The organism is Staphylococcus arlettae (assembly GCF_025560845.1).
Taxonomy (GTDB): Bacteria; Bacillota; Bacilli; order Staphylococcales; family Staphylococcaceae; genus Staphylococcus; species Staphylococcus arlettae.
This window is the reverse complement of record NZ_CP094803.1, coordinates 519,042-634,384: the sequence shown is the minus strand read 5'-3', so window position 1 is coordinate 634,384 and position 115,343 is coordinate 519,042. Positions and strand designations below refer to the sequence as shown.

The 115,343-nt window shown below is 33.5% G+C and carries 108 protein-coding genes and 2 pseudogenes (2 of these 110 cut by a window edge); 40 read left to right on the top strand and 70 right to left on the bottom strand.

Annotated features, from left to right (window positions below; translation table 11 throughout):
- On the bottom strand, positions 1–516 hold the start of the coding sequence (mqo, locus tag MUA37_RS02860; protein WP_204171512.1) for a malate dehydrogenase (quinone). The gene continues 963 nt to the left of window position 1, outside the view; 516 of the gene's 1,479 nt are visible here — the first part of the coding sequence; it begins with the start codon at positions 514–516; its stop codon lies off the left edge, out of view.
- Between the two features lie 388 nt (positions 517–904).
- Between mqo and MUA37_RS02855 the strand changes: the two genes are divergently transcribed.
- Entirely contained in the window at positions 905–2,053 is a 1,149-nt protein-coding gene (locus MUA37_RS02855) for a glycosyltransferase family 4 protein (RefSeq protein ID WP_262624821.1), read from the top strand.
- 299 nt (positions 2,054–2,352) lie between these two features.
- Positions 2,353–4,038, top strand: coding sequence for a CDP-glycerol glycerophosphotransferase family protein (locus MUA37_RS02850; protein ID WP_262624820.1), 1,686 nt, complete (start codon positions 2,353–2,355; stop codon positions 4,036–4,038).
- A 96-nt stretch (positions 4,039–4,134) separates the two neighbouring features.
- Here MUA37_RS02850 and MUA37_RS02845 read toward each other — a convergent pair whose 3' ends face one another.
- Both MUA37_RS02845 and MUA37_RS02840 read right to left on the bottom strand, forming a co-directional pair.
- Positions 4,135–4,989, bottom strand: a complete 855-nt coding sequence (locus MUA37_RS02845) for a hypothetical protein (RefSeq protein WP_262624819.1) — start codon at positions 4,987–4,989, stop codon at positions 4,135–4,137.
- 489 nt (positions 4,990–5,478) lie between these two features.
- Positions 5,479–6,003: a GNAT family N-acetyltransferase gene (locus tag MUA37_RS02840; RefSeq protein WP_021459721.1), complete on the bottom strand. Its 525-nt coding sequence runs from the start codon at positions 6,001–6,003 to the stop codon at positions 5,479–5,481.
- A 320-nt stretch (positions 6,004–6,323) separates the two neighbouring features.
- Here MUA37_RS02840 and MUA37_RS02835 point away from each other — a divergent pair, with 320 nt between their 5' ends.
- Complete coding sequence (locus tag MUA37_RS02835; protein ID WP_142019430.1) at positions 6,324–7,313, top strand: acrylyl-CoA reductase family protein; 990 nt, start codon at positions 6,324–6,326, stop codon at positions 7,311–7,313.
- Positions 7,314–7,562: 249 nt separating this feature from the next.
- Positions 7,563–8,921, top strand: coding sequence for a glucose transporter GlcP (glcP, locus tag MUA37_RS02830; protein ID WP_002509077.1), 1,359 nt, complete (start codon positions 7,563–7,565; stop codon positions 8,919–8,921).
- 242 nt (positions 8,922–9,163) lie between these two features.
- Here the strand turns inward: glcP and MUA37_RS02825 are convergent, their stop codons facing one another.
- The 9 genes from MUA37_RS02825 to MUA37_RS02785 form a co-directional block, all read right to left on the bottom strand.
- Entirely contained in the window at positions 9,164–9,565 is a 402-nt protein-coding gene (locus MUA37_RS02825) for a GNAT family N-acetyltransferase (protein WP_135024444.1), read from the bottom strand.
- Positions 9,566–9,640: 75 nt separating this feature from the next.
- Positions 9,641–10,672, bottom strand: coding sequence for an NAD(P)/FAD-dependent oxidoreductase (locus MUA37_RS02820; protein WP_002509075.1), 1,032 nt, complete (start codon positions 10,670–10,672; stop codon positions 9,641–9,643).
- A gap of 179 nt (positions 10,673–10,851) precedes the next feature.
- The gene (locus tag MUA37_RS02815; protein WP_002509074.1) at positions 10,852–11,268 is read right to left on the bottom strand and encodes a DUF2871 domain-containing protein; all 417 of its coding nucleotides are present in this window, start codon (positions 11,266–11,268) and stop codon (positions 10,852–10,854) included.
- Between the two features lie 45 nt (positions 11,269–11,313).
- Entirely contained in the window at positions 11,314–11,898 is a 585-nt protein-coding gene (locus tag MUA37_RS02810; RefSeq protein WP_142019429.1) for a YcnI family copper-binding membrane protein, read from the bottom strand.
- A 12-nt stretch (positions 11,899–11,910) separates the two neighbouring features.
- A complete protein-coding gene (locus MUA37_RS02805) occupies positions 11,911–13,161 on the bottom strand; it encodes a copper resistance CopC/CopD family protein (protein ID WP_262624818.1) in 1,251 nt (416 codons plus the stop codon).
- A 196-nt stretch (positions 13,162–13,357) separates the two neighbouring features.
- Positions 13,358–13,798, bottom strand: a complete 441-nt coding sequence (gene rpiB, locus MUA37_RS02800) for a ribose 5-phosphate isomerase B (RefSeq protein ID WP_002509071.1) — start codon at positions 13,796–13,798, stop codon at positions 13,358–13,360.
- A 24-nt stretch (positions 13,799–13,822) separates the two neighbouring features.
- On the bottom strand, positions 13,823–14,461 hold the full coding sequence (dhaL, locus tag MUA37_RS02795; RefSeq protein ID WP_262624817.1) for a dihydroxyacetone kinase subunit DhaL: 639 nt from the start codon (positions 14,459–14,461) through the stop codon (positions 13,823–13,825).
- Between the two features lie 8 nt (positions 14,462–14,469).
- Positions 14,470–15,468, bottom strand: a complete 999-nt coding sequence (locus MUA37_RS02790; protein ID WP_262624815.1) for a dihydroxyacetone kinase subunit DhaK — start codon at positions 15,466–15,468, stop codon at positions 14,470–14,472.
- Positions 15,469–15,500: 32 nt separating this feature from the next.
- Entirely contained in the window at positions 15,501–16,583 is a 1,083-nt protein-coding gene (locus MUA37_RS02785) for an MDR/zinc-dependent alcohol dehydrogenase-like family protein (RefSeq protein WP_262624814.1), read from the bottom strand.
- 173 nt (positions 16,584–16,756) lie between these two features.
- On the opposite strand from MUA37_RS02785, the gene MUA37_RS02780 reads away from it, so the two are divergent.
- Positions 16,757–17,524 carry a DeoR/GlpR family DNA-binding transcription regulator gene (locus MUA37_RS02780; RefSeq protein WP_002509067.1) on the top strand — a complete coding sequence of 256 codons (768 nt, stop codon included), beginning with the start codon at positions 16,757–16,759 and terminating at the stop codon, positions 17,522–17,524.
- 113 nt (positions 17,525–17,637) lie between these two features.
- Here the strand turns inward: MUA37_RS02780 and MUA37_RS02775 are convergent, their stop codons facing one another.
- From MUA37_RS02775 to MUA37_RS02760, 4 genes are all read right to left on the bottom strand, one after another.
- Positions 17,638–19,122 carry a Na+/H+ antiporter NhaC family protein gene (locus MUA37_RS02775; RefSeq protein ID WP_394371089.1) on the bottom strand — a complete coding sequence of 495 codons (1,485 nt, stop codon included), beginning with the start codon at positions 19,120–19,122 and terminating at the stop codon, positions 17,638–17,640.
- A gap of 51 nt (positions 19,123–19,173) precedes the next feature.
- On the bottom strand, positions 19,174–20,508 hold the full coding sequence (locus MUA37_RS02770; RefSeq protein WP_262624812.1) for an LLM class flavin-dependent oxidoreductase: 1,335 nt from the start codon (positions 20,506–20,508) through the stop codon (positions 19,174–19,176).
- Positions 20,505–21,524, bottom strand: a complete 1,020-nt coding sequence (locus MUA37_RS02765; protein ID WP_135024438.1) for an MsnO8 family LLM class oxidoreductase — start codon at positions 21,522–21,524, stop codon at positions 20,505–20,507. The genes MUA37_RS02770 and MUA37_RS02765 overlap by 4 nt, the downstream gene beginning before the upstream one ends.
- A 281-nt stretch (positions 21,525–21,805) precedes the next feature.
- On the bottom strand, positions 21,806–23,473 hold the full coding sequence (locus MUA37_RS02760; protein WP_262624811.1) for a Na/Pi cotransporter family protein: 1,668 nt from the start codon (positions 23,471–23,473) through the stop codon (positions 21,806–21,808).
- Positions 23,474–23,783: 310 nt separating this feature from the next.
- On the opposite strand from MUA37_RS02760, the gene MUA37_RS02755 reads away from it, so the two are divergent.
- Positions 23,784–24,722 carry a magnesium transporter CorA family protein gene (locus MUA37_RS02755; protein WP_262624810.1) on the top strand — a complete coding sequence of 313 codons (939 nt, stop codon included), beginning with the start codon at positions 23,784–23,786 and terminating at the stop codon, positions 24,720–24,722.
- Between the two features lie 286 nt (positions 24,723–25,008).
- Here the strand turns inward: MUA37_RS02755 and MUA37_RS02750 are convergent, their stop codons facing one another.
- Positions 25,009–26,448, bottom strand: coding sequence for a sucrose-specific PTS transporter subunit IIBC (locus MUA37_RS02750; RefSeq protein WP_002510075.1), 1,440 nt, complete (start codon positions 26,446–26,448; stop codon positions 25,009–25,011).
- 249 nt (positions 26,449–26,697) lie between these two features.
- Here MUA37_RS02750 and MUA37_RS02745 point away from each other — a divergent pair, with 249 nt between their 5' ends.
- Positions 26,698–27,039 carry a DUF4889 domain-containing protein gene (locus tag MUA37_RS02745; protein ID WP_002510074.1) on the top strand — a complete coding sequence of 114 codons (342 nt, stop codon included), beginning with the start codon at positions 26,698–26,700 and terminating at the stop codon, positions 27,037–27,039.
- Positions 27,040–27,128: 89 nt separating this feature from the next.
- Here MUA37_RS02745 and MUA37_RS02740 read toward each other — a convergent pair whose 3' ends face one another.
- Positions 27,129–27,482, bottom strand: a complete 354-nt coding sequence (locus MUA37_RS02740; RefSeq protein WP_002510073.1) for a DUF3139 domain-containing protein — start codon at positions 27,480–27,482, stop codon at positions 27,129–27,131.
- A gap of 236 nt (positions 27,483–27,718) precedes the next feature.
- On the opposite strand from MUA37_RS02740, the gene MUA37_RS02735 reads away from it, so the two are divergent.
- Entirely contained in the window at positions 27,719–28,159 is a 441-nt protein-coding gene (locus tag MUA37_RS02735) for a MarR family winged helix-turn-helix transcriptional regulator (protein ID WP_002510072.1), read from the top strand.
- Positions 28,160–28,365: 206 nt separating this feature from the next.
- Positions 28,366–28,794: an Hsp20 family protein gene (locus MUA37_RS02730; RefSeq protein ID WP_002510071.1), complete on the top strand. Its 429-nt coding sequence runs from the start codon at positions 28,366–28,368 to the stop codon at positions 28,792–28,794.
- Between the two features lie 74 nt (positions 28,795–28,868).
- Here MUA37_RS02730 and MUA37_RS02725 read toward each other — a convergent pair whose 3' ends face one another.
- Positions 28,869–29,405, bottom strand: a complete 537-nt coding sequence (locus MUA37_RS02725) for a GNAT family N-acetyltransferase (RefSeq protein WP_002510070.1) — start codon at positions 29,403–29,405, stop codon at positions 28,869–28,871.
- 132 nt (positions 29,406–29,537) lie between these two features.
- The gene (locus MUA37_RS02720) at positions 29,538–30,365 is read right to left on the bottom strand and encodes a formate/nitrite transporter family protein (protein ID WP_262624809.1); all 828 of its coding nucleotides are present in this window, start codon (positions 30,363–30,365) and stop codon (positions 29,538–29,540) included.
- Between the two features lie 185 nt (positions 30,366–30,550).
- On the opposite strand from MUA37_RS02720, the gene MUA37_RS02715 reads away from it, so the two are divergent.
- Positions 30,551–30,958, top strand: coding sequence for an Rrf2 family transcriptional regulator (locus MUA37_RS02715; RefSeq protein WP_002510068.1), 408 nt, complete (start codon positions 30,551–30,553; stop codon positions 30,956–30,958).
- 263 nt (positions 30,959–31,221) lie between these two features.
- Here MUA37_RS02715 and MUA37_RS02710 read toward each other — a convergent pair whose 3' ends face one another.
- Positions 31,222–31,923, bottom strand: a complete 702-nt coding sequence (locus MUA37_RS02710; RefSeq protein WP_002510067.1) for a GntR family transcriptional regulator — start codon at positions 31,921–31,923, stop codon at positions 31,222–31,224.
- Between the two features lie 159 nt (positions 31,924–32,082).
- Between MUA37_RS02710 and MUA37_RS02705 the strand changes: the two genes are divergently transcribed.
- Positions 32,083–33,984 (top strand): beta-glucoside-specific PTS transporter subunit IIABC, encoded by a 1,902-nt coding sequence (locus MUA37_RS02705; protein ID WP_021459730.1) that lies wholly within the window; start codon positions 32,083–32,085, stop codon positions 33,982–33,984.
- A 19-nt stretch (positions 33,985–34,003) separates the two neighbouring features.
- Positions 34,004–35,443, top strand: a complete 1,440-nt coding sequence (locus MUA37_RS02700) for a 6-phospho-beta-glucosidase (RefSeq protein WP_145232764.1) — start codon at positions 34,004–34,006, stop codon at positions 35,441–35,443.
- A 356-nt stretch (positions 35,444–35,799) separates the two neighbouring features.
- Here MUA37_RS02700 and MUA37_RS02695 read toward each other — a convergent pair whose 3' ends face one another.
- The 9 genes and pseudogenes from MUA37_RS02695 to MUA37_RS02655 all read right to left on the bottom strand — a co-directional run bounded on the left by MUA37_RS02695 (position 35,800) and on the right by MUA37_RS02655 (position 43,308).
- The gene (locus MUA37_RS02695) at positions 35,800–36,273 is read right to left on the bottom strand and encodes an SRPBCC domain-containing protein (RefSeq protein ID WP_002510065.1); all 474 of its coding nucleotides are present in this window, start codon (positions 36,271–36,273) and stop codon (positions 35,800–35,802) included.
- On the bottom strand, positions 36,274–36,873 hold the full coding sequence (locus MUA37_RS02690; RefSeq protein WP_107377774.1) for a helix-hairpin-helix domain-containing protein: 600 nt from the start codon (positions 36,871–36,873) through the stop codon (positions 36,274–36,276).
- A gap of 138 nt (positions 36,874–37,011) precedes the next feature.
- Positions 37,012–37,527, bottom strand: a complete 516-nt coding sequence (locus MUA37_RS02685; protein ID WP_002510063.1) for a YceI family protein — start codon at positions 37,525–37,527, stop codon at positions 37,012–37,014.
- Between the two features lie 509 nt (positions 37,528–38,036).
- Positions 38,037–38,999 (bottom strand): annotated as a pseudogene (locus MUA37_RS02680) (metal ABC transporter solute-binding protein, Zn/Mn family); the annotation flags it as partial.
- Between the two features lie 182 nt (positions 39,000–39,181).
- Positions 39,182–39,799: a DsbA family protein gene (locus MUA37_RS02675; RefSeq protein WP_002510060.1), complete on the bottom strand. Its 618-nt coding sequence runs from the start codon at positions 39,797–39,799 to the stop codon at positions 39,182–39,184.
- A gap of 27 nt (positions 39,800–39,826) precedes the next feature.
- Positions 39,827–40,195: a DUF4467 domain-containing protein gene (locus MUA37_RS02670; RefSeq protein WP_262624808.1), complete on the bottom strand. Its 369-nt coding sequence runs from the start codon at positions 40,193–40,195 to the stop codon at positions 39,827–39,829.
- A 91-nt stretch (positions 40,196–40,286) separates the two neighbouring features.
- A complete protein-coding gene (locus tag MUA37_RS02665) occupies positions 40,287–40,634 on the bottom strand; it encodes an ASCH domain-containing protein (RefSeq protein WP_002510058.1) in 348 nt (115 codons plus the stop codon).
- A 220-nt stretch (positions 40,635–40,854) separates the two neighbouring features.
- Complete coding sequence (locus MUA37_RS02660) at positions 40,855–42,285, bottom strand: MDR family MFS transporter (RefSeq protein ID WP_262624807.1); 1,431 nt, start codon at positions 42,283–42,285, stop codon at positions 40,855–40,857.
- A 336-nt stretch (positions 42,286–42,621) separates the two neighbouring features.
- Positions 42,622–43,308, bottom strand: coding sequence for a 2,3-diphosphoglycerate-dependent phosphoglycerate mutase (locus MUA37_RS02655; protein WP_238126113.1), 687 nt, complete (start codon positions 43,306–43,308; stop codon positions 42,622–42,624).
- Between the two features lie 321 nt (positions 43,309–43,629).
- On the opposite strand from MUA37_RS02655, the gene MUA37_RS02650 reads away from it, so the two are divergent.
- On the top strand, positions 43,630–43,995 hold the full coding sequence (locus MUA37_RS02650; protein ID WP_002510055.1) for an aggregation-promoting factor C-terminal-like domain-containing protein: 366 nt from the start codon (positions 43,630–43,632) through the stop codon (positions 43,993–43,995).
- A 132-nt stretch (positions 43,996–44,127) separates the two neighbouring features.
- Here the strand turns inward: MUA37_RS02650 and MUA37_RS02645 are convergent, their stop codons facing one another.
- Together MUA37_RS02645 and MUA37_RS02640 are read right to left on the bottom strand one after the other, a co-directional pair.
- Entirely contained in the window at positions 44,128–44,997 is an 870-nt protein-coding gene (locus MUA37_RS02645; protein ID WP_002510054.1) for a cation diffusion facilitator family transporter, read from the bottom strand.
- A gap of 219 nt (positions 44,998–45,216) precedes the next feature.
- Positions 45,217–45,600 (bottom strand): GtrA family protein, encoded by a 384-nt coding sequence (locus MUA37_RS02640; RefSeq protein ID WP_002510053.1) that lies wholly within the window; start codon positions 45,598–45,600, stop codon positions 45,217–45,219.
- 211 nt (positions 45,601–45,811) lie between these two features.
- Between MUA37_RS02640 and MUA37_RS02635 the strand changes: the two genes are divergently transcribed.
- Positions 45,812–46,963 (top strand): glycerate kinase, encoded by a 1,152-nt coding sequence (locus MUA37_RS02635; protein ID WP_262624806.1) that lies wholly within the window; start codon positions 45,812–45,814, stop codon positions 46,961–46,963.
- A 70-nt stretch (positions 46,964–47,033) separates the two neighbouring features.
- On the top strand, positions 47,034–48,236 hold the full coding sequence (locus MUA37_RS02630) for a putative multidrug effflux MFS transporter TcaB (RefSeq protein ID WP_002510051.1): 1,203 nt from the start codon (positions 47,034–47,036) through the stop codon (positions 48,234–48,236).
- 73 nt (positions 48,237–48,309) lie between these two features.
- On the opposite strand, the gene MUA37_RS02625 is transcribed toward MUA37_RS02630, so the two are convergent.
- Positions 48,310–48,774: a GyrI-like domain-containing protein gene (locus tag MUA37_RS02625; RefSeq protein WP_193325455.1), complete on the bottom strand. Its 465-nt coding sequence runs from the start codon at positions 48,772–48,774 to the stop codon at positions 48,310–48,312.
- Positions 48,775–48,941: 167 nt separating this feature from the next.
- On the opposite strand from MUA37_RS02625, the gene MUA37_RS02620 reads away from it, so the two are divergent.
- Entirely contained in the window at positions 48,942–49,568 is a 627-nt protein-coding gene (locus tag MUA37_RS02620) for a C39 family peptidase (RefSeq protein WP_193325456.1), read from the top strand.
- An 8-nt stretch (positions 49,569–49,576) separates the two neighbouring features.
- Here MUA37_RS02620 and MUA37_RS02615 read toward each other — a convergent pair whose 3' ends face one another.
- Positions 49,577–50,386 carry a metallophosphoesterase gene (locus tag MUA37_RS02615; protein WP_262624805.1) on the bottom strand — a complete coding sequence of 270 codons (810 nt, stop codon included), beginning with the start codon at positions 50,384–50,386 and terminating at the stop codon, positions 49,577–49,579.
- Positions 50,387–50,607: 221 nt separating this feature from the next.
- Between MUA37_RS02615 and MUA37_RS02610 the strand changes: the two genes are divergently transcribed.
- Complete coding sequence (locus tag MUA37_RS02610) at positions 50,608–51,108, top strand: GNAT family N-acetyltransferase (RefSeq protein WP_002510047.1); 501 nt, start codon at positions 50,608–50,610, stop codon at positions 51,106–51,108.
- A 90-nt stretch (positions 51,109–51,198) separates the two neighbouring features.
- On the opposite strand, the gene MUA37_RS02605 is transcribed toward MUA37_RS02610, so the two are convergent.
- The 3 genes from MUA37_RS02605 to MUA37_RS02595 form a co-directional block, all read right to left on the bottom strand.
- A complete protein-coding gene (locus MUA37_RS02605) occupies positions 51,199–51,639 on the bottom strand; it encodes a DUF805 domain-containing protein (RefSeq protein WP_193325457.1) in 441 nt (146 codons plus the stop codon).
- A 67-nt stretch (positions 51,640–51,706) separates the two neighbouring features.
- Positions 51,707–53,305, bottom strand: coding sequence for a M20/M25/M40 family metallo-hydrolase (locus MUA37_RS02600; protein WP_193325458.1), 1,599 nt, complete (start codon positions 53,303–53,305; stop codon positions 51,707–51,709).
- A gap of 273 nt (positions 53,306–53,578) precedes the next feature.
- Positions 53,579–54,970, bottom strand: a complete 1,392-nt coding sequence (locus MUA37_RS02595; protein WP_262624804.1) for an MFS transporter — start codon at positions 54,968–54,970, stop codon at positions 53,579–53,581.
- Positions 54,971–55,398: 428 nt separating this feature from the next.
- Here MUA37_RS02595 and MUA37_RS02590 point away from each other — a divergent pair, with 428 nt between their 5' ends.
- The 5 genes from MUA37_RS02590 to MUA37_RS02570 all read left to right on the top strand — a co-directional run bounded on the left by MUA37_RS02590 (position 55,399) and on the right by MUA37_RS02570 (position 59,588).
- A complete protein-coding gene (locus MUA37_RS02590) occupies positions 55,399–55,911 on the top strand; it encodes a DUF4242 domain-containing protein (RefSeq protein ID WP_002510043.1) in 513 nt (170 codons plus the stop codon).
- A gap of 136 nt (positions 55,912–56,047) precedes the next feature.
- Entirely contained in the window at positions 56,048–56,788 is a 741-nt protein-coding gene (locus MUA37_RS02585) for an ABC transporter ATP-binding protein (protein ID WP_002510042.1), read from the top strand.
- Between the two features lie 12 nt (positions 56,789–56,800).
- Positions 56,801–57,763 carry an ABC transporter substrate-binding protein gene (locus MUA37_RS02580; RefSeq protein ID WP_262624803.1) on the top strand — a complete coding sequence of 321 codons (963 nt, stop codon included), beginning with the start codon at positions 56,801–56,803 and terminating at the stop codon, positions 57,761–57,763.
- Between the two features lie 3 nt (positions 57,764–57,766).
- Positions 57,767–58,531 (top strand): ABC transporter permease, encoded by a 765-nt coding sequence (locus MUA37_RS02575; RefSeq protein WP_107373569.1) that lies wholly within the window; start codon positions 57,767–57,769, stop codon positions 58,529–58,531.
- Between the two features lie 13 nt (positions 58,532–58,544).
- Positions 58,545–59,588 (top strand): acyl-CoA dehydrogenase family protein, encoded by a 1,044-nt coding sequence (locus tag MUA37_RS02570; RefSeq protein WP_135024416.1) that lies wholly within the window; start codon positions 58,545–58,547, stop codon positions 59,586–59,588.
- Between the two features lie 164 nt (positions 59,589–59,752).
- On the opposite strand, the gene MUA37_RS02565 is transcribed toward MUA37_RS02570, so the two are convergent.
- The 10 genes from MUA37_RS02565 to MUA37_RS02520 form a co-directional block, all read right to left on the bottom strand.
- Positions 59,753–60,514, bottom strand: coding sequence for an alpha/beta hydrolase (locus MUA37_RS02565; RefSeq protein ID WP_142019408.1), 762 nt, complete (start codon positions 60,512–60,514; stop codon positions 59,753–59,755).
- 12 nt (positions 60,515–60,526) lie between these two features.
- The gene (locus MUA37_RS02560) at positions 60,527–61,222 is read right to left on the bottom strand and encodes an ABC transporter permease (protein WP_262624802.1); all 696 of its coding nucleotides are present in this window, start codon (positions 61,220–61,222) and stop codon (positions 60,527–60,529) included.
- A 2-nt stretch (positions 61,223–61,224) separates the two neighbouring features.
- On the bottom strand, positions 61,225–62,166 hold the full coding sequence (locus MUA37_RS02555) for an osmoprotectant ABC transporter substrate-binding protein (protein ID WP_002510036.1): 942 nt from the start codon (positions 62,164–62,166) through the stop codon (positions 61,225–61,227).
- Positions 62,167–62,182: 16 nt separating this feature from the next.
- Positions 62,183–62,818, bottom strand: coding sequence for an ABC transporter permease (locus tag MUA37_RS02550; RefSeq protein ID WP_002510035.1), 636 nt, complete (start codon positions 62,816–62,818; stop codon positions 62,183–62,185).
- Positions 62,815–63,996, bottom strand: coding sequence for a betaine/proline/choline family ABC transporter ATP-binding protein (locus tag MUA37_RS02545; RefSeq protein ID WP_262624801.1), 1,182 nt, complete (start codon positions 63,994–63,996; stop codon positions 62,815–62,817). The genes MUA37_RS02550 and MUA37_RS02545 overlap by 4 nt, the downstream gene beginning before the upstream one ends.
- Positions 63,997–64,289: 293 nt before the next feature.
- Positions 64,290–64,763, bottom strand: coding sequence for a thioesterase family protein (locus MUA37_RS02540; RefSeq protein WP_002510033.1), 474 nt, complete (start codon positions 64,761–64,763; stop codon positions 64,290–64,292).
- A complete protein-coding gene (locus MUA37_RS02535; RefSeq protein ID WP_002510032.1) occupies positions 64,753–65,727 on the bottom strand; it encodes a 3-hydroxyacyl-CoA dehydrogenase NAD-binding domain-containing protein in 975 nt (324 codons plus the stop codon). Before MUA37_RS02535 ends, MUA37_RS02540 begins: the two co-directional genes overlap by 11 nt.
- Positions 65,724–66,614: a beta-keto acid cleavage family enzyme gene (locus tag MUA37_RS02530; RefSeq protein ID WP_002510031.1), complete on the bottom strand. Its 891-nt coding sequence runs from the start codon at positions 66,612–66,614 to the stop codon at positions 65,724–65,726. Before MUA37_RS02530 ends, MUA37_RS02535 begins: the two co-directional genes overlap by 4 nt.
- 131 nt (positions 66,615–66,745) lie before the next feature.
- Positions 66,746–67,300 (bottom strand): TetR/AcrR family transcriptional regulator, encoded by a 555-nt coding sequence (locus MUA37_RS02525; RefSeq protein ID WP_002510030.1) that lies wholly within the window; start codon positions 67,298–67,300, stop codon positions 66,746–66,748.
- A gap of 26 nt (positions 67,301–67,326) precedes the next feature.
- Entirely contained in the window at positions 67,327–67,923 is a 597-nt protein-coding gene (locus MUA37_RS02520; protein WP_021459747.1) for a YdeI/OmpD-associated family protein, read from the bottom strand.
- A 177-nt stretch (positions 67,924–68,100) separates the two neighbouring features.
- Here MUA37_RS02520 and MUA37_RS02515 point away from each other — a divergent pair, with 177 nt between their 5' ends.
- Positions 68,101–69,453 carry an APC family permease gene (locus MUA37_RS02515; RefSeq protein WP_262624800.1) on the top strand — a complete coding sequence of 451 codons (1,353 nt, stop codon included), beginning with the start codon at positions 68,101–68,103 and terminating at the stop codon, positions 69,451–69,453.
- A 142-nt stretch (positions 69,454–69,595) separates the two neighbouring features.
- On the opposite strand, the gene MUA37_RS02510 is transcribed toward MUA37_RS02515, so the two are convergent.
- From MUA37_RS02510 to MUA37_RS02490, 5 genes are all read right to left on the bottom strand, one after another.
- Positions 69,596–70,948, bottom strand: coding sequence for an IS1182 family transposase (locus MUA37_RS02510; RefSeq protein ID WP_021459431.1), 1,353 nt, complete (start codon positions 70,946–70,948; stop codon positions 69,596–69,598).
- Between the two features lie 278 nt (positions 70,949–71,226).
- Complete coding sequence (locus tag MUA37_RS02505; RefSeq protein WP_103388740.1) at positions 71,227–72,393, bottom strand: MFS transporter; 1,167 nt, start codon at positions 72,391–72,393, stop codon at positions 71,227–71,229.
- Positions 72,394–72,604: 211 nt separating this feature from the next.
- Positions 72,605–73,378, bottom strand: a complete 774-nt coding sequence (locus MUA37_RS02500; protein WP_119542174.1) for an ABC transporter permease — start codon at positions 73,376–73,378, stop codon at positions 72,605–72,607.
- Positions 73,375–74,025, bottom strand: a complete 651-nt coding sequence (locus tag MUA37_RS02495; protein WP_142019405.1) for an ABC transporter ATP-binding protein — start codon at positions 74,023–74,025, stop codon at positions 73,375–73,377. The genes MUA37_RS02500 and MUA37_RS02495 overlap by 4 nt, the downstream gene beginning before the upstream one ends.
- Positions 74,026–74,192: 167 nt before the next feature.
- Positions 74,193–74,954, bottom strand: coding sequence for a CPBP family intramembrane glutamic endopeptidase (locus MUA37_RS02490; protein ID WP_107376857.1), 762 nt, complete (start codon positions 74,952–74,954; stop codon positions 74,193–74,195).
- Positions 74,955–75,151: 197 nt separating this feature from the next.
- Here MUA37_RS02490 and MUA37_RS02485 point away from each other — a divergent pair, with 197 nt between their 5' ends.
- Positions 75,152–76,735, top strand: coding sequence for an FMN-binding glutamate synthase family protein (locus MUA37_RS02485; protein WP_142019404.1), 1,584 nt, complete (start codon positions 75,152–75,154; stop codon positions 76,733–76,735).
- Positions 76,736–76,805: 70 nt separating this feature from the next.
- Here the strand turns inward: MUA37_RS02485 and MUA37_RS02480 are convergent, their stop codons facing one another.
- Positions 76,806–77,321, bottom strand: a complete 516-nt coding sequence (locus tag MUA37_RS02480) for a thioredoxin domain-containing protein (RefSeq protein WP_002510021.1) — start codon at positions 77,319–77,321, stop codon at positions 76,806–76,808.
- Positions 77,322–77,480: 159 nt separating this feature from the next.
- Here MUA37_RS02480 and MUA37_RS02475 point away from each other — a divergent pair, with 159 nt between their 5' ends.
- A complete protein-coding gene (locus tag MUA37_RS02475; protein WP_262624799.1) occupies positions 77,481–78,554 on the top strand; it encodes a M42 family metallopeptidase in 1,074 nt (357 codons plus the stop codon).
- A 137-nt stretch (positions 78,555–78,691) separates the two neighbouring features.
- On the opposite strand, the gene MUA37_RS02470 is transcribed toward MUA37_RS02475, so the two are convergent.
- Positions 78,692–80,134, bottom strand: coding sequence for a M20 family metallopeptidase (locus MUA37_RS02470; protein WP_204171428.1), 1,443 nt, complete (start codon positions 80,132–80,134; stop codon positions 78,692–78,694).
- A 137-nt stretch (positions 80,135–80,271) separates the two neighbouring features.
- On the opposite strand from MUA37_RS02470, the gene MUA37_RS02465 reads away from it, so the two are divergent.
- The 13 genes from MUA37_RS02465 to hisIE all read left to right on the top strand — a co-directional run bounded on the left by MUA37_RS02465 (position 80,272) and on the right by hisIE (position 94,259).
- Complete coding sequence (locus tag MUA37_RS02465; RefSeq protein ID WP_021459754.1) at positions 80,272–81,810, top strand: AbgT family transporter; 1,539 nt, start codon at positions 80,272–80,274, stop codon at positions 81,808–81,810.
- A gap of 119 nt (positions 81,811–81,929) precedes the next feature.
- Positions 81,930–83,456: an exopolyphosphatase gene (gene ppx / locus MUA37_RS02460; protein ID WP_142019401.1), complete on the top strand. Its 1,527-nt coding sequence runs from the start codon at positions 81,930–81,932 to the stop codon at positions 83,454–83,456.
- A 67-nt stretch (positions 83,457–83,523) separates the two neighbouring features.
- Positions 83,524–85,683 carry an RNA degradosome polyphosphate kinase gene (locus tag MUA37_RS02455; protein ID WP_142019400.1) on the top strand — a complete coding sequence of 720 codons (2,160 nt, stop codon included), beginning with the start codon at positions 83,524–83,526 and terminating at the stop codon, positions 85,681–85,683.
- 140 nt (positions 85,684–85,823) lie between these two features.
- Positions 85,824–87,125, top strand: a complete 1,302-nt coding sequence (locus tag MUA37_RS02450; protein ID WP_142019399.1) for a D-serine ammonia-lyase — start codon at positions 85,824–85,826, stop codon at positions 87,123–87,125.
- A 221-nt stretch (positions 87,126–87,346) separates the two neighbouring features.
- Entirely contained in the window at positions 87,347–88,165 is an 819-nt protein-coding gene (locus tag MUA37_RS02445; protein ID WP_002510013.1) for an ATP phosphoribosyltransferase regulatory subunit, read from the top strand.
- Positions 88,166–88,183: 18 nt separating this feature from the next.
- Positions 88,184–88,801 carry an ATP phosphoribosyltransferase gene (gene hisG / locus MUA37_RS02440; protein ID WP_002510012.1) on the top strand — a complete coding sequence of 206 codons (618 nt, stop codon included), beginning with the start codon at positions 88,184–88,186 and terminating at the stop codon, positions 88,799–88,801.
- Entirely contained in the window at positions 88,791–90,053 is a 1,263-nt protein-coding gene (hisD, locus tag MUA37_RS02435; RefSeq protein WP_031266806.1) for a histidinol dehydrogenase, read from the top strand. Before hisG ends, hisD begins: the two co-directional genes overlap by 11 nt.
- Positions 90,046–91,050: a pyridoxal phosphate-dependent aminotransferase gene (locus MUA37_RS02430; RefSeq protein ID WP_002510010.1), complete on the top strand. Its 1,005-nt coding sequence runs from the start codon at positions 90,046–90,048 to the stop codon at positions 91,048–91,050. Before hisD ends, MUA37_RS02430 begins: the two co-directional genes overlap by 8 nt.
- Positions 91,028–91,606, top strand: coding sequence for an imidazoleglycerol-phosphate dehydratase HisB (hisB, locus tag MUA37_RS02425; RefSeq protein ID WP_002510009.1), 579 nt, complete (start codon positions 91,028–91,030; stop codon positions 91,604–91,606). Before MUA37_RS02430 ends, hisB begins: the two co-directional genes overlap by 23 nt.
- A complete protein-coding gene (gene hisH / locus MUA37_RS02420; protein ID WP_002510008.1) occupies positions 91,603–92,199 on the top strand; it encodes an imidazole glycerol phosphate synthase subunit HisH in 597 nt (198 codons plus the stop codon). Before hisB ends, hisH begins: the two co-directional genes overlap by 4 nt.
- Positions 92,174–92,878, top strand: coding sequence for a 1-(5-phosphoribosyl)-5-((5-phosphoribosylamino)methylideneamino)imidazole-4-carboxamide isomerase (hisA, locus tag MUA37_RS02415; protein ID WP_142019398.1), 705 nt, complete (start codon positions 92,174–92,176; stop codon positions 92,876–92,878). Before hisH ends, hisA begins: the two co-directional genes overlap by 26 nt.
- On the top strand, positions 92,875–93,633 hold the full coding sequence (hisF, locus tag MUA37_RS02410; RefSeq protein WP_002510006.1) for an imidazole glycerol phosphate synthase subunit HisF: 759 nt from the start codon (positions 92,875–92,877) through the stop codon (positions 93,631–93,633). Before hisA ends, hisF begins: the two co-directional genes overlap by 4 nt.
- On the top strand, positions 93,630–94,259 hold the full coding sequence (gene hisIE, locus MUA37_RS02405) for a bifunctional phosphoribosyl-AMP cyclohydrolase/phosphoribosyl-ATP diphosphatase HisIE (protein ID WP_103388736.1): 630 nt from the start codon (positions 93,630–93,632) through the stop codon (positions 94,257–94,259). The genes hisF and hisIE overlap by 4 nt, the downstream gene beginning before the upstream one ends.
- 528 nt (positions 94,260–94,787) lie before the next feature.
- Here the strand turns inward: hisIE and MUA37_RS02400 are convergent.
- Positions 94,788–96,354 (bottom strand): annotated as a pseudogene (locus MUA37_RS02400) (IS3 family transposase).
- 73 nt (positions 96,355–96,427) lie between these two features.
- Positions 96,428–97,132 carry an SDR family oxidoreductase gene (locus MUA37_RS02395; protein WP_262624798.1) on the bottom strand — a complete coding sequence of 235 codons (705 nt, stop codon included), beginning with the start codon at positions 97,130–97,132 and terminating at the stop codon, positions 96,428–96,430.
- Between the two features lie 171 nt (positions 97,133–97,303).
- Between MUA37_RS02395 and MUA37_RS02390 the strand changes: the two genes are divergently transcribed.
- Positions 97,304–97,573, top strand: a complete 270-nt coding sequence (locus MUA37_RS02390) for a DUF1413 domain-containing protein (protein WP_002510003.1) — start codon at positions 97,304–97,306, stop codon at positions 97,571–97,573.
- Positions 97,574–97,631: 58 nt separating this feature from the next.
- Here MUA37_RS02390 and MUA37_RS02385 read toward each other — a convergent pair whose 3' ends face one another.
- The 14 genes from MUA37_RS02385 to MUA37_RS02320 form a co-directional block, all read right to left on the bottom strand.
- Complete coding sequence (locus MUA37_RS02385) at positions 97,632–97,817, bottom strand: hypothetical protein (protein WP_002510002.1); 186 nt, start codon at positions 97,815–97,817, stop codon at positions 97,632–97,634.
- A 255-nt stretch (positions 97,818–98,072) separates the two neighbouring features.
- Entirely contained in the window at positions 98,073–99,863 is a 1,791-nt protein-coding gene (gene uidA / locus MUA37_RS02380) for a beta-glucuronidase (protein ID WP_142019396.1), read from the bottom strand.
- Between the two features lie 23 nt (positions 99,864–99,886).
- Complete coding sequence (locus MUA37_RS02375) at positions 99,887–101,290, bottom strand: MFS transporter (RefSeq protein ID WP_103388734.1); 1,404 nt, start codon at positions 101,288–101,290, stop codon at positions 99,887–99,889.
- Positions 101,291–101,725: 435 nt separating this feature from the next.
- Positions 101,726–102,925, bottom strand: a complete 1,200-nt coding sequence (locus tag MUA37_RS02370; RefSeq protein ID WP_262624797.1) for an AraC family transcriptional regulator — start codon at positions 102,923–102,925, stop codon at positions 101,726–101,728.
- Between the two features lie 518 nt (positions 102,926–103,443).
- On the bottom strand, positions 103,444–104,517 hold the full coding sequence (locus MUA37_RS02365; protein ID WP_232191053.1) for a YkvI family membrane protein: 1,074 nt from the start codon (positions 104,515–104,517) through the stop codon (positions 103,444–103,446).
- Positions 104,518–104,803: 286 nt separating this feature from the next.
- The gene (locus tag MUA37_RS02360) at positions 104,804–106,162 is read right to left on the bottom strand and encodes a gluconate:H+ symporter (RefSeq protein WP_222985238.1); all 1,359 of its coding nucleotides are present in this window, start codon (positions 106,160–106,162) and stop codon (positions 104,804–104,806) included.
- A 138-nt stretch (positions 106,163–106,300) separates the two neighbouring features.
- Positions 106,301–107,848: a gluconokinase gene (gene gntK / locus MUA37_RS02355; protein ID WP_142019391.1), complete on the bottom strand. Its 1,548-nt coding sequence runs from the start codon at positions 107,846–107,848 to the stop codon at positions 106,301–106,303.
- A gap of 33 nt (positions 107,849–107,881) precedes the next feature.
- Positions 107,882–108,562 carry a GntR family transcriptional regulator gene (locus MUA37_RS02350; RefSeq protein WP_002509995.1) on the bottom strand — a complete coding sequence of 227 codons (681 nt, stop codon included), beginning with the start codon at positions 108,560–108,562 and terminating at the stop codon, positions 107,882–107,884.
- 238 nt (positions 108,563–108,800) lie between these two features.
- Positions 108,801–109,499: a GTP pyrophosphokinase gene (locus MUA37_RS02345; RefSeq protein WP_002510559.1), complete on the bottom strand. Its 699-nt coding sequence runs from the start codon at positions 109,497–109,499 to the stop codon at positions 108,801–108,803.
- 196 nt (positions 109,500–109,695) lie between these two features.
- Positions 109,696–110,112, bottom strand: coding sequence for a DUF2188 domain-containing protein (locus MUA37_RS02340; protein ID WP_002510558.1), 417 nt, complete (start codon positions 110,110–110,112; stop codon positions 109,696–109,698).
- A gap of 124 nt (positions 110,113–110,236) precedes the next feature.
- Positions 110,237–112,156 carry an FUSC family protein gene (locus MUA37_RS02335; protein ID WP_107377079.1) on the bottom strand — a complete coding sequence of 640 codons (1,920 nt, stop codon included), beginning with the start codon at positions 112,154–112,156 and terminating at the stop codon, positions 110,237–110,239.
- Between the two features lie 289 nt (positions 112,157–112,445).
- Positions 112,446–113,144 carry an acetolactate decarboxylase gene (gene budA, locus MUA37_RS02330; protein ID WP_002510556.1) on the bottom strand — a complete coding sequence of 233 codons (699 nt, stop codon included), beginning with the start codon at positions 113,142–113,144 and terminating at the stop codon, positions 112,446–112,448.
- 290 nt (positions 113,145–113,434) lie between these two features.
- Positions 113,435–113,722 carry a putative quinol monooxygenase gene (locus tag MUA37_RS02325; protein WP_002510555.1) on the bottom strand — a complete coding sequence of 96 codons (288 nt, stop codon included), beginning with the start codon at positions 113,720–113,722 and terminating at the stop codon, positions 113,435–113,437.
- Between the two features lie 78 nt (positions 113,723–113,800).
- Positions 113,801–115,060, bottom strand: a complete 1,260-nt coding sequence (locus tag MUA37_RS02320) for a pyruvate MFS transporter (protein ID WP_142019389.1) — start codon at positions 115,058–115,060, stop codon at positions 113,801–113,803.
- A 269-nt stretch (positions 115,061–115,329) separates the two neighbouring features.
- On the opposite strand from MUA37_RS02320, the gene MUA37_RS02315 reads away from it, so the two are divergent.
- On the top strand, positions 115,330–115,343 hold the start of the coding sequence (locus MUA37_RS02315) for an undecaprenyl phosphate transporter UptA (protein WP_204171435.1). It continues 607 nt past the right edge of the window; only the first 14 of its 621 coding nucleotides appear in the window; its start codon is at positions 115,330–115,332; its stop codon lies off the right edge, out of view.

Here is a 115,343-nt window from a genome sequence, read left to right as displayed (position 1 = left end):
AGCCATTGGAATGTTAGACGTACGGCCTTCCATCATTAATGGCGCCCATTCAGCGATTTTGTCTTTATCATCTGTAATTTCCATATTACTAAATAGGATATTTTTATTAAGTCTATCTACACGTTTTTTTAAAAACTCTACATTTTTAACGCCTTGTACAAAACTCATATGCGGCACAGGTTTAATAAACCCTTCAGGTGAACCTAACTGACCATCTTTTACTAAAAAACTCCAAAATTGTTTAGAAATTTGGAATTGCTCATTTATTTTAATAGCTTTTGTAATATCTATAGAGCCATCTTTATTTTCTTTGGTATAGTTTAATTCACATAATGCTGAATGCCCTGTTCCTGCATTATTCCAAGCATTAGAGCTTTCTTGAGCTGGTGTTGATAACCTTTCAAACATTTTAAAACTTTTATCAGGTGACAATGATTTTAATATTGTACCTAATGTTGCACTCATGATTCCGCCACCAATTAAGATGACATCTGTTTTGCTATGTTGTGTACTCATAACAAATACAGTCCCCCTTTAAATATGTTTATAGAAAGTTATCCTTATCTATCGACTGTATCACGAATATGTAATATGGTTTACACGATAAAACGCTTTCTATAACGTATGAATTAACTTACTTTTCATCATTGTATTCTGAAACTCTAGTTAATACTTACAATAATGAAGATTAAACCAACTCCCTTAATTATATACATAATTAACTGATGAAAAAAGCCCAAAAGCACAATCTATTTGAAAATAAAAATTTTTCTGTCATTATTTGTATATAAATTTTCTGCTAAAATGCGTGGTCCCGCACATCGATTACATTGCAACCACTTACAACTTTACATATAATTAAAGTTAACTATTTATCATTTATATAATATTTGGAGGTTTCCAAGTGCAATCAATCACATTTTTCATGCATAATATTTTTGCTATGGGTGGTACAGTAAAGTCAATTTCAGAATTGGCGAATGTACTAGCTAACAAAGGCCATCCCGTCACTATTATTTCTGTCTTCAAATCAAAGGAGATGCCATACTTTGAATTACACCCAGATATCAAAATTCAAACATTGATTGACTATACACACATTCGTTCCAACTTGAAAAGCGCCATTTTTAATAGAGTACGTAAATATACAAAATTTTTAAAACCTAAAGTATTATCCAGACATGAACCTGGCCTAAACCAATTTTCAAGTTATATCGAACGTAAAATGATTCACGCTATCAAAACGGTCGATTGTGATGTTTTAATTGGTACGCGTGCAAGCTTTAATATATTAATTGCTCAACATGGCCCTTACGATGTAACAAAAGTTGGCATGGAACATATGAACTTTGATGCGCATCCTACAGCGTATCAACAAGAAATCATTGAAGCTTACCGATCGCTAGATAAAATTACCACATTGACATCTGTCGACCAACAACGTTATCAAAATGTCGTCCAAACTCCTGTGTTTGTTGTACCTAATGTTCTAAATGAACAAAGGCTAGATTTACCTAAAGACAAAATTATTTTAGCTGCTGGCCGTTTAGAATACGAAAAAGGGTTCGACCTATTAATCAACAGTATTCAAATTATTCAAGATGTCATACGCCAATTTAACTATCGTGTACACATTTATGGTAGCGGACAACAAAGGAAACAACTTAAACAACTTATTTCACAGCATCAACTGGATGATATTGTATCGATATTTGATACTACACAATCCTTATCAACCAAATTGGCCGAAAGTGAACTAACCATTATACCTTCACGCAATGAAGGCTTCGGGATGGTAATCCTTGAGGCAATGAACCAAAGCAGTATTGTTATAAGTTTTGGTGGCAATGCAGGACCTGATTCAATTATAAAGAATAACATTAATGGTTATTTAGTTGAACATGGAGATATTAAAGCATTAGCCTTTAAAATTCAACGTCTGTTAAATCAAGAATTTAAATATAATACGATTATCAAACATGGCTATGAGACCGTTGAGCAATATTCACCTGATGCTATTTACACACGATTTTCAACTATGTTAAAACACTAATTTATTAGTAAAACTAAAAGACGTTAACAGAATAATTTCAGCCTTATATGTCAATAACCACTTTGCGTCCTTTTAACAAATTAAACATCATATATAATAATATATAGAGCCTGAAATAATGAATATGTCAGGCTCTAGTTTATGTTATTTACTTGTAGTATCAGCTTAAAAATACTTAAATAACACTAAAATCATTACTGTTATATTCAATGATTTTAGTGTCTTTATATAACTCAAAGTTTATCTCTTAGCTCCTACATGATAAAATTGAGTTCAATTATGATAAGTAGAGGGATTTTATGATTAAACAATTAAATTTAAATATCTGGCAAGATTTAACTATGCATTTAAATAAAACATTACAAGAAGGCTATACTCACTTTATTCTTGTAGATGACTTCATACATATTTATCCAGAAATGTTGAATAATGTAACGTTAGATCAATCTAACATTGTTGCTGATTATACTATTAACGGCTTATATCAAAATGATTGTCGCTATTTTGCGCAGGAAACTATTACCTTTAATGATTGGATCGAAAATATCAATCATTACCCTAACGTGATATATCATATTGAAACAACGTTAACCATGTTAGAAACACACCACATTAATACAATGTTTGATTTAGCTGTGCATGCACTATTACAAGATACGGTTAAAGTTGATCCACATGTCGTGTTCGACTATCAACAAACATACTTGACCTCTTCTCAGTTATGGGAAGAGATTAAAAAATGTACGGTACTGAATACAACAAAATTCAATTTAAATAAGCTTGCATACATACACAAGCACTCTATACCGTTTAAAAATTACGAAACATTAGCTCCAGATCAGTTACGCTATACAGATAAATTGATAAAAAATTTCCGCTTCAAATTACCACATTGGATCTATAATTTTGCGCAACATCATTTTACAAAGAAACATCGTCAAATGAGCTATATATATGAGAAAAATGAAAACAAATTAAAAGACCATATTGTCTTTTTAGGGTTTGACTACGGTTTTAGAGGAAATTCACGTTATTTATTCAACCATTTCGCTAAACACTTTGCAAAAGTACCTATTTATTTCGTTACCGAAGATGTAAATGGACCAAATTTCATCAAACCTAATGACCCAAACACTAAAGCTTTAATCGAATCAGCACGTGTTGTTATTTTAGAAAGTAATATACCTGATGATATACGTCCAAACGGTACTATTATTCAATTATGGCATGGAACACCAATTAAAAAACTATTCTTAGATAGCCATGAAGTACATCAAAATAGTAAGATTTATAATTATAGAGCAAGAAAGTATAACAAATGGCTACAACAAAATTACTTAATTTGTGATTGTGAAGAAATTATCGATTACTTCAAATCCGCCTTTCCATTACAGCATACAAAAGTAGTTAGTAGCGGTTATCCACGCGTTAAATATTTATTGGATAAACAAAAAGATACACCTTATGTAAAATTTATTAAACATGAATTAAAAATTGATCCAGCAAAACCAACATTGCTTTATGCACCAACTTGGAAAACTACTGAAGACGAGTCTGATTTATTACCACTCAGTGACGGGTTGTTAAATAAGTATAATGTCATTTATAAAGGACATATCGAAAATACTTCAACTTACCTACCTGAAAATGCAATTATTGCACCAGCAAATATAGAGACACAGGATTTAATTCTTATCTCAGATGTAGTATTAACAGATTATTCATCTATTATTTTTGATGCACTGACTTTAGACAAAACAGTTTGTCAGTTCACACCAAATCATGAAAAATATATAGCAGAACGTGGTGTTTATGAAGATGTAATGCATTCACTCGCAGTGGTGCGTTACAGTGATGCCAAAGCATTACTCAATGATTTAATCAGTTTTCAAATGTCAGACATTACTAACAATGCATTTGTAAACAAAAATAATCATGCATTTGAGACGATATCGAATATCATAAAAAAACATATGAACCTATAACAAAATCTTAAGGCTTTAAATATAAAGAGGACTAATCCATATTACGGATTAGTCCTCTTATTTTGAGAAAGGAATTTATATCCCAGTCCCTTGTTATTATTGTTGATAAGCTGGATCTACTACACGTACAGTACCTTGTTGGTCAACTGTAGCTATAGCGTAGGTACCAGGTTGAGCTTGGTTTTGGAAACTAAAGATATAACTGTAATTTCCTTCACTACCTTCAATTGCATAATCATTATATGCATTATTTTGTCCATTAATAGCATTAACTTCTGACGTAGCGTTTGCTAAAGAATTTTCAAAATTAGGTAACGTTTGTAACGCTTGTTGAGGATCTACATTTGATGATGTAATGTTTTGTGATACTGGTACTGCATTTTCTCCTTGATAAGGTGGCACATAACCATTGGCATTACCACTATTAGCATTACCACTATTAGCATTACCACTATTAGCATTACCATTATTAGCATTCGCATCACTAGACGCTCCATTACCAGCGTTAGCTGTTGCATCATCAGAAGCACTATCTGCCCCAGCATTATTAGTTGCTCCGCTATTAGCACTGTTACTGTCGTTAGCAGTACCATTAGCACTGTCACTAGCTTGGTCTCCACTATTACCATTACTACTAGCACTTGAATCTGAACTACTTGAATCGCTATCAGAACTGTCAGAGCTACTAGCACTATTAGAGTCATCAGAGCCATTAGAGCTGCTATCGTCTTCTGAGTTGCCATCTTTGTTGTCAGAGTTTGATTTATCTTCTCCATCTTTCGAATCTTTTGAGTCTTTTGAACTATCATCATTATTTTTCTTACTGTCACTAGCTGAATCTTTTGATTTATTATCGTCAGATCCGCCGTTGTCCGAACCTTCATCGCCCCCATTAGAACATGCAGCCAAAGCAAGTGATAATGTTAAGAAACCTGCCAAAAGTTTTTTCATTTAAAACAACCTCCTCTATTTTTTGTACACTTGCTAATTCGTAGATATTTCACTATGTAATATGCTTCACTCCACTTTCATAGCAAGAATTACTATGTTATACACTAAAAAATTTCAAATAAACATATTTCATAAAAATTTATTTTCAATTTACATACAAACTGTATTCAGAAATTGGGACAGAAATCCCACCCCAGCAAGCATGACTAGTATCGAACAAAGCTTCATTTGAAACGCATTTTCAAAACAATCAGCTACTGTCTCTTTGAAATGGGACGGGGATGAATCAATATTATCCCAACCTATAAAAGCGTAAACAAAACCAGTGTATTATTTATTGGCAGTGGATTATGCCGACTCCTGCGGGAATAGCACTCGCTGAAGACTACAGGCTGAAGCAGTGCCCGCGGAAAGCGTGCATAAAAAACTGCCGACAAAGCCAGAGACCTTGTCGACAGTTTGAGTATTAATATAAGGTTTACTTGGAGTTCAATTGGTTGTTAACTCTTTTTCCATAACTGCATCAAGATCAATTGTATTTCCTGTAATAAATTGATGCTCTCCAGTTTTGACGAACCCATGTTTTTTATAAAATTGCAATGCTTGTTTATTATGTTTCCAAACACCGAGCCAGATTTTGGTTTTAGCTAATTCTTGTGCACGCTGTAATACAAAGTTAAAGACACGTGTACCTTTACCACCACTTTGTGCATCTTTAACAAAATAAATACGTTGTAATTCTAAATACTCTGGACCTTTTGCTTCTGTTTGTCCTGCATCTACATTTATTTTAAAAAATCCTAATAATTCACCATGTTCTCTATAAAAGTAAGTTTCAGATTGCGGGTTATTCAATTCTTGTTCTAAAGCTTCTATACTATAGGCACTTTCAAAAAAGTCACGAAAATCTTCATCACTGTAACTACCTTCGAATGTTTCTCGGAAAGTAGTAATACAGATATCACGTAACATTTGTACTTCGGCTCGTCTTACTAAATCAATTTGATATGTCATAATAAATTATCTCCTCTTAATTTATAACAAGTTATCCCTATAATATAAATATATGTATTACATTTCAATTAAAATCTTTTATAAATTCTGCCAACTTAATTTTAGTCCTAATATTGTTAAACATTTATAATTATTTTATAATAGACCAGTTGCATGAATAATAATAAACCATATAATTGTGTTTAATTTCAATATAAAGCGTTTACTTACATTAAGAATAACTACAGCGTATTGTATAGGCAATAAATTCGTGATAGAGTATATTTTAGTTTTTATATTGTTCATAAATTTAAAATTACATAAGGGAGTGCCATAGCGCAATGAGTGATACATTTAAGGCTTTCGTAGTCGATGAACAAGATAACAAAGTAATTAGTCAATTTAAAGAATTAACGATAGATGACCTTCCAGAAGGTGAAGTACTAATCAAAGTTAAATATTCTGGAATCAATTATAAAGATGCATTAGCAACTACAACTGGAAATAAGATTGTCAAATCTTATCCAATGGTTCCAGGTGTAGATTTAGCTGGTGTAGTAGAAGCGTCTGACAGCCATGCATATGAACCAGGCGATGAAGTAATAGTTACTGGTTTTGACTTAGGTGTAGCCCATTTCGGCGGCTTTAGCGAATACGCTCGTGTAAAAGAAGAATGGCTTGTCAAACTGCCTAAAGATTTAACACTAGAAGAAGCAATGATTTATGGTACGGCAGGTTATACTGCTGGTTTGGCAATTGAAACATTGGAACATAACGGATTATCAATTGAACATGCACCTGTACTAGTTCGAGGAGCATCAGGCGGAGTTGGGACATTAGCCGTTATGATGCTAAAAGAAATAGGCTTTAAAGTTATTGCCAGTACAGGCAAAACATCAGCTGCAGACAAATTGCAAACCCTTGGTGCTAAAGAAATTATTGATCGCCTCCCTGACAATGACTCTAAACCACTCGGAAAACGTACTTGGCAAGCAGTAATTGACCCTGTCGGCGGGGATGGATTAGCACATGCTGTAAAACATTTAGATTACAATGGTAGTGTTGCTGCTATAGGTATGACTGGTGGCGATAACTTTGCAACTTCAGTATTCCCATTTATTTTACGTGGTGTTAATATCTTTGGAATCGATTCTGTCTATACGAATTTACGTAAGAGACAATTAATTTGGCGTAGATTAGCAAAAGATCTTAAGCCAAAACAATTACACGATATCAAAACTGTCATTAGCTTCTCAGAACTTGAGTCTAGCATTGAAACAGTGGTTAACCATAAAAATGAAGGTCGCATTATTATTGATTTCGAAGCATAAATCAATATTTTACAACGTAACTCAATAACTATATGAGGAAGTATATAACAGCAATTTTATTCAGATGCTGTTATATACTTCCTTTTTCATGTATTCACAAATTGTTTTTAATTTAATTTTAATTATTAAATAGTCATTTTCAAATAATAATCCGTACAAATAAATAATATAGTTATATTTTATTATTTACAAGAATAAAATGAAAGCGTATACTTGTGTTTATGAATTTAATCAGGAGGGGAATTTTTTATGGGATTAAAAGTAAATAAGAAACTCATTTTCTTCTTAGGTGCACTTGGAGGATTACTTTATGGTTATGATATGGGAGTTATTTCAGGTGCCTTACTTTTCATTAAAGATGATATTCCACTAAATAGCTTTACTGAAGGACTTGTAGTATCTTCTATGCTCATTGGTGCTATTGTCGGTTCAGGTGCAAGTGGTCCTATGTCAGATCGACTTGGTCGACGACGCGTCGTCTTTATTATTGCAATTATATTTATCATTGGTGCCTTGATTTTAGCATTGGCTCCTTCTATGCCAGTATTAGTTATTGGCCGCTTAATTATTGGACTAGCTGTAGGTGGTTCAACTGCCATCGTACCGGTTTATCTATCGGAAATGGCACCTACTGCACAACGTGGTTCACTTAGTTCATTAAATCAATTAATGATTACTATCGGTATTTTATCTTCATACTTAATCAATTATGCTTTAGCACCAATCGAAGGTTGGAGATGGATGCTTGGTTTAGCAGTCGTACCATCATTAATTTTATTAATCGGTGTTGCTTTTATGCCAGAAAGCCCAAGATGGTTGTTAGAACATAAAAGTGAAAAAGCTGCACGTGATGTAATGCGTTTAACATTTAATGACAGTGAAATCGATAAAGAAATTGCCGCTATGAAAGAAATCAATCGTATTTCTGATAGCACATGGAATGTGTTGAAATCACCATGGCTACGACCAACACTAATTATTGGTGCAGTCTTCGCGTTATTCCAACAAATTATTGGAATCAATGCCATAATTTATTATGCTCCTACGATATTTAGTAAAGCTGGCTTAGGCGATGCCACATCAATTTTAGGTACTGTGGGTATCGGTACAGTTAACGTTTTAATTACAATTGTCGCTATTATGATTATTGATAAAGTTGACCGTAAGCGTTTACTTGTTATAGGTAATATTGGTATGGTCTCTTCATTATTAATCATGGCAATATTGATTTGGGCTATTGGAATTCAATCTTCTGCTTGGATTATTATTTTATGTCTAACAATATTCATTATATTTTTCGGTTTCACTTGGGGACCAGTATTATGGGTTATGTTACCAGAATTATTCCCAATGCGTGCACGTGGTGCAGCAACAGGTGTAGCAGCACTTGTGTTATCAATTGGTAGTTTACTTGTAGCACAATTCTTCCCAATGTTGACTGAAGTTTTACCGGTAGAACAAGTCTTCTTAATCTTTGCAGTCATTGGTATTTTCGCATTATTCTTTGTAATCAAGTATTTACCAGAGACACGCGGACGTAGTTTAGAAGAAATCGAAGCAGATTTACGTGCTCGAACAAATGCTACTGAAGCTCATCTTAAGGAATAAAAACATACTAAAACGAGTCGGGATATAACTACCTTTGACTAAAAAATAAACGTCAATTTCTATTAAGAAGATATAGAAATTGACGTTTTCTTTAGTTTTATGAAATATCATTAACCCAAACCAAGTTCTTGCTTAACTTTTTGTTTGTTTTCGCATAGTCTTTTGAATACCAAAATATAAACTTCGTTTTATATTAAGATAAGTTATCAAACTTTAGCTATTAGTGATTACATAGTTAGTCACTAATATTTTATATACATACCTCCTGAATTTGGTTCAGTAGATTCAAAGCCAAATTGTTTATATAATTTATCTGCTGGATAATCAGCAATTAAGCTTACATAACTACTTGGTACAGCAATCGCTTCGATATAATCCATAATATGTGTTAATACCATTTTGCCATAACCAAGTCCTTGATATTTTGGGTCTACAGCAACATCGATTATTTGAAATGCCGTACCACCATCACCAATTACTCGGCCCATCGCAAAACCGTAACCATCATCATAAATCACAACATCAAAGCACGCATTGCCTAATCCTTGTTCAGCTGCTTGTATTGTCTTTTCACTCATACCTGAGTCTTTTCTTAAGCGACGGTATGTTTCAACAGTTGGTGGTTCATGTTTTATATCAATCATTTGTAATTCTCCTATACTTATTTGTTCAATTAATAAGATTAAGACTTAAACTATCTCTTGTAAGACATTATGATATTATAAATACTGTTGTATCACTTTTTCATTATCAGCTTTAAATACAGCATTGTGACTTGAAACATAGCCTTCTGGTTTGGCACTAGGCTCTACATATTGTTTGGCCAAATTTGCGGCATTACCAGCATCACTAAATGCACTAGCAATCAGATGTACTTTTGCTTCATGATGTACAATATCACCACAAGCAAATAGACCAGGTACGCTTGTTGTAGTATTACCTAACCCTTTAATTTGATATTCATTTAACATTTCAACACGTGTAGTCGCTTGAGCCAACAAAGTGCTTTCACGATCAAAACCATGACTGACAATTACTTCATCATAATTTGCTGTATCAATTTCTCCTGTATCTGTATTTTCTAATATCACTTGTTCTATACAATCTCCGGCAGGATCGCCTATCAGTTGTTTAATTTGGGTATTAGGTAGTTTTCTGACTTGTAACTCTTCTAACAATTGATTCATTGCTTCGTAACCACTAATATCTGCTTTACGGTAAATTAAGGTCACGCTTTTCGCATATCCACTTAAATCGCGTGCCCAGTCTAATGCAGAATTACCTGACCCAGAAATTAACACATCTTTATTTTTAAATTGTTTTAATGATTGTACTACGTAATGTAAATTAGTTAACTTATATCGTTCGGCGCCTTGAACATTTAATTCTTTTGGATTGATAATACCACCGCCAATTGCAATAATAACACTTTTAGACTCATAAACATTTCCTAAATTTGTCTCTAATTCAAAGTGGCGTTCATTTAGTTTACGAATATCAATAACTTTTTCTCCTAAAGCTACTTCAGGATTAAAATGTGTTCCTTGAGAGACCATGTCTTTAATAATTTCATAACACGGTTTCGGTGCCAATCCCCCAATATCCCAAATTATTTTTTCAGGATATATATGCATTTTGCCACCTAGTTTCTCCTGTACATCAATAATTCTAACGTCCATGCCCCTTAAACCTGAATAAAAACTAGCGAATAGCCCAGCTGGCCCGCCACCTATAATTGTTACGTCTTTCATATATAATCCTCCAAACATGACACCATTTACTAGTCATTATCCTATAGTTGATAACCATTATCAATGAAAAACATCAATATCTCGTAAAAATCCATATTTCGACCTATATAAAAAGAGAAAAGTGCACAAATAGACATCGTTTGTGTTCTTTTCTCTCGTAATATGTTGACCTTGATTATTTATTCATTATGAGGAGCTTTAACTATTGCATTTCTTAATAAAAAGAATAACAAGATAAATCCTGCTGTTAAAGTTGTATGTCCAATACCAGCAAAACCAGCAAATGATTCTGGTACGTTTTTACCAATTACTTGGAATGTACCTTTAGTAAACATCATTCCAACTGTCGATAATACACCTAAATTATAAATAATAAAGAACCAGTTAAATAAATAGTAACTACTTAACTTAAACACTTTATTTAAAGGAAGCATGATTAGATGCATAAACATACCTAATATTAACGTATGCGTATGCACAACGACTAATTGTGTCTCTCCTGTAAAGTCATATGCTAAGGTAAGCTCTCTATAGTAAAATCCACTCAATAACCCTAAAATTGTATAAACCAAAAATGCATATAAAATTCTACGCATAATATATCTCCCTTCTTATCAACCACTGCCCGTTATAACATACTATTATTTTTTAGTCTTTTTAAAAATAGCAATTAGTGACAAAATAATAGCTATAATAGCGACAATCCATAAAGGTGTAGTATTTTGTTGCTCTTCATCTTTGCTCTCACCTTGCTCTTGAGCAGTGTTGGCACTCACAGTCGTAACAGGTGCTGGTTTTTCAGCATCCTTACCACCTGTCCATTTTACGGTTTCACCATCTTCGTAAGTTTGGTAAGCTTTCCATTTATATTGACCTTCCTCTTCAGAATTTGCCACTTGTATTGGAAAATCAATAAATTCATTAGGTCCGATGCCTTCAACTGTTGCAGTCCAAGTAACTTTTGTTATATTACCTTTTGAATCTTTAGTAAATTTATGTTTGAAACCGTCCACTGGTGCTACTGCTACTAATTGTAACCCATCAGGCACTACTAATTCGACCTTTGTTGTATTCGTATCCTTCTCTACTGGCACACGCACATCATGTTTTTCATATGCTCCCGGTTCACTTTTGTCTGGATTTAATGTTACATGGGCATTAGCAATATTAGTCATTAATACCATTGTAAAGACAAAGAATGCCATTAAACTTATTTTTTTAATCATTGTTCTACTCCTTTAACTTGGTATTTGAATTTGACTCATAATAATGCCAGCTAGCACTAACATAATACCAATTATTATTTCACAATATAATACTTTCTTATTAACTTTTTGTAAGTTCGTTAAAGCTCTAAAACTTTGATAACCACCTAATGTGATTATTAAAATAGTTCCAATTATTTTTACATAAAACAAACTGCTCCAAGTTGTTACACTAGACCAAATAGCCGCCAGACTTGTTTCGTCTATTGCCATCAATACTCCAGATATGACAAGTGCAATCACTGCGCCTAGATTAAGTTTAAAGAAAAACCGTTTTACTTTTACAATGTCTTGCAACTGTTTAGTAGTTGCTAACCAAACTAAGTACACCATACCGCCTAGCCATAATGCCATGCCTAATAAATGTATTGATCGTAGTATAATTGACCACAATGGAAAACTTTGGGCCCAAACATGTCCAGACATACTTAATGTCACAATAATAATTAAAGAGATTGCTATATACCAAATAGTCATCATCTCATTTAAAGTAAATAATAGTAACAATACTATTATAGCTATCATTGCTAATAAGAATGGCGCTTGCAATAATGCAGTCATGTCTAAAGCCATTATGTTTGAAACAAGTTCTGGAGACAATGTCATTATGTAAATAATAGCCGTTATAAATGCCATAGCACTTAATATCCAAGAGATTGGTTTGTAACTAAAGAATGCCAAATATGTCGGTAATTGGTAACGTTTGGCTACACTATTGACTAAAAATGATCCCATTAATACGATAAGACTCCCTTCAGTAATAAATCTAAATAGACCAAACCAAAAGTTAGAAGTCTCATAAAACGGTGGTGTAACATCTATATTACTTGTAGTCTTTTTATTAATAGAAAATTCAAATTCATCTTGAATTTCATGACCATCAGCTGATGTTGTATGCCAACTCACTTTGTGTGTCCCGTTGTCCAGTTGGCCTACATCAAAGGTCAAAGTTTGGTTGGTTCCAGAATTTGTTGGTTTAAATTCACCAAGAGACTTTCCCTTATCATCAAAAATTGTAATACTAGAATATTTAGTATTTACTGGTTCATTATAGTGCAATTCTATTTGTTGAGGATGTGATACTACACTGTTTTGAGCAGGCGTTGTACTTTCTAATGTAGCGTGAGCAGAAACTTGATTTGTTGCTACTGCCATTAAAAGTAGTGCAAAGAAGACTACTATCAACGTGCTTTTGGACATAACTCTCTTTGTATAAAGCAGCATATTATCCCCCTATATCATTTATTTATGCTTCTTCACAATTTTATAAAACAATAGTTATATAAACAATACAAATACTGATTTGTCATGTTTTCGTCAAATAATTAAATAGCAAATTCACCCATTACAACACAATATGAAAAGAGGTTGGGACAATTTTGATTTGTCCCAACCTCTCTAGTTTTATTATTATTTAAAGTTATTCTTGTGCTTCAATATCATCTATTTTATCGACTTTGCGTTGTGAGCCGCCTTCCCAAGCGACATTTAAATATGCTTCAACGTTTTTCTTAGCGACTTCTATGCCAATAATTTGAGCACCCATTGTTAGAATTTGTGCATTATTACTAAGTTGGGCACGTTCTGCAGAATAAACATCATGTGCTAATGCTGCACGGATACCTTTCAACTTATTAGCAGTAATAGCTACACCAATACCAGTGCCACAAATTAACACGCCACGTTCATTTTGACCTTCTTGTATACTTTTACCTACTTCTGCTGCAACATCAGGATAATCTGTCTCTGCACATTGATGGCAACCAAAATCTTCTACTTCATGACCTAATTTTTGGACATGTGCTTTTACCGCTTCTTTTAATTCATATCCATTATGATCTGCACCAATAGCTATTTTCATAGTTATCTTCCTCCTTAAAATTAATTATGCACCACTAAATGGTTTAAATTGCGCTAACATTAAATAAGATGACATTGCACCAGGATCGACATGTCCTTGTGAGCGATGACCTAAACGCTTGGAGCGCCCTTTGTTAGAAACAATATCTTTTGTACTTTCCATACCTTGTTTGGCAGCGCTTAGAGCTTTATCAAATGCCTCATGAAACGGTGTTTGTTGCGCTTTATATTGCTGTAATGTCGTGAAAAATGGTTCTAAAGTATCTATCATGGTCTTGTCACCAATTTCAGCTTTCCCTCTACCTTTAATGCCTTTACTAAATGCAATCCAATAATCATAGAGCCCTTCGTCATCTAATTCAGTTTTATTTTTAACTGCGACAGCTGCTTTTAGATAACCTGATGCATATAAAGGACCTACTGAAGATCCCACAGCATCTAAAAAGCTTTTTCCAATTGCCACACTAATTTTTGCTATGTCTTGTTGATCTTGTAACTCAGATTCGAGTGTTTGTTTTACTGCTTGATACCCAATATTCATTGTGACACCATGGTCACCATCTCCTATTTTGCGATCAAGTTCACATAAATTATCTTTTTCTGTTTCGAATAACTCAGTTAATGCTAATAGATAATCTTTAAAGTTATCATTTGTTAATGTCATGGTTTCACCTACACTTCTTTAAAATTAGGACAATCAACCGCATGGTCAATACAACCTTTTAATGTTTCATCTAATTTCATTAACGTGACAGAAAAGCCACCCATTTCCATCGATGTAATAAAATTACCAACATAAGTTTTATAAACATTAATATTACGTTCATTTAAAATCGCATTAACTTCTTTATTAATGATATATAGTTCCATTTGAGATGTTGCACCCAAACCATTGACCAATACTACGACATCATCATTTTCCTGATAGATATTTTCTTTTAGTATATTTTGCATAATCACTTTAACTGTTTCTTGTGCAGTTCGAATTGTAGTCTTTTCAATACCAGGTTCGTCATGATGTCCTAAACCGATTTCCATCTCGTTATCTTCCAAATCAAAACTAGGTTTGCCAGTTTGTGGTAAATAACATGGACTTAAGCCAATACCCATTGAACGAGTATTATCATTTGCTAATTGTGCAAGACGTCTTACCTCTGCTAAATCATGGCCAAAGTCTGCAGCTGCACCTGCAACTTTATAAACTAATAATTCGCCTGCAATACCACGGCGATCGTCAAGTGTTTTCGAAGATGCTACATCGTCATTACCAATTACTGCAACGGTAGTAATTTCATCTTCAATTTCAGTCATTTCACTCGCCATTTCGAAATTCATTAAGTCTCCAGCATAATTGCCATAAATATATAACACACCATGACCTTGATCAATTTCTCTTGTCACAGCTTGGATTGGTATTGGAGAAGGAGATGCAAAAATATTACCAACTGCTACACCATCAGCCATGCCTTGTCCTACATAGCCTAAAAATCCAGGTTCATGACCAGAACCACCACCGATTAACACACTTACTTTTCTTTGCGGATTTCTTTTTTTACCAATCAGTGCACGTTGATGCAACTCAGAGCGTCTAATATACTCAGGGTAAGCAGCTACATAGCCACTCATGAGTTCATCAATGACATTATCAGGATTATTTATCATTTTTTTCATTACTTACCTCTCCTTTGACCAAATGTTATTTACTATGGAACTAATACTACTTTTAATGATTTGTCACCTTGTTTCATAAGTTCGAATCCCTCTTCGAATTGATCTAATGACAATTGATGTGTCACTACGCCTTCAGTTGGGAAATCACCTTTTTGAATACCATCTATAACTAATGGATAACAGTATGGACCTAAATGACTACCTAATAAATCTAATTCTTTACGGTCAGAAATAATACTCCAATCAACTGTAACTGGATCTCCAAATACTGAAAACTCTACGAAAGTTCCTAACTTACGAATAGCACTTAGCCCTTGTTCTACTGATTTTGGATGTCCTGTTGCTTCGATGTAAGTATCACAGCCATAGCCATCTGTTAATGCTTTAATCTCTTTCACTACATCTACTTTAGATGGATTCATTACAATATCTGCGCCGAATTTTTTAGCTAATTCCAAACGGTCATCTTTCATATCAAGTACTACTAATGTTTCAGCTCCATTTTTCTTCGCTGCGCCTACCATACCAAGTCCTAAAGTACCAGCACCTGATAACACAACAAAATCACCTAATTTAATATTGGCACGTTGCACTGCGTGTAAGCTACACGCATATGGTTCAATTAAAATAGCTTCTTCTATAGGTAATTCTTCTGGCACTTTATAATTAATTGCTTCCTTCGTAAATTTCATATATTCTGCCATGCCGCCATTGACATTATTTTGGAAACCATATAAATCATGTTTTTCGCACATCCAATACTGACCACGGTTACAAAATCTACAATCCCAACAAGGTACAATTTGTTCAGATATTACACGGTCACCAATTTCAAAATCAGTAACAGCATCGCCTTTGTCAACGATACGTGCAATAAACTCATGCCCAGGAATCATTGGTGCTTTAATGTATGAAGGTTGTGTTTCGTCACCCCAAAAGCTAGGTGCCCCTCCATAAGCTTTAATATCTCCAGCACAAATTCCGCATGCTTCTACTTTGACGATAATTTCTTTGTCATTTTCCAGTGTCGGTGTATCTACAGTTTCATATTTATAATCACCAGGTGCATAAGCTACTACTGCTTTCATTTTTTCTGGATAATTGTTTTTAGTCATAATCAAATAACTCCCTTCATTTTGGAAAACGCTTTCATTTACACTTTATATTCTAATATATTTTTTCGTTTCTTTCAAATATTTTTTCATTTCTTTTCGTTTATCTTCGCTTATATTTGGTTATTGAGTATATTGTACAAATCATTTATGATAAATTTAAGGATGTGACTGAAATGAAAATGTACCCTGATGAACGCAGAGAACATATATATACGTATATAAAATCTCACAAACGCGCTACTGTTAAGCAACTTTCTGATTATTTAAGCGTCACTGAAGCAACCGTGCGCAGTGATTTACGTAGATTAGAAAGCGAAAATAAAGTGATACGCACACATGGTGGTGCCAAAGTAAATGAAAATTCGGGTTCTAAACTAAATTTTTCTTACCGCTTAACTCAAAAGCATAATGAAAAACATCTTATCAGTATGCACGCGCTAGCAAAAATCAAACCACAACAATGTATTATGATTGATGCAAGTTCCACTACATACGAATTGGCAAAATTACTTGCTGAAACAACTATGGAATTAACTATTATTACGAATGGTTTGGAAAATGCCGTATTATTAAAAGAAAATCCAAATTTAACTGTGTTAATTGTCGGCGGCTTTGTATCTAAAGATTCTAATGCCATAACAGGGAATATAGATTCTCAAATTTTAGAAATGTATCATATTGATTATTTCTTTTTATCTTCGAACGGTTTGACTATGGACAATGGTTTAACTGATTTTTCTTTACCAGAAGTTCAATTAAAAAAACAAATGGTTCAAGAAAGTGATCAAGTTATTGCTTTAATAGACCATAGTAAGTTTGATGTATCGTCGACTTTATCTTTTGCTAAAATTGCTGATATTAATGAAATAATTACTGATGAATACCCTGCAGCAAAATGGCAAGCAAACGTTCCATTTACACTAACTGTTGCCCAAGATTAACTATCTGCATAACCACTATTTTAATCTTCATAAAAAAGCTGGAACAGCATACTGTTCCAGCTTTTACACATTAATTTTATTTTTATTAAGTAACACTACTAATTTAATGTTACTTAAATACCTCCAGACCAACCTACGTTGGTAAAAATATATAATATAATCGAACCTATAACTAACCATATAATAAATAATGGACCCATAAATTTAATCCAAGCACCAAAATTTGCCCGTGCTATGGCAATAGCACCGATGGTTGCACCTAATGTTGGCGTTATCAAATTACCTAATCCACCGCCAAAAGATAAAGTTGTTATTAACATTTGATCATTAACACCTAACGTATGAGTTACTGGTTGTAAAATTGGTACCATAACACTCATCAATCCTGAACCTGAAGGCACTAAAAAATTAAAGACAGTAGCAACTAGGAAAACAAGTATTGCTACAACCCCAGATGAAGCTCCATCTAGTTGAGTCGTTAATGTATGTACAATTGTGCTTAATATTTTTCCTTTTTCGAGAATAACACTAATTGTATTTGCCATAATAATAGCAAACGCCACTACTAACATTGGACGAGCACCTTCAATAAATCCTTCGACCATTGTTTCTGAATTTTTCCGTTTAACTATATAAGCTAAAATAAAACTCAGCATAAATATCGTGATAAATACACCATTACCATATCTTTCAGTCCACTGAAGTACACTATTACCAATAGCTAAAATAATTGGCGTAAAAACAACTAATGCAACGACAACTAAATCTCGCCATGTCACATGTCTATCATTATTATCTGTTTGGGCATCTTCTAAGTTGTCATCACTGCCAAACCAATCTTCTACTGGCATCGCACTAGATTGTGGTTTTTTAATAATACGACGTGTATACCATAGTACATAAATAAGTGTCACTATTAAAAACACACTATACATAATCGCTCTACCACAATAACCAGAATACATTGGCACTTCAGGATAAACGATTTGACCTAGTTTCGCCATACCAGAAGGAGAAACTGAAAAAGCCATATATAGTGGTAAGAAGGTCATTGCTAATGCCATAATAGGATCCAGTTTCAATCGCTTCGCTAAAATCACACCTAATGTTACAAAGACAATCATTTGGTCTCCACCGACAAAAAAACCTATAAATGCCATTAATAAAAATAAACCTGTGACAAGTGGCACAGCTCCAGCATGTTCAAATCGAAATATTAAATAATTAGTTACTTTTTTTACTGAATCTAAATAAAGTATTCCTCCTATAGCGCCACCTACAAATAGCAATAATGTTACTGTTTGGGCAGCCTGTATACCACCATCTAATAATAGTGTGATGGCATAAATAGGATTAACTGGGTTTTGCGTAATTTGATGGTAAGTTCCTTCTATAATTGTGCCATTTTTTTGTGTATTAAACTCACCTGCAGGAATAATATACGTTAAAAGACAAGCAAACATCATCATGATTAACATCATAATCAACACATGTGGCAATTTAAATCTGCGTTGTACTTTTGATACTGTTGATACTTTTTCTGTTTTGCTATAGTTTGATACATTATTGTTATTTGATGTTGTACTTGAACTATTCAACATATCACTCCTATCTCATTGATTTAAGTTTGCGCATAATTTTATTTGTCGCTATTTGGTATGCTCAACACTTTGTTGTTGATATCTATTAGCTTTAAATGGAACTCCAATATTTTCACGTAATGTTGTTCCTTGATAAGTTGCATCGTAATAGCCTTTAGCTTCTAAAATCGGTAAAACATTGTTAATAAACTCTTCATAATTATTTCCATAAATATGAGGTCCGAATATAAAACCATCTGCAGCTCCCGCCTCAAACCAATCAATTATTGTTTGAGCTACATCTTTATAAGTTCCAAAGAATGGAGATTTGCGTGTTGTTTCTTCTAATGCTACTTGACGTAAAGTTAAATTGTTGTCGCGTGCACGTTGTGCAATAGCTTCAGTAGTAGCTCGGAAACTATTTTTACCAACATCACCTAACTCTGGGAAAGGTGCATCAAGTTCATATTGAGAAAAATCATGGTGATCATAATAACGGCCTAAATAAGTTAACGCTTCTTCAATTGTTGTTAATGACTTTATTTCATCATAACGTGCTTCGGCAATATCAATAGTTTCACCTAGTATAGGTGATAATATAGGATAAATTTTAATATCATCAGGTTGGCGTCCATATTCAACAGCTTGTTGTTTAATGCTGTCATAATTCTTCACAGCACTTTCTATACTTTCACCAATAATAAAGACAGCATCTGCATATTGTGCAGCATAAGCTTGCCCTTTTGGAGACGCACCTGCCTGAAAAATTACAGGTTGACCTTGTTCTGATCTATCAATATTTAAAGGTCCTTTAACTTGGAAATAGTTACCTTGATAATTTAAAGTGTGCATTTTGTCCTGATCTACATATTGGTTATGCTCTACATCTCTTGGAAATGCATCGTCTTCATAAGAATCCCACAATCCTTGAACTACATTTATATGCTCTTCAGCTATGTCGTATCGAACATCATGCTCTGGATGTTCACCTTTACTATAATTGTCAGCACTTCCTTCTAATGGAGAAGTCACTACATTCCAACCTGCACGTCCATGACTCAACTTATCTATAGTTGCAAGTTGTCTCGCTATTGTAAAAGGTTCACTATAAGACGTAGAAATCGTTCCAACTAAACCGATATAACGCGTAATAGGTGCCAACGCAGCTAATAATGTTAAAGGTTCAAAACGATTTAAGAAATGTGGTATCGATTTATCATTAATATATAAACCATCAGCAACAAATAAAAAGCTAAAGCCTGCTTCTTCCGCTTGACGAGCAATTTTTAATTGGAAGTCAAAATTAGTACTAGCGTCACTAGGTACTTCGTCAGACTTCCAAGCATGCATATGACCCCCTGGACCATTTAACATTATGCCAAAATCTATTTTTTTATTGCTCATATAATCCCTGCTTTCGTATTATTTATTATCTTATTGCTAGGTGCTAGTTGCTTAACTGTCTTAACACGTAGCGCATGACTTTGCACTGGCATATGTAACATTAATTCATCTACATAGCCTTCGATGACTAATCGTTGTAATTCTGTTTCTACTTCTTGTTTAGAGCCATTAATCACATCAATTTTCTTCTCTTCAACAGTTAGATTTTCTGAGGATTGTGAACGAAATGTTTCGACTTGCTCGAGGGTATTAACTGTTAAACTTTTGCCTTCTGCTAGCTGGACGCGATAATTCGTACGACCTTCTTCAACTTGTTGTTTGTCCGCATCATTCTCGACCACAACTGCAGCTGCCGCTACTACAAAAATCCCCTCTGGAAATAATTGTTTATAAATACGTGCTGCTTCTTCAAGTGCCTCTTTACTCGAATTAATGAAATAAGCAAATATGAAATTCACTTGTTCCTTTGCGGCTAATTCAGCCGAAGATTTACTACCGCCTAGCAGAAAAATATTTGGCTTCGGTGTATCATCTGAACGGTTAGCTGTTTGTAATTGTTTAAACTCATTATCTTTTAGAAAGCTATTAGAGTTAAATTGATTTAATAAGTGTAATTTTTCTTCAAATGCAATTGGCGGATTTTGTAATTCCATTTGTAGCGCTTTTGTAGCTAATGGAAAGCCCCCTGGCGCTTTGCCAACACCTAAATCTACTCTACCGGGTGCTAATTGACTTATGAGATGAAATTGTTCCACCACTTTAAAAGGACTATAGTGCTGTAACATTACTCCTCCTGAACCAATGTTTATACGCTCTGTTTTAGTTAATAAATGCGTTACTAATATTTCTGGACTCGTACCTACTACTTCAGGAATATTATGATGTTCTGCTAAGAAATAACGAGTGTAATCTAGTTCATCTGCAATTTGTGATAATTCAATTGTCCGCTTTAAACCGTCTTGCACTGATTCATGCTGTTCAATTGGACTTTGATCTAAAATGCTTAGCGCAACCATACGAATGCCCTCCTACTTTTTACCGTTTAATTATATTTATATTATGCCTAAATGTTTATTTTGTCAATCATTCTTATCGATTTAGTCGGATTTAAGGTGATTAAAAAGGGAGTGGGACAGAAATCTGATTTTGAAAAAATGATTTCGTCGTCCCACCCCGGCAAGGATGACTAGCGTTGAAAAAAAGCTTGCTTTGAAGCGCATTTTCAATGCAGTCAGCTACTGCCAATATGAAAAGAAACTAGGACAAATCAATTTTGTCCCAGCTTCTAATTGAATTATTATACCCATGCTGAATTATTTTCTGTATAGGTCTTATCATTACTAATATCGTCACCATAATTAATCATAGATTCTGAAATTACACGAGAATGATAGCCAATACGTTCTAAAATAGAAATCATATCAAGATAGCGAACTGCCCCTTCAGGTGTACATTCACCAGTGCTCAAACGCTTAATATGTTCTTTACGTAGATCATGTTCTAAACCATATGCTTCTTGGCTACGTTTAACAATTTCATCTTTCTTAATATCATCATACACATTAATGATATCAACCGTATCTCTAAAGGACACAGTAACATGTTCGTACAATTGACTTATACTAGTTAATGCTTTTTCAGATATATTCACCTTACCTTTAGCTTGTATGTCTAAATCATCCATATAAGCTTGAGAAAGGCTAGAAACTTTTAAAATTGCTCTATTAACATCAAATAATACGGACATGCGTTCAGCATCATTTGCAGATAATTTCTTTTGCGATATCTTCGTTAAATATTGACGAATATTATCGTACATATTTTCTATGACTTGATGTTTTTCCTCTGCATGTTTCTTACTTTTTTCGTCTTTATTTTGCGCACTTTCTAAGATAGATAAAGACATTTTACCAAGATTTTGAATTTCATCTTGTGCTTCTTGCAAAGCAAAACTTGGTGCTCTATCTATTAAATTTTTGTCTAATATTCTTGGTCTAAATTGTTCATTCACATCATTACCAGGAATAACTTTAGTTACTATCCATGCTAAAACAAAGACAAACGGTAATTGAATTAACGTATTTGTCACATTAAATGTACCATGTGCAAAAGCAATCACCATTTCAGGGTTCAATGAGAAAACACGTTGGAATACTTCCATAATATTTTGATATAACGGTAGTATTATTAAGAAAACCATGGCACCTATAACGTTAAACAGTACATGTACTAGTGCAACACGTTTAGCAGCTAATGTACCTGCTAAACCTGCTAATACTGCAGTAATTGTCGTTCCTATATTGTCACCTAATAATACCGGTAATGCGCCATGTAAAGAAATTAAATCATTTGCATAAAATCCTTGTAAAATACCTATTGTTGCACTTGAACTTTGTATAATCACAGTTAAGAAAGTTCCTGCTAAAACACCTAATATAGGGTTAGATGAAAGATTTAACATAATTTCGTTAAAGCCGTCTAACTCAGCAAGTGGTTTTACCGCACCACTCATCAATTCCAATCCATAAAATAGTGCACCAAAGCCAAATAAGATCATACCTATATTTTTTGCTTTACGTTTGTGTATAAAGAAAATTAAAAATGCACCTAATGCAAGTATTGGTAATGCATATTCACCGATATCTATCCCGATGATAAAAGCAGTTACCGTAGTACCTATATTAGTCCCCATAACTACACCAATTGCTTGTCTCATTGTCATAAATCCAGCTGTAACTAAACCGATTGTAATTACAGTTGTACCAGAACTACTTTGAATCAAAATAGTCACAACCATACCTGCTATAACACCCATAATTGGGTTACTTGTAAATTTATTTAAAATATCGCGTAGTCGATCTCCAGCGCTAGCTTGTAAACCGTCACCCATTTGCTTAATTCCATATAGAAAAATACCTAAACCACCGATGAAAGTGAAGATAATCTCCATTGCAGATATATCCATTTTTGCACCTCTTCATATAATTTGTAAATCACGTTAATTATATCTAATGTTTTTTAAGCCAATGTAAATTTTAAGTTAATTTTTTAGAAGTAATAACAAAATATTAACGTAATATGATTACAAATTATCATAATAGTCTCATAATTTAAAATAAATATCAGCTGCATATATGCTTTTGTTGAGCACTTTCATTGCCTATAACATTGATAGTGACAGTATTTAGCACAATATATCGTATAAAATCTTGTCACTTTATTAGTTATTCGCTAATATAAATAAGTATTAAAAATTGAAAGGAAGTATCTAGGTCATGATAAATGCATACAAACACGACAGTTCACAAGCAATTACTCGCTCAGCTTTAGACACTTCTACATCATGGATTAACGTGATTGACCCAGAACGCGAAGAAATTGAATTATTAATGTCACAATTTCATATTCCTGAGGATTTTATACGCGACCCTTTAGATTCAGAAGAAAGTGCTCGTATTGAATATGATGAAGATAGTGGCTATTCACTGATCATTATTGATTTACCTATAGTTAACAATAAAAATTTAAAAGTACTATCATTTATAACCATACCTTTAGGCATCATTATTGGTAATAAAAAAATATTAACTGTGTGTAGTGAAGAAATAGAATTTCTCGATAATTTTTCACGCCAACCTATTAATTTAAACTTCCATAGTCGTTTTGCTTTAAATATCTTGCTAACAATTGCCAATCATTATAATAGAAATTTACGTTTGTTAAACAAAACACGTTTAAGAATTGAGCGTGAACTAAAAAACAATGTGACAAATAAACAACTTTATAATCTAATGGAAGTAGAAAAAAGCTTAGTGTACTTTTTAGCTGCTTTAAAAGGTAATGATAATATTATTAAAAAGCTATTTCGTTTACATGCAATTAAGCGATTTGAAGCTGACGAAGAATTATTAGAAGATTTAATTATAGAAAATAAACAAGCAGTAGAAACCACAGAATTGTACACTAATATTTTAGAAAGTATTACAACTTCATATGCATCTCTATTATCTAATGAAATGAATAATACAATGAAAACTTTAACATTATTCACTGTATTTTTAACTTTGCCTACATTAGTCTTTAGCTTTTTTGGCATGAATGTACCCTTACCGATTGATGACCATAGTTATATCTCTTGGATCATCGTCATTGGACTTTCACTCATTTTAGTATCTATTGTAGGGGCGTTTCTATGGAGAAAACAAAAACTCTGATGCTGTATGACCTTGTTTTTATGTTATTTATAATTTAAGGTTCATTAGTAAGCTTAATTTATAATACTCAACCTTTTAGACTGTCGACAAAGTTTTCAATTTTGTTGGCAGTTTTTTTATACACGCTTTCGGCGAGTGCTATTCTCGCAGGAGTCGGCATAAAACACCTTATTTTGGATCTTTAGTAAAAACTATACACGTCGTTTTCATAATGTAATAAATAACCCCTTCGCATTAGTGTGCGAAGGGGTTATTTATGTTCTGACTGCAGGCTTTTTAACACTCATTAATTTTGTTGGCGGTATGTTTTGCGGAATGACAATAAAACAGTAATGATAAAGGTCACGCTAAATGCAATAAGCATACCAATAAAGTAATGTAACCATCCAGCATTGAGACCATTGATTGAAATAAAACCTGGTAAGCCAGCTGTGCCTAATGCTACAGCTTTAACTTTAAAGAATGAAACATACGCCGCTGCTACGCCTGAACCTACAATCGCACCGATAAAAGGATACTTCAATTTTAAGTTTACTCCAAACAGTGCTGGTTCTGTAATACCTAACAATGCTGAAATGCCAGACGCAGATGCTACACCTTTTAACTTCTTATTTTGTTTAATCACGCAGAACGCTGCTAAGGCAGCTGCACCTTGTGCGATATTTGACATCGTTGCTATAGGAAAAATAAAAGAACCACCTGTTGATGCGCTGTCAGCTATTAATTGGGTCTCTATCGCTATAAAACTATGATGCATTCCAGTAATGACGATTGGTGCATACAATAGACCAAATATCAAACCACCTATTGCACCTCCAAATTCGTATAACCACGTTAAGCCATCAGATAGCCAATAGCCTAAAGTACGTGTAATTGGGCCTACGAATAAAAACGTTAGAAACGCAGTCACAAATATCGAAACTAGAGGCGTTACTAAATTATCTAATGCTGTGGGCATAAATTTACGAAGACTAAGCTCTAATTTAGCTAAAATATATGACGCAACTAAAATAGGTAATACCTGTCCTTGATATCCTACTTGATTGATATCCAACCCAAATAGTTGCCATTGTGGTATTTCTTTATTTTGCTCTAATGCTTTAGGATAATCATATGCGCTCATTAATTCTGGATGAACTAGTATCATACCTAATGCTGCACCAAGAAAGGCATTACCACCAAATCGCTTGGCCGCGCTAAAACCAATTAAAATTGGCAATAGTGTAAATGGCGCATTAGCAAAAATATTAATCATTTCTGCCAACCCAGCAAATTGCTGATGCATTTCTATAATAGATTGATTCTCATAAAATAAACCGGGTGCCGTCAATATATTATTAATACCCATCAATAAGCCGCCCGCTACAATAGCTGGAATAATGGGTACGAAAATATCTGATAACATTTTCACAAATTGTTGTAGTGGATTCATTCGTTTCGTCCCTTGAGATTTTACCTCTGAAGTCGTCGAAGCTTCTTTACCGGTAAGTTTTTCAAGTTCACTAAACACTTTGTTAACAATCCCTGAACCTAATATGATTTGATATTGTCCACCAGTCATAAAAGTTCCTTTGACATGTTCTATCTCAGCTAATTGATTCTCATCAATCTGCTCTGTATCTTTTAATACCAATCTAAGTCTAGTAGCACAATGTGCCATCGTATCGATATTATCATTTCCACCTATAGCGGTTAAAATTTCTTCTGCAATCTTTTTATTGTTCATATTAATAAACCTCCACAGTAAAATAGAACCGGTTCCAAAACACATAAACAATTGTAACCGGTTCCAACTAAAATCGCAAACTTTTTTTTAATTATTTCCTACTCCAACCTACTTTTAGTAATTTTTTGTAAATTACGTCCATTTTGTTACAGATTCAACATTTTCTATATTTATAGTTAATATTTAATTGCTTTCTACCTATATTTTAGTTATAAAAGAATTAGATGATTAAAAGGAGCAATGATTACAATGAATAAAAAAGTATTCAGTATTGGCTTAATTGCCGTAATGCTAATTGTCAGTGTTGTACTCATAATTATTATGATGACTTCAGGTGAAAAAGAAACTTATTTTGGCTATATGAAAAATAGTAACACTGCTGACAAAGTAATTAACGAAAAAGATCATAAAATCGAAGAAAATGTTAAGCTACCTGCAAAAGATGGATTTTCTCCAAAAGAAGGAGATTTTGTAAGATTAGTAAAATCCTCTAAATCAGATGAATATACTAAAATGCAAGTAGTTAGCCATGATGATGTACCTCACGGATTAATGATGAAAATACATGACATGGACGAAATGAAACATTAATCGAATGCTTCACTACTGTTCAAAAAATAGCGCGCCCATTTAATTCAACTTAAATGGACGCGCTATTTTATGACACTAAATATTAAATATTATTGTGGTTTATATTTATCATCAAACTCATTATACTTTGCCTTTTTAATATTTTTCTTCGTTTCAGTATCAAAACCTTGAACTACTATGCCTTTAAAAGTACTAATAGGTTGAACTACATATGTGATTGACGGATTATCTTTAAACTTCACTTCTTTATAATATAATCCTTTTTGCCCACTGTATTTTGTTTTTTCCTCTTTTATTTTATCTGTTAAATTATGCTCTGCTAAATATTTATCTACTAATTCTATATTTTTATGTCCTTGATACATTCGCATTCCAATAAATAAAGCAGCAGCTACTATAAACGATACAATTAAAATAACAATTACTTTCAAAACCGTTTTCATTACTAATCTCCTTTGAATCTGCAATTTTTATCATGTTCTTTTTAGTATGACTTAAAATATTTATTTTAGAAAGACATACTCAAGATTTGTAACAAAATCTCCTTAATATTAACTATTTAACTAATAAATTTACCTATATCTTCTTAGATTACTATATTTGTACCTTAGACAAGCGATTCTTTATTGACAAGACGCTTACTTCATACTATCGTTAAGTTTCAAAAGGGGTGACAAATATGACAAAAAAAGATAATTATTTGGAACGACAACTATGTTTCTTATTTTATGTATCTTCGAAAGAAATTATCAAAAAATATACATCATATTTAAAAGAGTATGACTTGACGTATACTGGGTATATTGTTTTACTCGCTATCGAAAGCGACGAAAAAATCAATATTAAATCACTAGGGGAACGTGTATTTCTTGATTCCGGTACATTAACACCTTTACTGAAAAAATTAGAAAAAAAAGGTTATGTCGACCGTATTCGTGAAACAAACGATGAAAGAAATTTACAAATTTCACTGACAGAGAAAGGCAAATCTATCCAAGAACCACTTTCAAAAATTTCCATGCAAGTATTTGGTGAGTTCGATATGGATTTAGATGAAGCAATCGAGCTAAAATCAACGCTTCAAAATTTCGTAAATAAGAACTTCTCAAAAGATCTGTAAATTCCATTAGTTGAGGTATCTAGAGTAAGTCTATGCAGAATTAGCCTTAAACTTTGCCTTTTGCTTGCCTCTTTACCTCTCCTTAGCGCATATGTACTAATATGTGTCTTTGCTTTCTTTTTCCACTTTTACCTTTTACAATATAGCTAGATGATACTTTAACTATTGCAACATATTATCCATTTTAATAAAGGGAGCGATATTGTATGGCATTTGAAAAAAAACCATTTAATAATGCTTTATTTGACGTTGATCCAGGTGAATTTTTTAAGGATTTTGGACGCCAAATATTTGAACAAACGCCACTAAAACGTGATATAAAGACTGACATAATTGAATTTGAAGATAAATACACTGTAGTAGCCGAATTACCAGGTTTCACTAAAGAAAGTATAACCTTACAATATGAGAACCAAGTACTTACTATTGCTGCTGATCAAGTAATTGTTAATGAGGCTGACAAAGGTACTGTTATTCATAAAGAACGTAATACACACAATTTACGTCGTCAATTCTCATTTGAACATATTGATAAAACTAAAATTGCAGCGACTTTTACTAACGGTTTACTATATGTAACATTACCGAAAAAAGTAGACACCGTTGATGATGCATCAACAATTGAAATTAACTAAATTAAACTAATAAAGGCTAATGTAATCGCATAATTACATTAGCCTTTATTATATACGTATCACAGTATAGTTAGTTAAAACGGTGGATGCCCTAAAACTGATTCATCAAAGCGTTCTGGTATTAACACTTTGCGCATAATTACGCCTAAATCACCGTCATCACTTTCATGTTCTGCATACACTTCATACCCTCGTTTTTTGTAAATATCCAATAACCATGGATGTTTGCGTGCAGAAGTCCCTAAAGTAACTGCAGGTGCTTTTAAAGTATCACGTAAATACGTCTCTTCCACATAGGTCAATAGTTTACTACCAATGCCTTGTCCATCATAACTAGGTTTCGTGGCAAACCACCATACAAATGGATACATAGAAATACGACTTTGTCCTTCCCATGGGTAACGCACTGTTATTGTAGAAATAATTTCACTATCATTTTCCAATACGAAAGTAGTACTATTAGTTAAATTTTTCTTAACTAATGCTAAATCAGCATTAACAGATGGCCAATCTATGCCTAATTCTCGTAATGGTGTAAATGCTTCATACATTAATTTTTGCAATGCTTCAGCATCAGCTTCTACTGCTATTCTAATATTATATTCAGACACAATAATACTCCTCCTTGTTCTCATTACTTAGCTGTAATATTCAAATCACCTGCATAAATAGTACATGCTCAACAAGAGTAGTACAATTAAAATGACTTGAGCAAGTCACAGCCCAAGTCATTTATAGTTATTTTATTTTTCTTTTGTGTCCATACTATTTCTATCACCATTTAAGTACGCATAAACAAGACCGACAAAAATACCCCCACCAATATAGTTACCAATAAATGCATAGAATAAATTTTTAAGTACATCTAACCAACTCAATGCTTCTAAATTATAAAACACCATACCTGCATATAAACCAGCATTAAACACTACATGTTCATATCCCATGAACACAAATACAATTACGCCACAAGCAATAAAAAATGTTTTAGAAAGCCCATCCTTAAATTGTATCGATACATAGATACCTATGTTGATAAAGAAATTACAAAAAATAGCTTTTACTAATATTTCATACCAGGATGAGTCAACTGTTTTAAGTTGTACCATATCTGACAATGCTGTTATCATTTCAGGCGTCATTATTTGAGTGAATTTCATTAAACCAAATAAAATAAAACCACCCACAATATTAAAAGCAAAACACACCATAGCAATTACAACTATTTTGTTTAATGTTATTACTTTGTAATACCATCCAATAGTTAAGTACATAAAATTACTAGTTAACAACTCTGAGTGCGTTAGTACAATTAACACTAAAGCTAAACTAAAGGATATTGCACCTACTAAGCCTATTAATCCATCATTTGTTCCAGCAAATAACGTTTTCATAGCAAACATAAACACAGTAACTATAGCTAATAAAAAACCTGACATAATAGCTTTCAATATGTATCGTCCAGGTGTACGTTCGATCATTACTTGCTTCATTTGTACTTGATTTACTGCGTTTTCGACTGTAGCTTTTGACATAAACGTATCTTCCACAGACTTTGTATTTTTAATCATAGTAAATCCCCTTTAAAATTAATATTTTTTTAAAATTCAATTACATCATACTAAAATGTTCGCTTATATGATAGAGGTGAATTTCGACACAAAGTATTAAAGATATTGAATTTACCTACTAAAGAGCGTAAACTTTACTTGTATCTAAAAATAACACAAGGAATATAAAGAAAGGGGCCTACACGATGAACACACAGTTTTCCGTAGCCATTCATATTTTAGTACTACTTGCAGCTGAAAAAGAACCTAGTTCTAGTCAGTATATCGCTTCAAGTGTTAACAGTAATGCTACGCTAGTGAGAAAAATTTGTCGCTATTTAAAAGATGGTCACTTTATAAAAAGTAGTCAAGGTGTGGCTGGCTATAGTTTAAATACCCCTGCCTCTGAAATTAATTTAGGCGCTGTCTATCAATATATATTCAACGCTGAGACACACTTTGCAAAAATTCATCAAGATACCAATCCTAACTGCCCAATAGGACATAATATTACGCACGTATTAGATGATATTTATCAAGAAGTAGATCAAGCTATCATTGATAAATTAAGTAACTACACTATTGCAAACATCCATCATCGAATAAGCAATTAAAACAACTTTTTATTTGTTATTCAAAGGTCCTTATTATTGAATAACAAAATATAACTTGTACCGATTTTGTAACTTGCTGACGCCCAGGCGAATAGTATGAGTGAGAGACTACAGGCTCGAACCATACCCCAGGAAAGCATGCACGGTCAAAATCGAGTATTTTAAATGCAGTCAGCTACTGCCAATTAGAAAAGAGGCTAGGACGAATCAATATTGTCCCAGCCTCTCCCTTATTTTAAGCATAGAGCTTTATGTTCCAAACTTTATTTTAATGCTGGAATGTAGAATAGCGCATTTTCATAATGATAAACCAGTTGTGAATAATCAAATGGCACTCCTGTAGTCGTATAAAATAATTGCTCATATCGTAAGCATGGTTCTCCAGCTTGTAATGATAGTTTTGGCGCTTCATTCTCTGTTAATTTATCTACTTTAAAATAAATATCTGAAAAGCCAATTTTCACTTTTAAGTGCTGCTCTAAATATTCAAATATAGAAGACTCTGCTATCCCTTCATTTAAATACAACACTACACTTTTGTTAAAATAAGATAACTCAGTACAAAACGTTTTATTATCTACATAAATAACTCTCTCAACTTTATAAATTGGTTCATCAGCCTCTAATTTCAACTGCTTTTGTACATGTTTACTAGGCGTTACCTCAGCTACTTCTTTCACTTCATAAGTCAATTGACGTCCAACTATTTCATCATGAAATCCACTAGCTGAAAATAAATTAACATAGCCATCTTTCTTTTTGTTTCTCACATATATTCCGCTACCCCTAGTTTGAAATATAATACCCTTTTTTTCCAAATTCTCTAAAGCTTTTATCACAGTGCTCTTACTCACACCATATATCTCTTTGAATTTTTCAACGTTAGGTAATTTATCTCCCGCTTCATAATGTTCTTTTTCTATATATTCATTTATTTCTTGAGCAATCATTTCGTATTTCAGCATACCTAGTCCTCACTTATATTATTATAATCTAATTTTAGCATGATATAACATAACATAACAGACAATCTAAATACACCCCTCTTTACAAATTGTACCGACACAAATATAATAGGCTTATGTTATTTGAAAACGCTTTACTAAAAGAGAGGGGTAGTTTATGTGTCAGCTAAAAATGAAACATTAGCACAAAATATTTTAGAAGCTGTAGGTGGAGAAGAAAATATTATCAGTAGCACACACTGTGCAACACGATTACGTTTAGTCTTAAAACGCTCTCAACCTGATGCCAAAAAGAAAGTTGCTAATATCGATGGTGTAGTTACCGTTGTAGAAAACAATGGCCAATTTCAAGTTGTTATTGGCAATAATGTAGGAGATGTCTATAAAGCTTTCGAAAGTTTAATTCACTCCGAAGACACTAATGAGACAACGCAAGCGTCTAACGAACCAAAAGGAAGTATATTAAATAGAGTTATCGCTACTATGTCTGCAGTATTTGCACCATTTATTTACATTTTAGCAGCAGCAGGTATTTTGCAAGGATTACTTATAATAAGCAAAATGATCTACCCTCCAGTAGAACATACAGGTACTTTTGAAGTATTTAACTTTATTTCATGGGCACCTTTCACCTTTTTACCAATTTTTATAGCTATTACAGCGGCTAGACATTTTAATGTAAATTTATATATTGCTGTAGCATGTTCAGCTGCTTTAGTTAGCCCAGATTTAACAGCGATAATAGATAAAATTGGTTCAGGAGATACAGTTAAATTTCTAGGTATACCTTTATCAGAGACGAGTTATACAACATCTGTATTACCACCATTGTTTCTAGTATGGTTATTATCATATGTTGAAAAATTCCTAAATAAATATATTCATGATGTTGTAAAACCTTTATTCACACCATTCTTTAGCATTGTAATTATGGTACCTCTAACATTAATCGTTATCGGCCCTATTACTACATTGATTGCTCAAGGATTAGCTGGTGGCTTTAATACTTTAGTTGATGTTGCGCCATGGTTAGCCGGCACATTAATCGGTGGATTTTGGCAAGTTTTTGTTATTTTCGGGGTACATTGGGGTATCACACCTGTAATTTTATCCAATTTTGAACAATATAAAAGCGATGCCTTTCAAGCTTATCAGACGATTGCAGTTATATCTCAAATTGGTGCAGTTTTAGGAGTATTAATTAAAGTTAAAATTATCGATATCAAGCGTGTTGCTTCATCAGCAGCTATAACTGGTATCTTTGGAATTACAGAACCATCAATGTATGGTGTTAACTTACGCTTTAAAAAGCCCTTTATTATCGCCTGTGTCAGTGGTGCTATAGGTGCTTTTGTCGCAAGTTTCTTTAACCCTAAATATTATGCTTATGCTGGTTTACCAGGTCCTATTACTATCTTTAATGGCTTCAGCCCAGATAATCCTACGTCGATTTGGGGCATTATTATAGGATCACTTATAGGTCTTTTATTACCTATAATTTTAATTCAATTTTTAGGTTATGGAGAAGATACGACTCAAACTGAGTCTGATGAACCAAGTGCAAATAATACTACTGAGTCAACGGCAACAACAATGACACAAACAGAAAATAATTTAGTAACACCGATTAATGGACAAATTGTACCACTATCGGAAGTTGATGACCCAATTTTTGCTGAAGAAATGATGGGACAAGGAATTGCCATTAAACCAAGTGACACTACTGTGTATGCACCAAGTGATGGTGTAATTAGCATGGTAGCTCCAAGTAAACACGCAGTTGGTATTACTACTGCTGATGGCATAGAAATGTTAATACATGTCGGATTAGACACTGTAAAAATGGAAGGTCAAGGTTTCAAACTCTTAGTGGCTGAAAATGATACCGTAGCTAAAAATCAGCCAGTATTAGAATTTGATAAAAAGTTCATCGAGGATTCTGGTTATACTTCAATTGTGCCATTCATTATTACTAACTCAAGTGAATTCAATGAGATTATTCCGCAGTATTATGAACAAGCTACACACAATGATACGGTGCTATCAATTATCAACAAATAATTTAAAGGAGAGTTTAGTTATGACAAAATTACCAAAAGAATTTTTATGGGGTGGCGCTTTAGCTGCCAATCAATTTGAAGGTGGCTATGACGCAGATGGCAAAGGATTAAGTGTGATTGATGTAATGACTGCAGGTGCTCATGGTACAGCAAGACAAATCACACAAGATGTAGATCCTAATCAATATTATCCTAATCATATCGGTATAGATTTTTACAATCGCTATAAAGAGGATATTGCGTTATTTAATGAGATGGGATTAAAATGTTTACGAACTTCTATTGCTTGGTCAAGAATTTTTCCAAACGGCGATGAAAGTGAACCAAATGAAGCAGGTTTACAATTTTATGACAATGTGTTCGATGAATTATTAAAATACGGTATTGAACCAGTCATTACACTATCGCATTTTGAAATGCCATTACATTTAGCTAGAACTTATGGCGGTTTTAGAAGTAGAAAAGTTGCTGATTATTTTGCGAAATTCGCAGAAACGGTATTTACACGCTATAAAGATAAAGTTAAATATTGGATGACTTTTAATGAAATTAATAACCAAATGGATACTGATAATCCAATTTTCTTATGGACCAATTCAGGTGTGACAATTGAAGAAGGAGAAAACCCTGAAGAAGTTCTATATCAAGTAGCTCATAATGAATTGATTGCAAGTGCCAAAGCAGTAAAAATCGGCAAAGCAATTAATCCAGACTTTGAAATTGGTTTAATGATTTCCCATGTGGCAATTTATCCTTATTCTTGTAACCCTGAAGATATGATGGAATCTGTTAAAGCAAACCGTTTAAGATTCTTCTTCCCTGATGTACAAGTAAGAGGATATTACCCTGGTTATGCTAAGAAAATGTTCGCTAAAAAGAATTATAATATAGGTTGGCAAGATGGAGATGAGAAAATTCTTAAAGAAGGTACTGTGGACTATATTGGTTTCAGTTATTATATGTCAACGGTTGTCAAACATGATGCCGTACAATATACAGGTGAAAATGTAACCAATGGTGGTTTGCCAAACTCTGTCGACAATCCATATATCGAACAAAGTGATTGGGGATGGGCTATAGATCCAACAGGTTTGCGTTACACACTAAATATTTTATACGATCGTTATCAATTACCGCTGTTTATAGTCGAGAATGGCTTTGGAGCAGTTGATACTTTTGACGACAATGGAGAAATACATGATCCATATCGTATTGATTACTTAAAAGCTCATATTAAAGCATCAATTGATGCCGTACATGAAGATGGTGTTGATTTAATGGGTTATACACCTTGGGGCATTATCGATATTATCTCTTTTACTACTGGTGAAATGAAAAAACGCTATGGTCTAATCCACGTAGATAGAGATAATGCAGGTAATGGGTCATTACAGCGTACTAAAAAAGAATCATTTGATTGGTATAAAAATGTCATCGCAAGCAATGGTGAACAATTATAAATGGTGAAATCAGAAAACGTCAATTTCTATATCTGCTCAATAGAAATTGACGTTTATTTTTAGTCAGAGCTATTTATATCCCCGACTCTTTATGAATATTAACTTTATTTTTTAAGTTTTGAAAGTATGTGTAAGCCATACGCAAAAATACCATAACCTAAAATGTTCTGCATCAACCACTGTTTAAAATTAACTTTAACATTCTTTGGCTGGCAGAGTATGTTAGGAATCAAAGTACTTAAAGTATATAGACCCAATACTTGTAAATATCGTTTATACAATTTATGCACCTCATTTCACTTATTTATTATAACTGAAATAGGTACTGCTGTTTGCTATTTAATTCACTTTCTTTATCATTTTGTGGCTAACAAACGTTCTAAATTATCAAAGGTACTATTCATTCCCTCTTCTACACCCATTTCTAATAACTGTTGTGCTGATTTGGCATCAGGCAATATAGATGTGGCAGTCAATTGAGATACCCCATTACCCATATCTTGAATGTTTATGTTATTGTGCATCCCTGCCATTGACTTATCAATTTCACCATCTGGCGTCGCAAAATAATCATAATAATCAATAATATTAGGTCTTGTTATTTCATTATAATGCGTTACCGTATAACTTGAGCCTTGGGGTGCATGAATAGCAAAAAATGCTGACCCACCGTCACGAACATCGAATTCATATATTTCTAACGTCGTTCCTTCAGGATGAAACCATTGTTTAAACAACGTGGCATCTGTATACGCTTGAAAAATATGCTTGGGCTGAGCCTTAAAAGTTCGAGTGAATATAATTTGATTTTCTTTGATTTCAATTGTCATTTATAAATCTCCTTCTGGCATAATTACGTAAGACGTAACTGTTTTAATTTTTGCTGTCTTACTATGATTTTCAAACTCGATAAAATCAGCAAAATATGCTGGTTTACCTGCTTTATCAACTAGTGTACCGTGAATTGCTCCAGTTTTACCATGAGTTATATTGTGCTTCACTTCGATAGTAGAAAGTTCCGATGGATGTGCAGACAACTCTTCATAAAACTTATCTTTCCCCTCAATGGTAAAATATCCAGGCACTTTCCACTGAAATGATGTGTTTAATAATTCATCTAAGCGTTGTTGATCAAGTGTCGCAGTGGCAATTATATAATCTAAGAGCACTCGTCTTTTCGGTGCATTGTCACACTGTAAATCACCAATTAATTCAAACGGTAATTGTGGGTCCTTTGGTGCTGACGATTTAAAAGATAAGCTGTGGTTTGTTAAAGCCTCTTCTAATATTTGTATTGCCTTAGGACCTACACCGTGTAATTTCAATAAAGTTTGTTTATCATATTGCGCTATTTGTTCTAATGTAGTTATACCTTCATGCTTTAATGCATGAGTTGCTGGTTTGCCAATTTTAGGTAAAGGTTGACTCATTTGCTACCTCCTCAAATTTATACAAATTTGTATGTATATCATACCCGAAATGTTTTAAGTTAATTATTGATAACAATAAGGCCACACTCAATATATGGACAATTGAGTGTGGCCTTATTTATTATGAATATGTTTCTTTTATTCTTCTACTGCAAATTCTGCGCTGACTTCAAATTTAACTTCTTTACCAATCATTACGCCACCAGTTTCAAGTGCTTGGTTAAATGTCATACCATATTTTTCACGATCCACTTTACCTGTAACAACAACACCAACTGTTTGTGCACCGTTCATTGGGTTTTTACTTACACCTGGGAATTCAACATTAAAAGTTTCTTCGTGTGTTTGTCCTTTAATTGTTAAGTTACCAGTAATTTCATTGTTACTTACTGATGTCGTTTCGAATTTTATTTCAGGGTGATTTTCAATATCGAAGAAATCATTAGTACGTAAATGATTATCTCTATCTTCTACTCCTGTATCAATTGAATTAGCTTGAATTACAACTGATGCTTTTAATGAACTTAAATCATTTGTATCACCTTCAGCTTGAATATCGAAATCTTGGAAACGTCCTTTAATATTTGAGATTACTAAGTGTTTAATAGAAAATTCTACTGCAGAATGTGCTTTATCAAAATTTAATTTTGCCATGCTTTCTACCTCCAAATTTTATGATATATTTAGTATACCAAATATAATAAATATATCAAGTAATAAACTCAAACTTCTTCTTTTCATCTTCCCATTAAGTTCTTTTACTAATCATTTTGCTAAAAAAATTATTATTTTCTTAACTATTTTTACAACAAAAAATTTGTAGTTTCTCTGTATTAAACTGCCGACAAAACAGGGAGTAACCGAAATTTAACTTTATTAAATGGTTTGTATCATCCCATGCTAGAAGTGAAAACTTCATTTTAAAGCGCCTTTTCATTTCAGTTATCTCTGACAATGTGAAATTAATGTTGGCAATTTTTTTGCTCGCTTTCTGTGGGCACTGCCTTAGCCTGTAGTCCTCGGCTAGTGCTTTTCCCACCGGAGTCAGCCCAAATAACTGCAAATATAATGAGGCTGGGACAAATTAATTATGTCCCAGCCTTTCCCATGCAATAGATTGCGTCTGTTATTTATTACTTTTTGATTGTAAGGTATTAATAGCTTAGCGCTTTTTCAATATTTTTGATATTTTTGTTCATTAATTGTTGGTATGTCACCTTATTATCTTGTTCTTGTTGTTTATTTAGTGATTCCATATTATAAAACTTAACTGGCTTTGCATCTGTTTCTTTGCGAATAGTATCTGTAACTTTTGTAGAAACATTATCTTCATACAAAATGTATTTAACGTTCGCTTTGTTTATCGCTTTAACCATGTTTGTTAAATCTTTTTGTGATGGGTCTTCAGCACTCATATTTTGTACACCTTTTTGTTCAAAGCCGTAACGTTCTGCCAAGTAGCCCATTGATTCATGTGAAATATACAATGTTTTCCCTTGTTTATCTTTTGTCAATTTTGTTAGTTGTTGGTCTAATTGTTCAAGATCTGCTTGTAATTTTTTATAATTTTTTTCGTAAGTTTCTTTATGTGATGGATCTTTTTCTATTAATTGTTCTTTGATTGACTTAATAAATTGTTCATTTAACTTTGGATCTAACCACACATGTGGATCATACGTACCGTGTTGATGTTCTTCATGTTCATGTTTGTGATGATCATCATGCGATTCATGTGCTTCATGCTCATGTTGATCAGTTAATAGCTCTGACTTTTTCAAATCTTTTTGTAAGGATAACTTTTTATCATTATCTTTAATTGTCTTTGCTACTTTTTTAGCAACAGGGTCTAAGTCGTCCCCAGTATAAATAAATAAATCCGCTTTAGTTGCTTCCATTAAGTCTTTTTGTGTTGGTTCGTAACTATGTAAATCAGTCCCTGTTGGGTAAATTGATTTAACTTCTACATGTTTACCACCAATTTGTTCTGTGAACGATTTTAATGGAAAAACCGTTGTATTAATAGTAAGTTTTTCGCTTTTTTTATCAGTTGATGAAGCACTACTACAAGCAGCTAATACAATCATCAAAGCGCCTATCATTATAAGCATATATGTAATCTTTTTCATAATACCCTCCTGTAAATAGTAATCTTTACGATTTAATATTATATATCCCTACCGCCATAATTACAATAGTTTTTTAGTAATTGTTACGATTTATTTTTTCAATACAAAAAAGACTAATACACATAATAATGTATTAGCCAATTTTCGAATAAGTTGCGGGTTATTTGTTATTCACAATAAAGTTATTTTTTTGAGTACTTCTCAATGAGTTGTTTATAGTTTTTAAATTTATAAGGATCTTCGACTTTTTCACCACCAATAAAAACGGTTGGTGCAGTCTCAATGTGGCGCTCTTCACTTAGTTTTTTGTCTTTGTTGGCGGCTTGCCATGCTTTACTATTCTTTGTTTTATAACTTTTTTTGATTTGTTCTTTTTTGTTATTAGTAATATCCAATGTGTCTATTTGATTATCTACAACTTTTTCAGTAATCCAATTGTCCTCAGATTTAGGTTGCTGTGCATACATTGCTTTTTGAAAATCAGAATAATGTTTGGGTGCAATCAGTTGTACTGCATGCCCTGCACGTGAACCGATAATAGAATCACTACCTAAAAAAGCCATATTAATAAATTGGTAATCCACTAAACCTTTATCAATATATTGTTGTTCTATTTTAGGCATGATTTTCGTCTCTACTTTTTTACAATATGGGCACTTAAAGTCTCCATACACTATCATTTTCACCTTTCCATCTTTGGAATATTGGTCATCTTTGTGCACATCATCTTTATTACTACAGCCGACAACTATAAGCATAGCGACACTTATAAGTAGTAAAATACTTAGATATTTTTTCATAGTTCCTCCATTATCTTGTTGTATTCACTAATTCAAATTCATATTTTCTTCTTTATAATCTGGTTCATGTATTTCAGCATACCCTTTAGAATTAAAATCTGCTAAATATTGTGCTTTATCATTGTTCACACGGTACGTATAGTAATGTACTTCTGCATCTTTTTTTAGCGGTTTATATGCGATAGTAATATATTTCCCTTTATCATAGACATAAATATTTGCTTCTTTTTGATCAAATTTTTTATCAACATCACCATGTCGTTGCTCAGCTAAATCAGCCTGATAATCTTTTTGTGCTGATACTGCTTTATCAATTTTATCCGCATATTTCCCACTACTACACCCCGCTAACAATACACCGACAATAATAATTGATACTATCATTCGTTTTTTCATTTAGATCGCTCCTAAAAGTTCACTATTATTTAGTTATTGTTTGTTCATCTGTATCTCATAACCATAATTCGAATTAGCTATACCAATTACGCTACTTAATTAATCTAATACTAATCGCTAACACACCATGCTCTAACTCATCGCGTTGATTATATATTTGATATATCGCCGCTAATTTCTGTGAGAGCTGTGCATCTTCATCTGCACCTACCTCAATATTTGAATATTGATTGAATAGCGCTTGAAATGATGGAAATTCAACAGTTTCCATCACCTTAACCTTCAATGTTTCTTGTGGTTTATCTATATTAGTAAAAATAATAATATCATTACCAGTCACTTGTTGTCTTTTTTCATCATGTAACCGTACTTCGATCGTTTTTGTTTTTTGTTTAATTAATTGAAATGGTTTATCTTGTAATTGCATCCTGTGTTCCATAGCTTACCTCCAAATTACTTTTCTTCTGTTTATTTATGATACATACTCTTATCCTAATTAGTCTACATTATACTATTATTTTACAGTGCTTGAATAGTTGTTCCCTTTATTCTTTGTTAGCAATTTATTGTCTATATTAAAAACAGCTGAATTACTATACACCAAGTATAGAATCAGCTGTTTACATACATAGTGCTACTATGTGTTAGTTATAATACTTTTATGCGTGTTTTTTGGTCTTACCTTTCAAGAAAAAGACGCAAATCAAACTAATAATTGAAATTGACACCGAAAACCAAAAGGCAGCATGATAACCATTAAGTAAGGCATCATGTTGTATTTGTAAAGTCATTTCTTGCTTATTCATTCTTTGATAATCTGCCATATTCGGTTCAAACTTGTTGGCTATATGACTCATAATAGTAATCAGTCCAGCTGTACCAATAGAAGCTGAAATTTGTTGTACTGTATTAGTCATTGATGAACCGTGTGCATTCATTTCATGTGACAATTGATTCATAGTATGTGTCATTAATGGCATTAAACCTAAAGCAATACCAATCATACGGATACCGTATACAGTTGCTAATGCCGCTGTTGACGTTTCTCCATCCATAAAGACAAAGAATGACGTTGTAATAACTACTATTAACATACCAATGAAAGCTAAAATTTTTGCACCATATTTTTCATATAACATTCCAGAAATAATGGACATAATTGCCATAACAATTGCCCCTGGTAATAAAATCAAGCCAGATTGCAATGCACTTTCTTGCATAATATTTTGTACAAACATAGGCAATACCGTTTCAGATCCAATCATGGAAATCATTGTAAAGGCCATAATAATAATACCTACAGCAAATTGACTATTTTTAAATACCGAGAAATCTAATAATGGAGACTCTAGTTTTGTTTGTCTATAAACAAATAGTGCTACTAAAATTGCTCCACCAATTATCGTCGTCAAAACTATAGGGTCTTGAAATCCATCTCTAGAAATTGAACTTGTACCGTACAATAAACCACCAAAACCGAGCACTGACATAATAATCGATAAGACATCAATACGTGATTTGATATTTGTTCCTACATTATGCACAAATTTTAACGCAGCTATAAACGTTAACGCTGCAATTGGAGCAACTACATGGAATAATGATCTCCAATCAAAATATTCTACTAAGTAACCGGACAATGTAGGACCTATTGCTGGTGCTAAACCAATAACTAACCCAAATGTCCCCATATACTTACCGCGTTCATGAGGTTCGAAGACATCTAAAATTGTCGTCATCATAAGTGGCATCATTATACCAGAACCCATAGCTTGTACAATTCTCGCAATTAATAGCACCGTAAAATTAGGACTAAATCCAGCTATAACTGTACCTATAAAGAAGATTGAAATTGCGACTAGAAATACTTGTCTCGTACTATATCTTTGAATAAACATCGCTGATAGAGGTATGACTACACCATTAGTTAATAGAAAGGCCGTAGTCAACCACTGTACTTGTGTGTACCCTATATCAAATGATTTCATAATACTTGGTAATGCTGTGGTTAATAATGTTTCATTTAACAAACCAAAGAAACCACCAAACAGCATTGTAATAATCATAATTAATTTATTTTTATGTGACATATTTATCTCCTCATCATTCATTCTATATGGATAAAATGTATTCTTTTATTTTCGACTGCAACGTCACATTATACATATATTTTTCTTGATTGGATAGTAAAAATATTTAAAAATAGTATTAAATTTATTATTATTTCAAAAATCACGATTATATGTTTTTAAAATTATTATGTATTTTGTTAGTAACAGTGTCATATGGTTTAATTCTTTCTTCATTTGTCCTACCACGGTTAAATAGTTTGAGTTTTAGAGAAGGTAAATACGAAAAAAGCATTCAACTCGACTATACACGATTTGAATGCTTTTTATATTAATAACATACATTGTCTTTATTCATTATAAATAATATTTATCTATTACTGTTAAATCCTCTTTTAAATCGTAAATTAATGGCGCACCTGTTTTAATTTCATATCCAACTATATCTTCTGGAGACACATTTTCTAAGAACATAATTAACGCTCTCAGAGAATTGCCATGTGCTGACACGAGCACTGTTTTATTAGCTAAGAGTTGTTGTGATACTTGGTCGCTCCAATACGGAATAACACGGTCAAGTGTATCTTTTAAACTTTCACCTTCTGGCATAACTCTCCGGTCAATATGAGCATATTTTCTATCTTCTAAATAACTTTGCCGCTGTTTCGAATTTTGTTCGGGCGGCTTAACATCATATGAACGTCGCCATAAATGAACTTGCTGTTCACCATATTGCTTACGAGCGTCATCTTTGTTTAACCCTTGAAGTCCTCCATAATGACGCTCATTAAGACGCCACGATTTTACAACTGGAATATACAGTTGATCAGATTGTTCTAATAAATAATATGTTGTATTAATAGCTCTTTTTAGCAAAGAAGTATAAACAATATCTATTTCTATTTCTTGTCTTTTCAATTTTTGTCCTGAGGTAATTGCTTCTTGTTTGCCTTGCTCTGACAAATCTACATCAGCCCAGCCAGTGAATAAATTTTTAGCATTCCATTCACTTTGACCGTGACGACATAATATTAATTTTGGCATGTTAATCACTTCTTTCATTTATTTTCAAAATATTGCAATTTTATAATATAAATTTTTCATCGTTCATATATGCCCAAGTATGTATTTTACAGTGACTCAAAACTGTAAATCACAAAATAATTGTAACAAATTACACGTTGTTTTGAAATAAATGTCTTATTTTAGTCATAAAGTCGCTCGTTTTTTTATCTCGTTGTAACCTATACCTTAAATTTAGATGTTATAGTATTAATCATTAATTCGAAAAGTAATTAGCAAACAAGATGAAATATTATATTGTATCGCAATGAATAACACGAATAATTAGGAGGATTTTTTATCATGAAAAAGTTTTTAATTGCTTCATTTGCCACATTATCTATTACAGCAGCAGGCGTGGGTGCTAGTGCAAATATTAATTCTGCCGATGCCGCTGAAACAACACAACAATCTACTGACGCTGTATATCAAGAATTTATCGAAGCTGGAGGCACACCAGAACTATGGGAAAAAGTTGTCTTACCTGAATCTGGTGGAGATCCAAATGCTGTAAATGAGTTAGGATACAAAGGACTTGGTCAAACTAAAGAAGACTGGGGAACTGGCTCAGTAGAAACACAAACTAAAGGTATGATTAATTACGCTGAGGAACGCTATGGTTCTATTGATGCAGCAATTGATTTCCGTGAAGCAAATGGTTGGTGGTAAGTTATAGAAACCTATAACTTACACATAAAAAAAGGCTATTCCATATTTAAATGGAATAGCCTTTTTTTATGCCTGACAGTGCTCGTCATATTATTCCTAAACGCTATAGTTCAAAAGTTATTAACAAAGTAATCACTGTATAGAAGCTGGTTCGGGATGTACATAAATAGATGAGACACCCTTATTATGCATATGTTGTTCAACAGCATCACATATATGATGCGCTTCTTCTAACGTTAAATTGGACTCAACGACTATCGTCACATCTACGAAAATACTGCTGCCATAATACCGTCCTTTAATAGATTGCACATCTATAACATCATCTACTTCTAAAATATAATTTTTAAATGCTGTTAATTCACGCTCATTAAAACCATCACTTAAAGCAAAAATAGATTCTTTAAAAATTCCAAAACCAGTATAAATAATTAGCAGACCAAGTATTGTGGCCAAAATAGTATCGACGATTGGCATACCAATTTGTGTAAAAATTAACCCAATAGCTGTACCAATACTGACTAATGCATCAGACAAATTGTCTTTTGCTGCAGAATTTAGGGAGCTACTATTAGTATATTTAGCTAATCTTTGATTAATATAATAAACGATAAACATGATGATACCACTAATCATACTGACATAAATAGTTATAATGTTCGGCGTAGGATGTTCTTTTATAAAAATTCGCGGTAAATTTTCAATAACAACTTGAATACCTACAAACATAATTACGAAAGAAACTAATAATGTTGCAATATTTTCTGATTTCAAGTGCCCATAAGGATGATTACTATCCGCAGGTTTGATTGAAATTTTCAAGCCAACAATAACGGCAATAGATACAATAATATCAGTCATATTATTTAAACTATCCGCACGTACTGCTGCCGAATCATAAATTGTTCCTACGAAAAATTTAGCGATAGATAAAATGATATAAATAATTAAACTGAGGTATGCTCCCCGCTGTGCTAGCTTTAATTGGTTACTTTGATTCATTTTTCAAGACCACCTTAATTCAACTGAAATACAATTATGACCGATTCAATTCTATTTTACAACGTTTTAAATTCTAAAATTAATTAATATTTTTTATCTAAAAAAAGGGTTCGTCTCTCCTAAATTTCTATTTCACTATAGATTACAACAATAATTTAGGCTTTCTGAAATTTAATACATACAGTAAATCAAATTAATTTATTACCAGGCACAATAAAATTAAGCATCTCTCAAAATATATTTAGATAATATGAATGTTACAGGAATAGTAATAATTAAACCTGCAAATGGCGCAATCACAGAAGAAATATTAAACCATTGTACGAATATATATAATAATAAAGTCTGCATACCCATGTTAACTACTTGAGTTAGTGGAAACTGTATAAATTTTTTCCAAGTTGGTTGTACTTTATAAACAAAGTAACAATTAAGATAATATGAAATTATAAAACTAATAACAAAACCTGAGATGTGACTAACTAAGTAGTTCACACCAATTAATTTCAATAATAACAAATAAATAATGTAATAATTTAAAGTATTAATACCACCCACTATAATAAACTTTAATATTTCATATTGTGTTTTTGTTAAATTCATTTACGTACTCCTTTAGTCATGCAATATATAACAATCATACTTTAACACATCACTTAATTTTGCGCCTACATTTTTACAGGCACTATATTTTTTTATTTCAATGATTATTGTAATAATATAGTTAAACTTATTGTAACCGTTTTACTCACATATAGTTTCATAATAAGATAAAAAAATTATTAACACATTAACATTTGCTGGAGGTATTAAGATGACTATTTCGAAGGTTATTATCGCACCAGATTCATTTAAAGAAAGTATGTCTGCTATGCAAGCTGCTCAAGCAGTTCAACAAGGTATGTCGAAAATTTTTCCACACGATACCCATTACGAATTAATCCCAATGGCTGATGGCGGTGAAGGTACTACTGATGCACTCATGCATGCTTTGAATGCTAGCTACGTTTCAACTACGGTACTCGACCCGTTACAACGTCCAATTCAAGCACAGTATGGTTTTTCTGCTACGACTAACACTGCTGTTATTGAAATGGCTGCAGCTTCCGGACTAGATTTAGTATCAACAACTGAACGTAATCCACTAATTACTACAACATACGGTACGGGACAGCTAATTAAAAGTGCATTAGACCAAGGTGCTGAACGTATTATTTTAGGCATTGGTGGTAGTGCTACTAATGACGGTGGCACAGGTATGCTTTCTGCACTAGGTGTTCAATTTTTAGATGCACAGCAGCAACCGTTACAAGCAGGAGGGGCTGATTTATTGCGTTTGGCTACTATTGATTTATCAAAACTCGATTCACGCCTCGCCCATGTTTCTTTTGAAGTAGCATGTGACGTAACAAATCCATTACTTGGCTCTCAAGGAGCAAGTGTGATATACGGTCGGCAAAAAGGAGCTAATGTTCAGATGGTTCAACAATTAGATAAAGCATTAGCCCATTATCATAATCAAATAGAAGTACAACTCAATATATCAGTTAAAGATATTGCAGGAGCAGGAGCTGCAGGAGGTTTAGGGACAGGGTTATTGGCGTTTTGTCATACAACACTAAAAAAAGGTATTGATGTTGTATTAACGGAAACAAAATTTGATACACATCTCCAAGGTGCAGACCTAGTTATTACTGGAGAAGGTAAAATAGATCATCAAACTATTTATGGTAAAACACCTATAGGCGTAGCACAGCTTGCTAAAAAATATAATATTCCAGTAATAGCACTCTCTGGTAGTCTTGGTGAGGGCTATGAAGCTGTGTATCAGCATGGTATTGATGCAGTATTTAATATATTGCAACAACCTCATGATTTACTTACCGCTTTAAAAAATGGTGTGCTCAATATCGAAAAGACTGCTGAAAACATTGCAAGAGTTATAACGCTCACGGAAAAGTTCTAATCTGCTAGTTACAAACCATATAACAGGGGTTATAATGAATTATTGAATGAAATATAAAGGAGATCTTTCAATGGACAACCACATTAAACGCCCTTTCCCTTTAATGATGCTTATTGTTTTGGGCATAATGACTACTTTTGGTCCTTTAACTATAGATATGTATGTGCCATCTTTACCAAGCGTGCAAAATGACTTTGGTTCCACAACCTCTCAAGTACAACTCACGTTATCCTTTGCTATGATTGGTTTAGCCATTGGTCAATTTATCTTCGGACCTCTGTCTGATGCTTTTGGCCGTAAAAAAGTGGCACTTATTATTATCGCAATTTATATCATCGCTTCATTTATCGCAATATTTACTACAATAATGCCCCTGTTCTTATTGTTACGCTTTATTCAAGGTTTAACAGGTGGTGGCGCCATTGTTATTGCTAAAGCTTCAGTTGGTGATCGTTACCAAGGTGCAACCTTAGCTAAAGGTCTAGCATCATTGTTAGTAGTGAACGGTATTATTACAATTTTAGCACCATTAATTGGTGGTTATACTTTAAGCGTCACTACTTGGCAAGGTATTTTTGCTGTTCTAACTGTTATCAGCTTAATTATTTTAGTATTAGCTACTATTAAAATGACAGAAACACAATCAGTAGCTAACAAACGATTAAATTTTGGTGCTATTTTCAAGGACTTTGGCCAGTTATTTAAGAAGCCAAGATTTATTCTTCCTATGTTATTACAAGGATTAACCTACATTATGCTCTTTAGCTTTTCAGCTGCAGCGCCTTTTATAACACAAAAAATCTATGATATGACACCTCAGCAATTTAGTGTTTTATTTGCTATTAATGGTGTGGGTTTAATTATTATGAGTCAACTTACGGCTAAATTAGTCGAATATATGAATCGCTACGTTTTATTACTTATTTTGACAGCTATACAAATCATAGGCGTTGTTATTATAGTCTTTGCCTTAGTGGTACATTTACCGTTATGGGTCGTAGTGATTGGTTTCTTCTTAAATGTTTGTCCTGTTACAGGCATTGGTCCTCTTAGCTTTGCTTTAGCTATGGAGTCACGTACTGGAGGAAGTGGTAATGCCTCTAGTTTACTAGGTCTCTTCCAATTTATTTTAGGGGGCGCAATTTCGCCTTTAGTAGGACTACAAGGTCAATATAGCGTTACACCATACTTATATATTTTAATTATTACTTCTGTCATTATTATTGTGCTTGAAGTAGCCCTCAAGTTTAATAGACCGCTTCAGAGCAAGTAATATACCACTATTTAATATGAACATAATAAAAACTAGTCTGGAACAGCATCTTACCAGACTAGTTTTTTTGTAGCTATTCTATTGGTAACCATAATTCAGTAATATAGCTATCTTCGGCTGTATTGCCGTCACGATAATATTCAAAAAATGGTGCTTCTCGTAATTTATAATCCAATGATGGTAGAAGTGTTTTATTTATATGTTGCATTGCGTTATGAATCGATTCTGGAACTGGACCCTTTGCTTCAAACACAAGGTAGCGTCCTGCCTGTAACTCTATTGCATCGAAATTGTTATTTTCATCATCGGTAGTAACGCCAATTAAATAATGCATCTCACCATTATTTTGTGGCATACAAACACCCAAAATCCCTGCAAAATAGTTGTTATTTAATAAAGTGAGTGTAGTTTTATATTGTTGCGCATCAAAATCCAACCAAAACTTATAAATATGTTCTTTTGCTTTTTGACCAGTTGCATACTTTCTCTTCAAACCAACAATTGTCATTTTTTCTGTTTTGTCAATACGATAATCCACTATTAACACCCCATCTCTCTTTTGTGACAGCATACCAAATCTACTCACCCGGGTACAGGTACATATACAATTCGCATCAAGTTAAAACGCTATACTACCCCTTTTGTACAATGCAAGCTATAATAATTAACATATTAATATATTGTGTCATACAGGAGTGAACATACATGACAAAAATTTTGAATGTTACACCGATTAGTCAATTATTCCCCATACCAATGATTATGGGTTGCGAAGGTGTCTGTGCTGCAATGATTCTCCAATATAATGATTATCCTATCAAAGCTACAGATATTATGAAAAGTTGGCCTAAACATCCTAACAATCCTTATAAAGGCTATGTAGGTCACCAAATAGGTATTAAATTTGGTTACCATCAAACAATATTTCCTACTGCCTTTGTCCCTCACCTTCAACAATTTAATGCGCACATTGAAGATAGCACAGGACAATCATTACACTCATTAGAACGTGTTATAACTCAAGGCCAACCTGTAGTGATATACCATACTGTTTTAGGTAAGAGACCAATTATGCGTACGTTTAAATTTGAAAATAGACCTACCAAAATCGTCTCTAATATTCACACTACAGTGTTAGTTGGCTATGACGACACTCATTATTACTATATAGACCCACTGTGGTCACATTTTGGTAAGGCTATCATATTACCTGCTTTAGTTCCTAATAAATTTCAATTACTAAAAATTTCGAAAGCACGTATGGAAAAAAGTTTTAATGCACCAGGTCGAATGAGTTTTTATTTAAACTATCCTGCTACAAACGCAAAATAATATATTACTTAAATATTAAACGTATACAATGATTGCGTAATTTCCCTAGCAAGATCTGTAGTTCGCCATTGACGTTCATATCCCAAGCAAGGACATATATAAGTCGTACCTTGTTCTTCAAAATGATTACGAAAATGTACGTGTCCCATAATGCTATAGTGAATTGGATATCGATCATAGATTTGATCAAAATCTGAAGTACCAATAAATGCATTGAAATAATCAAATATACGATGCGGCATAGGTACCGCAAAATTATTATGCGTTACTATGTGCGTCATTAATATTAGTTTTTTGTCAGCCACTTGTTGAATATCTTTAGTAATTTGTCTGACCGCTATATCTGACATTTTTCTATCATGAATTGGCCAATTAATCCGTTCCTTATCTTGCCAAGTCGCACCAATGTATTTTCTTTGTTCAATGCGTTCTAGTGAGAACCTACTATCAGCGTAACTATAATCATACCAACCCGTATTGCCAACGATTGCCCATTCGTCATTAATAATGTACGGTTGCCCAATTAAACATTCTTGCATTGCCATATAATAATCAAGTATTTCTAATGATGCTAAGTCACCTGATTGAGTCCAAAAATCATGATTACCAGGCACAAATAACACAGTAATTTGTAACTTTGTTTTTATGGTCGTTATAAACTGTGCACTAAGTTGATAATTATTTGAAATATCACCAGCAATTAATAAGACGTCTATACGTTGGCTTTGTACACTATTACATAAATGTCGTTCAAAGTCTTCAGGTGTATAGCGCTTGCTTCTATCTATATGTAAATCTGAAGTCACACCAATTTTCATAACTATCCCTCTATTTATTTATCATATATTTTTAATTATGACATAAATAGCTTTTTATCTTAATCATTCGGACTTACTCGCTTACTCAATCCTCTTTGTGACCTTTACTCCACTTTAAAGGTAAAAATCCTTCCTTATTCAGAGTGGTTTTAGTTAATCTTAGAAGTAGAAAAATGCTATAATAAATGAAATTATTCACCAATCAAAAAGGGGGGACTCTTATGGAATTTACAATTAGAGCGCTCGAAGAATCTGATAAACAGAGTAAGGCGTTAGTCCATTACCAAAGTTGGATAGAAACATACGAAGATATCGCTGTTAATAATTACTTAGAAAATCTTAACAAAGATCAATTTATTAAAAAATCCGCATTACAAGATGTCCCTACGCTTGTGGCAATCGTTAATAATGAAGTAGTTGGGTTTATTGCTTATGGCAAAACTCAAGAAGTTAATGATAACGATGACTGGAGTCAAATTTATGCCCTTTATTTATTAGAAGAATATCAAAATCATTTAATTGGTTTTGCTTTGACACAACGTGCTTTGGAACTTTCATATCCTGATAATATGACCTTATGGGTTGTTGAAGAAAATGATAATGCCATAGCCTTTTATGAGCAAATTGGTTTTAAAACAACAAAGCATACGAGCCCCATCTACTTCGGTAAAACATATAATGAAATTCGCATGGATTTTTACCGTATGGAACATGAAAATTAATCGCTATTTCGTCTAATTAACTCAACATAAAAAGGCCTTGAACAATCAATCATTTGATTATTCAAGGTCTTTTACTATACGTGTGTAGTGTTAAATCCATTTCAATTGTGCTTCAGGATTAGGTTTAGTTGGTAGTAACGTAATAACAATTAAAATAATTGTAGAAATTAAAGTAATAATATTCATTAAAATGGCCAAACTATCTATCTGGATAATATCAAAGATAATATCCCCTATTAACGTAATTAAAATTAACATGAGTGCTGTCATACGTTTACGTCCAGCATCATAAAATCGTCTCATAGTTATAGCTATCATCGGTACAATGTTGGCTAATAAAAACAAAGCAATAACACTAAAAATAATAATAGCTATTACCAGTAATCCTGTCACAAAAGTTATGACTCCAATTAATGACAAAATAAAAATAACTAGAATATGTACGAGCACTGGTACCCAAAATTCTGTTCTATTTGATTTGCTTTTAAAATCTATATACCTTTTCCAAAAATCTGTATATGCCTCTACCATTATCCAACACTCCAATATCTATCTATATTAATTAATATAACGTAAGTGTTGTCAATTTCACAATTATTTATACAAAATGTTTCTTTATAATAGTTTCTAATATTATTGGCAATTCCTCAAATGCACTTTTCTTATAAACACGTTCGCCAACTTTATGCGCATCTTTACCTATAGGACCACACAAAATAACAGGGGCACTAATTTCAGCTATTTTATCAAAAGGAATGGTATAAGTACGATTGAAGCTAGGCGCATTTTTACTAAATATTGTCATTTCATCTAAATGATTATTTAATTGCACATAACTTGAATCACTAATGCCATTAAAATAGTGCACTAATTGACTATCTCTATTAAATTGTGTTCGAGAGGTCTCTTTAACGGTCTCCACAATACCTTGCACTAACGTATTCTCGGAAGAATTGACTGCTGGATAAAATGGTGGCGCAAAAAACGTAACAACCGCAGGCGTTATTTCACGACAAAGTTTGATCAGTTCATCTGCAATAGCAATACTTTGCATGTGCAATGAAGGTGTCGTATCTAATACATGTTGGATAATTTGTGATACTTTCTCCTCTCCATGTTGTGCAACTACATAATTGTTTAACTGTTCAAATGTAAGTACATTAATTTTTGACTCAAATGATTGATTTTCTAGTTCTAAAATATTCAGCCAATCATTTTCACAACGTTCCACCGCTTTAATAACTACATCTAAAAACGTTTGGTATAGTGTCGCCGGTGTTTGTTGAAATAAAAACATATTGTATAAAGCATATGATCTAAATGGCGTTTGCACGTCATAATTCTCTTTTATATCTTTATTAGTGATTGATAATGGTAAGGGCGTTGTCTCGTGTTCAAACTTTTCTTTAAATCTAGCATTGTATTCAATCGACTGTGTAATATAACTTAATATAAAATTAGAACTTAATCCCTCTAAAGGATTACCTACATGTGTTTCTTTCCCAAAACACAACACGCCTGGCATGATTTTTCCTATAGAGCCAGAATATACATAATGCGTTAGATCATTATCTAATTGCTGAAAAGTCGGCTCGCTATTTAAATGTAATTGAATATCAAGATCGTATTGTTGTTGATACTCTGCAATAGTATGGATTGCTTTACGCATGCCAGAAGAATTCACTTCTTCATCAGGCACAGTTACTAATAATAAGTTTACATCCCATTGCTCCATTGATGCTTTTTCAAGTAATGACATATGGAGCATGAGTCCTGCTTTCATATCCATTACACCTCTACCGAATAAAAATTCATCAGATTGCAAATCTGTTTGAGCTTGGTCATCTAAATAGTTAGGATGTGCATGAAATACTTCTTGTAGTTTGTCTGGATTAAATGCATATTGATGATGTGTTGCATAATCATCCACTCCTACCGTATCAAAATGACTAAGTAACACAATCGTTTTATTACTATTTTGTCCACGGTATAGCGCAGTAAGTAACTCTTTATCATCTTCAGTGACACTATGTTGGATTAACTCTCGATGTTGATTAAAATATGTTAATTTAAGTAATAATGATTCAACAAAACGTGCAAATGTTTTTTCTCCGGGTGTGTTTGTTATTGTCTGCTGTTGCACTAATTGCTTTAACAAATTTTCTCTTGCTTCGTATGTTTGCCATAATAATTGCATATAATCCTATCCTCCTATAAGAAAGCGCTTTTATAAGATTATAATACGTTGCACAAGTAATTAGCAATAAATAGAGAAGGGAGTGGGACAGAAATATGATTTTGGAAAAATGATTTCGTCGTCCCACCCCGGCAAGGATGACTAGCGTTGAAACAAGCTTGGTTTAAAGCGCATTTTCAATGCAGTCAGCTACTGCCAATATGAAAAAAGGCTAGGACAAATCAATATTGTCCCAGCCTCCTCAATTATAATAAGTAGTACTTACTATTAATATTAATTATTAAATTGATGTTTAGGTACTAAAATTAAAATCGCTATAAAAGCAATAATGGCTAATGCCAAATTAAAAAACAGTCCAAACATTGCCCCTACATGTAAGTTAGTAGTTGCTGATACTACACCGAATATCGTAGCTGATATAGCAACACCAAAAGAATTTCCTAAAGAAGATGCCATTTTGTAAATTCCTGATGCTACGCCTACTTTATCTTCAGATGAAGTAGATACCGCTGTATCTGTTGAAGGTGTTGCATACATGCCAAGGCCTAGTCCGAACAATAGATAACCTATAATACATGACACGATGTACACTGCTGTTGGTAAAAAAGTGAGAGAAATTAGCAAAATACCGCTAGCATTTAGCGCTGCACCAATTAACATTGGCCGTTTCGCTCCAATTTCTTGTAACAGTTTTTCACCAACACGAATCATTAATAATACCGATACTAAGTAAGCAATACTCATAGCTCCTGATTGGAACGAACTAAAATGTAATCCTGATTGGAAGTAAGTATTAGCAACGATTAAAGTACCTGCTACTGCATTCAACATAAAGTTTGAAATCGTTGCACCACTATAAGCTTTATGTTTAAACACTCGAAAATCAATAAGTGGGTTCGTTTTTTTACTTTCAAATATAATGAACACCACTAACGAAATAATAAATATAGCTATTAAAGTCATAATAAATGGCGACAACAGACCATAATCTGATGATTGCGTAATAATTAAATTAATACTTAACATTGCAATAATCAAAATAATCAATCCAACAATATCAAATTTTGCATTTTTCGATTGTTCTGTCACTGGTGCCTTTGTTTCAGGTGTATGTCTGATTAATAGTATCGCAGCTATTGTAACTATTATTGATACGATAAATATAGATCGCCATCCTACAAATGTTGACATTGCCCCACCTAAAAAAGAACAAATGCCACCGCCACCCCAAGAGCCAATTGACCAATAACTTAAGGCACGCTGTCTGTCAGTTCCGATATAATACTCATTAATAACAGCTAATGTCGAGGGCATGATAAAGGCAGCAGATAAACCTTGAATCCCTCTACCTAATACTAACAACGTAGTGAAGCCAGGTATAATGATCAACAGCGAGCCAATAATGCTCATAATTAGTCCAATATACAGCATTTTCATTCTGCCATATCTGTCTGCTAATCCTCCTGCTCCAACTACAAACAAACCACACAATAATGCCGTTAAACTAACTGCAACATTTATAGTGCCATAGTTCGTGTGGTACGATGACTCTAGATCTGGCACTATATTCACGAGCGATTGCGCAAAGAGCCAGAATGTAATAACAGCTAAAAAAATCCCCAAGAGAAGTCTATTATCTCCCTTAAAGGTTTGTGATGAATCCATGTGCTTGTTCCTCCTAATATTCAATTAGAAAGATTTTCAAAATAGTTGTACACCCTTTTAACTGCCATTAAAAAAGTCTATAGCTATCTCAAAAACCTCATAAAATACTCTAATCCGAGTATTCGAACCATTCAAATAAATATATCCCCCTTTATTTAAAATAGTTCATTTAAACACGATACCACTAAAATTTTTAAAACGCTAAGAAAAAAATTTTATCTAACATTTTATATATATATCTTTCAGTGATTAACACCTAGTTTTAACAAGCTTTATAGCAAGCCAATTTTTATTTATAAGACACTTTAAACATAGATTAATTTTGTTCTAAATTTTCTTAAAATTTAGTTAATTCTTGTTATAATCCCTTGTATTTCGATAGGTTTTATTATATTATAGCCTTATCATTTTACTAGGAGGCAATTCAAATGACTTTATATTTATTAGAATCTAATGACTTATCTTTCGCTGCAACTAAAAGCGAACTAGAAAATAAAGCACAATCATTATCAACTAATTCAATTCCAACTTTAATAGAAGTACAAGCAACAGAAGATCTTACACACGCTTATTTTATCGTCGAAGCTAACGACGAAAATGAAGCTAAAGACTTTTTAGAACAAGCTGAAGTACCTATCTCACTAACTAAAGAAGTACGCTTAGTCGGCAAGGAATTAGATGAGATTAAACAAGGCGATGCTAAAGTTGACTATCTTGTAACTTGGAATATTCCAGAAGGCGTTACAATGGATCAATATTTAGCACGTAAAAAGAAAAATTCAGTACATTATGAAGAAGTACCAGAAGTACAATTCCAACGTACTTATGTCTGCGAAGATATGTCAAAATGTATCTGTCTATATGACGCACCTGATGAAGATGCGGTAAGACGCGCTAGAAAAGCTGTCGATACACCTATCGATGATATTGAAAAATTATAAATTATAAAATAAGCTTGTAGACTTATAAAACCCTAAATGGGGGCGAGCATATGAAATTAAGTTATATAATTTCAATCTCGCTCCCTTTGTTATAACAAAAGCCTACTAAAACGATATGATTAATAGAGGTGTTGTAGTGATTCAAATTAATAACATCCAACATAAGTTTGGAGACCATCAAGTAATTAATGATTTTGACTATTCTATTGATAAAGGGAAAATTGTTAGCTTCATAGGAAAAAGTGGTTGCGGAAAGTCCACGTTACTAAATATTATCGGTGGCTTCCTTTCCCCTACTAACGGTGAGGTCCTCATTAATAACAACTTAAAGTCTGAGCCTTCACCAGATTGCTTAATGATTTTTCAACACCATAATTTATTACCTTGGAAAAATATCAATGACAATATCAGGTTAGGTTTAAGTTACTCGCTGAGTGATGAAGACATCAACAAATATTTATCTAATGTAGATTTAAAAGATAAGGGACATTTATTCCCTGAAGAATTATCAGGAGGAATGAAACAACGTGTAGCCTTATGTCGTGCACAAGTTCATCAACCAGATGCCATATTAATGGACGAACCACTGGGAGCTTTAGATGCTTTTACTCGCTATAACTTACAAGATCAACTTATCCAATTATCTGAACACACGACTGCTACTATTATTTTAGTTACTCATGATATTGATGAAGCTATCTATTTATCTGATGAAGTCATCTTACTCGGTGATGGTTGTGAAATTATTAATCAATACAGTATTTCCCAATCTCATCCTCGTAATCGTAATGATAGTCATTTATTACAAATTAGGAATAATATTATGGAGACTTTCGCGTTGAATCATCATATGGCTGAGCCGGAATATTTTATCTAAGGAGTGTCACCTATGAAAAAACTTTTGTATAGTATGTTGGTACTTCTTATATTGATTTCTGGGTGTAGCAATAACAACACATCTAATGAACGCTCAAATCACCAAGCAGATAAAAAAACTATAAAAATCGGTTATCTACCCATTACACATGCAGCTAATTTAATGATGACGAAAAAAGTATTAGAATCGCGTAGTAATGGCAATTACAACTTAGAATTAGTTAGATTTAATAATTGGCCAGATTTGATGGATGCTTTAAATAGCGGTCGTATAGATGGTGCATCAACTTTAATCGAATTAGCTATGAAATCAAAACAAAAAGGTAGCCCTATTAAAGCTGCTGCCTTAGGACATCATGAAGGTAACGTCATTATGGGACAAAAAGGTAAAAGTGTAGAAGATTTACACAACCATAATAACTATAGTTTTGCTATACCGCACCGCTATTCTGCACACTATCTGTTGTTAGAAGAAATGCGCAAACAATTGAAACTAGACCATAATACATTTGACTATCATGAAATGGCTCCCGCAGAAATGCCTGCTGCTTTAAATGAAAACCGCATTGCAGGTTATTCTGTAGCTGAACCCTTTGGTGCATTAGGAGAAAAACTAGGTAAAGGACATACACTTAAACATGGTAGTGAAATTATACCTGATGCCTATTGTTGTGCCCTTGTTTTACGTGAAGATTTAATTAATAACCAGCACGATGTCGCTCAACAATTTATGACTGATTATAAAAAAGCAGGTTACCAAATGACTGACAAAAGTAAAAGTGTCGACGTTATGTCTAAACACTTTAAACAAGATGACAAAGTATTGGCACAATCTGCAGAATGGACATCTTACGGCGATTTAACAATTGAAGAAGATGGCTATCAGAAAATTACTGAGTTAGTACAAGAACATAAATTATTTACAGCGCCTTCGTACAAATCATTTGTCGATTCATCATTATATAAGGAGGGGTAAGCTGTGGCTTTTAATATTGTAAAAAGATACACCCTTCCAATAGGATCGGTTATCCTATTATTATTTATTTGGCAATGTATTATATGGATTGGAGATTACCAACCCATTTTATTACCTGGGCCACTACTTGTTGGCAAAAGTATTATAAACTTTATATTCACTGGTGAAATCTTTAGTCATTTAGGTATTAGTTTATTCCGCTTTGCTGTAGGATTCATTTTAGCTATTATTGTCGGGATACCTATTGGTTTTCTACTCGGTAGAAGTCAGTTTTTTTATACTGCAATTGAACCAATCTTTCAACTAATACGTCCAATTTCACCAATCGCATGGTCACCATTCGTAGTGTTGTGGTTTGGCATAGGAAGTTTGCCAGCGATGGCTATTATTTTTATTGCTGCGTTTTTCCCTATTACCTTTAATACCATCAAAGGAGTAAAAGGTGTGGAACCACAATATTTAAAAATAGCGTCTAATTTGAATTTAACTGGATGGTCACTTTATAGAAATATTTTATTCCCCGGTGCTTTTAAACACATTATGGGTGGAATACACATGGCAGTTGGAACCAGTTGGATCTTCTTAGTTTCCGGTGAAATGATTGGTGCACAATCGGGCTTAGGATTTTTAATTGTCGATGCTCGAAATATGCTGAATTTAGAAGATGTATTATCAGCTATTTTCTTTATTGGTTTATTTGGCTTTATTATAGACCGCTTAATCACATATTTAGAAACATATATTTTAAAACGATTTGGAGAAAATTAGGAGTGTTAAAATTATGACGTTAAATACATTAATAGCAAACAAATTAGATCCTTATTTAGTAGAAATTGATGACGGGTCTCACTATGCCAAAGATTTTATTCAGGATTTATTTAAAGAAAACCATTTTTCAAAACAAGATATCGAAAAAAACTTACTTACAATTGAACAAGTTTCAAACTCATGTTTAACTACAGGTTTTTGTTTATGGTGTGAATTAGCATTTTCCACCTACTTACAACATGCATCCACAAACTATTTAAACACTGAGTTACAAAACAAACTATTAAATGGCGAAATTTTAGGTGCAACTGGCTTATCTAATCCAATGAAATCTTTTAACGACTTAGAAGCTTTTAATTTAAACCACTATTATATAGATGGTACATTATATGTTAATGGAAAGTTACCAGCGGTCAGTAATATTGGAGACGACCATTATTTTGGAGCAATTTCGAAAGCTCAAGACGGTGAAGAATTAGTAATGTTTATTGTTCGTGCCAACCAAGAAGGCATTAAGTTAACAGAAATGTCTAATTTCTTAGGTGTCAATGGCTCTGCAACTTATACTATTCAATTTGACGATGTCATCATCCCAGAGAAACATATCATTACAAAAGATGCTAAGTCTTTTGCTACACAAATCAGACCACAATTCGTGACATTGCAAATACCTATTGCCTTAGGATCTATTCGCTCATCACTTGACTTGATTCATAAATTTTCTACTGCGCAAAATGGCATTAATCAATATCTTGATTATGATGTTGATGCTTATGAAGCACAGTACCAACAATTAAGAACAGAATTTTATGAGCTTGTTCATGCGCATAAAGATGAATTGTCTGCTTATTTCGCTGACATTATCCGTATTAAAAAAGAAGCAGGTTATTTATTACTTGAAGTTAATCAAGCTTCTATGGTCAATGGCGGTGCACGTGCATACTCTCATAAAGCACCACAAGCGCGTAAATTAAAAGAAGGATTTTTCTTCGCCGCTTTAACACCAACATTACGACATTTAGGTAAGTTAGAAGCAGAATTAAAACAACAAGCTTAAATCAAACGAGGCTAGGACACTATTGATTGTCCTAGCCTCGTTTCATATTGGCAGTAGCTGACTGCATTGAAAATGCGCTTTAAACCAAGCTTTTTCAACGCTAGTCATCCTTGCCGGGGTGGGACGACGAAATCATTTTTTCAAAATCAGATTTCTGTCCCACTTTACTTAACCATACACCACTCGATAACACGCTTTATTGCGCTATCCCAATAGGCATAATCATGTTCCCCTGTACCACTTTCAAACTGGTGATCAACACCATGCTGAGTTAAATAATTAATAAATTTTATATTATCATCATATAACGCATCTTCTGTACCACACATTATTAATAACTCTGGTATTGGATGTCCTTGTTCTAGTGCATTATCAACTAAATAATATACATCTAAATCACTACCGACTACATCATCATTGCTACCTATTATAGCTGTACTAGAAAAATCATACCAATCTATTTCCAGTAAATGTTGAACCGTAAATACAGCTGATAATGGGGCTGCTTTGGCGAAACGTTCACCTTGAGTAAGGGCAAATTTGATTGTGCCATAACCTCCCATTGAATGACCGGCGATAAAATTATCTTCTCGTTTTTTAGAGAGAGGTAAAATTTGATGTACGTAATCATGTACTTCCAATATATAATCATAATATTTATGACCTGCTGCCATATTGCTATATGCACTATGATCTGCGCGTGGCATAATAATTGCTAATTGATGTTCATTCGCATATCTTTCAATACTGGTATAACGTACATACGAAGTTTCATCGCTAGATAAACCATGCAAGAGTAATAACGATGGTAGTCGTTTTACAGGTTCTTGCGTGTCAAAATAGCTTGCGTCCTCTGGTAAAATCACAGTTAAATTTTGTTGCATTCCAATAGTTGTCGATTGATAATTCAATGTCATGACAGCCATAATAACACCTCTCTATGCGTTTGCATCTTGTAATGGATTACTATCCTTCAATTTATGTTTTCTATTCGACGGATCTAAGCGTTTTTCCAATAATCGTAAGACAACGTCTATTTTAATTGCAATAAACGCAATTGGAATCGCTCCTGCCAATATAAACGTAGTACCATCTGTTGCATTAGTACCTCTTATTACAATATCTCCTAATGTTGGGGCGCCAATAAATGAGCCTACTGCAACGACACCTATCGCTACAACTAAAGCAATACGTAAACCACCCAAAATTACAGATAAAGATAAAGGTAGTTCAATCATACGTAATACTTGGTTACGAGTCATTCCCATTCCTTTACCGGCATCTTTTATATTACCATCGACATTACTAATACCAGTGAAAGTATTTTTTATAATTGGTAGTAACGCATATAAAAATACTGTCACAACTACCGTTGTAGGGCCTAGACCCATGACTAACATCAAAATGGCTAACATTGCAATAACTGGTACTGTTTGAATAATGTTGGCGATGGATATAATCAGCCATGATAACTTGCTATAACGTGCAATGAATATCCCTATCGGTATTCCAACGATAGCAGCAAATATGACACCATAAACAGACATCAATAAATGCTTAATAAATAATTCCCATAAGTAACCAAAATTGACAGAATAATATTCAATTAACTGTTGGATTAAATTGCCGCTCATGACTATTTACCACCTTTCTTATCATTTTCAAAATAATTATGTTCCTTCAAGAATTCTTCCGCTACAACTGCAGGTTCTTGACCTTGACCATCTGCTTTGTAATTCAACTCTTGCATTTTAGTTGTCGAAATTTTTCCTTCTAATTTTTGCATAGTAGGTTTTAATTCAGGATATTTTTTCAGTAAATCATTTTTCATAACACTACTTGCATCATATGGTGGGAAAAAGCGTCGATCATCTTTTAATACTTTTAAGTCATAGGCTGCAACACGTCCATCTGTTGAATATCCTACTGCTACGTCTAATCTGTTAGAATCTAACGCATCATATACTAAACCTATTTGCATTGGTCTAATATTATTAAATTCAATACCATATTCTTTTGCAAATGCAGGATAACCATCACCTTTACGTTTCAACCATGAACTATCGACACCTAAACGTAATTTATCACTATGTTTTTTCAAATCTGATACTGTTTCTAAATTATATTTTTCAGCAGTTTCTTTAGTCACCATTAAAGCATAAGTATTATCAAAGCCATATGAATCAAAAAATGTTTGATCAAATTGTTTTTGGAAGCCTTCTTGTGTCGCTTGCATAGCTTTATCTGGATTTTTAATAGGATCTTCTTTAAGTGCACCCGTTAACTCTGTTCCTGTATAACGTGCCCCAGATATATTCGCATCACCATTTACCAATGCATTATGTTGAATCGTACTAGATCCTAAATTATTTATTAATGTAGGTTTAATTTTTCCATTCGTATCATGCTCAATTAACAATCTCACTATATGTGAAATTATTTGTGATTCACTCGTAGCTAGTGCTGTAATCTTAACGTCACTGTTGGACTTACCGCCACCTAAACCTGGCAAACTACATCCAGATAAGAGCACCAAACAAGCTACAAGAATTAATAACTTTCTTTTCAAGTATTTCATTTTGTTTATTCTCTCCTTATCTAGAAACCTTTAACCCTTTTGGTACTGCCCATTTTTCAACTAACGATAATATAAAGTCTACTATAAGTGCTAAGAGTGTTACTAAGATTGCTGCACTAACAATCATTAATGGATCATATGTGTTTAAACCATTAAAAACAAAGTCTCCTAGTCCACCTGCACCAACATAACTAGCTAACGTTGCCCAACTAATAACATAAACTGCTGACAGTCTAATACCACCTAAAATTAACGGTAAAGCTAAAGGTAGCTCAACATCTTTCATCAATTGGAAGCGCGTCATTCCCATACTCGTTCCCGCTTCTTTAATATTCTTATCTATATTTTGCACACCTAATACAGTATTATTTAAAATTGGCAATAATACATAGATAAATAACGCTACGATAGCCGGAGTCTTCCCTACACCAAAAATCGGAATCATAATAGCTAATACTGCTAACGTAGGTATAGTTTGTAATACTCCAGCAATCATTAATACGAAATTTGAAGTGCGTTTTAATTTAGATAAAAAGATACCAATAGGTACAGTAACAACGACCGCTATTAACAAAGCTACAATAGATATATAAAAATGTTCACCTGTCTTTGTAACAAGTTCACTCCAATTATTTATTAAAAAATCTATCATTTGTTATCAGCTCCTAATTGAACAGGCTCAATAATAGCATTGTTTTCCTCAGGTTCTTCCATATCTCCCCAAATGCTGTCATAAACGATATCTACTAAGTTAGCTCTAGTAACAAGACCTATTAACGTTTGGTCATCACTATCTACCACAGGCACATTACGCACATTACGTTTTAATATTGTACGCACTGAATCCTGTAATTTACTGTCGATACGCACACGATAAATATCCCGTTGCATCATATCAATCAATTCTTTCTTCTGTCGTAATCCTTGATTAATATCTTCTATATCTAAATAACCTAATAATCGATGATTTTCCCCGACTACAAAAATGGTATCTACTCTACGTGTTCTCATAATATCTACAGCATCATTAAGCGTTTGATCAGCATGTACAGTCACAGGTTTAATCATAGCGTCTTCCACTGATTTCATATTTGGTCGATCTTGAATCAATCTATTCTGACCAATAAATTCTCGTACGAAATCGTTTGCAGGATAGCGTAAAATATTATCCGGTGTATCATACTGGATGACTTCACCATGTGACATAATACATATTTTATCTGCTAATTTTATGGCTTCATCCATATCATGTGTGACAAAGATAAATGTTTTCCCTAATTTTTGTTGCAATTCTTTTACTAAGTCTTGTAGCGTATCTCGCGTAATCGGATCTAGCGCACCAAAAGGCTCATCCATTAAAATTACATCTTGCTCCGCAGCCAAAGCACGTACAACACCTATACGTTGTTGCTGACCGCCTGATAATTCTGAAGGATAACGCTCTAAAAATGACTCCGGTAAATCTACTAACTTAATTAACTCTTTAGCTTTAGCATCTTTCTTTTCTTGTGACCATTTTAATAATTTAGGAACTAAGACAATATTTTCTTTAATGGTCATGTGTGGCATAAGACCAATTTGTTGAATAACATATCCAATTTTACGTCGTAGTTCTACTGGATTCATTTTACTCGCATCTTTGCCATTTATAGTAATTTGACCTTCTGTCGATTCAATCATTCTATTAATCATTCTTAGTGCAGTTGTTTTACCACTCCCACTTGTTCCAATAAATGCAATAAACTCCCCTGACTCTATTTCTAAAGAAATTTTATTTACTGCTTTCTTACCGCCAGGATAAACTTTTGATAAGTTTTTTATACTTAACATTTCCGAATTCCTTTCTGTTATTATATTTGTCCCTTAATAAACAAGAGTCATCAGTAGATGTCATACAAATTAAAAAATAAGTAAAAACATGATACAAATGACTCTCTCATTTTTTATACAGTTGAGATGACCAATGCACATACTCATTTGCATTATCACGGAGGTAGCTATATTACTACACTTGAATATCCTCATATTATTTAAAATATATTAACTTCCAGGCTACCTCTCAAATAATTATCAACTTTTAAATGTTAAAACTTTCTAAACTCAAGACATGATATATCATAGCGTTATTTGCGTTTTATTTCAATTTTATGCCCCAGTTCTCGCGGTTTTATATCTTCTGTAGCTATTGTGGCGTAAGCCTCTAGCGCACTTTTAAATTCTTCTGGAAATGGTGCCGGTTTCGTTGTTTCCGTTGCAATTCCCATCAACATCACTTCATATGTAGCGCATTTATTACAAGCCTCATCATACAAATTCATAAAAACATGTATACGTTTTGTATCATAATCGATTACTGTCACTTCACACTGGATACGTTGATTGACCTTAATTTCTTTTAAATACAAAACATGATTTTCTAAAGTGAAAATTGTATATTTGAGTTCATTAATCGTTTGTTCATTTAAACCTAATTGTGCTAGCCACGCATCTGTAGCATCACTAAACACACGATTATATTCTGCATCATTCATATGATTATTGTGATCTACCCACTCTGGCTTAACTACAGTTTGGTAGTTGAATTTTTTAGTTGTCATATTCATGCACCGTTTGCTGACCTTTTTTCATACTTGCAGTATCTTCTGGCCAATATTCTTGCGCTAATTGTTTCACTTTTACTAAAAATTCATTACGTTTCATATCTAATTCAGCCATGGTATTACCTTGTGATGTGGCCTCACAACCAGCAACAACATCATCATATAATGACTGAGTTAATTCTGGTGCTTCTAGTTTAGTCCATGGTTTTTTCAAAGCAGGTCCAAACTGTTTTAACATGTGGCGCATACCACCTTCTCCACCTGCAAGGTGGAATGTCATAAATGGACCATATTGTGCATAGCGTAAGCCAGCTGCATGGGTAAATGCTTTATCTACTTCTTCAGTAGTTGCAATACCATCATTAACAATGTGTAAGGCTTCTCTCCATAACGCTTCCATTAAACGATCTGCAATATGCCCTTCTATTTCATGACGTACATGCAAGACATCCATACCTATACTTTCATAAATGCGCTCAGCAGCTATCGTTGTAGCCTCACTTGTAGACTTACCTGCAACAATTTCGACAAGAGGCAAAATATATACTGGATGAAATGGATGTGCAACAATGAAACGCTCGGGATGTGTTAAATTTTGTTGTAATTCTGAAGGCATAATACCTGATGTACTAGAACCTATCGTTGCATCTGGTTTCGCATAAAAATCAATTTCCGTTAACACTTTATCTTTCAATGACTCAATCTCTGGTACATTTTCTTGAATGTGATCTGCATCTTTAACAGCTTCTGCTAAGTTATCCGTAAATGTTAAATTTTGTAATGACGCATTTTCCGCTAAACCTAATGATTCTGCATAAGGCCAATTTTGTTTAACTTGTGTCAACATGCGTTCATAAGCACCTTCACTCGGATCTGTCGCTACGACTTCGTGTCCATGTGCAAGCATTCGTGTAATCCAACCACTACCAATAACACCTGTTCCTACTACTGCAAATTTCATAATGTGCCTCCTTGTGGGTTTCTCAATTGATATTTATCTCTCGCCTCTTGTGGTGTCATTGGTTCAATTCCTAAATCTTTTAATATTTCAACTGCTTTAGCTACAAGTTGTTCATTTGTAGCTTTAACACCTTTTGATAAATATAAATTATCTTCTAACCCTACACGAACGTTGCCACCGCGTTTAGCTGCCTCTTCAACTGTAGGTAATTGCATACGACCTATTCCAAATGCAGACCATTCTGCATTTTCTGGTAAACGCGTTTTAAAATATTCAATAGTTTCAGGATCATTTTCGGCACCCCAAGGAATTCCTAAACAAAATTGAAATAGCGGTTGGCCTTCTATCAAGCCTTCTGATATTAACTGTTTAGCAAAACTTATATGTCCACTATCAAAGCATTCTAATTCTGGTTTTACACCCGCTTCTTTTACTAAAGCAGCTTGCGTACGTAACCATGATGCAGGACTCAAATAAACATCGTCTCCCATATTAACGCTGCCACAATCTAACGTACACATTTCAGGCAACAAGTCTCCAACCGGCTGATGACGTTCTTGCGGTGTTTGCATATCAGTTCCCGGTCCACCTACAGAAGGGTTATTTAAATCAGGGATAAAGTCTCCTCCACCACCTGACGTTACATTTATAATAATATCTTCATCAGCTTGACGAATTAACTCAATAGCTTTTTTAAATAAATTGACATCATGACTGATACCACCTGTTTTTGGATCACGTGCATGTATGTGAGCAACTGTCGCTCCAGCTCTCGCACATTTGATTGCAGAATCTGCAATTTCTTCAGGTGTGACAGGTACATATTCACTTTTACTTGTAGTATCTCCAGCACCTGTCAATGCTGCTGTTAACATTACTTTTTTCATATTTTTCACCCTCCAGCTATGTTTTACACATGCTTTAGTGTACCAACCAGACGGTAAAGTTTCAACTTACAATACTATAAAAAAAGAGATAAAAAGCGTCAAACGCTTACTATCCCTTGGTTTAAAAAATTTTATTTTTCTTCTTTTTGGCTATAACTATGTGCTGTAAGTCTGTCTAAAACTTGTTGACGCATATCATCATCAATTGCATCTATACCAAATATTTCTGACAACCATAGTCCATCAATGGCTAATCTTATAATTGTAGCATCTACAGGATCCAAACCATCATGTTCGATTTGCGTTTGCCAGTCACGATATGTGTCTTGTAGTGGACTTAATAAATTTTTATTACTACCTTGAGCAGCTAACATACCAGACGTAATACTAGCATTTTCTTCTCTGTGTTCTCGTGTAGCTTCTATAAATGCACGTAACATATTTCCTGCTTCTGCAGATGAAGTCTTATTCCAATGGCCATCTACATTTGTCTTATATAGAGTATTGGCATGATCAACAAGCCCTTGTATCAATGCTGTTTTATTTTTAAAGTGATACAGTAAGCCACCTTTACTCACTCCTGCTTTATGCGCCACCGCGTCTAATGTTAAGTATTCGCTGCCTTGTTCATTGACAATGGCTGCAGCCGCTTCTAATAGCTGTATACGCTTTGATGTTCTAGGCATGTAAGTACCTTCTTTCTATTGTTCAATTATTTGTCGTTCATTCCTTTGCCAGCCAAAATTTGATCTTTGTACTTTTCGATACGTTGCGTACGTGTTTCACTGCGTTTTGCTTGACCAATATAATACATATATTGACGTTGACGTCCAGGGGTTAAGTTATTAAATGCAGTTTGTAATGTTTCATCATTATCTAACGCCTGGCGTAGTTCTTCTGGCATCTCATACTCATCAGTGTTTTTCATTTTGACTTGTTTACCAGATTTTTCAACACGAATAGCTTCTTCCAAATACCAAGCAATTTCCGTTTCTCTTGCTTGTATTTCTGCTAAATCTTTAAATCTTAATTGTCTAGCGGCTTGAACATTTTTAGTTTGCTGTACTAACGTATCATATTTGTCTTCCATTATCGCACCTTTTTCAAATAGCAGTGCGCAATAATGCTTAAAATCTTGGATAATCACTACATTTTTATCATTCAATGTATAACATGGATGCTTCCACTTAAACTCCTCTTCCAGTTCTGTGTCTAGACTTAGCTTTCGCAAAAATTTAAACTCATCTTGCCATTGCTCCAGATTGTTAATAAACGTATCAACTTTTGCATTAGTAACTTTTTCGTTCATCACTATCAACTCCATTATTGGTTCATCATATTTATATTACTATAATGCCCACTTTTTTGGGAATTATAACTCATAAACTTTAACTTACTTTTCCGATTAATATACTATGAATTAATGGAATTTTATGCTATATTTATTCCATTAAAAAATTTATAGAATTAAGATAGAGGTGAGTTAATGCAACAAACAGCAAATTTAAAAAAAGTTTTAGGCCTTCCAGACGTCATGGGTATTGCAATTGGTCAAATTATAGGTGCAGGTGTGATGTCATTAACAGGTATCGGCATTCAAATGACTGGCAGTGGTATAACACCAGCGTTTGTTATTTCTTCAATTTTAACACTCGTTACCATGTTTCCAATAGCTATTTTGAGCTCAGCAATCCCAACCACTGGAGGTATGTATCAATATACAAGTCGATTGCTTTCACCTAAAATAGGCGTTTTTTGGTTATTACTCTTTTTGCTATTGCAAATCACATTAGCTTTATATGCACTGTCTTTTGCACAATATTTAGAAAGTATTTATCCTGGAGTGCCAATTAAGTGGGTAGCATTAACATTAATGACAATCTTATTTATTGTCAATATTATCGGTGTCAAATCTGCGTCCTATATTGGTAATTTAATGGTAGTTGTCTTGATCGTCGCTTTATCTTGCTTCATCATTTATGGTTTACCACATACCAATGTTGCTGTATTTAATTCACATGATATGTTTCCTGATGGTTTTACTGGATTCTTTACTGCTGTTGGCTTAGTTTCATTTGCTACTGGAGGCGCACAAGTTGTAGCTGAATTAGGTGGCGAAATGAAGCGTCCACATCGTGATATCCCAATAGTCATTGTTGTAGCCACAATTTTTGTAGGTCTACTCTATGCCTTTATCGCCAGCATTGCAGTTGGCGTATTACCAATTTCAGAAGTAGCGGGTCAGCCGTTAACGAGTGTAGCACAAACTGTTTTACCTAGACCCATTTTTATTTTCTTTATTGTTGGAGGTGCTATGTTTGCATTAGCTACAACGCTTAATTCCACATTAACTTGGGTTACCAAAAGTTTATTAGTAGCTATCCAAGATGGTTATTTACCATCGCAACTTGGCGCTGTTAACAAACGATTCGGCACACCACATTGGTTGCTCATATTATTTTATATTATCGGTGCTTTTCCCATTATTACAGATATGTCATTAACAGTTGTAGCACAATTAGGCACAGGTATTTCGTTGCTAGTGTTCGCCTTCCCTGCTTTGGCAGTATTACGCTTACCTAAAAAGTATCCTGAGGCTTATCAACGTTCACCATTAAAAGTGCCTTACCCATTATTAGTAAGTATTTCAGTGTTAGCAATTGGGTTATTACTATATCAATCTTATTTATTAATTTCTGATTTACAACTTGTGTATATCATTGGTACGTTAATTTATATTATCTTAGCGGCAGGTATTGCGTATCTCTCACGTACACCTCAAAATTATGAAATTGCATCTCCTGCATTACTAGCAACAAAGCAATCACCTGAAGGTTAACTATTGTGAATAGTAATACAAAACAGCCATCACTATGTAAAGTGACGGCTGTTTCAGAACGTGGACAAACCCTTCGCAAGTTAATGCGAAGGGTTTATTTATTTTCTTTTTTTATAGTTTTTTTCAAAATTGCAGTGGTCTTTCAGACCATTACTGGGCCTTTTATTAGCCACATTGCGATTTTTTTAAGATTCATGGCAGCACAAATTAGCGTGGTATCCATGGAAACTTTGTCATGTCCTCTATATCTCGTCCATCTCATACCATGCTGTTCTTTTGCATCGCCAAATTTTCTCTCTATTGTTTGACTTCGCATTTTATATTGTTTTTTAATTGTATCCACAAACCTTAAATCTTCAACTATATCTAAATCATCTTGCCAAACATGTCTTCTAATTTGTTTTATGGCATCTTTACTTTCAGTACATTTATTTAGTAGTGGACAGTCTCGACATATTGAAGCATCTGATACATATAATCTGTGTCCTGTTGGCATTGTTCTTTTATATAGTAAAGTTTCATCATTAGGACAAATATAAGTATCATAATGTTCATCGTAGATGAAATCTTTTGTTCTGAAAAAACCAGGTTTTCCTTTAGGTCTCGTATATGGCATTGCTGGTACAATTGCTTTTTCAAGCAAAAAGTGTGCATTAAAAGGTGTTTTATAACCTGAATCAATTGCTAATGTGATAGGCAACATCTGCTTGGTTTCCAATCTTTCAATCATTGGTTTGAGTTGTGTACTGTCGTGAATATTACCAGGTGTCACGTGCTTATCAATAATATAACCATTTTTATCTACACATGCGTGTAAACTATAAGCAAATTGCTTTTCTCGTTCACCTTTAACGTAGTACCCAGCTTCTGGATCAGTCGTACTTACTTTTTTGGTTTTATATTCCTCCTTGCTTTTATTTTTTATTGGCTTTTTTCCTTGTGCTCGCCTTTGTTCATTTATTTCATTATCCAATTCTTCTTGGAAGTGAAGTGTATCTTTTTTTACAATTTTTTTGATGTATTTATTCTTATTTGCATTTGCTTTAATATGTGTAGAATCAATGAATAAAGATGAGTGATCTATTAAGTTATTTTTGATAGCTATTTCTAGTATTTTCTCAAATATTTGTTCAAATAAATCTGTATCATGAAAACGACGTGTATAGTTCTTACTAAAAGTTCCGTAATGAGGTACTTTATCTAAAAAGCTATATCCTAAATACCAACGGTAAGCTACATTTGTTTCTATTTCTTTAATTGTTTGTCTCATTGATTTAATGCCAAACAACCTTTGTATGAGTAATATTTTTACTAAAATAACAGGATCTATAGATGGTCTACCATTATCAAGGCAATATTTGTCTTCGACAAGTTCATACACAAAATTTAAATCTAATATCGCATCGACTTTACGTAATAAATGATTATTAGGGACTAATTCAGAGATAGAAATCATTTCATATTGATCTCTTTTATCAATTGATTTATTCAACATAATAAACACCACCACTGTTTAATTTACATATATTATAATGTTTTTGTGTAATATTGGCAGTAATTTATGCCGACTCCTGCGGGAATATCACTAGCCGAAGACTACAGGCTAAGGCAGTGCCCGCGGAAAGCGTGCATAAAAAAACTGCCAACAAAGTCGGAGACTTTGTCGACAGTCTGAAACAGCCATCACTATGTAAAGTGACGGCTGTTTTTGCATTATTTATATTTCATATAACGCTAACGTAATTCATTTATTAGCGTATTAAATTCCACAATTTATGTTGATACTACTTTTTTCAAACTGATAGCAATTATAAGCGCAATTACTGCAATTCCTACTGAAAAGTAAGCTGTTGCATGCACATTAATATTTGAAACAATCAGTCCACCAATAATACCACCAACACCAATACCAGCATTTAAACTTGACATATTCCAGCTCATAACTTGGCTTGTATCGCCTTCAACATGTTCAATAATTCCGCTTTGTACTGCCGGATTAGTACTCCATTGCATAATGTTCCAAATAAATACCGTGATAAGTAACATAGCAACAGTTGATAACACTGGATTTAATGATAACATCGTTGCAATAAATATGATTATAGAGATGATTAACCACCTTTTACTTGTTAACTTGTCTGATAAAAATCCGCCCATTGATGTTCCTATGACGCCAGCAACACCATTAATCAATAAAACTATAGAGATAAATGATAAATCATGTCCACCTGCAAGCATCAATGGATTTATAAAAATAAATGTTATCGAATTCGCTACTAATATTAAGAAAGTAATACTTAGAAATTTAACAATTTCGGCAGGACGTAAAATTTTCGAATAAGTAGTACTTTGTCGTGGTGTGCTACCAACGTGAGACTGTTTATTAGTATCCTCAACTGAAGGTAAATAAATAAACATTAAAATACCCGCAAGTACACTTACTACAACTATAAATACAAATGTATAGCGCCATCCTACTAAATCACCTATCATTGTCCCAAGTGGAACTCCAAAAACATTCGCTCCACTAAATCCTGAATAAACTACACCAATCATTTTACCTCTGTTTTGTGGTGCAGTTAATAAAGCAGTAAGGGCTAGTATTTTGACAACAATTAATGCTGCTGCCGCTGAAGACAATATTCGCCCGATAACTAAAATTGTGAAGTTTGGCGCAATGGCAATAATTAAATTCCCCACAATAAAAGCAAGTAACGTTATAAGCAATAACGGTTTGGGCGCAAAACGATTCGTTAATTTCACTAATATTGGGCCTGAAATCGCAAAGGTAATAGCATAGAGTGTCACCAGTTGTCCTACTATAGCTTCAGACACATTCAAGTCTGCGCTCATTAAATTCATAATTCCAGCTACCATCATCTCAACCATACCTACGATGAAAATACTAACAATAAAGGTAACTATTCTCATTACTGACATAGACCTGTCTCCTTTCTATATGATGTACGTTTTTTTACATAACCATTCCATTATATACCATTCGTCAACCATACTCATACCCTTTAAAGCCTATTACACCAATAGTTTATCGAATACTTAACATTACTAAATAACATTGGCTGTAACACCATAAAAATACGAACTCCTCCCATAATTAACATAGAAGAAGTTCGCTTAATAACATCATTAATTATTGCTTTGTAATATCTATTGTGTTTGCAATAAGTTGATCACGTTGATTGAAAAATTGTTTATAACTTAAATATGTTGCAAATAATGCTGACATTATAGTAGCAGTAGTATGAATAAAAATTACCATCAATTGAAATTTAATCGCTTCTAATGGCGGAACACCACCTATAATCAGTCCAGTCATCATCCCAGGAATAGATACAATCCCATAGGTTTTCACTGAATCTATCGTAGGTACGATAGCCGTTTTAATACTTTCACGTAATGTCGCTTTGGAAGCTAATTTAGGTTCGGCACCTAATGATAATTTCGCCTCAATTTCATCCATTTGTTTAACGAATTCTTTATCCAAATTTTGATAAGCTAAATTAATCGCAATCAAACTATTACTGGCAACCATACCAGCTACAGGTATCACTTCATTGGCTTTGAAATCAATAGCACCTGTCACGATAACGCCCATTAACGGTAAAACTACACCTATAAATATTGAACTAAATGAAATCAAAAACACATGATGCATAATAGGCGATGCTCGATGTATAGTATTCCATGCAGCATTAACGATAATAACTAGTACAAATAACATCAGTAACCAATGTTGATTAACATCAAATATAAAATCTAAAATAAATCCTAATATTAACAGTTGAATAATGGCACGCCCTGTAGCAATTAGTAAATCTTTTGTAATATGTAATTTTTCTTTATACGAAACAATAATTGGAAAGAGTAACAATAATGCAGTTAAAGATAAGGCTGTAACACTCATGTTAGTACCTCCTCAGACTGTAGCTTTCCATCAACAATACGCCACTGTTTATCAAAATGTCGCGTACTTTGTTGATCATCATGCGTAATCCAGACTACAGCTAATCCTCGTTGCACTAACTCAAAAATAAATGTTTCGATGTTTTCCTTATTATGCACATCTAGTGCGCTTGTGGCTTCGTCTAACAGTAATACTTTTGGTATATACATGAGTTGTCGTGCAATTGTAATACGTTGACGTTCCCCGCCTGACAAATGTTGTACAAGAGTATTTAGCTTATAATGACCTAAACCTACTTTTTTTAATAACTTTCTCGCCCTGCTTTTATCAAACTTGTCTTGTCTAGCAAGTGCTGGAAAAGCTAAGTTTTCACCGATGGTAGTACCAAACAAGTCGCTTTGTTGTAATAAAAAACTAACTTCCATTCTCAAAGTTTCAGGATCTATATCTTCAAAAGGATGTCCATATAACGTTATTGTCCCTTCCGTCGGACTCAGCAAATTACTCATTAATCTAAACAGTGTGCTCTTACCACTACCAGATGGACCTAGGACACTAATGGCTTCACCCGGGTTTACGGTTAAAGAAATATCGTCAATAATAGTACGCTTATCAATTTTATAAGAAACATGATTCAACTCAAGCACATACTTCGCCTCCAAGCTTACCAAAACTTACTTACAGTTTTATGTTCTAACTCACTAACAGTGTTAAAGTTATTGCATAATCTCTATGTTCAATGCAATATAAATATAGTTAAATTATTTAAATGAACCATTTAACCTACAGTTAGTTTATATCGCTAATAATATTATTATAACGTTACCACAATTAAGATAAATGCAACCAAATTATTCAACATATGGAATGTTACCGCAGCAGCAAGATTTTTGCCTGTTATTAAATACACAAAAACGATTGAACCACCAAGAATTAAATAACTGCCGATTTCAAAGGGTGATTGTGCACCTGTCATATGTAAGCAACCAAACACCACTATCGAAATAATAGTCATTAAAGTATAAGTGAACTTTTTCCCGAGTTCATGAATCAACAAATGGCGAAATAACATTTCCTCTACGAATGGGGTCAAAATAACAATATCAATAAATAGTAACGGTAACAGCCAAGGATTATCAAATAATGACAGCAATTCCATTTGGTTCTGTGTTTCACTATATTGTAACGATTCAGGTAAAAATGTCGTTAACCATTCATATATATATATTAAAATTGTACTGGCAATATAAGTACTTACAAATAACATAGTATATGGTTTTAATTGTCGAAATCGCTGGAGAGCAATATTGATAATTTGATGTTTACGATGCATTAAATAAAAAATATATAACAATATAACAGAGCTTAAAATAGAACTTATAATATAAATAGGATGCTCTAACTCTGTAAAATCAACATTAAATTGAGTCACTAAATAAACTAACAATAATACTAAAATATTCGTCGCAATTAGATAAATAGGAATTAACCAAAAATCTCTTTTTACTAAATTTGAACGTTGCCAATAATTGTCTGCTTCGTTATGTATTGTGTTCTGTGAAGTCTTTGAGGACATGGTTTACCATTCCTTTCAAAATTTATATCTTAAATATATCATGCCTCCAATTTATAATATATAGATGTGATTCTATTACTTTCAAAAATAATCATATCTCATTTTTAATTGCAAAAATTCTTTTTTCTTCACAACACTTCCAAATTGTAATAATACGAATTTGTTGTAATATAGAACATAATAAGGAGGGATTTAAAATGACAGTCTTAACAGTTCTACAATTAATCGTCAATGTCATCATAGTGGTATTTTTAATTGGTGGCCTCGTTTTGGGGGCGGTGCTACTATTTAAAGATAAACGACAAAAACAACATAGTGTACTCCGAAATTATCCATTATTAGCACGTATTCGTTACTTTTTTGAAAAAATTGGTCCTGAAATGCGCCAATATCTGTTTTTGGAAGATACTGAAGGGAAACCTTTTTCACGCAATGATTTCATCAATATTGTAGTGGCAGGTAAATATAATTCTCGTATGACAAGCTTTGGTACACAAGAAGATTATAAAGAAGGCTTTTACATTCAAAATACGATGTTTCCACTTCAAACTTCAGAACTTAATATCGATCAGTCATCTATGATTTCTACATTTATCTACCATATAGATAATGAACGACTTTTTAATCGCGATGAACATCGTGAAGAAACCAACATTGATCCTTATTTTTTAACTGATGACGACGCCATTGTGTTAGGTGCTCAATTAGCACACCCATTCACACTCAAACGCTTAGTAGGTCAATCTGGAATGAGTTATGGAGCTTTAGGCCAACGAGCAATAACTGCACTATCTAAAGGATTAGGTCAAGCAGGCACTTGGATGAACACTGGTGAAGGTGGCTTATCAACATATCATCTTAAAGGTGGCGGAGATATTATTTTCCAAATAGGGCCAGGACTTTTCGGTGTACGTGATGCGGAGGGTAATTTTGATGAAGAAGAATTCAAACGTTTAGCACAATCAGCTGAAGTTAAAGCTTTTGAAATTAAATTAGCCCAAGGAGCTAAAACACGTGGAGGTCATATGGCAGGCAATAAAGTAACTGAAGAAATTGCTGAAATCCGTAACGTAACACCTTGGAAAACTATTAATTCACCCAACCGCTTCACATACATTAATAATCCCAATGACTTACTAGAATGGGTTAGCAATTTGCAACAAATTGGACAAAAACCTGTAGGCTTTAAAATAGTAATAAGTAAAGTTAAAGAAGTCGAAACACTTATTCAGACAATGATTCGCACCAATCAATTTCCTGATTTTATAACAATTGACGGAGGTGAAGGTGGCACAGGTGCTACCTTCCAAGAACTGGAAGATGGTGTAGGTCTTCCGTTGTTCACAGCCTTACCAATACTATCAGGGCTATTAGAAAAGTACGATATGCGAGATCGTGTAAAAATCTTTGCTTCTGGTAAACTGATTACACCAGACAAGATTGCAATTGCGCTCGCACTTGGAGCCGATTTAGTCAATATCGCACGAGGAATGATGATTAGTGTCGGCTGTATTATGAGCCAACAATGTCATATGAATACTTGTCCTGTTGGCGTTGCTACTACAGATGAAAAAAAAGAACGGGCTTTAATCATCGAAGAAAAGAAATTCCGAGTAACCAATTATGTGACTAGTCTACATGAGGGTTTGTTTAATATTGCTGCAGCTGTTGGTGTGTCAAGCCCTACTCAAATTAGCAAAGAACATATTATTATGAAGCAACATAATGGTGACCTGCAATCCATTCACGACTACAAATTAAAGCTTATCGAACACCAATGATAACTAAAGAGGTTGCAACAATTATAAAGTTGCAACCTCTTTAGTTATTTATTAACTTATAACCACTATTTTACAATCCAGTAGTCAGTTGTTCACTTAATTTTTCAACGATTGTCACTTCATCATCTTCTAAGGGATTAAAAACAAATTTCTCTCCATCAATAAATACTGTTGGTATGCCTGTTATTCCTCGTTCAAATGCTTCTGCAGTTATAGCTAATGAACGTTCGTCTGCTGCTTTATTAAGTGCTAAGTTGAATTCATCTTCCATTTTACGTTCAATTGCACTAAAACTTGTTTTCCAACTTTCTTGTGTTTCATATAAATGATGAATTAATTGATAAGTTCTAGAAACATCCTCATAATCTAAATAAAAATTAGCGATTGTTCCTTTTAACAAACCTTGTTTTGTTTTATCAAAATGTTTAATTACATGTTTTACTTTACCTTGCTCAATTAATGGCGTTAAATAACTATCCGCTGCTTTAAAATAATTTTTACAATATGGACAAGCAAAGTTAATAAATGATTCTACTGTAACAGGTGCATTACTTTTACCTAAAGTTAAATGTTGTACGTCTGACACGATTATTCCCCCTTCTTATAATTACTACTATTGAAACATAAATTATCTCTAATTACACAAATTTAGTCTTACTACTTTACTAAGAATTCATATAAATAGCGTTTCTTAGCACAAATGCTAAAATATAAATAACACTTATTTTATTTTGGAGGTTAATATATGAAAAATTCAGTCGAACTATTAAAAACATTAACTGATGTAGATGGTATTGCAGGACATGAAATGACAGTTAAATCTTTGATGCATGATTATTTAAGTCCTATTAGTGACGAAATTGTCGAAGATAACTTAGGTGGCATTTTCGGGAAAAAGCAAGCTGTTAATGGTAGCAAGTCTTTAATGGTTGCCGGTCATTTAGATGAAATTGGCTTTGTTGTAACTAAAATCGATGAAAATGGTTACTTAAAATTCACTCCGATTGGTGGTTGGTGGAACCAAGTCATGTTATCTCAGAAAGTAACAATAACGACTGACGAAGGTAAAAAAATACGTGGTATTATTGGTTCTAAACCGCCTCATGTACTGTCTCCAGAAGAACGTAAAAAGACGGTTGATATTAAAGAAATGTTTATTGACATTGGTGTGAAAAGTAAGAAAGAAGCTGAGCAATTTGGTATTGAGCTCGGTAATATGGTAACACCATATAGTGAATTTGAAACATTAGCTAATAATAAATACTTAACAGCAAAAGCATTTGATAATCGTTATGGTTGTGCACTTGCAATTGATGTACTAGACAACTTAAAAAATGAACAAATTGATATTGATTTATACGCAGGTGCCAATGTTCAAGAAGAAGTTGGCTTACGTGGTGCAAAAGTTGCAGCTAATACGATTAAACCTGATTTAGCCATTGCAGTCGATGTTGCTGTTGCCTATGATACACCAGGGTTATCCCAACTTAGTGAAACTGCATTAGGCGAAGGTCCAGTCGTTATTATCATGGATGCGAGTAACGTTGGCCATGTTGGTTTGACTAAACATATTAAACAAATCGCTAAAAAGGATAATATTAGTATTCAATTAGATTCTACTCCTGGTGGCGGAACTGATGCTGGTAGCATACATGTAGCAAATGAAGGAATTCCAACAGTAGCTATTGGTGTCGCTTTACGTTATATGCATTCTAATGTCTCTGTTTTAAATACAGATGATTATAAAAATTCAGTAGCATTAGTAACTGAAATCGTTAAATCTTTAAATGATGACACAGTAGAACAAATCATTTGGTAATTATTTTATAGGTAAAAAGCTTGGACACTACACATGTTCCAAGCTTTTTTATCTGTGATATATTTTTAATTTTCCCTACAATTACATTAAAATTAAGAACACTACAATGCTATAACACCGTTTACTCTAATTCTCTCTTATTCCATGTTATGTACAGGAGGTTTAACCTCTTCAGGTAATGGGCTTTGATACTGATCGCGTCCTATTTCGCGATCAAATTCTTGTTCGATATCCTTTAATTTTTCTGGATGTTCTAATACATAAATCGCACTTCGAGCTAATACACGTGCTGCACGTGACATCCCTTTTTGTGCCACCGTACTTTTGCCTTGTGCAACCATTTGCCACGTATGTAACTGTGTCCCTATAGCTGCAGTTGCGGTTGTTACTTGTGCAGTTGGAACGTTCCAACTAACATCTGCCACATCTGTAGAACCATACATTATTTTTGTTGTAGGTTCATATGGATGAATGACATCACTTAAATTTTTCCCTTCAACTAAATGTTGATCTTGTAACACTCCAAAGCTCTCATACGTTTTAACAGCAGTTTGTTGCTCTTCCTCACTTAAAGTTTCCCAAAGTGCTTGTGCAAAAGTTTGTTCTTCAGATGTATAACTAATCTGTCGTTCTTTATCTAATTCATCAAATACCACTTGCTCTAAAGTTTGATTAGGTACATATTCTGAAACTGCAGATATTAGCTCTGAGGACATAGTTGTCCCAGTCATTAACGCTGCGCCTTGTGCAATTTTATCGACACGTTTATAAATTTCACGTGCATCTTCTATTTTCGGTGCCCTGATTAAATATACTACTTCAGCTTCAGCTTGCACAACATTAGGAGAGACACCTCCTGTATCCGTAATAGCATAATGAATGCGTGCATCCTGGATAAGGTGTTCACGTAAATAGTTTCCACCTACATTCATCAGTTCTACAGCATCTAATGCACTTCTACCGATATGTGGCGCACTTGCTGCATGCGCACTTTTTCCTTTAAATTTATACTTAACTTGGAAATTAGCTAGTGAGCGTAATGCCATAATTGCATTAAAAGGTGTAGGATGCCAAGTTAAAGCTAAATCTAAGTCATCAAACATCCCCGCTCTCGCTAAAAAACCTTTGCCCGATCCGCCTTCTTCAGCTGGACAACCAATTATTTTTACAGTTCCAGGAAGTTTATACTTCTCAAGATAAGCTTGTACTGCGAGTGCAGCACCGATAGCACCTGTCCCTAATAAATTATGACCACACCCATGGCCAGCTTTATTGTGCTCCACTGGTTTGTTATAGGTAATGTTTGCTACTTGGCTTAATGAAGGTAATGCATCATACTCTGCTAACAATCCAATTACTGGACCTTTATTGCCAAAAGTAGCTGAAAAAGCAGTTGGAATATTGGCTATGCCCTGCTCAATATCAAAACCTTGTTGCTCTAAATAGTTACATATCTCAGCACTCGAGTCGTATTCTTCATATAATGTTTCTGGGTGATCCCATATAAAATCGCTTAGCATTTGCAACTCTTGCGCTTTATCTTCAATTATTTGTTGTACAAATAGTTCATAATCTTTCATTATTAATTCCCACCGCCTTTGTCCACTACATAATAACACGATTCTTTTCTAAAAATACAATTTTTCAGAATATTTATGTTTTTTTCATCTTAGCTTTGTTATAATTTCGAATAAGCTCAAACGTGGAGGGATTTGCAATGAAAAAGCAAAACAAACCGAAAGTTTCATTTGTACATAAAGCTTTAAACGGCGTAGAAGTCGTTGGAAATCGTTTGCCTGATCCTAGCATTTTATTTTTTCTAATGTGCGTAGGTTTGGCCGTTATAACTTGGGTAGTCTCACTCTTTCAAGTAAGTGTGAAACATCCAGGTACAGGTGATGCTGTCGCCATTAAAAGCATTATTAGTAAAGATGGCATCACAATGATTTTTAATGATGCTATACAAAATTTTTCTGAGTTCCCTGCTTTAGGTCTAGTACTGTCCGTAATGTTAGGTATAGGTATTGCTGAAAAGACAGGTTACTTTGATAAATTAATGATTCAAGTAGTACAAAAAGCACCAAAGAAATTTATCGTTCCCTGTATTATTATTATTGGTATCTTAGGTAATGCTGCTGGTGATGCTGCTCCTATTGTCTTACCACCACTGACTGCCATAGTATTTATTAAATTAGGCTATCACCCGATAGCAGGATTGGCTATGGCATATGCAGCTGCTTTAGGTGGTTTTTCAGCTAACTTTTTAATAGGTATGTCAGATGCGCTACTATACGCATTTACCAAACCAGCTACCAATATTGTATCTGATAGTATCCAAACTAATGTCGCAATGAATTGGTATTTTATCGCTGCTAGTGTCGTAGTTTTACTACCTGCTGTGTATTGGGTCACAATGAAAATAGTTATACCTCGACTTGGGACTTATGACGCCAGTGATACAGATATTACTAGCGAGGATTCTGATACAACAATTAGTCCAAAAGAAAAGCGCGCTGTATTTTGGGCGAATATTAGTTTTGTAGCTGTAATCGTCTTAATCGTTGTAACTGCAATACCTCAAAATAGTTTTTTACGTAACGCCAAAACAGGCAGCTTATTAAATGATGCCCCTATTATTAATGGCGTAGGACTACTTATTTTAATTCTCTTTTTAGTACCAGGATTAGTATATGGCATTATGACCCAAAAATTAGCGAATTCAAAAGATTTAGGCAAGATGTTAGCAGACTCTATGTCTTCCATGGGATCATTTATTGTTATTGTCTTTTTTGCCGCACAACTACTAGCATTTTTAGAATGGAGTAATTTAGGTATTATTGTTGCAGTTAAAGGTGCAGCATTACTCCAAGGACAAAATGGTATTGTGCTTATTATAGGTATTATTTTGCTGAGCTCAATTATAAATTTACTTATAGGCAGTGCTTCAGCTAAATGGGGTATTTTAGCACCTATTTTTATACCGATGTTAGTGCTTGTAGGATTTCATCCAGCATTTACGCAAATGTTATATCGCATAGGTGATTCTATTACTAATCCTATAACACCAATGATGCCTTACTTACCATTACTTTTGTCTTACGCACAAAAATATGATCCGAAAATGAAACTGGGTTCTTTACTCTCTAGTTTAATGCCCTATTCAATCGTATTAGGCATTGTGTGGCCACTCTTCATGATAGTATGGTTCTTATTAGGCTGGCCATTAGGTCCTGGGGGGCCTATCTTCAGCAAATAAAATGACATTACTATTTCAGTCAATTTTTGACAATTAAATTGCCACAAATATATTTGAATCGTGTATGATAGGGTAAATAAAAAAAACACGACTTAACAATATACACCTAGGAGGCAAATATGAAACGCATAGGTTTAATCGATATTGGATCAAATACCATTCGCTTAGTGATATTTGAATTCGATAAAAAGACTGGTTTAGATGAAGTACTTAATATAAAAACACCTGCACGTTTAAGTCAGTATTTGACTAATGATTTAACGATGACACAAGAAGGTATTGAAGTATTAACTACAACTTTGAGTAGTTTTAAACGTGTCTCAGATAAATTTGCAACAGACGAACTACACCCTATTGCTACAGCAGCAATTAGACAATCGACTAATCGAGATGACATTATCAAACATATTAAACAACAACTTAATATAACAATGCGTATTATCCCTGAAGAGAGTGAAGCTTTTTATGGTTATTATGCAATCACACATACGACAAATATTTCAGATGGTATCTCTGTCGATATCGGTGGCGGTTCTACAGAAGTAACATTATTTAAAGATAAACAGCTAAAAGCTGCCCACAGTTTCCCATTTGGTGTAGTGACGTTGACTAAAAAATTTTTCAGTGACAAACCGCACAATGATAAACATGCTATAAAAGATATGGAAAAGTTTCTAATTAAGCAATTTAGTCAATTAGACTGGCTTAATGATGCTCAAGTAGCTCTTGTAGGTGTTGGTGGGTCTGCACGTAATGTCGCGCGTATTCATCAATCTGCACACGACTACCCTATAGGGGGTGTCCACAACTATTCTATGAGTGCTAAAGATGTTGAAGAGGTATTTTCGCTAATCAAAAAATCATCACGCGATGAATTAAAAGATGTAGATGGTTTGAGTGGTGACCGAATAGATATCATTTTACCGGCTGTTGCAGTATTTAAAAATTTATTCACTAAAATCAATGCCACCCAATTTACTTTTTCACGTAAAGGGTTACGTGAAGGCTATGTGATGCATTTAATTAGCGAGCAATTTCCTGATCAGTTCAACAAAGAAAATATTCGCCAAGATGCGCTATATCATTTAGCTAATGAATATAAAATAGAAGAAAAAAGTGCGAAACAGCGTGTTAAGCTTGCCTTATCTTTACTCAATCAATTGATAGAAACAAAACATTTAGACATTAGTAAGACAGATAAACGATTATTTGCGGAAGGATCTTATTTGTATTATTTAGGGAGCTTTATAAATGCTGATTCAAGTTCTCCACATACCTATTATATTATTGCTAATTCTATGATTGAAGGTTTTACACATCAAGAACGTGTCAAACTTGCTTTACTTGCAAGTTTCAAGAACAAATCATTAATGAAATTTTACAGTCACGAAACAAAATGGCTAGTACAAGACGAATTAGATACTATCCAGTCGTTAGGTGGCATCATCAAATTTATTAACGCATTGAATATCTCTCAAACAAATGTCGTCGATCGTATTTATCTAAAGAAAGAAAAAGGCGATTACACACTTTACGTATTTTATGAGGGAGAACCTGTTGCTGAAGAATATCAAGCTAATCGACAAAAGAAGCATATCGAAAAGATATTAAAGGACAAACTTTCTATTAACTTTACACGCGCTTAATATTTATATGATAAGTTAAAATAAGATTATTATGCAATTTAGACTATAACGAGGTGTAGCGAGTATTATGCAAAATTATTTAAGATCCAAAGATTTGAATTTACCACAATATTATAATAATAGAGAGCTAAGTTGGTTGGATTTTAACTTTCGTGTTTTGCAAGAAGCAGAAGATAAAAATAACCCTCTGTTAGAGCAACTCAATTTTATATCAATTTTCAGTTCTAATTTAGACGAATTCTTTATGGTTCGTGTAGCTGGTTTACAAGATCAATATAAGATGGGGTACGATAAGCCTGAAAACAAAGCCCAATTAACGCCAAAACAACAACTTGAACAAATTAAAATTAAAAATAAACACTACGTCAATTTACAATATAAACGCTATAATGAATTAGTTGATGAATTAAAACAATACAAAGTCGAAATTGTTGAGCCTGAATGTTTAAACGATGATTTGTTAGCTGACTTAGAACAAGAGTTCAAATTAAGCATCTTACCCACATTAACACCTTTAGGTATTGATGCCTATCATCCATTTCCAAAATTAAATAATAAAAGTTTAAATATTTTTGTTGATATCGATACTGAAGATGCTATTAATTCAGCCATTGTGCAAATACCATCTTTAATACCTAGATTCACCACTTTAAATGATGGTGATAAACAGTATGTAGTTATGATTGAAGACATAATAACGTACTTTATAAATTACCTCTTCACTGGTTTTGAAGTATTAAACACCTTTACTTTTAGAATTACTCGAAATGCAGACTTAACTATTCACGAAGATGGTGCTGAAGATTTATTAATCGAAATTGAACGTTTCTTAAAAGAACGTAAAAGTGGTTCGTCTGTACGTCTTGAAGTAGATGGAAGAACAACTACTTACGAAGATATTCAATGGTTAATAAATCAATTGGAAGTAGACGATGATCATATTTACTTTGTTGATGGACCATTAGATTTAACTTTGTTATTTGGTTTAGTAGATCACTTATCAAATAAACTAAAACATTTAAAATATCCAAAATATTCACCTCAAATACCACAATCATTAGGAAACAATGATATTTTTGAATTATCGTTAAAACGTGATATCTTTTTCCATCATCCGTATGAAACATTTGAGCCGATTGTAGATTTTGTACGCAAAGCGGCAAACGATCCAAATACCATAGCAATCAAACAAACACTCTATAGAGTTAGTAAAGATTCTCCTATAATTCAAAGCTTAAAAGATGCTGCAGAAAAAGGAAAACAAGTGACTGTGTTAGTCGAATTAAAAGCACGTTTCGATGAAGAAAACAATGTACATTGGGCACGTGAATTAGAAGATGCAGGCTGTCACGTAATTTATGGTATGACTTATTTAAAAACCCATAGTAAGATTTCCCTTGTCGTTAAGCGTATCGGCAATGAGTTAACTTCCTTTGTCCATCTTGGCACAGGTAATTATAATGATAAAACAGCAAAAATATATACAGATATGGGTCTTATTACTACTGACAATGCTATCGTTGAAGATGGTATTAATTTCTTTAATTATTTAAGTGGTTACTCAATCAAACCTAAATATAATAAATTGATTGTAGCTCCTTATGATATTCGCGATGAATTTATTGCGCGTATCGATAATGAAATTATACAACATAAACAATATGGCAACGGTAAAATCATGATGAAAATGAACTCATTAACTGATAAAGATATTATCTTAAAATTATTTGAAGCTTCTCGTGCCGGTGTTACTGTCAAGCTCATCATTAGAGGAATTTGTTGCTTGAAACCTGGAATCCCTGGTATAAGTGACAATATTGAAGTCGTAAGTATTGTCGGCCGTTTCTTAGAACACTCACGTATTTACTATTTCCATAATAATGGCGAGGACAATATCTATCTATCATCAGCGGATGCCATGACTCGAAATATGATAAAACGCGTAGAAATCCTTTTCCCTGTAGAAGATAAAGAGATTAGCCAACGTTTAATAAATTATTTAAATTTACAGTTATCAGATAATCAAAAAGGTCGTTATCAAGATGCAGCCGGCAATTATCACTACATTCAAAATAATTTGTCACCATTAAACTCTCAAGCGTACTTAATGCAAGAAGCAATAGAATATGGCAACTCATTAACAGCTTTCAAAACGCAAAACTATGCCACACCAGTCACATCTAAACGTGGATGGTTTTCAAAATTTAAAAATAGCTTTAAAAGATAAATAATATAAATATTAAAGAGTTAACTCTCACTTACATAAAGTGTGGTTGACTCTTTTTTTGGCACATCTTCTCGTCCACTAAGCACTGTCACTTTTGATATAATAAAATTACTATCAAGCTTAGTAACGGAGGTTAATATATGACTATTTATTCCAATCTTGTAACACACTATCCAGAACTCCAATCTTTAAAAGATTATAGACCTATATTGTGGCTAAATCCGAACTACGGAATGACGACACCACAGCAATTTTCACTTAGTGATATAGAAGCGGCACAACAACGATTACGCCGTTTCAGCTCATATATTCAAACAGTATTTCCAGAAACAAGCGAAGCTGATGGTTTAATTGAATCCCCATTAATGGAAATTCCTAATATGCAAAGCGCGCTTGAACATCACTTTCACACTGCTATTCCGGGTTCATTATTTTTAAAATGTGATCACGCATTACCTATTTCAGGTTCAATTAAAGCGCGCGGTGGAATTTACGAAGTATTAAAATTTGCGGAAACAATTGCTCAACAAAAAGGTGGCCTGTCGTTAGAAGATGATTATAGTATTTTATCTTCCCCCTATTATCAACAGTTATTCTCACAATACACCATAGCAGTAGGATCTACAGGTAACTTAGGCCTTAGTATTGGCATTATGAGTGCAAAATTAGGCTTCAATGTCAATGTGCACATGTCTAATGAAGCGCGTGAATGGAAAAAAGCGCGTTTACGTTCTCTGGGAGTTAATGTTATTGAACATACATCAGACTATCAGGTAGCTGTTGCAAACGGACGCAAAGCTGCTGCTGATGATCCTACATGCCATTTCGTTGATGATGAAGGTTCTACAGATTTATTTTTGGGATATAGTGTAGCTGCACTACGTTTAAAGACTCAACTAGATGCACAAAATATTAAGGTAGATGCAACACATCCATTGTTCGTTTATCTTCCTTGTGGTGTAGGTGGTGGTCCTGGAGGTGTTGCTTATGGCCTCAAAACTGTTTTTGGTGAGCATGTTCATTGTTTATTTGCAGAACCAACTCACGCACCTTGTATGACATTAGGTATGATAACAAAACTTCATGATCAAATTGTCGTTACCGATATAGGCATCGATGGTAAAACGTCGGCTGATGGTTTAGCAGTCTCGCGTCCTTCTAAACTCGTTGGTGAAGTCATGATGCCAATATTATTAGGATGTGCTACCGTTACAGATGACATGATGTACAAATATTTATACTTATTAAATAAAAATGAACACATTCAAGTCGAACCTTCTGCAACTGCTGGTTTTGCAGGTATAATTCCAACTTTACAACAATCACAACAATTTAACTTTGAAAATGCTACACATATAGTTTGGTCTACGGGTGGTAATATGGTCCCTACAACTGATATGTCTGAGTATATTCAACATGGTGCTAACTTAATGTCACATTAAATATAAGTTTTAACTTATCAAAAACTGTATGAACAATTTGTTTAAAGTTCAAATGTGATGGAGATATTTACTGTTACTTACAGAATTTCTTCATCACTTTTTTAATTCAATAAATATTCAGAATATTTATTGAATTAAAAACATAGATATGTTAAAGTTTAACTTATCATTTAATCCTTTACTTCGGTAGAGAACAAAAGTAAATCGCAAAGGATGGTATTATGACAAATGCAACAACTTTAATCAGAAATAAAGAAAAAGAACTCGCATTTCTAAAACATTTTGAACAAGCAGATTATCAACTTGTGGACTTCAGTTTTATAGAATCATTAACGTGGCCTACATTAACACAAGATGATTTACAACAAATGACTGAACGAAGTTTTTGGCAACATAACCATCAGATTTTTGCGTTACGTAACGACTTTACAGATCAATTATTACGTTATTATAGCAATTATCCATCACCTAATAATAAAGTGGCATATTCTGGTCCTATTATTCGCGATAATATTGTTAATACACAATTAGGTATTGAACATTACAACCCTACTATTAATGATATGCAAAATGATTTTATAACCTTTTATGATTTTATTAAATCAACTTTACAAGATGATATTGAATTCGTCATTCTAGGTCACTATCAGTTAATAGATTTACTCTTAGCAGACAAAGAACAAAACGCTCAAATTTTGAAGTTAATACAAGAACGCAACATTTCTGAATTATCTCAGCAGTTAGGTACAGCACATCCAATCGTTCAATTATTAATGACAAAAACTACAGACCAACTTAAACTATTAACACAACTTTACACAGTAGATCATAGTACGATTCAAGCATTAACACGTTGGGAACAATTTTTTAAATCATTAGGTGTTACTGATATTCACCTAGATATCACACCTCAACCACCTCGTTCATATTATAAGGGCGCATTTATGACATGCACATTGCAACATAACAAAGCGCAACAATTGACCGGTGGTTATTATACAGGCGAATTAGAAGGTTTTGGATTAGGGTTTATTCTTTAAATTAAAGGAGAGAATATTATGCTTACCGTTGCACTCGCAAAAGGAAGATTATTAAAAAGTTTTATAAGTTATTTAGCAAATAAAAATGAACAAGCTATCGTGAATGCTTTAGAAAACCGTGAACGCCAATTATTAATTACGGTCAACGACATTCAATTTGTGTTAGTTAAAGGTAGCGATGTCCCTATTTATGTAGAACAAGGCGTTGCTGATGTAGGAATTGTAGGTAGCGATATTTTAGAAGAAGGCAATTACACTATTAATAATTTATTAGATTTACCATTTGGTGAATGTCACTTTTCATTAGCTGCTAAACCCGAAACAACTGAGTTTACTAAAGTCGCAACTTCTTATATGCAAACTGCACGTCAATATTTTGAAGCTCAAGGTATGGATGTAGAATTAGTTAAACTGTCTGGATCGATAGAACTTGCCTGTCTTGTTGATATGGTAGACGGTATTGTAGATATTGTGCAAACTGGTACTACATTAAAATCAAATGGACTTGTTGAAAAAGAGACTATTAAACCTATCAATGCCAAACTTATTACTAATAAACAAGCCTACTTTAAAAAATCAACAGAAATCGAAGGCTTAATCAAACGATTGGAGGTATCAGTCATTGATCTTAAATAAAGAAACATTTTTTAATACTTTATCAGAAACCGCTTCTTTGAATGAAGATTTATATTCGATAGTTAAAGACATTTGTGACAATGTCAAAAAACATGGCGACCGTGCTTTACTGCAATATAATAAACAATTTGATCATGTCGATAATCCAGAGCTCAAAATATCTAATGCAGAGATTGAGGCTGCCTATGCACGCATAGATGAGGATTTAAAGCGTGCTTTACAACAAAGTCATCAGCGCATCGAAGCATTCCAACAATCTATTAAATGGGAAGAACGTAAAGGCCAAGATGAATGTTATGAATTGTATCATCCTTTAGAGAGTGTTGGTATTTATGTACCGGGAGGCAAAGCAAGTTATCCATCTACTGTTTTAATGACAGCAACTTTAGCCAAAGTCGCTGGAGTCAAAAACATTGTAGTTGTTACACCTCCACAACAAGAAGGTATCCCTGATGTTGTTCTTGCTGCTTGTTATATTACTGGTGTAACTTCAGTATATCAAGTAGGAGGTGCGCAAAGTATCGCTGCTTTAACTTATGGTACAGCAACTATACCTCAAGTTGATAAAATTGTTGGTCCCGGAAATCAATTCGTAGCGTATGCTAAAAAATACTTATTCGGTAATGTTGGTATCGATCAAATTGCTGGTCCAAGTGAAATTGCCCTTATCATCGATGACACAGCAGATTTAGATGCAGTCACTTACGATGTCTTTGCACAAGCGGAACATGATGAATTAGCACGTACATTTGTTATTAGTGAAGATATTTCATTGTTGAAAAGACTAGAAGATAAAATCCAAGCGACACTTACTCAAATTGAACGCCAAGATATTGTTAAAGCAAGCTTAACGCAAAACCATTATTTAGTTGTGGCAAACGATTTTACTGAGGCATGCGATATCATGAATACAATTGCACCTGAACACGCTTCTATTCAAACACAAAATCCAGAAGAGTACTTACACCATGTTCGCTCTGTTGGCGCATTATTCTTAGGCCACTATTCACCTGAAGTGATTGGTGATTATGTGGCTGGACCGAGTCATGTCTTGCCAACAAATCAAAATGCTCGTTTCACTAATGGATTATCGGTCAATGATTTTTTAACACGCCATTCCGTAATCAACCTATCGCAAAAGACATTTAATGATATACAACAAAGTGCAAAAACAATTGCACATACGGAACAGCTTTATAATCATGAACAATCTATTACTATTCGTACATCAAAGGAGTATGACAATGATTAGAATAAACAAAAATGAAAGTCCACTACGGCCGTTATCTGAAAGTCAACTGGCGACTATTATTAATGATTCTGCTTTTAACTTTTATCCTGATGCAGAATATGAACAATTCAAACGAGCTTATGCCGATTTTTATCACTTCCAAGCTGAACAAATTATCGCTGGTAATGGGTCAGATGAATTGATTCAAAAACTTATGCTAATTATGCCTGACGGGCCAGTGTTAACACTTAATCCAGACTTTTTTATGTACCAGGCATATGCTGCCCAAGTCAAACGCCCTATTCATTTTGTTGAAGCACAAGCTAATCTAACATTCGACTTAGACACAATCTTACAACGAATAGAAGAAGTACGACCTGCATTTTTTATTATGAGCAATCCGCACAACCCAACAGGTAAACAATACGATTCGGTATTTTTACAAGCTATTGCTGATAAAATGTATGCTATAGGTGGCTACTTTGTGATTGATGAAGCGTATCTGGATTTTGGCACTGCCTATAGCTTTGAGAAAGTAGATCATGTATTACAAATGCGTACACTATCAAAAGCATTTGGTTTGGCTGGCTTGCGCTTAGGCGTATTGATTAGTACAGCTTCAACGATTGCTAAAATCAAACAAATCGAACATCCATATCCATTAAATACAGTTACACTAAAAATAGCATTATATATGTTTGAACGCCCTGAGCAAACAAAACAGTTTATTAATCATCAACGCTATTTGGCACAACGGTTACGTGATATGTTAAATCAAGAAGTTTCACATTTGATGACTATTTTCTCATCTGCGACAAACTTTGTGTTAACACAAGGAGAAGCAGCTGAATCATTAGGACAATATATTTACCAACACGGTTTTTTACCACGTTTCTACGACGAAACTATAATGCAAGACTATGTACGCTATTCCATTGCTACAGATGAGCAATTAAATACTTTAGCGCAACTTATCAAAGACTGGAGGCAAGACTATGAACTATCAAAAAACGCGTAATACAGCTGAAACAAAATTAGAAATCACATTATCAGATGATAATGCACCTAGTAATATCAAAACAGGTGTTGGTTTTCTAGATCATATGCTGACTTTATTTTCATTTCACAGCAAACTTACGCTGAATATAGAAGCAAATGGTGATATTGAAGTAGATGATCACCATGTTACTGAAGACATCGGTATTGTACTCGGTCAATTGCTATTAGAAATGGTCAAAGACAAAACTACATTCCAACGTTATGCTGCGAGCTACGTGCCAATGGACGAAACACTTGCACGTACCGTAATTGATATTAGTGGTCGCCCTTATTTATCTTTTAATGCAACTTTAAGCAAGGAAAAAGTAGGCACTTTTGACACTGAGCTTGTAGAAGAGTTCTTTCGAGCATTTGTCATAAATGCTCGATTAACGACGCATATTGATTTAATTAGAGGTGGGAACACTCATCATGAAATTGAAGCAATTTTCAAATCATTTGCACGTGCATTAAAATCAGCACTGACAGCGAATGATTACCAAGGCATCCCGTCATCCAAGGGCGTGATTGAATGATCGCAATTATTGACTATGGCTTAGGCAATATCAAAAATATCCAACGTGCAGTTGAACATTTGGGTTACAATTCAATACTTACTGATCAACCTTCTGAAATTAGTCAAGCCGATGCGATTATTTTACCAGGCGTAGGTCATTTTCGAGATGCCATGCAAGCTATAGCATCTCGAAATTTAATAACTACATTACAACAAATTACTAATATTCCAGTTATTGGTATTTGCTTAGGTATGCAATTAATGTATGAGCATAGCGCTGAAGGTGATGTTGATGGTTTGAAATTAATTCCCGGTATAGTGACACCAATTAAGACCACCTACCCTGTACCACATTTGGGCTGGAATAACTTAAGTAGCTCTATACCTACATTAAATAAAGATGTTTATTTTGTGCACTCTTATCAAGCGGAGATGTCACCCTATGTAGTTGCATATGCTGATTACGGCACCCTAATACCTGCAATTGTTCAATATAAAAATTTTACCGGTATACAATTCCATCCTGAAAAAAGTGGTATGTATGGCCTTTCAATTTTAAACCAAGCACTTCAAGGAGGATTTTCAAATGATCAAACTTTGGCCAGCAATTGATTTAATCAATGCAACAAGCGTCAGACTAACAGAAGGTAAATATGATTCTGAGGAAAAAATGGCCAAAAGTGCCGAAGAAAGTATTAAGTTTTATAGTCAATTTGACTGTGTAGACCGTATTCATATTGTTGATTTAATTGGTGCTAAAGCACAATCAGCAATTGAACATGACTATATTCATACTTTAAGACAATTAACTGAAAAACCTATGGAAGTAGGCGGTGGCATCCGTACTGTAGATACAATTAACACATATTTTAATGATGGTATTGATTTTTGTATTGTGGGGACAAAGGCTATTCAAGATGTTGAATGGCTAATTGAAATAACACATACTTTCCCAGATCGTATTTGCCTTTCCATCGATGCTTATAAACAAGCTATTAAGATTAATGGTTGGGAACAAGATGCACAACTGGACCTTTTTGAATTTTTGGAACAAATCAATGACTTGCCATTAGCAGGTATTATCTATACTGACATTTCCAAAGATGGACGAATGGCAGGACCAAATTTTGAAATAACAGGAAAGCTTGCCAGTCAAACTAACATACCTGTTATTGCATCGGGAGGCATTAGAAATCAAGATGACTTAACACAATTAGAACAGTTAGGCGTCGATGCTGCCATTGTAGGAAAAGCCGCACACAAACCAGAATTTTGGGAGGGCTTAAAATGATAAAAAAAAGAATCATTCCTTGTTTAGATGTTAAAGATGGACGTGTTGTAAAAGGTATTCAATTTAAAGGCTTACGCGATATTGGTAACCCTGTAGATTATGCACTCTATTATAATGATCAAGGTGCTGATGAATTAGTCTTTTTAGATATTTCACGAACAGAAGCAGGACATGATTTAGTATTAGATGTCATCCAAGAGACAGCCGCCAAACTTTTCATACCATTAACTGTTGGTGGTGGCATATCAACATTAGATGACATTTCTCAATTACTTAATCATGGTGCTGACAAAGTATCTCTAAATTCTAGTGCTTTAAAAAACCCACAATTTATCAAAGAAGCGAGTAATAAATTTGGTAGCCAATGTATTTGTATAGCGATTGATAGTAACTATGACTCTGAACTCGAAGACTATTATTGCTACACACATGGTGGTAAACAGCGCACTAACAAACGTGTATATGATTGGGTGCAAGAAGTTGAAGCTTTAGGTGCAGGAGAGTTATTGATTACAAGTATGACACATGACGGTATGAAACAAGGCTTTGATGTCACACATTTACATGAAATTGAACAACGCGTTAACATTCCAATTATCGCCTCAGGTGGTGGCGGCAAACCGAGTCATTTTGTTGATTTATTTAAACAAACAGATGTCTCTGCAGGGTTAGCTGCGAGTATATTACATGATAAAGAAACTACCGTAGATGAGATTAAAACATGTATGTCAGAAGGAGGTATTCCAGTACGATGACCCAACAACCAGATTTTAGTAAAGGGTTACTCCCAGTAATTTTACAAGATAGCACTACTAAGCAAGTATTAATGTTAGGTTATATGGATAAAGCTGCTTATGATAAAACCATCGCTGATCAAATTGTCTGTTTCTATTCACGTTCTAAAGAACGTTTATGGGTTAAAGGCGAAACATCTGGCCATACTCAAGAGGTTGTTTCAATGCATTTAGATTGTGATCAAGATACTTTATTAATTGAAGTCAAACCTAATGGACCAACTTGTCATACAGGCAGCCAAAGTTGTTTCAATACTACAGTACCATTTTATGTACAAAACCTAGCAGAAACAATTGTCGACAGTTTAAACTCTACTAAAAACAATTCATATACTAAATATTTATTAGCAGAAGGACTAGAAAAAATCACGAAAAAGTTTGGTGAAGAAGCATTTGAAGTAGTTATTGGTAGTATGAAACAAGATAAAAATGAAGTAACCAACGAAACTGCTGACTTACTTTATCATTTATTTGTCTTGTTGCAAGCTTTAGATATCGACTTTGCATCTGTGGAACAAGTACTTGCAGAACGCCATAAAAAGTCCAACAACTTTAAAGGAGAGCGTTCTGATATAGACAATTGGTAAGTTCAAGGGAGTGGGACAGAAATCTGATTTTGAAAAAATGATTTCGTTGTCCCACCCCGGCAAGGATGACTAGCTTTGAAACAAGCTTGGTTCGAAGCGCATTTTCAATGCAGTCAGCTACTGCCCCATATGAAAAGAGACTAGAACAAAGCAATGATGTTCTAGCCTCCATAACGTAAACAAATCCTTTGAATTAATTTGCGAAGGGTTTGTTTATTTTCTACTTATATAGTTTTGTCAAAATAATAGTGCTTTTTCGTATATTTACTTAGTAGGAGATAATGTCGACCTATCAAATCATCTGGTACATATAACCTATATCCTGTTGGCAGTATTTATGCCGACTCCTGTGGGTAAAGCACTAGCCGAAGACTACAGGCTGAGGCAGTGCCCACGGAAAGCGTGCATAAAAACTGCCAATATAGCAAACAGTCAGCTACTGCCCATATGAAAAGAGGTTGGGACGAATCATGAACTGCACCCAGTCAAGTAGACAAGTAAATAATTAAAAAATTGGTTAGTCTCGTTTTATGCGAGATTAGCCATTTTTAATGTAATTCTTTCATTATTAAAAAACTTTATATATTTATTTATAACTTGAAATGCTTCTTCTATACTTTCGAATTTAAACCGTTTAGAACCTCTATAAATCTCAGATTTAATAATTCCCCAAACACCTTCCATAGGACCATTATCAATACACTTTCCAACACGAGACATACTTTGTATCATCTTATGGTGATTTAACTTATTTTTAAATAATCGGGAAGTATACTGAAAACCACGATCGCTATGAAATATAATACCTTCGGTACTAGTTACAGTCTTGACTGCCTTATCAAATGTTTTAAATACGAGTTGATTGTTATTTGAATTTCCCAAATAATGACTTACGATTTTACCTGTTCCCAAATCATATATTGCACTAAGATATATTTTACTTCCATTTTCAAGTTGGAACTCAGTTACATCTGTTAGCCATTTTTTATTAGCCTCTCTTTCTTGAAACTCACGATTTAATTCGTTTTCGGCTATCGTTTGAGGAGTACAAGGCTTATAGCGCTTGCGTTTACGGCGGATAACTGCTTTTAAATTTAGTTGATTCATTAACCGATAAACACGTTTATGATTTACTTTTTTATGCAAATATAGGCGAATATAAATATAAATTCGTCTATATCCATAAATGCCTTTATATTTTTCATAAATGTGTTTGATTTCTTTTATTAATATTTTATTTTCAAATTCTTTTTGTGTGGGCTTTCGATGTAACCATTTATAATAACTTGCGCGTGAAATATTTAAAGTTTGGCATAAATGTTTAATTGGAAATTCATTTCTTAGCGCTTCAATCGTTTCATATGCTGCGATTTTTTTGCTTGTTGATTTATCATCTCTCTTTCTATTTCTTGATATTTTTTTAAGACTTTATTTTCCATTTCTAATATTTTATTTCGATCTTTTAGTTCTTGGATTTCAGCTTCTCTCTGTTCTTCTGGTGTTAATATAGATTTAGGTTTGCCTTTGCCTCTACCGTCTTGGAGGCCATCACGGCCATGTGATTTATACTTTTGTACCCATTGGTACAACTGACCGTAACTAACATCATATTTTTTAGCACAATCTTTATAACTAATTTCATTATCTAAATAGTATTCTACAATTATAAGACGTTCTTTGAATGTTGTTGTTTTACCTTTCATCGTATACACCTCTTGTTTTGGAGAATAATTGGTATTCTCTTTTCTTCCAGTATAACGATTTACCCATTTGCGTACAGTTTCATGGGCAGGAATATTATATTTAATGGCCAATTTTTTATAAGATATATCATTATCCAAATATTCCTGAACTACATTCATTTTAAATTGAAATGAATACTTATTATTTTGTGAGTTACGTATTAAAGAATATAAGCCGTTTGTTAAATACCTATTGTACATATAACGGAGATATTCTGGAGATAGATTAACATCAACTATTTCTACAATGCTTTCGAAACTCATACCATTTTCATAATTATTAAAAACTGATTGTAATAAATCTAAGTCAATTAATTTTCTAGACATAAAAATACTCCCTTCAAAGTTTTCATTTTTTTAATGTCTACTTTGAAGGGAGCATATCATCAGTATTCTCCCAGCCTCTTTTTTTCTTATGCCATCTAATTAAACCGGACGTACTGTCACTTCATTGACATTAACATGTGCTGGTTGTAATAAAGCATAGACTGCTGCTTCCGCAATGTCGTTAGCTTCTAATTTTTTACGTCCGCCCCAGTCTGTATCACTGCTTAACGGTGTGTCTACCATGCCTGGTGAGATACTCGTAACTCTTACACCAGTTTTCGCTAATTCTTTTTCTAACCCTTGTGTAATAGTATGCACTGCTGCTTTTGTCGCACTATATAATGTACTTTGTTTTGTAACTTCAAAGCCAGAAATAGATGCAATATTTATAATGTGACCAGAAGATTGTGCTAAAAATTCTGGTATTACGGCATTAATACCATACAATGTCCCTTTAATATTAACATCTATCATTGTATCCCATGCGTCCACATTGCCCTCAGTTACACTTGAGGATAACATTTGTCCCGCACTATTAACTAAAACATCAATTTGACCAAAAGTTTGTTTTGTAAATTCAATAAGCCCGTTGACAGACGCATTTGATGTAACATCAGTTACATGTGTTTCTACATTTACATCATATTGCGTTGTAATTTTTGTTTCTACGTTTTTAAGACGTGTTTCGTTTCTTCCTGCTAATACGAGATTGATCTTATGGCTAGCAAATGATTTAGCTATTGCTGCTCCAATACCACTACTTGCACCCGTAACGACTGCCACTTTATTCGCTAATTCTGTCATAAAATTCTTACCTCCATCTGTTTTACTTTTTACTACGTTCACTTTATCATATTCTATAAAGAGACTTTACTGTTATGCTTTAGTGAGCCAATTACTACCGATAAATACATGCAAAAGTTTATTTGGTAGTATAAACTAGAATGTAATCATAATATTTTAGGGGGATTAATGATGACTTTCGATACACGACTAGACGCATTACGTCAACAAAAGGATCGTACAAGTTTTAGCTTTAAGTTTGCAGAGCTCTTTTCAGCAGAAGAATGGATTGACTTAGACTTAAATCATCGTAAATACCTTGAACGAGAATTTCGTCGCTACATTAATAACCATGATCATTTACGTATCCCATATGTTAGCGAAGACAACATACGTATGCGCATGTACAATTTAGAGTATGACTATAACGAGGTTAAAACCAATTTCAAAGCATATATTTAGCAATATAAAAAGCCAAGCTATCCTTTTCACTTATGAGGATACTTGGCTTTTCATTTAATTATGAAGCTGACAATAGTACTTTGCCATAGTTATACAACTTTTCAGCGTCCACATAGCAAATATAATCAATGCTCCGATAACCGTCTTTCAAATCACTTATCATGCCTTGGTTAACACCGGTATGTTTATATATGTCATAGCTACTTTCATTTGAAAAGATTACACTTTCAATAACTGCTCTCATAATTTATCACTCCAACTTATAATTTACTTTTTGAGTTTGTCTTTACACTTTTTATCTTACACAGTTCTGTATTAAATTAAAAGAATTTGTGATTAACTTCACAAAATAGTCATTTTTATTATTCCTAATGGACAATTTTTATATAGTAAAAATGACGCAGTATGAACCATCTAAAAAGTTTTCACACTACGTCATCTTTATTTTGTTACTTATACAACAACTCTATTTTATGACTATCATTACACGCGGAAAGTATTAATTTTTATAACCAAAATCTGGAATATTTTCCCAACGTTTTTTGAAATAATATGCTACCGATTTCGGACGACGTTCACGAGTGAAGATACCTTTCTTATTACCTTGTACACGGATTAAGCCAGCACTAGTTTCAAAATCAGCAAAATTCCATGTTTGCTCACCAATAAAGTTTGGATATTGGTCCACTACTTCGTGATTAGCTTCATAATAACGGACTTGATACTCTTCAGTAAACAACTCATCTGTAACAGTATGCAGTCCCGCTAAAGTATCTGCACCATATTCTGTGAACATAATAGGCTTATTAGGTTGAGCTTCTCCCCATGCGTCCAGTTCTTGTTGTAAAGCTATTTTGGCAGCTTCAAGGTCACCTGTTTGTGTGTACCAACCATAATATCTATTGAGACATAAGACATCTACTAAATCTTGAACTTGGCAGACGTCTGGTTGTGATGTCAGTATTGTAACTATAGTTACAGGACGATTTTGCGGATCTTGTTCACGTGCCAAGTTAATAAGTGGTTCGAAATATTCTTTTGCACCTTTTTCATTTGATGCTGGTTCGTTAGCAATTGACCACATTACAACACAAGCATGGTTTTTATCACGTGCAATTAATTCCTCAATCACCGCTTCATGGGCTTCTTTAGTAGCTATTTCTTTAAATGTATCTCTATTCGTGCCACCATTTAATACCATATCAAAGTTCAGATGAACACCTACTGCTGTTGTCTCATCAATAACAACAATGCCTTGTTCATCAGCTAAACGCATCATTTCTTCAGAATATGGATAATGCGAAGTACGGAATGAATTACCACCAATCCATTTAATCAAATTAAAATCTAACACATTCGCTGGTTCATTTAACCCACGTCCACTATAATATGTGTCTTCATGTTTACCAAAGCCTTTAAAATAAAAGGGTTTGTCATTAATTAAAAATTGGCCATTAGCAACTTTAACTGAACGAATTCCAAAAGGTTCTCTATAAGTATCTACGACTGTTCCATTATTAATAATTGAAACATCGAGCTGGTACAAGTATGCATTTAATGGTTGCCATAATGTAGGATTATCAATGTTAATTGTTCCTTTAGCATCAGTACTTTCACCTACAACCTGCTGTTGTTCGTCTAATACTTGCACATGCACCTCTGCTTGTTTATTTACCGACACATCATAATTGACTTTTGCGTGTGTTTCTAATACTTCAGGCACAATTGCAATGTCTTGAATATAAGTTTGAGGTGTTGTATAAATTTTTACAGGTCTATGTAAACCTGCATAGTTAAAGAAATCAAAGTTAGGATCATTCTTTTTAATGGTCGTATTATTTGGACCTTCTTGCTCATAATACTTGCCTACTGGTAATGTAGTTTCGTCTAATATATTATTTACGCATACAGTTAATCGATGTTCACCAATAGCATCTTGTGTATCTAGTTCCACTTCGAATGGTAAAAATCCTCCAGTATGTGTAGTAACTATGTTGCCATCAATATACACTGTTGCTTTATGTGTTGCCGAGCCAAAACGTAAGACACAACGTTGACCTTCTAAAACTTTAGGAATAGTAAATTGACGTTCATACCACACATTTCCTACGTGATTACGTATTTCCGTTGTTACACCTTGATCATTGTATGAACCGGGTACAGCCATTACTTTATCTGTATTTAATGGTTGAGAGACATCAATATTGTCATGATCATGTTCTAGTTTAAAACTCCAAACACCATTTAAATCTAACGTCGTTCTTGTTTCATTTGTAATTGGATATAGCATAATAATATGCCCCTTTCGATTGATTATAGTTCTTCACGTAATGCTAATTCTTTTACAATTTGATTATGTCGCTTATCTGTTAATGGATAGAAAATTAAAAATATGAATAATCCTAGAATCGTTATGATTAAAGGAAAACCGAAGAAAACAAATTTCATGCCAACTATTGTACTTGCTGTTTGTTCCACATTTGATTTAAAACCTACCATAGCAAGTGCTAAACCAGGTAAGAAACCAGCTAAAGCTTGAGATAACTTTCTAGTAAAGCTATAACTAGAATAAATAATACCTTCAGAACGCAATCCATTTTGCCATTGTCCGTATTCCACAACATCTGCAATAAATGCCCATGATACAGTTGTTGGAATAACTAAAAACATGGAACCTAATGTATTTACAATTAAAAATGGAATTACTTCTCCACCGAATAATGTAAAATTCAATAACTCACAAATTGAAAAACCAGCCGTTCCTATTATAGCTGTCATTTTTTTACCGACACGCTTACTTATATACGTTGTGAGAATTACAGCCGGTATAACGACAATTACATTTAATGTACTTACAACGCCCACTAATCCTTCTTGACCCAGTACATAGTCAAAATAGAATAATTGAACATTTAGTTTTAAAAATTGAGCAGTTATTGTCAATAACGTATAAATTACTAAAACAATAAATGGTACATTTTTAAATAATGATAAAAAAGCTTTTTTACCTAAACCTTTAACATCAGGTCGTTCTACAACATGTCGCTCTTTTACTCCTTTATAACAAATCACATGGAATACCATTCCAAATATTGCTAACACTGCGACTGCAATAGGATAACCCACCGCTTCATTCGGGAATAAACTAACTATTGGTATAACTGACACACCTGCTAAAAACAAAGCACCTTGAGAGCCCATATTTCTAAAAACTGAGAGTTGCGTTCGATCATCGGCATTTAAAGTCATTGATGCTGATAATGAACCATATGGAATATTAACTACTGAATAAGCAGCATTAAATGCCATATAAGCTGCAAATGCCCAAATGATTTTTCCTGTTTCACTAAAATTAGGTGTTAAAAAAGTGACAACAGTCATTATTGCTAACGGCAGTGAGCCATATATAATAAATGGTCTGAATTTCCCCTTTTTACTATAATTTTTTTGATTATCTATATAACTTCCTACACCAACGTCTACAAATGCATCAAAGATTTTTGATACTAAGAAGACTAAACCAGCGTAGACACTTGAAATTCCTAAGACATCAGTTAAAAATTTTAGTAAGTAAATCTGCCCCATATCAAACATCATGCCGTTACCTAAATCACCAAAACCGTATGATATTTTTTCTTTCATCTTCAGTTTAGGTTCTTGAATGGCTTTAAATGTTTTTAATTTCTTATTTGCCGGCTTTAATTTCGTTACAACCATAATTTCACCCCTTTGTAAAAACACGCATAATAGCTACCACCCTGAATGTAAGCGTTTTCTTATTTAGTTAAATTTTTTTCCTCCTTTGCATATATTCATTGCTTCTTTTATTCGCTTACTAATGCTTATTATATTTTTATATAGAAAACAGTCAACAATATATAACAACGTTGTTATATATTACTGAACTCTTAATTTTGTGTTTTAAATAGAGTGAAAGTTGTAATTTCGGGCTTTCTCTGACATTGGATACTTGTATTATTATACTTAGCAATAACATGTGTGACGTAGCTTTTTTAATAGTTAAGTTAGAGCTAAACTTCTTATATTTGCATGTAAAAATTATTATATTTACATTTTCATTATAAATTTTACATAAGTAGTTACTCTTATTTTAAACATTCATAAAAACATAGGTTTCATGCAAATTTTAGATTACTGATTACGATATTTTAAAGGAGTAACTTTGTAATATTCTTTAAATTTTTGAGTGAAATAACTCGTCTGTTGATAACCAACAGCTTGTGCGATTTGTGTTACAGTCATATCTGTCCTATTAAGTAACGATTTAGCTTTTTTTAATCGTAATTCCGTTATAAATTGAGCTAACGAGCAACCCATTTCTTTATTAAAAATTCGAGATAAATATGCTGGAGCTAAGTCAACGTATGAGGCAAGCTGCTTCAAAGTTAACTGCCGTGATAAGTTTATTTCAATATATTGTATAACTTTGTTAATTTTAGGACTGTAAGTCGTAGCTTTTACTTTAATGGCACTTTCTGTATACTCTATTACCATACGTCGGATTACTTCATATAGTAGTTCACCATCTTCCGTTTGATCAATAAGTTTCGCATATTTCGTAGATATGTAATCTATAGTTAATAAATTAACACCTGCTTTTTCAACAGCTTTACGACAAAGTACATTAACAATAAATGCCTTATATTGTGCATTTTTTATATTATCTCTCACACGTTTTAAACCGGCGACACTCATATTCATCTTTTCTAAAATTAGCATTGCCTCTTTCATATTGCCGTTTTCCACTGCTATCAACAATGTATTTTCCAGATTATATCGTGCTTCCAAATTTTGAGTGATATATTGTGTTTGTACTTCATAAGTCGCTTGTTTATTAATATTTAAATGAAAATTAAAATTGATATCTTCAATTTCATACACATATTGTCTTTCTTTAATAAAACGGACGACTAGCCGACACATTTTTTGCGCTTTAATGTGATTACATACTGGAATTTGTAGCAAATATTCTTTTAATACATTTAATTTTGTAACCTTTACATTTAACTCTTCTAACATAGCTTTACATTTTTGTTCGTTTGGACGCTGCTCTAAATAAGGTCCGACCAAATATATTGTATTTTTCTTATCATACTTAAAAAGTAATACGCTGACCCCAAAATAATTACGATAATGATAAATTTTATTACTTTTCATGCGTTGAATAAAATAACGGAATTTTTCTGTAAATTGTTTGCGTTGCGTATTGGTAAAAGGCGTTTTAATGTTATTAATTAAGCCTGTTATGTCATCAATCGTATAAGATTGTACTTCAATACCCAATAATTCAATCGCATGTGCTTTCAACATAGTTAAAGTGTCATAACTCATAATATCCCCACCCCTACTTATCCATTATATACAACCACATAGTAAGATTGTTAGAGAAAACATGTAAAGGAATTTAATAATTTTGGAAATTATAGCTAATTGGATAGAGTGAGCTCACTCACGAAAAATATAACTTAATAGGGTAATAACATAGTAAAGATTAAAAAATAAACGTTAATTTCTATCTGAAAAGATAGAGAATTTAACGTTTGCTTTATTTTTATGAAATTTTGTGAATTCAATACCATTGAGACTAAACCAACTTCTTGTTTAACTTTTTGGTTGTTTTCAATGGACCTTATTTTTGAATAACAAAATATAAATTGTACCAATTTTGAAATGTGTTGACGCCCGAGGGGAATAGTATGCGTGAGAGACTACAGGCTCGAACCATACCCCAGGCAAGCATGCACAGTCAAAATCGAATGTTTTAAATGTAAAGAGGGCGAATCCATATTAAGGATTCGTCCTCTTATTTTGACAATCGGATCTATGTCCAAGTCTCACTTATTTTAAGTTTACGTTTGCTTTTTACCAAATTTCAATTTAAATGGAGCATAAATTAATACAAAAATTAAAATCAAACCTAAATAACCAATTAATGGATAGAAAATTGCTACTAAATCTGTAAAACCAACAAAGCTTAACAATAATCCTATAATTACAGATACCGTATAAAATACTTTAAATCGCTTCGTATTCACTACGGTAAAACGTGTCGCAAAAGCATAGAACATACCAAGCCCCGTATTAAAGATCATCGCAAAAATTACAATTGCCATGATGAAACCTAAAATAGGTGAAATATTATTAACTATACCTAACATCGGCATATCCATTTGTCCTACATGATTAATTTGCATAAATATAGCCAAATGACTCAACACTATCATAATACCTAGTGCAATACCCCCAACTAAACCGCCAATCGCCGCAACCTTCGGATTTTTTTCTGATCCTCCCATTACAATTGCCATGGAGGCACCGACAGCTGTATTAAATGAAGCATAATTGATGCCTGCTACTAGCCAATGCGGCAACGATGAAGGAATTGCGTCTGATACCTTATGTAACTCTGCAAATGGTGTATCTGTAGTTATAAAACTGTATATAGAAATAATCACAATAAAAATAATCAAAAATGGTGTGATATTACCTATAACTCTCACAACTCCATCCACACGAAGCATGCCAGCTAAAATGATCAATACTGTCATTAATAATGTGCCTACAATTGATGGTACATTAAATTGCTGATTTAAATTGGATCCAGCCCCTGCTATCATTACCACGCCTACACCAAATAAAGTAAATATGATGACAACATCAATGGCCCATCCTAGCAATTTTCCAATAATTGAATTTCCAGTAATATTATGAATAACTTGTTTATGAGAGTCTGTTTGCGACTTACTACCTAACCATACTAACATCATCCCAATATAAGCAAAGAGAGCTGTTGTGATAATCGCACCGAACGTTCCCATAATCCCAAAACTCGTAAAATATTGTAGTACTTCTTGTCCTGAAGCAAATCCTGCTCCAACAATAACACCCATAAAAGCACTCGCAATTAAGATAATTCTTTTCATATGTATAAACCTCCCCTTATAACTTACTATAACGTAGTTGTTAAATTTATCAATTATTCCTATACAAATAAATCCATCATTTAAATAAATAAAAAACGCTAACAGTTAAATTGTTAGCGTTGTGTGTGTCTAATTCATTGAATAAACACACTATAAATTAGACTAATAGATACATACCATACGTAATATATGGTATGTATCTATTTTACTATTATATTATTTGCTACCGCAATATAAAAGATAAAAGCTATTTATAAATAAGAATATTATTAAACAAATAAGATATTTATACAAATAAACTTAAGAATAAGATAAAGATAATACCTGAAACCGAAATAATCGTTTCTAATAATGACCATGTTAAAAACGTTTCTTTTACTGTTAAGCCGAAGTATTCTTTAAACATCCAAAATCCTGCATCATTGACATGGGATAAAATTACACTACCTGCACCGATAGCTAATACTACAAGTGCTACATTGACGTCAGAATGTTGTAATAACGGTAAAACTATACCTGTAGTTGAAATAGCAGCAACAGTTGCTGAACCTAAAGCAATTCTTAAAACTGATGCAACAATCCACGCTAATAGTATCGGAGACATTTCAGTACCTTCAAATAACGTAGCAATTGTATCACCGACTCCTCCGTCAATGAGTACCTGTTTGAATGTACCGCCACCACCAATAATTAAAATCATCATACCGATGGGATAGATTGCATTCGACACAGAATCCATGATTTCTGAATTTTTTCGCCCTTGTTTAACGCCCATAGAAAAGATTGCAAAGACCACTGAAATTAGCATTGCTGTTCCTGCTGTTCCTATAAAGTAAACAACAGATTCAAAACCGTTTGTTGCTTTTTCATTACCTGTAATCAATTGTACAATTGTAGATATTAACATCAAAATTACTGGTAAAATAGCTGTAATTAAACTTACACCAAAACTTGGCATTTCATCATCTGTAAAATCTTTTTGTGCCCCTAAAGCTGAGATATCTCCTTCTCTTGTGTAAGCTCTAGGTGTGATTTTTTGAGCGATTTTATTAAAAAATGGGCCAGCAATTAATGTCACTGGTATCGCAATAATAATTCCGTAAAGTAATACATGTCCCAAATTTGCACCTAATTCTTTAGCAATAACTACCGGTCCTGGATGAGGCGGTAAAAAACCATGTGTTACTGATAAAGCAGTAACCATTGGTAAACCAAGTTTTAATTGTGAAACTTGCGCACGTTTGGCAATTGTAAATACCAATGGAATTAACAAGACAAGTCCTACTTCGAAAAATAGTGCAATGCCGACAATAAATGCTGCAATGATCATAGCCCATTGTACATGCTTTTGACCAAATTTATTAATTAATGTGTCAGCAATACGCGTTGCACCGCCACCATCAGCAAGTAGCTTACCTAATATCGCACCTAAACCAAAGATAAGTGCAATATGGCCTAATGTACTTCCCATACCATTTTCTATTGTTTCGATTATTTTATCTAATGGCATACCTAACAATATTGCTGTAATAATTGATGTAATGATTAATGCAATAAAAGTATTTAATTTTAACAAGATTATAAGTGCTAACAGGATAGCGATTCCGATTACCACTGTAGCCAAAGGCCAAATTGTTTCAAACATTTTTATTTCCCCTTTCAAGGATAGATTTAACTGCCTTATGATAACGCTTACTTAAACTCCCAAACAAACTCTATTAAAAGTGTTTACGCACCTCTTTGTGTTTACATAGCAAAGAGCATCGTGCGTAAACAATATTATTTATTCCGCATGTTCCATATATTTGCGTTGGAAGTTAGCAATTTCTTCATAATGCGGTGCTAATGAACGACTTAAATTGATAAAGATAGAAACTAGCTGTTGGTAGACTTCAACCTGTTCTGGTTCTGGTAAATGTTCATTTGTTGTGCCTACCATTGTTTCAATAATTGAAAAATCTTCAATTTCTCCTAATGCTTTCATACCTAACACACATGCACCTAAGCACGAGCTTTCATAACTTTCAGGAACACTGAGTTTAGTATCAAAGATGTCCGCCATCATTTGGCGCCAAACACTACTTTTAGCAAAACCACCCGTAGCTTTTATCGTATTTGGTGTTTCATTCATAACTTCAATTAATGCAAGATATACAGTGTATAAATTATAAAGTACACCTTCTAATGCAGCGCGAATCATATGTTCCTTTTGATGTGACAAAGTTAAACCAAAGAATGAACCTCGTGCATCTGCATTCCACAATGGCGCACGTTCACCAGCTAAATAAGGATGGAAAATTAACCCCTCTGATCCTGGTTTCACTCTACTAGCGATACGTGTAAGTACGTCGTATGGGTCAACTCCTAAACGTTTAGCAGTTTCAACTTCACTAGCCAGTAGCTCATCACGTAACCATCGCAATACTACACCGCCATTATTTACAGGACCACCTATCACATAATGGTCTTCAGTTAAGACGTAACAAAATATTCTACCTTTATAATCTGTTCTAGGTTTATCAATAACAGTACGAATAGCACCTGATGTACCTATAGTTACGGCAACTTCACCTTTTTTATATGCATTGACACCTAAGTTAGATAATACTCCGTCGCTAGCACCTACGATTACTGGCGTATCCGGGTTAATGCCCATTAACGTCGCATATCTATGCTTCATTCCTCTCATAATATGCGTTGTAGGAACGACCTCAGGTAATTGTGTTGTTGTAATGCCTAATAAAGCTAATACATCTTCATCCCATTGTAAGGAGTCTAAATTCAACATCCCAGTAGCTGACGCCATAGATTGGTCAATGACGTATTGTTCATATAATTGGTAAAAAATATACGTTTTAATATCTACAAACTTCGCTGTTTGTTTAAATGTATTTTGTTGCTCATGTTGCATCCAAAATATTTTTGATAAAGGGGACATAGGATGAATCGGTGTACCTGTACGTTGATAAATATCGAAACCATTGTGTTCCCGGTTGATAAGATCCGCATACTTACTCGCTCTATTATCTGCCCATGTTAAATTTTCAGTAAGTCGTTTATGTTGTGCATCCATAGCAATCAAGCTATGCATTTGGGCACTAAAAGAGATTAATTTGATATCATCTTTTGCTATTCCTGATTCTCTAACAATGTATTTAACAGTCATTAACACTGCATCAAATAGTTCATCAGGATTTTCTTCTGAAACATCGACATTAGGTGTATGCAACTGATAACCAATATTGTGTTTCATAATAAATTGACCATGTTCGTCATATAATACTGATTTGGTACTTGTTGTTCCAACATCGACACCTATCATATATTTCATTTCGTTCATCTCCTAAGCAATTCTGGTAATTCATTAACGTAACCAAAAACTTTCTATATTTTCACCGACGTCATCAAAATTTAAATGAAATGCATGACGTAATTTATTAGTATCTTTATGCTCTACAGCTTCGATAAATACTTCATGATTATGGTGAATACGTTCAAAATCTTTAATGTTTTCGTTCATTCTTTCTCGCATGGATAATAATATGAGAGATTCCATAACTGGCCTCAAATGATTCCAATATGTTTTTAAGTATTGGTGTTTTGACGCTAAAATTGTCACTTCATGAAATTTAATATCATGTTCTGTAAAAGATTCCGCATCTTCAAACTTTACCGCTACTTTCATCATTTCAAGTTGTTTTTTTAACTCTTTTACTACTTGACTATGTTCTTGGTCTTTTATGCGTGAAAAAGCAAAAGATTCTAACATAATTCGAAAATCATATAGCTCTTTTTTTTCTTTTTCTCCAAACGGTAAAACCTCTGCTCCCATACGTTCTAAATGTATCAGCTGGTCTTGGTTTAACAACTTAAAAGCATCTCTAACAGGTGATCGGCTCACATTATATGCTTTAGCTATTTGATTTTCCGTTAATAGTGTATCCGGACTAATCGACCCTTTAACAATACCTAATCTAAGTTCAGCAGCAATCATTTCACCTTTAGATAGACCTTCTAACCATTGTTCAGGATATTCAAATTCCATTTTATAGCACCTCCGCTTCACACCGATATACTTGTATACAAGTATATTAGTATATTTTTTACTAAATTGCAAACGCTTCCAGCAATTTTCATTTTATAGACTAGTATTAAAAGTGGATTCAACTGCGTGATAACACTACTTTAGGGAGGTATTAAATTTTTACAACTTGAAAGATTTTACAATTAAAAAAAGAGCTTGGAACGAAATTAATGTTCCAAGCTCTTTTTAGGTTAAGCTATTATTTATTATTAAATACTTCAGAATGGATATCTTGCATCTTGTGCTCTACTGATGTGATATCTGTGGCGCATTGACGTAAAATACTACGGTAATGTTCAGTGTTTTCTTCATTTTTATAACGTATTTTATGTTCTAAACTTGCCCACATGTCCATTCCAATAGAACGAATTTGAATTTCAACGGCTACATATTGAACTTCTTCGGTAAGGTAGACCGGTATAGATACTACAATGTGTAAACTACGATACCCATTACTTTTAGGATATTCAATATAATCTTTTCGCTTTAATAATTCTATGTCAGGTTGCTTTAATAGTAATTTTTCAATAGCATAAATATCTTCAATATAGTTACAGATAACACGGACACCAGCGATATCTTGTAAGTGCTCGTTAGCAGACTCTACAGAAATTGGTAAACCTTTCCGTTGTAATTTTGAGATAATACTTCCCAGTTCTTTAACACGCTTTTCTAAATGATGTATTGGATTATGTTTATGCATTTGCTGAAAATTATCATCGAGTATATCTAACTTTGTACTTATTTTTTTGACAGCAGCGCTATATATATTTTCAATATTCATGAACTCAATTAAGACCGAAAATGCTTCATCAGAATTTTCAAATGTACTAAAACTATCTTTAAATTCATTTCTCAAATCTTCTAAATAATTGGAAGGCTTACGTTCTACATACATCTTTAGATCCTCCAGTTAATTTCTTCTTGAATTTTATTATAACGAATTTTATTGCAATACAGAAATATATCGAACTTATATTATTGGAAATTTAAAGTTACTTGAACTTTTTATAAGGGAGTCGATGTAAATTTTATACTGTGCGTTGGCATTATGAAAGCGTTCGAAAGTTTACTATCCTTTCAGAACGCTGAGGTTAATTAGTTGTTTTTGTATGTTCAATAACTTCAGTATTACGATTAGCAGCTATATTTCGTGCACGCTTTAATGCATCTTCTTTTTTAGCAAAACTATTTGATGCTTTTGTGGCACAATCCGTTTTAATTTTCCAGCTTTGATCTTCGTAATATACGTGGACATCGCGCTTATTTAAATCTGGATTTGCTGATTCATCTTGTTGATGAATAGTAATATTGTGATGTTTTAACTTTTCTAAGTCTTGTTGCGTTGCATTGTCATACCATTGTTCAGCTTGTTTAGTGGCTATGGGGATAGCCTTTTCTTCATCAAAACCATTCTTTAACATTGCATTACCAATATCAATCGCTTTTTGTCGTTTCAATGTCTCAAAATTTTTCCAACTTTGTGGATAATCATTCACCGTCCATGGCATTGAATCTCCACCACCATTCATTACTTTTGATTTACCACTGAATGTTAATACTAAACATTGTGCAAAATATCAGCAGTAAAAAACAGAACCATGACATTTACATAGTTCTGTTCCACTTTTTAGTTTATTTAGTTTCGATTGAGGAAATGGATTCCCGTGATTCTGCACAATTATTTTGAATATTGTTTAATGCTGTTTGTATATAAACATACTGCGGTAATTCTGGTAAATGTTGCTTTTCAATATGCTTACCTGTTTCAAAATGCTTTGCAATATTTTCAAAAATCACTAGGTATTTCCCCATTTTCAGATCATCTATATGTTCTCTTTGGGCATTATTTAATGCTCTTTTTAGCATAAAACTAATCTCTTCTAAAGCATATATACTTGGATAATGATAACGTACGCGTTTTTTATTAGTAGCAACTTCTCCATTTGCACTATTATACACTTGAATCATATTATTTAATTTCACACTGAGTAATACCATTTCCTTTTTATCTTGCTTCACAGAATGATAGCCATTTTCGGAAAATAAATAGTGAAACACTTTTGCTTCATCTCTGACAACATCAGCAATGGTTTCAGGTAACATAGATGACGCTGTTTTGCGACCTAAGATTAACAAACCAATGACTGCTATTACCACACCTACAATGACATCGATAATACGTGGTAAAGCAATTAAAATGGTCAAATGGTTGGATGCTAGTCCATTTAATAAGATAACTTGAATTGTTATAAAAATAACTGCGAAAGAATAGTTAGCGCCTACGAAAATTTCAGTTACCCCAGCAGCTAATGTCAATAAGATGATAGCGACAGGGATAGGCGGTGTACTTAATAGAATTAATGATAGTATTAACACACCAATAATTGTACCAATACTTCTTGAGCCTGCACGTTCAAAACTATGTACTGTTGTGGCACCGATCAGAACTGTGTGTGCACTTAATGGAATCCAGTAAGCTTTATCAAAATCAAACATTAATGCTACAAATACGGCTATCGCCATAATAATTGTATAGCGTAATGTATTTCGGAAAACATAAGAATCTAAAGTTAAATTTTCAATTATACGTTGCCCATAGATAGAAACGCGTATATCTACTTCATGCTCTACACGGTCAGCATTAGCATTTATGATTTCGTCAACTTTAAATATGTGGTCAACAAGGTTTTGGTATTCTGAAGCTACTGCAATTTCTTTGGACCACTTAGCATCCGTTTTACCATCAGATAACACCATATCAATAATATAATCTGCCATTTCTTTAATTTCATTAGGTAAAGGACGGCTATCTTTACCATTAAGTTCTAGTAATTCAGAGTAAATACCTTGTGCTAACGTGTGCAACAATAAGATACGCTGAAATTTTGACGATTCTTTTGACTTTTTACCACTCGCTGCTATGAGCTGATTGTCGGTATAGCGAAATGATACAACTGCTTTCGGTGAAACTGTTCCAAATGCATCACGATCATTAAAACTATGAATTAATGTCTTTATCATTTTATAGTCGCTTTTTATTGCAGTCGATTCAGCAGATTCTTTAGTTAGTATAATAGTAATAACTACAACAACCGTAGCTAACAAGCCCCCGATAAACATGGCTACCCCTCTTGTTAAGGCTTCTTCCGGCGCATAAGGTAAATTAATCGGCAAGCTAAATGCAACGATAAAGAAAGTAGAAGATGGCCCTGGAATATTGAGCGCACTGAAAATGTAATATGGAATAACAGTAACAGCTAATAATAATCCTCCAAAAATCAATGGTTGATTGACCGTTAACGAACCTAGAACCATAGCTATAGAAAGTCCACAGGTTGTTAATAGGACAATTCGTAACTTAGATCGAACTGAGCCACCAAATACATAAATATGCGCTAAGGTACCTGTAGCTATCAGTAAACCAATGGAAAAATAATCTACTAGATAACCAATCATTAATGGAATAAACATTAATATAGCTTGGCGTAAGCCTTTGCCAATATCAATTTTCATGGTATTAAAGCGCATCAGCGATTGTAAGTAATTCAACAATGTCTTTCATCTCCTATATTATTTTGTTTTTACATAAATTACGTTTAAGTATATTGCGCTTTGAGAGTTACACATTCATTTAATTAATTGCTATTATACAGAAGTATTATGTCTTATCATGTTTCAAATTCACAGGAATTAGCAATTATTTTAATTCAGTCACGTTATTAATTCTATCACTTTTAACTTTATTTTTTTAGATATAGATTCAACAAAAAAAGACACCTAGTTTATCTAAGCGTCTAAAAAACATTAAGTACATTTATGATTGTACGCTCCTCACAGTGGGTTACTCTGTTTCTCTAATATCTTCGTCAATATTTGCGTAATCAATATCTGTTGTCAAAAAAGCCTCATTATTTACTGGGAAATGTTGCTCTAATGTTTCAATTTTACTTACTTCAATTGTTCCCTTATTTAATTCAAAGTTTAGTACATGTCCACCAAATGTTTTATCATCATTAATAAAATGTAAATGAAAACCACTTGCTGCAATACCGTGGAACAATTGAGGGGAATAAAAGCCAACTATAGTGCCAGTAATTTGTTCCTTGGTAAATTCAGGTTGTACTTTAGCTGATTCAATTAAACGAGTGTATGGAGGTTGTTGTTGAGGCATCATGCGCACATGCATAATTTCAAAAGTACCGGTAATTTTAACAGCATTAAAGATGTTTTTACTGCCCACCTTGGCTAGCACTTCATCTAATAACGTCTCATCATCTGTAATAATATGTGTTGTGAATTGTATATCAGGTTTGAATGGTGTAACTGTAGCAAATGGTGTCAGTTCTGTACCAGTTAAAGTACGAAATTCATTATATTCATTCGCATGATAAGCAGTGCCATCTAAAATAATAACTTCACCGTCTGAACCAGACAAGGTACCAATACCCAAATCTCCATGCTCTAAAATAGAATTAATTGTAGCAGTGCCTTCCAACATGCCTGCCATTAATGTTCCTAATGTTCCATGTTGATATAACATTATCATTACCTCCTTGGGTAAATAAACTTAACTATTATGTTTAACATCGGTTGATTTAAAACAACTTTTCATTATATTATACACAACATATTTACAATCTCACAACTTCCATGTTTCTGAGTAACGAAGTGAATATTATGGTGTGTCTCTACTGCTACTCTATTGCGTGTTATGAATGTTTCTTATTTCATTCCATCAATAAAAAGCACGAAACTATAATAACGATTATCACGTTATTATAGTTTCGCTACTTAAATTAATCGTATTTAATTACTGGACAAATCTTTTTGTTATTGAATTGGCTGAGCCACCACAATATCAGGTTTTGCGCTTAATAGCTCACTCACTTGTCCAAAGAATGTTTTAAAGTGCTCTGAAGCATTATGCGCTTCTACTGCTGCTTGGTCTTTATAATGTTCAATCATTACAAACGTATTTGGCTCATCTGTCTTTTCAAAATGTTCATAATATAATGAGCCTTCTTCTGCGTTCGCTGCTTGAATCAACGGCTGAACTAATGTTAAATATTGTTCTCTGTACTCTGATTGTACTTTCATTATTGCATTGATAATTATCATAAAATGCAGCCTCCAAAGGTAATAGAATAATATTTATTAAGTATATTCGCATTTTATACTATTTTCAACTCATTGAACTTAACTTTTAGTTAATGGCTTATCTGGTTTAACAAAGAACCACATAATAATTGCAAACACAACTGGGATAATAATGAGTTGTAATGTCATAGTCCAACCAATTCGGTCCGCCAAGAAACCTGCAAGTAATGGGCTCAGTAATGCACCAATATTGCCCCATAAATTCATCCAACCTGAAACAGTACCTGCGAAGTTACGTCCTAAATCTGTAGCTGCTGCCCAACTCATACCCATAGACATACCTATACCACCTAAACATAACGATAACCAAAAGACATTCACATATAAATCATCAGTTTTTAATGCGAAGATTAAAGAAATACAAAATACTACAAAGCCAAAAATAGCTATTACACCACGCGCCATAAATTTCGAAGTGCCTAGTTGTAAAATTTTATCTGAAATGATGCCACCTAGAATAATTAGTATGAACATAACAAACCATGGTGCACCTGCAACAAATCCTAAATCTTCTAATTTCACACCATGTTGCTCCGTTAAATATGTAGGCAACCAAATCAAGAAAAGCCCAATAACAAACTGAACTACAAAGTATTGTGCTGCTATCGCATAGAATCCGCCTCTTTTTAAAAAGATATTCCACGGTGCAACACTCTTTTCAGTCGATACTACATCACGGTTTTCCATAATAAAACGTTTTTCAGCTTCATTAACCATTTTGTGTTGTTCAGGTAAATCTTTAGCTATCACTGCCCAAAGAATTGCAATTACAAAGCCTATAAAACCAAAGATATAGAAGACTGCTTCCCAACCAAACGCGGTTACTATCGCGATTGTTATAACCGGCGCTATAACTGGTCCAAAATATGAACCTGCTAATAGCATACTAGAAGCACGACCCTTTTCCCCTTTACCAAACCAGAAAGAATTAAATACTGCATTTGACGGATACATCGGTGCTTCACCAACACCAAATAAGAAACGAACTGCATAAAGCATACCGTGATTCTTAACAACACCTGTCAAAATGGTAAAAGCACTCCACCATACTAATGCTATTGTAAGCATTTTTCTCGGGCCAAACTTTTCAGCTAAAAAACCAGAAGGAACTTGCATCAATGCATATCCTAAAGAAAACAGCGACGCGAGTAATCCAAATTGTGTTTTATTCATTCCTAAGTCTTTCATCATAGGACCTGCTATAATTGAAATGTTTGATCTATCTATGTATGCGATAACACCTATTACGAAAAATGCTAGCGCAAAGTACCATCTAATATTACTCCTTTTTTCCTTCATAATGTCCCAACTTTCTACCAAAGCCACACTCATCATATGACCTATTGTTTATTATCATGAATCGATATTAGCACAAATTGTAAGCGTTTACAACGTTTTTTTTGAAATTTCCTAAACATTTTTGGATGAATAATAATTCTTGCTATTATATCGCTTGTTGCAAAATATTGAGATATTATTAGGTCATTATAGTAAAATACCTTATAATATGGATGTACTTTTTTAAAGCTATAATGTTTACAATTACAAAGGAGTCTTAAAACACTATTATGGAACATCTATT

Excerpts from the sequence above, each read along its gene's own strand:
- MUA37_RS02785 (WP_262624814.1), bottom strand. The coding sequence starts at position 16,583 with ATGACTAAAAACAATTATCCAGAAAAAATGAAAGCAGTAGTAGCTTAT.
- ppx (WP_142019401.1), top strand. The coding sequence starts at position 81,930 with ATGAAACGCATAGGTTTAATCGATATTGGATCAAATACCATTCGCTTA.
- MUA37_RS02780 (WP_002509067.1), top strand. The coding sequence starts at position 16,757 with ATGAAAATGTACCCTGATGAACGCAGAGAACATATATATACGTATATA.
- MUA37_RS02540 (WP_002510033.1), bottom strand. The coding sequence starts at position 64,763 with ATGACAACTAAAAAATTCAACTACCAAACTGTAGTTAAGCCAGAGTGG.
- MUA37_RS02375 (WP_103388734.1), bottom strand. The coding sequence starts at position 101,290 with ATGGTTGTAACGAAATTAAAGCCGGCAAATAAGAAATTAAAAACATTT.
- MUA37_RS02455 (WP_142019400.1), top strand. The coding sequence starts at position 83,524 with ATGCAAAATTATTTAAGATCCAAAGATTTGAATTTACCACAATATTAT.
- MUA37_RS02500 (WP_119542174.1), bottom strand. The coding sequence starts at position 73,378 with ATGAGTGTTACAGCCTTATCTTTAACTGCATTATTGTTACTCTTTCCA.
- MUA37_RS02595 (WP_262624804.1), bottom strand. The coding sequence starts at position 54,970 with ATGGATTCATCACAAACCTTTAAGGGAGATAATAGACTTCTCTTGGGG.
- MUA37_RS02635 (WP_262624806.1), top strand. The coding sequence starts at position 45,812 with ATGACTATTTCGAAGGTTATTATCGCACCAGATTCATTTAAAGAAAGT.
- glcP (WP_002509077.1), top strand. The coding sequence starts at position 7,563 with ATGGGATTAAAAGTAAATAAGAAACTCATTTTCTTCTTAGGTGCACTT.
- hisF (WP_002510006.1), top strand. The coding sequence starts at position 92,875 with ATGATAAAAAAAAGAATCATTCCTTGTTTAGATGTTAAAGATGGACGT.
- MUA37_RS02545 (WP_262624801.1), bottom strand. The coding sequence starts at position 63,996 with ATGTTAAGTATAAAAAACTTATCAAAAGTTTATCCTGGCGGTAAGAAA.
- MUA37_RS02710 (WP_002510067.1), bottom strand. The coding sequence starts at position 31,923 with ATGCTGAAATACGAAATGATTGCTCAAGAAATAAATGAATATATAGAA.
- MUA37_RS02445 (WP_002510013.1), top strand. The coding sequence starts at position 87,347 with ATGACAAATGCAACAACTTTAATCAGAAATAAAGAAAAAGAACTCGCA.
- MUA37_RS02730 (WP_002510071.1), top strand. The coding sequence starts at position 28,366 with ATGGCATTTGAAAAAAAACCATTTAATAATGCTTTATTTGACGTTGAT.
- MUA37_RS02755 (WP_262624810.1), top strand. The coding sequence starts at position 23,784 with ATGATAAATGCATACAAACACGACAGTTCACAAGCAATTACTCGCTCA.
- MUA37_RS02430 (WP_002510010.1), top strand. The coding sequence starts at position 90,046 with ATGATTAGAATAAACAAAAATGAAAGTCCACTACGGCCGTTATCTGAA.
- MUA37_RS02810 (WP_142019429.1), bottom strand. The coding sequence starts at position 11,898 with ATGATTAAAAAAATAAGTTTAATGGCATTCTTTGTCTTTACAATGGTA.
- MUA37_RS02510 (WP_021459431.1), bottom strand. The coding sequence starts at position 70,948 with ATGTTGAATAAATCAATTGATAAAAGAGATCAATATGAAATGATTTCT.
- MUA37_RS02690 (WP_107377774.1), bottom strand. The coding sequence starts at position 36,873 with ATGAGTCAACCTTTACCTAAAATTGGCAAACCAGCAACTCATGCATTA.
- MUA37_RS02620 (WP_193325456.1), top strand. The coding sequence starts at position 48,942 with ATGACAAAAATTTTGAATGTTACACCGATTAGTCAATTATTCCCCATA.
- MUA37_RS02645 (WP_002510054.1), bottom strand. The coding sequence starts at position 44,997 with ATGAATCAAAGTAACCAATTAAAGCTAGCACAGCGGGGAGCATACCTC.
- MUA37_RS02485 (WP_142019404.1), top strand. The coding sequence starts at position 75,152 with ATGACAGTCTTAACAGTTCTACAATTAATCGTCAATGTCATCATAGTG.
- MUA37_RS02550 (WP_002510035.1), bottom strand. The coding sequence starts at position 62,818 with ATGATAGATTTTTTAATAAATAATTGGAGTGAACTTGTTACAAAGACA.
- hisG (WP_002510012.1), top strand. The coding sequence starts at position 88,184 with ATGCTTACCGTTGCACTCGCAAAAGGAAGATTATTAAAAAGTTTTATA.
- MUA37_RS02360 (WP_222985238.1), bottom strand. The coding sequence starts at position 106,162 with ATGTTTGAAACAATTTGGCCTTTGGCTACAGTGGTAATCGGAATCGCT.
- dhaL (WP_262624817.1), bottom strand. The coding sequence starts at position 14,461 with ATGACATTAACAAATGATAACTTTAAAGATTATCTATTAGCATTAACT.
- MUA37_RS02475 (WP_262624799.1), top strand. The coding sequence starts at position 77,481 with ATGAAAAATTCAGTCGAACTATTAAAAACATTAACTGATGTAGATGGT.
- MUA37_RS02570 (WP_135024416.1), top strand. The coding sequence starts at position 58,545 with ATGACGTTAAATACATTAATAGCAAACAAATTAGATCCTTATTTAGTA.
- MUA37_RS02535 (WP_002510032.1), bottom strand. The coding sequence starts at position 65,727 with ATGAAATTTGCAGTAGTAGGAACAGGTGTTATTGGTAGTGGTTGGATT.
- MUA37_RS02650 (WP_002510055.1), top strand. The coding sequence starts at position 43,630 with ATGAAAAAGTTTTTAATTGCTTCATTTGCCACATTATCTATTACAGCA.
- MUA37_RS02325 (WP_002510555.1), bottom strand. The coding sequence starts at position 113,722 with ATGATAATTATCAATGCAATAATGAAAGTACAATCAGAGTACAGAGAA.
- MUA37_RS02715 (WP_002510068.1), top strand. The coding sequence starts at position 30,551 with ATGAACACACAGTTTTCCGTAGCCATTCATATTTTAGTACTACTTGCA.
- MUA37_RS02670 (WP_262624808.1), bottom strand. The coding sequence starts at position 40,195 with ATGAAAAAACGAATGATAGTATCAATTATTATTGTCGGTGTATTGTTA.
- MUA37_RS02845 (WP_262624819.1), bottom strand. The coding sequence starts at position 4,989 with ATGAAAAAACTTTTGGCAGGTTTCTTAACATTATCACTTGCTTTGGCT.
- MUA37_RS02615 (WP_262624805.1), bottom strand. The coding sequence starts at position 50,386 with ATGAAAATTGGTGTGACTTCAGATTTACATATAGATAGAAGCAAGCGC.
- MUA37_RS02395 (WP_262624798.1), bottom strand. The coding sequence starts at position 97,132 with ATGACAGAATTAGCGAATAAAGTGGCAGTCGTTACGGGTGCAAGTAGT.
- MUA37_RS02675 (WP_002510060.1), bottom strand. The coding sequence starts at position 39,799 with ATGAAAAAATATCTAAGTATTTTACTACTTATAAGTGTCGCTATGCTT.
- MUA37_RS02825 (WP_135024444.1), bottom strand. The coding sequence starts at position 9,565 with ATGATTGATATAAAACATGAACCACCAACTGTTGAAACATACCGTCGC.
- MUA37_RS02665 (WP_002510058.1), bottom strand. The coding sequence starts at position 40,634 with ATGGAACACAGGATGCAATTACAAGATAAACCATTTCAATTAATTAAA.
- MUA37_RS02790 (WP_262624815.1), bottom strand. The coding sequence starts at position 15,468 with ATGAAAAAAATGATAAATAATCCTGATAATGTCATTGATGAACTCATG.
- hisB (WP_002510009.1), top strand. The coding sequence starts at position 91,028 with ATGAACTATCAAAAAACGCGTAATACAGCTGAAACAAAATTAGAAATC.
- rpiB (WP_002509071.1), bottom strand. The coding sequence starts at position 13,798 with ATGAAAATAGCTATTGGTGCAGATCATAATGGATATGAATTAAAAGAA.
- MUA37_RS02605 (WP_193325457.1), bottom strand. The coding sequence starts at position 51,639 with ATGGTAGAGGCATATACAGATTTTTGGAAAAGGTATATAGATTTTAAA.
- uidA (WP_142019396.1), bottom strand. The coding sequence starts at position 99,863 with ATGCTATATCCAATTACAAATGAAACAAGAACGACGTTAGATTTAAAT.
- MUA37_RS02555 (WP_002510036.1), bottom strand. The coding sequence starts at position 62,166 with ATGAAATACTTGAAAAGAAAGTTATTAATTCTTGTAGCTTGTTTGGTG.
- MUA37_RS02590 (WP_002510043.1), top strand. The coding sequence starts at position 55,399 with ATGACTTTATATTTATTAGAATCTAATGACTTATCTTTCGCTGCAACT.
- gntK (WP_142019391.1), bottom strand. The coding sequence starts at position 107,848 with ATGAAATATATGATAGGTGTCGATGTTGGAACAACAAGTACCAAATCA.
- MUA37_RS02370 (WP_262624797.1), bottom strand. The coding sequence starts at position 102,925 with ATGAGTTATGACACTTTAACTATGTTGAAAGCACATGCGATTGAATTA.
- MUA37_RS02765 (WP_135024438.1), bottom strand. The coding sequence starts at position 21,524 with ATGGTTGCGCTAAGCATTTTAGATCAAAGTCCAATTGAACAGCATGAA.
- MUA37_RS02390 (WP_002510003.1), top strand. The coding sequence starts at position 97,304 with ATGACTTTCGATACACGACTAGACGCATTACGTCAACAAAAGGATCGT.
- MUA37_RS02490 (WP_107376857.1), bottom strand. The coding sequence starts at position 74,954 with ATGTCCTCAAAGACTTCACAGAACACAATACATAACGAAGCAGACAAT.
- MUA37_RS02565 (WP_142019408.1), bottom strand. The coding sequence starts at position 60,514 with ATGGCTGTCATGACATTGAATTATCAATCGACAACTATTGGAATGCAA.
- hisA (WP_142019398.1), top strand. The coding sequence starts at position 92,174 with ATGATCAAACTTTGGCCAGCAATTGATTTAATCAATGCAACAAGCGTC.
- hisIE (WP_103388736.1), top strand. The coding sequence starts at position 93,630 with ATGACCCAACAACCAGATTTTAGTAAAGGGTTACTCCCAGTAATTTTA.
- MUA37_RS02340 (WP_002510558.1), bottom strand. The coding sequence starts at position 110,112 with ATGCCATGGACGGTGAATGATTATCCACAAAGTTGGAAAAATTTTGAG.
- MUA37_RS02760 (WP_262624811.1), bottom strand. The coding sequence starts at position 23,473 with ATGGATATATCTGCAATGGAGATTATCTTCACTTTCATCGGTGGTTTA.
- MUA37_RS02695 (WP_002510065.1), bottom strand. The coding sequence starts at position 36,273 with ATGACAATTGAAATCAAAGAAAATCAAATTATATTCACTCGAACTTTT.
- MUA37_RS02745 (WP_002510074.1), top strand. The coding sequence starts at position 26,698 with ATGAATAAAAAAGTATTCAGTATTGGCTTAATTGCCGTAATGCTAATT.
- MUA37_RS02720 (WP_262624809.1), bottom strand. The coding sequence starts at position 30,365 with ATGATTAAAAATACAAAGTCTGTGGAAGATACGTTTATGTCAAAAGCT.
- MUA37_RS02750 (WP_002510075.1), bottom strand. The coding sequence starts at position 26,448 with ATGAACAATAAAAAGATTGCAGAAGAAATTTTAACCGCTATAGGTGGA.
- MUA37_RS02470 (WP_204171428.1), bottom strand. The coding sequence starts at position 80,134 with ATGAAAGATTATGAACTATTTGTACAACAAATAATTGAAGATAAAGCG.
- MUA37_RS02630 (WP_002510051.1), top strand. The coding sequence starts at position 47,034 with ATGGACAACCACATTAAACGCCCTTTCCCTTTAATGATGCTTATTGTT.
- MUA37_RS02580 (WP_262624803.1), top strand. The coding sequence starts at position 56,801 with ATGAAAAAACTTTTGTATAGTATGTTGGTACTTCTTATATTGATTTCT.
- MUA37_RS02685 (WP_002510063.1), bottom strand. The coding sequence starts at position 37,527 with ATGGCAAAATTAAATTTTGATAAAGCACATTCTGCAGTAGAATTTTCT.
- MUA37_RS02320 (WP_142019389.1), bottom strand. The coding sequence starts at position 115,060 with ATGAAGGAAAAAAGGAGTAATATTAGATGGTACTTTGCGCTAGCATTT.
- MUA37_RS02515 (WP_262624800.1), top strand. The coding sequence starts at position 68,101 with ATGCAACAAACAGCAAATTTAAAAAAAGTTTTAGGCCTTCCAGACGTC.
- MUA37_RS02820 (WP_002509075.1), bottom strand. The coding sequence starts at position 10,672 with ATGAAAGACGTAACAATTATAGGTGGCGGGCCAGCTGGGCTATTCGCT.
- MUA37_RS02525 (WP_002510030.1), bottom strand. The coding sequence starts at position 67,300 with ATGCCTAGAACATCAAAGCGTATACAGCTATTAGAAGCGGCTGCAGCC.
- hisH (WP_002510008.1), top strand. The coding sequence starts at position 91,603 with ATGATCGCAATTATTGACTATGGCTTAGGCAATATCAAAAATATCCAA.
- MUA37_RS02840 (WP_021459721.1), bottom strand. The coding sequence starts at position 6,003 with ATGACATATCAAATTGATTTAGTAAGACGAGCCGAAGTACAAATGTTA.
- budA (WP_002510556.1), bottom strand. The coding sequence starts at position 113,144 with ATGTTATATCAACATGGAACATTAGGAACATTAATGGCAGGCATGTTG.
- MUA37_RS02835 (WP_142019430.1), top strand. The coding sequence starts at position 6,324 with ATGAGTGATACATTTAAGGCTTTCGTAGTCGATGAACAAGATAACAAA.
- MUA37_RS02700 (WP_145232764.1), top strand. The coding sequence starts at position 34,004 with ATGACAAAATTACCAAAAGAATTTTTATGGGGTGGCGCTTTAGCTGCC.
- MUA37_RS02850 (WP_262624820.1), top strand. The coding sequence starts at position 2,353 with ATGATTAAACAATTAAATTTAAATATCTGGCAAGATTTAACTATGCAT.
- MUA37_RS02740 (WP_002510073.1), bottom strand. The coding sequence starts at position 27,482 with ATGAAAACGGTTTTGAAAGTAATTGTTATTTTAATTGTATCGTTTATA.
- MUA37_RS02815 (WP_002509074.1), bottom strand. The coding sequence starts at position 11,268 with ATGCGTAGAATTTTATATGCATTTTTGGTTTATACAATTTTAGGGTTA.
- MUA37_RS02655 (WP_238126113.1), bottom strand. The coding sequence starts at position 43,308 with ATGCCAAAATTAATATTATGTCGTCACGGTCAAAGTGAATGGAATGCT.
- MUA37_RS02520 (WP_021459747.1), bottom strand. The coding sequence starts at position 67,923 with ATGAACGAAAAAGTTACTAATGCAAAAGTTGATACGTTTATTAACAAT.
- MUA37_RS02350 (WP_002509995.1), bottom strand. The coding sequence starts at position 108,562 with ATGGAATTTGAATATCCTGAACAATGGTTAGAAGGTCTATCTAAAGGT.
- MUA37_RS02610 (WP_002510047.1), top strand. The coding sequence starts at position 50,608 with ATGGAATTTACAATTAGAGCGCTCGAAGAATCTGATAAACAGAGTAAG.
- MUA37_RS02560 (WP_262624802.1), bottom strand. The coding sequence starts at position 61,222 with ATGAGCGGCAATTTAATCCAACAGTTAATTGAATATTATTCTGTCAAT.
- MUA37_RS02365 (WP_232191053.1), bottom strand. The coding sequence starts at position 104,517 with ATGAAAAGAATTATCTTAATTGCGAGTGCTTTTATGGGTGTTATTGTT.
- MUA37_RS02385 (WP_002510002.1), bottom strand. The coding sequence starts at position 97,817 with ATGAGAGCAGTTATTGAAAGTGTAATCTTTTCAAATGAAAGTAGCTAT.
- MUA37_RS02735 (WP_002510072.1), top strand. The coding sequence starts at position 27,719 with ATGACAAAAAAAGATAATTATTTGGAACGACAACTATGTTTCTTATTT.
- MUA37_RS02465 (WP_021459754.1), top strand. The coding sequence starts at position 80,272 with ATGAAAAAGCAAAACAAACCGAAAGTTTCATTTGTACATAAAGCTTTA.
- MUA37_RS02640 (WP_002510053.1), bottom strand. The coding sequence starts at position 45,600 with ATGAATTTAACAAAAACACAATATGAAATATTAAAGTTTATTATAGTG.
- MUA37_RS02600 (WP_193325458.1), bottom strand. The coding sequence starts at position 53,305 with ATGCAATTATTATGGCAAACATACGAAGCAAGAGAAAATTTGTTAAAG.
- MUA37_RS02450 (WP_142019399.1), top strand. The coding sequence starts at position 85,824 with ATGACTATTTATTCCAATCTTGTAACACACTATCCAGAACTCCAATCT.
- MUA37_RS02660 (WP_262624807.1), bottom strand. The coding sequence starts at position 42,285 with ATGTCACATAAAAATAAATTAATTATGATTATTACAATGCTGTTTGGT.
- MUA37_RS02505 (WP_103388740.1), bottom strand. The coding sequence starts at position 72,393 with ATGTCAGTAATGAGAATAGTTACCTTTATTGTTAGTATTTTCATCGTA.
- MUA37_RS02345 (WP_002510559.1), bottom strand. The coding sequence starts at position 109,499 with ATGTATGTAGAACGTAAGCCTTCCAATTATTTAGAAGATTTGAGAAAT.
- MUA37_RS02770 (WP_262624812.1), bottom strand. The coding sequence starts at position 20,508 with ATGAGCAATAAAAAAATAGATTTTGGCATAATGTTAAATGGTCCAGGG.
- MUA37_RS02805 (WP_262624818.1), bottom strand. The coding sequence starts at position 13,161 with ATGCTGCTTTATACAAAGAGAGTTATGTCCAAAAGCACGTTGATAGTA.
- MUA37_RS02530 (WP_002510031.1), bottom strand. The coding sequence starts at position 66,614 with ATGAAAAAAGTAATGTTAACAGCAGCATTGACAGGTGCTGGAGATACT.